Below are 114638 nucleotides of genomic sequence, written 5' to 3'. Positions count from 1 at the left end.
AGCCATGGATCGACGGCGATGTCCTCGCTTCCAGGTCCGGCCTCGACATCGTCGGCGGCATCGCTTCCGGCACGCTGCCGCGAGGTCCGCTCGCGGGGATGCACGACCTCCGGGTGCACAACGTCGAACGCGGTGCGGTGCGCGCCACCGTCGCACCGAGCCAGTGGATGACGAACTTCATCGGCTCGATCCAGGGCGGAGTGCTGCTCTCGATCGCCGAGATCGTCACCGGCCTCGCAGCACAGAGTCTCACCGAAGCGGGCGGGCAGTACCGGATGCTTCAGATCACCCTCGACTACCTGCGTTCTCCCGCGGTGCCCGGACCGGTCGTGCAGGTGCAGTCCGACGTGGTGCGGGCCGGACGGCGTCTCGCTTCACTGGAAACGTTGCTGACCGGGGAGGACGGCACGGTGTATGTGCGGGCGTATGCAAGCGTGCAACTGTTCTCTACGCCCGCCGAGCAGCAGTGACGGCTGCTGCCCCGAGCCGCGGGAACCGTCCGTCGGAGATCGTGGTGTAGGCGTTTCCCATCCGGTTGGTCACGAACGCGAACGACAGTCCGGTCTCGGGATCGGCGAATGCGCCGGAACCCCCGAAACCGTAGTGCCCGATCGACCTGAGCGGCTGCTGACGCACTGCCACCCAGGCGGGGTGGTAGCCGAGTCGCCAGTTGGGACGGAAACCGAGAACGTAGTCGCGACGACGTGTCTGCACCTCGAGCAACTGTTCGACGGTCTCCTCCTTCAGCAGCCGGTGGCCACCGTTACCGGTCCCGGATGCATCGCCGAGTGCACCCCCATTCGCGAGCGCGCCGTACATCCGGGCCAGCGAACGCGCGGTGAATACGCCGTTCCAGCCGGGCATCACGGCGTCGTGAGCCCGGGGACTGCGCATCACCTCGTCGAATCCTTCCGCCATCCCGGCTTCGGCAAGGCCCTTGATGCCGGGCATCCGCGACATCACCGCGCCCGCGGTCGCCCACGGCGCGGGCAGAAAGTTGACCTTGGGAAACACTCGCGCGATGCGGTGCCGCTGCTCGGGCGGCACGCGATACCAGAACTCCGCCGCCCCGAACTCCTCCGCGCCGAGCGGCTCGGCGATCTCCTGCCGGACGAGATCTTGGAACGGCACACCTGAGGCCCGAGCGGCGACCTCCGCGACGAGGTTCCCGTAGGTCACGGCGTGATAGCCCGGTCCTGTCAGCCGACGCGGATCCGGGGGCGATGCCGCGAGTGCCGCGGCGACCTTCTCCGAATCGAGGAGCCCGAAGCGTCCCGGAACGAGCCCGCGGGCTTTGTGGAGGCCCGCACGATGCGACATGAGTTCGCGAACGGTGATGCTTCCTTTCCCTGCCGCGCCGAACTCGGGCCAGTACTGCTCGACCGGTGCGTCGTACGACACCAGGTCACGCTCGGCGAGACGGTGCAACACCGTGCTGGCGACGCCCTTTCCCGTGGAGAACGACAGCACGATCGTGTCGCTCGCCCAGCGACGCTGCTTGTCGGCCCACCCCGCCCAGACATCGAGAACCGGTTCGCCGTGCAGGTACGCGGCAATCGCGCCGCCGCCCTGACCCGGTTTGTCGAACATCCGGAAGAAGAGGTCGGCGACGGGCAGGAATCGCTGGTCGACGACCATCTCCGTGTTCAGCGCCGCCTTCGGCATCGGTTCGTCACCGCTGGCCACCGTGTTCATCTCCCATCCGTAGGTTCCGGACCCGATGGTAGGGATCGGCCGGACGACGTGCGCACGTTCTCCGGCGTTCGACCGCTTACTGCACCCGGACCGTTACGGGTGTAAGGATGGATGCCATGACCACTGCGCACTCGGAGACCCGATCCGGAATCGATCTCGACCACGTCGACGAGGGCACTCGCGCCCAGGACGACCTGTTCGAGCACGTCAACGGCCGTTGGCTCACCGAACACGAGATCCCTGCCGACCGCGCCCTCGACGGCGCCTTCCGCACCCTCGCCGACAAGGCCGAGGTCGATGTGCGAACGATCATCGGGGAGGCAGCCGACTCCGATGCCGCGCCCGGGACGGACGCGCAGAAGATCGGCGACCTGTTCACGAGTTTCATGGACACGAACACGATCGAGGCCGCCGGGCTCGGGCCCATCACCGAGGAACTGTCGTCGGTCGCGGGTGCAGCCGACCGCGCCGCACTCGCAACCGTGCTCGGACGGTTGCAGCGGGTGGGCGTCGGCGGCGCGCTCGGCCACTATGTGGACACCGACTCGAAGAACTCCCAGCGCTACCTCGTGCACGTGGCGCAGGGTGGCATCGGCCTGCCCGACGAGTCCTACTACCGCGAGGACCAGTACGCCGAGATCCGCGACGAGTACGTCGCGCACATCGGCCGGATGTTCGCGCTCGCCGGCCTCGAACACGATCCGCAGCGCGTACTCGCGCTCGAGTCGAAGCTGGCTGCGGGGCACTGGGACGTCGTCAAGCGGCGCGACGCCGACCTGACGTACAACCTCGTCACCCTCGATTCGGTGCTCACCGATCTCCCCGAGTTCGACTGGACCGGCTGGATCACCGCGACAGGCGCCACCGCGGAGCAGTGGGCCGAGATCGTGGTGCGGCAGCCGAGCTTCCTCGAGGTGTTCACACAGGTATGGGCGGGTGAGTCGCTCGACGACTGGAAGGCGTGGGCGTCGTGGCGGATCCTGCGGGCGCGTGCCCCGTATCTGACCGACGCGTTCGTCGACGAGAACTTCGCGTTCTACGGTCGTACGCTCACCGGCGCCGAGGAGATTCGTGAACGGTGGAAGCGCGGCGTGTCGCTCGTGCAGGACCTCCTCGGCGAATCGGTCGGCAAGCTGTACGTCGAACGCCACTTCCCGGCCGAAGCGAAGATCCGGATGCAAGTGCTCGTCGAGAACCTCACCGAGGCGTACCGGCAGAGCATCACCGATCTGGAGTGGATGAGCCCCGACACCCGCCAGGCGGCGCTCCGCAAGCTCGGCAAGTTCACGCCGAAGGTCGGCTACCCCGACAAGTGGCGGGACTACTCGGCCGTCACGATCACTCCGAACGACGTGGTGGGCAACTACCGCAGCGGCTACGCGGCCGAATACGACCGCGAACTCGCCAAGCTCGGCGGCCCGGTCGACAGGGACGAATGGTTCATGACTCCGCAGACGGTCAACGCCTACTACAACCCGGGCATGAACGAGATCGTCTTCCCCGCGGCGATTCTGCAGCCGCCGTTCTTCGATCTGCATGCCGATGATGCCGCGAACTACGGCGGGATCGGCGCGGTCATCGGGCACGAGATCGGTCACGGCTTCGACGACCAGGGCGCGAAGTACGATGGCGACGGCAACCTCGAGAACTGGTGGACCGACTCGGACCGCAGCGAATTCGGCAAGCGCACTGCAGCTCTCATCGCCCAGTACGACGAGTTCGAACCGAAGGCGCTCCCCGGCAAGCGCGTCAACGGCAGTTTCACGATCGGCGAGAACATCGGTGACCTGGGCGGACTGTCGATCGCGTTGAAGGCCTACGAAATCGCTCTCGGCGGCGAGGAGTCCCCGGCCATCGACGGGCTGACCGGACTGCAGCGGGTGTTCTTCGGGTGGGCGCAGGTGTGGCGCACGAAGGTGCGCGACGAGGAGGCGACGCGCCGGCTCGCCGTCGACCCGCACTCACCGCCGGAGTTCCGGTGCAACGGCGTCGTGCGCAACATCGATGCGTTCCACACCGCCTTCGATGTGAAGCCGGGTGACGGGCTCTACCTCGAACCCGAGGAGCGGGTGAAGATCTGGTGACCTCATGAGTCTGGTGACCCCATGGCTCTGGTGACCTCATGACGAAGGGCCACGCGTACCCCCCGACGGGTACGCGTGGCCCTTTCGTCTGCGGCCGAACCGACTACGACAAGTGCGCGCCGGGGACCGGAATGCCGCGGCTCGCGAGCCACGGAGCCGGATCGATCTTGGTGCCGTCGGCGAGGTGAACCTCGTAGTGCAGGTGCGGTCCGGTGGATTGTCCGCGGTTGCCCATCGTGGCGATCTGATCGCCGGCGCTGACCGGCTGGCCCACCGAGACCAGCGACTGATCGATGTGGCCGTAGACGCCGACGGTGCCGTCGTCCTGCTGCACGCGGACCCAGAGCCCGAATCCCGAGGCCGGTCCGGTCTCGATCACATGGCCACTGGTGACAGCGAGGATCGGTGTTCCGATGGGAGCGGCGATGTCGATGCCGTTGTGGTTGGTGCCCCACCGGGCACCGTAACCGGAGGTGAAGACGCCCGCGGCCGGGAACACTGATGCGGGACGACGCGCGGCTTCCTCGCGCGCAGCCTGCTCCGCCGCCTCACGCGCGATGCGATCCAGTTCGGCCTGATGCGCCGCTGCCGCCTCTGCGATGCGCTGCTGTTCGCGTTCGGTGGCCTTGCGCAGTTTCTCCGTGTAGCTCGATGCATCGACTCCCGAGATGGACAGCACCTGCGGAGCCGTGGACAGCGACTCACTGCTTCCCGTCCACGAGAGCCCGGCCTGCGCGCGGGCCGTCCTGTCGGTGGTGTCAGTAGCACCGGCAGCCGTCGTTCCGGCCGCCGTCACGGCCCCGGTAACCAGGACCACCGATATCCACCTCCCCATGCGCACGGCAGCGGGTCGACGTCGGGGTGTCACGGTCGGAGCAAGATTTTCGGCAGTGAAAGACAAAGCAACGTTCCTCTGAGCGGCCTCTCGATAACGAAAGGGTTACGAATCCATCACAGAGTACGTGTTTTGCGTTTATCGGCGGCGTGTCGGTTTGACGCCAGCCAGTCCACTGGTCAAAAAATGTCCGAAATTTCCCCACATGAGTCACACGTACAACATGCACGCTCATTCATGACGTCGAAAATGTGTGCGGCCTCACGAGCCGGGGCCTCATTTTCCGCGGTTCATCACCTTGTCTGCGGCTTCCCAATGAGCGTCGGCGACCCACAATTGCGCGAACGCATCGATCGCCTCGGCGGGCGTCGCGCCGGAGATGACGCGCTTGATCGAACCCGAGGATTCGTTGACGAGTGAGCGTGCGAGCGAGCGCCAGCCCTCGTCGAACGATTCGCGCGGCAGCACCTGATCGACGAGACCGATGCGATGAGCATCCTCGGCCCCGAGGATCGTGCCGGACCCCGCAAGCATGAGCGCCTTGCCCCGGCCCACGAGCGCGGCGAGCCGCTCGGCCCCACCCCACGCCGGCATGATCGCGAGGGAGACCTGGTTGAACCCGATCTTGACGTCCTGGGCAGCGACACGGATGTCGGCCGACACGGCGAACTCCGCGCCGCCTCCGAGCGCATGACCGTTGAGTGCTGCAACTACGGGCCCGGGGAAAGCAGCGATCCGGTCGCAGATCGTCCGCATGCGGCGCGCCATGCCCGCAGCCTCGTCCACCGTCCGCAGCTTGGACAGTTCCTTGAGGTCCCCACCGGAGACGAAAGCGCGATCGCCTGCGCCGGTGATGACCAGCACGCGGGCATCGCCCACCTTGTCGAGCATCTCATCGAGACGATCCATCGTCTCGAGCGAAATCGCATTGCGCGCCTGCGGACGATCGATCGTGAGGACCGCCAATCCGTCGTCCAGTTCGAGCTCGACCATAGGGTAATTCTCCCAGGTGATATTGGAATTCTTTCCTATGGAGAATAACATGCTCACATGCCGGTGAAAGCCGGCAGGAACTCCGCCGACGCCGCGGTGTACCTCGGCGCGGCTCCGTAACCATCAGGAGCGCAACAGATGCGGCAGATACCCCCCGAGCTCGTCGAACGCTACGAAAACGAAGGGTGGTGGACGCACGACACACTCGGCGACCTCCTGGCCCGCGGCCTGAAAGCGGCTCCGGACGCCGAATTCCGAGTCTTCTCCGACGTACGCCCCTGGGAGGGGACGTTCGCCGACGTCGACCTCATGGCACGGCGGCTCGCGTCCGGACTGCACAAGCGCGGCGTGGGCCCCGGCGACACGGTCGCATTCCAGCTTCCCAACTGGATGGAGGCCGCGGCGGTCTTCTGGGCATCGTCGTTCCTCGGCGCAGCGATCGTGCCGATCGTCCACTTCTACGGGCGCAAGGAACTCTCCTACATACTGGGTGAGGCGAAGCCCAAGGCATTCGTGAGCGCGGAACGCTTCGGCAACATGGAGTTCCGACCCGACCTGTGCGCCGACATCCCGATCGTCGGCGTCGTGGGACAGGATTCGTTCGAGGGCCTGCTCGACGACGAGCCGTTCGAGGGCGTGTTGCCCGCCGACACGGCGGGCCCCGCCCTGCTCGCATTCACCTCCGGCACCACGAGCAATCCCAAGGGCGTGATCCACAGCCATCGGAGTATCGGATGCGAAACCCGTCAGCTCTCCGCGCGCTACCCCGCCGACCGGGGCAAGCAACTGACCGCCGCGCCGGTCGGCCACTTCATCGGCATGGTCAATGCCTTCCTCATCCCGGTTCTCGACGGCAGCCCCATCAATCTGCTGGACGTCTGGAACCCCAAGCGGGCGCTCGAACTCATGGAAAGCGACGCGCTCGTGGTGGGCGGCGGTGCCACCTACTTCATGACGAGCCTCGTCGATCATCCCGACTTCTCCCCCGAGCGGCACATCCCGTTCATGAAGTACGCAGGGCTCGGCGGGTCCACGGTTCCGGCCACGGTGACACGCAGGCTCGCCGACTACGGCATCACGGTCTTCCGCGCGTACGGCAGCACCGAACACCCGTCGATCACGAGCTCGTTGTCGACCGATCCCGAGGACAAGCGGCTCTACACCGACGGCAACCCGACACCGGGCGTGGAGATCCGGCTGACCGACGACGGCGAGATCCTCAGCCGCGGACCCGACCTGTGCGCCGGCTACACCGACCCGGCCCTCACTGCGAAGGCGTTCGACGACGAGGGCTGGTACCACACAGGCGATATCGGAGTGCTCGACGACGACGGCTATCTCACCATCACCGACCGCAAGGCGGACTTCATCATCCGCGGCGGCGAGAACATCAGCGCCCTCGAGGTGGAAGAAGTGCTGCTCGCCCTCCCGTCGGTCGCGGAGGTCGCGGTCGTCTCCGCCCCCGACGAGCGCCTCGGTGAGCATGCCGCGGCGGTCCTGAGACTGCATCCGGGGCACACCTTGCCCACCCTCGACGACGTGCGATCGCACTTCGCGCAGGCGGGGGTCGCGAAGCAGAAGTGGCCGGAGGAACTGCACGAGATCGCAGACTTCCCGCGCACCGCAAGCGGCAAGATCCAGAAGTTCTTGGTCCGAAAGGACATTGCGGCGCGCAACGGAAGAGAATAGTATTCTCACAACGAGAGAAGGAGCATTTCTGATGACAGCGAAAGAGTTGCCGTACCAGCTGTTCGACGCGGACAACCACCTGTACGAGACCGAAGAGGCGCTGACCAAGTTCCTCCCGGACAAGTACAAGGGTGCGATCAAGTACGTCCAGGTCGAAGGACGCACCAAGATTGCGATCCGGAATCAGATCAGCGAGTACATCCCCAACCCCACCTTCGAGGTCGTCGCCCGGCCCGGTGCGATGGAGGACTACTTCAAGAACGGGAATCCCGAAGGTAAGAGCAAGCGGGAGATCTTCGGCAAGCCGATGAAGTCGATCCCGGCGTTCCGTGAGCCGGCCGCACGTCTCGAGCTGATGGACGAGCTCCAGATCGAGCGCACCCTGATGTTCCCGACGCTCGCCAGCCTCGTCGAAGAGCGCATGCGCGACGATCCGGATCTGATCCACGCCGTCGTCCACTCGCTCAACCAGTGGCTGTACGAGACCTGGGGATTCAACTACAAGGACCGCATCTACACAGTTCCCGTCATCAGCCTGCCCATCGTCGAGAAGGCGATCGAAGAGCTCGAGTGGTGTGTCGAGCGTGGCGCGAAGGCCATCCTCGTGCGCCCCGCACCGGTGCCCGGATTCAAGGGGCCGCGGTCGTTCGCGCTCCCCGAGTTCGACCCGTTCTGGAAGCGTGTCGTCGAGCTCGACGTCCTGGTCACCCAGCACTCCTCCGACAGCGGCTACGCCCGCTACAACCAGGAGTGGGACGGTACCGGCGCGGAGATGCTCCCGTTCGTGACCAACGCGTTCCGCATGGTCAGCGAGTGGCGCCCCATCCAGGACGCGGTCTGCTCCTGGGTGTGCCACGGTGCGCTCTTCCGCTTCCCCGAACTGCGGATCGCGGTCATCGAGAACGGCGCCTCCTGGCTTCCGCACGTGCTGCAGACCCTCGAAGACACCTTCAAGAAGGCACCCGAGGGCTTCGGCATGCAGGACCCGGTGGCGGCGATCAAGAAGAGCATCCACGTCAGCCCGTTCTGGGAAGAGGACTTCAGCAAGCTCACCGCCCTCATCGGTGCGGAGCGCGTGCTGTTCGGTTCCGACTACCCGCACCCGGAGGGCCTGGCCGAGCCCACCACCTACATCAACCACATCCAGCACCTCCCCCTCGAAGACCAGAAGCTGGTCATGGGTGGCAACCTTGCGAGGCTCCTGAAGGTATGAACTGGCAGACCATCCCCGAGATGGTCCTGAGTTCGGGCGACCGCTTCGGCAGTGCCGAAGCGGTCGTCGACGGGGACCTCCGGATCACCTTCACCGATCTCACCGACCGGATCCGTCGAGCCGCCGGTGCTTTCGCCGACGCCGGCATCCGCAAGGGCGATCGGGTGGCGATCTGGGGTCCCAACTCGGCCGAATGGGCAATTGCCGCATTCGGCCTCCTCACCGCAGGCGGAGTCCTCGTCCCGATCAACACCCGCTATCGGGAGGACGAAGCCGCCGACATCATCCGCCGGAGCGGGGCGAAGGCGGTGCTCGTCCAGAAAGGTTTCCTCGGAAAGGATTTCACGGTCGCCGAGCCCGTACCGGTGTTCGATCTGAAGTCCGACTTCCTCTCCAGCGGAGAACCGTTCGAGGTGAAAGTGCATGGCGACGACATCGCCGACATCATGTACACCTCGGGTACCACCGGTCGCCCCAAGGGCGTCATGATGAACCATCGACAGACCCTGCGGATGTTCTCGGAATGGTGCGATCTCGCCGATCTGCGCCAGGGCGACCGCTACATGATCGTCAATCCGTTCTTCCACATGTTCGGTTACAAGGCCGGTCTGATCGCATCGATGATCCGCGGCGCCACGGTCCTGCCGATTCCTGTCCTCGACGTCGACCGGGTGCTCGAACTCGTCGAACGCGAGAAGGTCACGATGCTGCCGGGCCCCCCGACGCTCTACCAATCGCTGCTGACCACTCCTACCGCGCAAGACATCTCGTCGCTACGCGCCGCCGTCACAGGTTCCGCCGACATTCCGGTCGAGCTCATCCGGAGAATCAGCAAGGAACTACCGTTCGAGACGATCATGACGGGCTACGGCCTGAGCGAAGGCGGGACGGCAACCGCATCGCGTCGCGGCGACACGTTCGAGCAGATCGCCACCACGGTCGGAAAGCCGTGCGACGGCATCGAGATCCGAATCGCCGACGACAGTGAAGTACTCATCCGCGGCTACAACGTCATGCAAGGCTATCTCGACGACCCGGAGGGCACCGCCGAGGCGATCGATACCCACGGCTGGCTGCACACCGGCGACCTCGGCACGCTCGACCCCGAAGGACGGCTCCGCATCGTCGGACGCAAGAAGGACATGTTCATCGTCGGGGGCTTCAACGCCTACCCCGCGGAGATCGAAGGTTTTCTGCTCGAGCATCCCGCCGTCGACCAGATTGCCGTCATCGGCGTCCCCGACGAGCGACTCGGCCAGGTAGGCAAGGCATTCGTCGTCTCGAGCGCTCCGGTGCCTGCTGCCGACCTGATCGCCTGGAGCCGCGAACGCATGGCGGGGTTCAAAGCACCCCGCTTCGTCGAGTACCTCGATGCGCTGCCACTCGGCGCCACCGGAAAAGTCATGAAAGACCAACTGCGGTAGGTCGAATCACCACCGCACCAGAGGAGGAGGCACGATGAGAGACGAAGCTGCAATGCTGGCCTTCGCCTTGAAGTGGAGGCATTGGAACGGCGGACCCGATGAAGACATCTTCGTCGAGTTCGGCATCACCCCACCGGAGTTCTTCCACAGGCTACGCGTGCTCCTGACACGGGACCGGTGGAATCGGCTCGACCCGGAGATCCTCGATCAACTCGTCAAGGTCTGCGACGAGCGCATCGGCGCGATCGACATCCGATCGGTCGCCGACCGCGATCGGACGAAGTTCGTCTCGCCACAGCACCCGCTCAGCAGGCTCTCGGCCTGACACGTTGCTCCGGCACGGTCTTCCCGTGCCGGAGCAACGCCTGGTGTGGGCCAGGCACATCGCCCAGCCTGTACGGCCGTCACTTGCGCATTTTGCTGAAATCCCAGCTCACGATCTTCGTCGGCTCGAGCTTCAACCACGCGTGCCTGCCGTCGTAGGAGAAATCGCGTCCGCCGGCATATTTCCCGGCGAAAAGCCGCTCGGGTTCGGCGAGTTCGTCGATATCGTCGCCTCGCCGCGGCGCTTCACCGACGACCGCCGCGCGCCCGCGTAGCTCCACACCCCGAAGGCTCATGAAGTCGGCACCTCCGTCATCGATGATCACAGCAAGCCGCGCATCGCGATCGATGTCGGTCCAACGTTGACTACGGACAAGTGAGTTGAGCCACAACGCCTTTCCGTCCCAGACGTACCACAGTGCACTCAGGTGGGGTCCACCCGTGCCGACGGTCGCAACCCGGCACACCGGCTGATTCCGCAGGAACTCGTCGCGCTCGTCGTCGGACATCGCGATCGCGGTACCTCGTCGCTGCTCGCCCATATCGGTCTCCAATGCTGTTCGGCCCCTGCGAGAAGATCCCGCGCCTGACCACACCTACAGTTCGCATGGCCAGTTCCTACGACGCTTCTGCCTTGTCGAGGTCGATGTTCTCGACCTCGAACAGATTCTTACGTCCCAGGACGGACGGCAGTGGGAAGTGACATGCCGCGTACTGTCCCGGTCGCACCTCCCGCATTTCCGGTTCTTCCTTCTCGCATCGCTCCTGCGCGTGCGGGCAGCGTGTCCGGAAACGACATCCCGTCGGCGGGGAGAGCGGCGACGGCACATCACCCGCCAGCGCCGGCCCGGCGAAAGCCTTGTCCGGGTCGGTCAACGGGACAGAGTCCAGCAGTGCGCGGGTGTAGGGATGTGCGGGGTCGTCGTAGAGCTCGATGGAGTCGCCGAACTCGCAGACCTTGCCGAGATACATCACCATCACGTTGTCGCTCACAGTGCGGACCACACCGAGATCGTGGGCGATGAACACAACCGTCAGGTCGAACTCCGCCTTGAGTTCTTCGATGAGGTTGAGGATCTGAGCCTGAACCGAGACGTCCAACGCCGAAACCGGTTCGTCGCAGATCAGCAGGCGTGGTCCGAGTGCGAGTGCACGTGCGATCGCGACACGCTGTGCCTGGCCACCGGACAACTGACGGGGAAGGATCTCCGCGAACCGGTCGCCGGGAAGTCCGACCTGCTCGAGCATCGATGCAGACTTCTTCTCGCGCTCCGCGGCATCCGCTCCAGCGACGGTCATGCCCTCGACGACGATGTCCTTGACCGCGCGACGCGGATTGAGCGACGACACCGGGTCCTGGAAGATCATCTGCATGTCGCGGCGCAGCGAGCGCATGTGCTTCTCGCTCACGTTCTCGATCCACTCATCACCGAACCTGATCCGGCCCGCCGTCACGCGATCGAGTCGCAGAACGGCACGACCGGTGGTCGACTTCCCACATCCCGATTCTCCGACGATGCCCAGTGTCTCGCCGGGTAGCAGGTCGAAACTGATCTTCGACACCGCCTGCACCGTGCCGGCCTTCGACGGGTATTCGACGACGAGATCCTGCACCGAAAGCAATGCTTCGTCGCCGCGTAGATGCGCGGTACCACTACCTGCCATCTGATTCACCTCCGGATACAGACCCCACCGGAACCTGGACGGGGTTCACGCACGCGACGTCGTGATCGACGCCGAAGGATTCGAGTTCGATCGGCGCAGAGGAGCATGCGTCCTCCGCGTGCGAACAGCGAGGAGCAAACCTGCAGCCCTCCGGGGGTGACGTCGGGTCGGGAAGCGACCCTTCGATCAAACGCAGAGGTGAATGCCTCTCGTGATCGATCGACGGTGTCGCGCCCAGAAGCGCATGGGTGTAGCGATGCATCGGCGCGTCGAACACTTCGCGCGTGGAGCCGATCTCCGCGAGACGACCCGAGTACATGACGGCCACCCGGTCGGTACGACCGGCGACGACAGCAAGGTCGTGACTGATGAGCATCATCGCCATGTTCCGATCGCGTTGGACGCGGCGGAGCAGATCGAGGATCTGACGCTGCACGGTCACGTCCAAGGCCGTGGTCGGCTCATCCGCGATCAGAAGGTCCGGCTCACACGCCAAGGCGATCGCCAGCATGACGCGCTGGCGCATGCCGCCGGACATCTCGTGTGGATAGTTCCTCAGGCGACGTTCCGGATCGGGCACACCCACTTCGTCCAGAAGCTTCAGTGCGCGATCGTGTGCCTCGGACTTGCTCACACCGAGGTGTCGTCGCATTCCCTCGGTGAGCTGACGCTCCACCCGCACAACAGGGTTGAGGGACCGGCCGGGATCCTGGAAGACCATGGCAATCTGGCTTCCCCAGATCTCCAGCTTCTCCTTCTTGCTCAGGGACAGCAGATCGCGTCCCTGGAAGGTGACCTCACCCGAGCGACCTGATCGCGGCGGCATCAGACCCATGATCGCGCGGGCCATGACCGACTTGCCGGAACCGGACTCGCCGACGATACCCAGCGCCTGTCCGGAGTCCAGGTTCAGCGACACATCGTCCACTGCACGGACGGTGCCTCGCGGCGTGCCGATGTAGGCACGTAGATTTCTCACTTCGAGAAGCGGCTGAGCATTCACGGCGAGCCGGCCCTTTCGGTCGTGTCGGCTAGTTACTGATCCAGAGCTCTTCGGGCAGGGTCGAGCCGAGGCTGAAAAGCTGCACCCCGTGCGTGTCCTCGCTGAACGTCACCGATGGCAACGCTCGCGTGTACCAGAGACCCACCACCGATTCGGCAAGGATCTGCTGCACCTCGTCGTAGGCCGCCTTGCGCTCCTCTTGGGTCGCGCCGAACCGGCCGCGTTCGAGCGCAGCATCGAGTTCCGGATTGTCGACGCCCATGAAGTTTCCGGTGGAGTCCGCTGTGAACGCCATCGACAGTGCGTAATCCGGATCCTGAGTGACCGCGGACGAGATGAGCATGTCGAAATCGCGGGCACCCGCACGCGCAGTCACCGCGGCGAAGTCGGTGACCTCGACGTTCATCTCCACATTCTCGAAGGCGCTGAGCTGCGCCTGGATCGCCTCGGCCAGGACGCGGCTCTCGGTCGTCGGGTACGACAGGAAGGTGAACTTGACCGGCTTGCCCTCTGCTGCGAGTTCGTCGAAGAGGGTCTGTGCCTCTTCGACGTTCGTCTCACCGAGCGGAATATCCGCATAGAACGGCGAGTCCTCGGGGAAGAACGAGGTGGGTACTTCGCCCTCACCGTTGTAGACCACGGTGTTGACGGCCTCGAGATCGACGGCGAGTGATACGGCACGCCGGGCGCGCTCATCGTCGAACGGCGCACGCCGCTGGTTCATGCCGGCGAACTGGCCACCGCCGGTCGACGTCACGACGTACTGGAGCCCCGCGGCGTCGGCCTTGTTGACATTCGTCCAGCTGGTCTCCGCAGTCAGATCGGCACCGCCGGTGGTCATCGTGTTCGACCTCTGGTTGGCATCGGCCACCGTGCGAACTGTCAGGCTGTCGAGGTACGGCTTGGGTGCATCCCAGTACTGCGGATTCTTCTCGAGTTCGACTGCGTCCTGCCTGGCCCAGTTCACCAGGGTGAACGGGCCCGCACCGATCGGATTCCGATCGAACGACTCACGTCCTTGTTCGAGCGCCGCCGGTGATGCAACCCAGTTGAGGGCACCCGCAACGAGAGCCTGACCGAACTGCGGATTCGGCTCGACCATCGTGACGCGCATCGTCAACGGGTCGACCACCTCGGTCGACTCGACTTCGACTGCCTGGCGGATGGTCGTCGAACCCAGTGTGGGGTCCTTGAGGCGATCCCAGTTGTATTTCACTGCCGCAGCGTCGAGCGGGGTGCCGTCGCTGAAGACGAGGTCGGGCTGGAGGGTGAGGGTGAAGGTTTTGCCGCCGTCTTCGGTCGAGAAGTCGGTCGCCATCTTGTATTCGAGCTCGAAAGTGTCGTTGTTCGTGACCATCAGGGTGCCGTACAGAGCGTTGCCCAGAAGCGGCTGATGCGGCCACGTGTTGGAAAGCGCCGCGGGGTCGAGAGACCGCGGTTCACCCATCTGCAGGATACGTGCGGTGCCGCCGGCAACGGGCTCGCCCGCTTCTACTGTGGCTGCGGTTGAATTGTTCTCGGACCCGGAGTCTCCTCCGGAACCGCATGCACCCAGTACCAGTGCTGCGGAGCACGCCGCCGCGAATACGGCCACTATGCGTCTGTGTCGGATCATTCTCGACCTCTCATGCTTTTCATACTTCGGAACTACGACCCGGCGCGCTGAGGTGATCTCAGTCGTGCAGTGTGCGGTCGTACTTGGTGCGGAGGAAATCGCCTACCTGATTGAGGCCGAATACCGTGAAGAAGATGACGAGTGAGGGAACCATCACCAGGTGAGGCGACGTGGACAGCGCGTCCTTGCCGTCGTTGATCATCCCGCCCCAGCTCGGCTGCGGCGGCGGAATGCCGAGGCCGAGGAAGCTGAGCGAACCTTCCGCGACGATCAGCGCCGCCATCACGATGGGCAGGTAGGACGCGAGGGGCGCGATCACGTTCGGCGTGATCTCCTTGAACAGGATGCGGCCGTTACCGGCACCCATATTCTTTGCAGCCCTGACGAATTCACGCGACGACCACGACAGCGTATTCGCGCGCGACAATCTGATGAACGACGGAACGGCCATCAAGCCCAGACCCAACAGCATGGTCGGCACGCTCGGGGTCAGGATGGACGCCAGTGCGAGGAGCAGGATCAGCGGGGGGAACGCGAGCATGGCATCGGTGATCAGGGTGATCACGGAGTCGAGCTTCTTGCCGAAGTAACCGGAGATCAGACCGAAGAAGGATCCGATCACGAATCCGGTCAGGCCTGCGACTGCACCGATGACGAGCGAGACCTGCGCACCGTAGACGATGCGCGACAGCATCGATCGGCCGAGCGTATCGGTTCCCAGGAGCAGGTCGAACGATTCGAACGACGGAGACAGCCGAGGCGATCCGATCGGAATGTCGTAGGGCGCAATGGGAAGCAGGCCCGCGAATATCGCGGCACCGATGATGATCACGAGCCAGACGATCGACAGGTAGACCAGGATCGAACGCTGCTTCTTGACGACCGGGACGTCTGGTAGCGTCGCGGCGGTGCTTCCTGCGGGGATGTCGCCCCCGCGCTTCTCGAGCGCGACCTGCGTCATGCTCCGACCACCTTCCTGACCCGCGGGTCGATGACTTGGTAGCTGAGGTCGACGAGGGTGTTGATACCGACGTACACGACCGCGATGAAGACGACGATGCCCTGCACCATGATGACGTCACGTGATGTGATGGACGAGGCAACCAACTGCCCCAATCCCGGTAGGCCGAAGAGTGTTTCGACGATCACGGTGCCGCCGATCAGGCGTCCGAGGTTGATGCCCGCGACCGTGATGAGCGAGAAGGACGACGGCCGCAGCGCGTGCCGGAGCATCACGTACCAGGAGGGCATCCCCTTGGCTCGCGCCGACGCCACGAAGTCTTCGCGAAGTGTGCCGATGAGGTCGGTACGCAGCAGTCGGTGGAATGCGGCGATCTCGGTGAGCGCGATCGCGATCGCCGGCAGGATCGCGCCGCGCAGGTTGTCGCCGAGACCTTCGCTTATCCGCGACCAGCCCATCACCGGGAAGATCTGCATCTGAATGGCGAGAAAGTAGATCAGCACCGGACCGGCGATGAAGGCCGGCACCGAGAGGAACACAGCGGACAGGGCGTTGATGCCCCGGTCGACCTTGCTTCCCGGACGCGACGCCGAGACGATGCCCATCACGAGGGAGACGGCCAGCGCGATGATCAGGCCCATGGCCGCGAGCTGCAGCGTGACGGGGAGACGCTCGACGATCGCCTCACTCACCGATTGTCCGGTCAGCGGGGAGGTCCCGAGGTCGCCGCGCACTGCATTGCCCAGCCAGTCGAAGTACCGGACCCAGAACGGTTGATCCAGGCCGAGTTCGGAGTTCATCTGCGCGACCGCTTCGGGCGTGGCGTTCTCACCCAGAATCACCTGGGCGACCGATCCCGGCGCGAAACTGAGCAGGGCGACGACCGCAATCGTGACCAGCAGGACAACCAGGATGCTGCGCCCCACCCGTTTGGAAACCGTGGAAATCATCCGAACTCAACTTTCATCGCGATACCGGAATCGTGCCGCCCAGAACAAGAGACGAAGAACTTGTGACCGCTCCCACAGTAGGACGTTCTCACGCTGACGGCAATATCAGTTCGCAGAATTAAGAATCTATTTGTTCAATTTACAGAACAGCAATCTTGCACCCCGGCAACATTTGGCCGATCCGGATACAACGGACATCATGAAAAGGGCCCCGGCGCGACGAAAACCCGCGCCGCAGTTGCGTGTACGCGGGTTCCCGTGCTGATCATCAGCCGGCTGCCGCCTCCAGGATCGTCACGGCCGCAACGGCAGTAGGCCCTCCCACATTGTGTGCCAGCCCGATCCGAGCTCCGTCCACCTGGTTGACAGCGTCGCCACGCAGTTGCTCGAACAGTTCGACGCACTGAGCGACTCCGGTGGCGCCCGGGGGGTGCCCCTTGGTGTTGAGCCCTCCGCTGGGGTTGACGGGTAGCGGTCCTCCGACGTCCGTACCACCGGACTCGATGAGTTTGAACGCCTCGAACTTCTCGGCGAACCCGAGATCCTCGTAGCTGATCAACTCGATACCCGTGAAGTAGTCGTGCACCTCCGCCACGTCGATGTCGGACGGAGTGAGCCCGGCCATCGCAAAGGCCTGCTTCGCCGCGCGCACGGTCGCGGGGAAGGACGTCATGTCGCGCTTATGCTGGTGCATAACGGAATCAAGTCCTACGCCGCTCCCACGTATCCACACCGGACGGTCGGTGAATCTGTCGACCACATCCTCGGCGACCAGAACCAGCGCAGCGGCGCCGTCGCTCTGCGGTGCGCAGTCGTAGACCCCGAAGGGGGTGACGACGGTGTCCGCGGCGAGTACCTCTTCGACGGTGAGCTCGAATCGTCGACAGGCCTTGGGGTTGTTCATCGCATTGTGGTGGTTCTTGACCGCGACCATCGCCATGTGTTCGCGGGTCGCCGGCGATTCGTGCAGGTATCTGCGCACGTGCAGCGCGAATCCCGCCTGCGCGAGCCCGAGCGGGTAATCCCAGGCCATGTCGCGAGACATCGCCTCCCACTCCCACAGCATGCCCTTCGACGCCGTCTCACGGAGCTTGTCGGCCCCCATGACGAGCGCAACGTCGTAGGCACCGGATGCTATGCCGAACATGGCATTTCGTATCGCATCATGTCCGGTTGCGCACGAATTCTCGACGCGGGTGACCGGGATGTCGCGCAGTCCCAGAGTGTCGGCGAGAATCCCCGACGGGAAGCCGTCGGAGGTACCCATCGAGCCGAACCAGGCCGCCTGCAGATCCGAGAGGTCGAGCCCCTTGTCGATGCTCGCGGCGCACTCGGAGAACGCCATCGGCAGCAGGTCTCTGATACCCAACGCGAAATGTTCCGCGAACGGTGTCATGCCCGCGCCGACGATCGCTACGTTCCTCATGCCGCCTCCTCCGTTCCTGCACCGACCGTGCCCGCGATGTCGGGCTCGAATGCATAGCCGTAATCGGGCACACCCGAGCGGACGGCCACTCGTCTGAGCACCAGCCTGCCCCGGTCACCGACGTCGACCGTGCCCGCTTCGACCCCGGTGACCCGCACCAGCGCCCGCACTCCCACATCGTCGAGTTCGACGATCACGAGTGTGTACGGAGTCGTCAGGCCGGGCACCGGTACGTGCACGGTCACCTCGGTGTAGACGACGCCGGTACGCGGAAGTTCGACGAAGATGTAGTCGGTCTTCAGCTTTCCGTCGCGGTCCACCCGGTACCGGGGTGGGAAGTCCAGCTCGTCGCTGTCGGAGAACTTTCCCGCTTCCCACCGGACCTTCGCCTCGAAGGCCCGCTCGTACGCGGCAAGGGAGATCGGGATCTCACCGGTCGCGAGCCGGTCGGATTCGGGCAGGGGTTGCGGGGCTCGCTCCCGGCGAAGGACCGAAGCCGAGCCGTCCGCCACCGTGATCCCCGACAGACTCGCCTGTTCGATCCCTACCAGCGGTCCGGTCGTCGAGGCTTCCGCCATGGCCGCCAACGCGAACAGACTCGAACTCGCGCCGGTGGTGGGAAGTGCGACGGACTCACCGACGGCGAGGGGTGCCGCGTCCTTGTGTCCGACGCCCGCGACGACGACGGGGCTGTCGACCCACGCCGTCGCCAGGGACGCAAGGTAGCCGCGCTTCTTGAGCAGTCGCGGATCGCCGTAATCGTGGACGTCCCCCGAACTGTTCCGGGTACGGACGGGCAGGCTCCGCGATACCCGCGCGGCAGTGCGCACCTGCAATCCACGTTCTGCGGTGAGCGCAGCCGCCGCGCCGGCAGCGTCGATGTCGACCCCGATCACGAGTGTTCGGGGTCTGGCGGAGCCGAGTGCGTCCAGTGTCGCGGGAGCCCCACCCAATCGCTCGATGACCTCGAGCTCGGGATCGAGCCCGAGTCCTGCGAGGAGCACCGCGGCGTTGCTGCTCTCCGTGAGCGGAAGGTCGCGGCTCACGAGTACGACGTACTCGACCGAACCTCCCGATTCGAGTGCGGCGCGACCTGCTTCGACAGCAAGCGTGATCGCGTCCTCGTCGTCTCCCGGAACCCGGGAGTCACGTGTACCCCAGCATGGCAGGTACGTACCGATCGAAGCGATGTATGGCATGGGGCTCTCCCGACGAACTGGACGACTGCCGAACTAGGTGACTGCGCCGGCAGCCTTGAGGGCGATGATCCGATCCCAGTCGAGCCCGAGCTCGAGTAGGACTTCCTCTGTCTGAGCGGCGAATTCGGGTGCCGCTCCCGAAGATGGCGCGGTGACATCGAACTGGACGGGATTACTGACCAATTCGAGCTCACCGGCGTTGATGATGTACTCGTTCGCCCGGACCTGGGGGTCGCTCGCCACCTGCAGAGAGTCCTGCACGGGCGCCCACGGACCGGAGAGGCTTCCGAAGCGCTCGGTCCACTCGGGGAGCGTGCGACTGCGGATCGCCTCACGAAGGAGTTCCACGGCTTCTGCGGTGTGTGCGGCAATCTGCTCCGCACCGATGAATCGGGGATCGTCGATCAGTTCGGGGCGCTCGATGAGCGTGCACACCTCCGCCCAGTACTTCGTCGGTTGCAGCATCACGAACGACAGGAATCGTCCGTCCGCGGTCTCGTACAACCCGGACAGCGGGTTGGTGAGCGCGCCGTGTCCGCCGGGCACAGGAGCCACCATGTGGTCCTGCATGTGCACCGACAACGCGATCCCGTGGCCCATCGCCCACACACCGCTGCCGAGCAACGACACGTCGACGATCGACGGCTCACCGGTGCGTTCACGCTTGAACAGTGCCGCCGAGATGCCGCCCGCAAGGTTGGTGCCGGAGATGGTGTCGCCGAACGCCGGTCCCGGAGGCGTGATCATGCCTTCGGTGCCCGGCGGAGTGAGAGTGGCAGCGATGCCTCCTCGCGCCCAGAAGGCGGTCATGTCGTAGCCGCCCTTGTCGGACTCCTCGCCACGTGGACCGAGCGCACTTCCGCGCGCGTAGATCACCTTCGGGTTCACGGCCCGGATATCGTCGACGTCGATACCGAATTTCGTGCGGGCCTGCGGGAGGAAGCTCGTCAGGAACACATCGCAGTTGCGGGCGAGGTCGTGGAGAAGTTCCCTGCCCTCGGGCGTGCTCATGTCCAGGCCGATGCTGCGCTTTCCGCGATTCGCGTGTTCGACATTGGGATTCGGGTCGCCCTCGACACGCATCGGACCGATCTGACGGAGACCACGCTGCGGATCACCGGTGACGGCGTGCTCGACCTTGATGACGTCGGCGCCCCACTCAGCGAGCACTGCACCCGCAGAGGGAACGAACCCGTACATCGCGACCTCGAGGACGCGGATGCCGTCGAGCGGCCTCACGACTTGACCGCCAGAGCATACGACTTGGTTTCGAGGAACTCCTCCAGACCCTCGTGGCTCATTTCGCGGCCGAGGCCCGACTGCTTGTAACCGCCGAATGGCATATCGGGGCTGAAGTAGTTGCCGCCGTTGATACCGAAGCTGCCGGTGCGGATGCGGCGAGCGATTGCGATTCCGCGATCGTCGTCGGCGGTGAGAATGCCGCCCGACAGACCGTACTTCGAGTCGTTGGCGATCCGGACGGCGTCTTCTTCGTCGTCGAACGGGATCACAGCGAGGACCGGACCGAACGCCTCTTCCTGGGCGATCTCGCTCGACGGATCGACGTTCGCGACCAGGGTGGGCTCGTAGAAGTAGCCGGGGTCGACGGCCTTGCCGCCGGCTGCCAGCGTGGCACCAGCCGCAATCGCGCGCTGCACGAGTCCGTCGACCTTGTCGCGCTGCTTCGCGCTGATGAGCGGTCCCATGTAGATCTTGGGGTTCGTCGGATCGCCGAACGGCACGTTGGCCATCATCGTTGCAATGGCCGCGACGATCTCGTCGTGCTTGTCGCGCGGCACGAGAAGGCGTGAGGTCAGCGCGCAACCCTGGCCGGCGTGCGAGCAGATACTGAAAGCAGCGAACTGGGCGACGGTCGCCAGATCTGCGTCCTCGAGCACGATCAGAGCCGACTTTCCACCCAGCTCGGTGAACACCTTCTTCATCGTCGCTGCAGCCGCAGCCATGATCTGCGCGCCGACCGGTGTGGATCCCGTGAACGTCACTACGTCGACGTCCGGGTGGGTGGTCAGGACCTCGCCGACGGGGATTCCCGACGACGACAGGATGTTCACGACACCCGCGGGGATGTCGGTGTACTTCTGGATGAGCTCGCCTATGGCATTGGTGATGAGCGGTGTATCGGGAGCGCCCTTGAGGACCACGGTGCACCCGGCAGCGAGGGACGGCGCCAGCTTGGCCAGCCCAAGCTGCACCGGGTAGTTGTACGCGGTGATCGCCGAGACGACGCCTGCCGCTTCCTTTCCGACCCAGCGCCGGTGCTTCTGCCCGCGGATCTCGATCTCGGGCTTGTCTTCTTCGAACGAGTACCCGCGCAGGAGATCGGCGTAGTACTTGATGATCCCGATGGGCGCCTCGAGTTGATTGGCATGGGTGGAGATGAAGGTCGCGCCGACCTCCGCGATCAGAATCTCGCGAAGCTCTTCCTTGTGGTCTTGGAACGCCTGATGCAGCTGATCCAGGCACTTGATGCGGAATTCGACGTCGGTCGACCAGGTGGTCGTGTCGAACGCACGTCGTGCGGCGGCAATTGCAGCTTCGGCTTCGTCGACGCCGGCGTCCGGAGCGTGACCGTACAGCTCACCGGTCGCAGGATTGTAGGACGGGAAGGTCTTGTCGAGCGTGACCAACTTGCCGTCGATGAGCAGGGGTTTCGTCACGCCCGTCGATGTAGCGCCGTCGACTACTGCGGTCGACCCGTTGTCCTGCGGTGACATTCCGTCTCCTCACTGGTGGAAATAATATTCTCGCATCTGAGAATCAGAGATCTGCTGGACGCGACTGTACCAAGCGAACCGACTCACGCCTACCCCGTAACGTGATTCACACCACCTGAAAGACCGGGGAGTCGAGAGCTGGACCCGGACAAATCCGGTCTTGCAACCCTCAATCGAACGAGAGTATGGTTCTCGCATCCGGAAGGGAGATTCTTGTGATTGAGACAACAGCACTCAGTCCGTCACTCGGGGTAGAAGTCACCGGCCTCGACAACCTCGACGACGACTCAGTGGTGGCGCAACTGCTCGAAGCGCTCAAGTGGCGAGGGGTGTTGCTCGTCCGCGGCCTCAACCTCGACGACGAGGGCCAGCTGGCCTTCAGCCGTCGCCTCGGGAAGTTGGTGCAGCCGGCGCCGGGGCAGGAAATCTTCACTGTCTCACTCGATCCCGCAAAGACGCCCACGGCCGAATACCTCAAGGGCACCTTCTGCTGGCACATCGACGACACCACCAACGACGTCCCGGCCAAGGCGACCACACTGTCGGCGCGCCACGTCGCGATGGTCGGCGGCGGCACCGAATTCGCCAATACCTATGCCGCGTACGAGAACCTTCCCGAGCATGAGAAGAAGCGCTACGAAGGCCTGCGGGTCATCCACAGCTTCGAAGCCGCGCAGCGCCTGGTGTACCCCGACCCCACCGAAGAGCAGGTTGCAGGGTGGCGCCGGCTTCCCGAGCACGAGTCCTCGCTCGTGTGGGATCGCCGCGACGGCCGCCGATCGCTCGTGATCGGCGCAACGGCCGATCGCATAGTGGGCATGAGCCCCGACGAGAGTCGCGAACTCCTCGACGAACTCCTCACGTGGACCACACAGGAGCGCTTCGTCTACTCGCACGAGTGGTCGGTCGGAGACCTCGTCGTCTGGGACAACACGGGCATGCTGCACCGTGCGCTCCCGTACGACCCGTCGTCGGAGCGCCTCATGCGCCGCACCACGATCGTGGGTGACGAAGCATGGGCGTGAAAACAGCCGTCGTCACCGGCGGAAGCTCAGGTATCGGCAAGGCCATCGCCGAACGTCTTCGTAAGGACGGCCACCAGGTCGCCGTCTTCGATCTGAATCCCTCCGGCGGGGAACTCGAATACAAGGTCGACGTCTCCGATCCGGAGCAGGTCGGGGCGGCCTTCGCGCAGGTCCGCGAAGAGCTCGGACCCGTGACGATCCTCGTCAACGGCGCCGGCCTCGAACTGTACAAACGATTCAAGAACATCGACTACGCCACCTGGCAGAAGGTCGTCGACGTCAACCTCGGCGGCGTGTTCCACTGCGTCCAATCCGCGCTTCCCGACATGATCGACGCCGGCTGGGGCCGCATCGTGAACATCTCCTCGTCGAGCGCGCAGTCGGGCCAGCAGTTCATGTCCGCGTACGTTTCGGCCAAGGCCGCCGTCAACGGGCTCACGAAGTCGCTCGCGCTCGAGTACGGACCGGACGGCATCACCGTCAACGCGGTGCCGCCCGGATTCGTGGACACTCCCATGCTTCGCCGCTCCGAGAGCAAGGGCCTGCTCGGCGGCACCATCGAAGACCACATCCAGCGCACACCGGTCCGTCGTGCCGGCCGCCCCGAAGACATCGCTGCCGCGTGTGCGTTCCTCATCTCGGAAGAAGCCGGCTACATCACCGGACAGATCCTCGGAGTGAACGGTGGCCGAAACACATAGCAGTTCGTAAACCGCAGTACGTGAACCGCAGTACGTGAACACTGCCGGCCCATCATCGGGCCTGTGACAACCACACACTCGATCGAAAGGACGAACAGTGGGACGCGTAGAAGGCAAGGTCGCATTCATCACCGGCGCGGCGAGGGGACAGGGCCGCAGCCACGCTGTCAAGCTCGCATCCGAAGGCGCCGACATCATCGCCGTGGATCGGTGCGAGGACTTCTCGACCATCGGCTACCCGATGGCCAGCCAGGAAGATCTCGACGAGACGGCTCGTCTGGTCGAGAAGGAAGGCCGTCGCATCGTGACGGTCAAGGCCGATGTCCGCGACGCCGCGCAGATGCGCGCAGCGGTCCAGCAGGGCATCGACGAGCTCGGCAAGATCGACATCGTTGTCGCACAGGCCGGTGTGGCCGGCATGAAGGGCGAGCCGCAGCGACAAGCCTGGGCCGATGTGGTCGACACCAACCTTGTCGGCACCATCAACGCCGTGCAGGCCGCACTGCCGCACCTCGGTGAAGGCGCATCGATCATCGCCACCGGCTCGACCGCCGCACTCATGGATGTGTCGAAGGTGGACCAGCCGGGCAAGGACCTCGGCGGCGCCGCGTACGTGTTCTCGAAGCGCGCTCTGTCCCAGTTCATCCACGACCTCGCGACACACCTCGCTCCTGCCGGTGTCCGCGCGAACGTACTGCACCCCACCAACTGCAACACCGACATGCTGCAGAGCGAGCCGATGTACCGGTCGTTCCGTCCGGATCTCGAGCACCCGACCCGCGCGGATGCAGAGCCGGTATTCAGCGTGCAGCAGGCCATGCGGATTCCGTACATCGAACCCGAGGACAGCAGCAACATGGTGCTCTTCCTCGCCTCCGACGAATCCCGCTACGTCACCGGCATGCAGATGCGTGTGGACGGCGGCGGCTACCTCAAGTGGTACGACTACCACATCTGATCAGCGGTCCCGGCCTTCGGGCCGGGGCCTGACTCCCCGAAATGTACAGCCCACCAACAATATCCATTCGAACGGGAGGAACGCGATGAAGGTGCGAGTCGACCCGGACCGCTGCCAGGGACACACGTTGTGCGCCATGGCAGCACCGGATGTCTTCGAACTGAGCGAGATCGACGGCCACGCCACGGCCATCGACACAGAAATCCCCGAAGCCCTCGAGGAGAACGTCCACGAGGCCGTGCGTTCGTGTCCAGAGCAAGCGATCACAATTCTCTGATTCCCGAGAGGACAGTCATGAGTGTCGACCCAGTTGCCGACGCAGCCCGCAAGACTCCCAAATTCGACTTCGACCGGCACGCAGCGGACTACCGGGACCGTTTTCTCGATGTCACCGAGGAAATGCAATCGAAGTGCCCGATGGCGTGGTCCGACACCCACGGCGGCCACTGGGTCGCTGCGGGTAGCAGCCAGGTCTTCGACCTTGCCCGCTCTGCTGACGTATCCACCGACCACGACCTCCACAACAAGCGCAAGGGCTACAAGGGAATCGCGATTCCGTCCATGGAACGCGCGTCCGGTGTCCGCGGTGGCATCCTCGAAATGGACGATCCCGAGCACCACGAGTTCCGGGGTCTGCTCAACCCGTACCTCTCCCCCGCAGCTGTCGAGCGGTGGATTCCCTTCGTCGACGAAGTGGTCCGAGCGACCATCGACGAGAAGATCGAGAGCGGCAAGATCGATTTCGTCGACGAGCTCGCGAACATCGTGCCGGCTGTCCTGACTCTGGCCATGATGGGGATCCCCATCGAAAAATGGGTTATCTACAACGAGCCCGTGCACGCTGCGGTCTACACCCCGCCGGACTCTCCGGACATCCCGCGTATCAACGAGATGCACCGCACCATGGGGCTCGACCTCCTCACGAGCCTGTTCGAGATCCGGGAGAATCCTCGCCCGGGCTTGATCAACGCGATTGCCAACGTCGAGGTCCTCGGCGAGAAGCCCGACGACATGGAGCTGCTGGGCATCCTCAGTCTCCTGATCGGCGGCGGATTCGACACGACGACCGCGCTCACCGCCCATTCACTCGAATGGCTGGGCCTCAACCCCGAGGAGCGGACCCGTCTGAGCGAGGAGCGCGACACGCTCCTCAATCCCGCCACCGAGGAGTTCCTGCGCTACTTCACGCCGGCGCCTGGCGATGGCCGTACCTTCGCCGCCGACTACGAACTCGACGGTACCGAGTTCAAGGAAGGCGACCGGCTGTGGTTGTCGTGGGCCATGGCCAACCGCGACCCCGAGCTGTTCGACGATCCGAACAACATCGATCTCGAGCGACGAGGCAACCGTCACTTCAGCTTCGGGCTCGGAATCCACCGGTGTGTCGGCTCCAACATGGCGCGCATGGTGTTCAAACGGATGGTACTCGCCGTTCTCGATCGCATGCCGGACTACACCGTCGACGTCGAGGGAACAGTGCATTACGACACCATCGGCGTGATCCAGGGCATGCGGCACCTGCCCGCGACGTTCACCCCCGGGCCGCGTCTCGGCGACAATCTCGAAGACACACTGAAGAAGCTCCAGAAGATCTGCGACGAGCAGCGTCTCGCAGATCCGATCACCCGCAAGAAGGATTCGGCGGACCTCGGCAACTGATCCGGCAGCAACTGAGCCGACAGCAACCGATTTCATCCGGGGACGCTGCTGCCTGATACGCAGCGGTGTCCCCGGCACGGACAGTAAGGAATTCGACGCACGTGGCCGAGACAGCGGTGGTCGACCAGACCGGAGACACACCCGTGGCGAAAGCCTCGGGTCGCCCCCTACCCCAACTCACCTCTCAGAACCGCTTCTTCTGGACGGCCGGGGCCGACGGTGTGCTGCGGATTCAGGAATGCGAGTCGTGCTCGGCTCTCATTCATCCGCCACAACCGATCTGCCGGTACTGCCGGGAGCACCGGATGGGTGTCCGCGAGGTATCCGGTTTTGCGACCCTGGCGGGGTTCACGGTCAACCACCGTTTCTCTGTGCCCGGTCTGCCTGCGCAGTATGTCGTTGCGCAGGTTGCGATCGAGGAAGATCCTCGGGTCCGACTGACCACCAACATCGTCGAGTGCGATCCCGAGGAGCTCGAACTCGGAATGCGCATGGAAGTCGTCTTCCAGCAGGACGCGGACGTGTGGCTTCCGCTCTTCCGACCCGCGCAGGAGCAGGGCGAACTCTCTCCCCTGCCGCCCGAAGAGATCGAGCCCGATCAGTTTCGGTTCCATGTGCGCCCCCCGGCCACGCAGGACAAGTACGAGGACAAGGTTGCGCTCACCGGCGTCGGCATGTCCGAAATCGGTCGCCGGCTGATGCGTTCACCCATCGACCTGACCATCGAGGCGTGCGAACGTGCTGTCGCCGATGCAGGTCTGACGATGGATGACATCGACGGCATCGCAAGCTATCCCGGCGGCGGAAACGTCGGGGGGTTCGGTGAGGGCGGCATCACGCAGGTCGAGGCTGCGCTGGGCTTGCGGCCGACGTGGCACAACGGCGGCATCGAGACGTTCGGCCCGGGTGGATCGGTGATCGCCGCGATGATCGCGGTCGCCAGCGGCGCTGCACGGCACGTGCTCTGTTACCGCACCCTGTGGGAAGCCACCTACAGCGAATTGATGAAGCGTGGAGAGATCGCTCCCCCGTCCGGCGGACGCACCCCGAACTGGTTCATGCCGTTCGGTGCCACTTCTGCCGCCCACACCCTCGCGCAGAACGCGCAGCGACATTTTCATCGCTACGGAACCGACCGCGAGACGCTCGGTTGGATCGCTCTCAACCAGCGCGCCAATGCGGCGCTGAACCCGACCGCGATCTACCGCGATCCCATGACGATGGACGACTACATGTCGGCCCGTCCGATCACCACGCCTTTCGGGCTCTACGACTGCGATGTTCCGTGCGACGGTTCGATCGCCGTGATCGTCTCGGCCGTCGATGCAGCGCGCGACCTCCCGAAGCCTCCGGTACTCGTCGAGGCCGTCGGCACACAGATCATGGAACGTATGGACTGGGATCAGAGCACGCTGACCCATGAACCGCATTCGCTCGGGCCGTCGGCGCACATGTGGTCGCGCACCTCGATGAAGCCCGAAGATGTCGATGTGGCCGAACTCTACGACGGCTTCAGCTTCAACTGTCTGTCGTGGCTCGAAGGGCTCGGCTTCTGCGGTATCGGTGAAGCGAAGGATTTCCTCGCCGGCGGCAAGAACATTGCCCGCGACGGGATCCTTCCCCTCAACACACACGGGGGCCAGCTGTCCCACGGCCGCACACACGGCATGGGTCTGATCCACGAGGCCGTGACACAGTTGCGCGGAGAAGCCGGTGCGCGGCAGGTCGCAGGCGCGCGTGTCGCGGTGGCAGCGACCGGCGGGCTCTCCCCGGGCGGCGCGATGCTTCTGCGGATGGACTCATGACGTCCACTTCCCCACAATCCTCAGCGATCGAGGAGGCCGGTGTCGGCGACGCGTGGAGTTCCTCACCCGTCTCCCGCGTCGTCGATATCGAGGGCATCCCGATCTCGGGACTCCTCCTCGAGGCCCCCGACCCGCGCGCAGTGATCGTTGCACTGCACGGAGGTGCTGCATTCTCCGCCTATTGGGACTGCCCGGGGCACCCTGAACTGTCGATGATGCGTGCCGCTGCCTCGCGCGGCTACACGGTGCTCGCTCTCGACCGTCCCGGCTACGGTGCCTCGAGGCCGTTCGCCGAGGAGCTCCGCAATTCCCAGCGTCGGGCCGAGCTCACCTACGCGGCAGTGGACGCTGTTCTCGGCTCGAGCGCATGCAGTACCGGCCTGTTCCTGTGGGGACATTCGGTCGGCAGCGAACTGGCGGTACGGATGGCCACCGACGACCACGGCCACGAGCTGCTCGGTCTCGCGATCTCCGGTACCGGTCGCGAACACCATGCACTCGCGGCGGGAATTCTCGGCACGCGTGAGCGCTACGCTCAGGCGAAAGGTGTGGGCGAACTGATCTGGACTCCCGACGAGGACCTCTATCCGGCCGACATCATGGGTGGCGCGGCAATCGGTTCTCGCACACCGGATTACGAGGCCGATGTCACGGCGATCTGGCCCACGGAGACCTTCCCTCCGCTGGCAGAGCGGGTGCGTGTCCCCGTCCACTACACCGCCGGCGAGTACGAGCGGGTGTGGCGCAGCGATCCGGAGGCACTCGACGATGTCGCCGCGATGTTCACCGCCTCCCCTCGTGTCGTCACGGCCCGGATCGCAGGAGGAGGCCACAACCTCAGCGTCTGCAACGCCGCGCCGGAGTACCACCGGACGGTCATGAACTTCATCGACGACTCCCTCGCTCGGCGAGGCCACCAAGGTAAGGACACATGATGCGCGTCGGATTCATCGGTCTCGGTAGCCAAGGCGGCCCCATGGCGCGCCGCATCGTCGAAGCAGGCTACGACGTGACGCTGTGGGCTCGGCGGAAGGAGTCGTTGGAGCCCTACTCCGACACCGCTGCGAAGTATGCCGATACCCCTGCGACACTCGCGGAGGCCAGCGACCTCGTATGCCTGTGCGTCGTGAGTGACGACGACGTCCGCGCGGTGATCACCGGTGAGAACGGCATCCTCGAAGGAATGCGTGACGGCGGCATCATCGCGATCCACAGCACCGTCCATCCCGACACCTGCAAGGAACTCGCGGAGGTGGCCCGCGCGAAGGGTGTGTCGATCATCGATGCGCCGGTCAGCGGCGGCGGCATGGGCGCGGCCGCGGGAACGTTGCTCGTCATGCTCGGTGGAGACGACAAGAGCGTCGAGGCGGCCCGGCCCGTGTTCGAGACGTACGGAAACCCCGTCGTCCACCTCGGTGAGCTGGGATCGGGTCAGGTCGCGAAGCTGCTCAACAACCTGCTCTTCACCGCCAACCTGGCCACCGCGGCGAGCACGCTGGAGCTCGGCAAGTCGCTCGGCGTCGACCCTGCCAAGCTCGGCGAGGTCGTCTCGCATGGTACGGCGAACAGCTTCGCGCTGGGTCGTGTCGTCTCCGCGGGTGGCCTCGAGCGGATCGCAGGTCATGCCGGTGAGCTTCTGCGCAAGGACGTCACTCTCGTCGCGAGCCTCGCCGAGAGCGCGGGAGCCTCCGCAGGAGTCTCTCTGACCACAGCAGACGCCACACTCGACATGATGGGGTACCAGCGATGAGCCACATCGGATTCATCGGAGCGGGCCGCATGGGCATGCCCATGGTGAAGCGCCTTCTCGGTGCGGGGCACGAAGTTCGGGTACTCGGGCGCTCCGACGAGTCACGCGCCGCAATCGAAAGCACCGGCGCGCACGCTGTCTCCGATGTCTCCGAGGTGGGTATCGACGTCGATCTCGTGACGGTATGCGTCTTCACCGACGCGCAGGTCCGCGAGGTCTGCCTCGATCACGGGCTCCTGCAGGCGATGCCGCGGGGGTCGTCCCTCGTGATCCACACGACCATCAGCCCGAAGACGATCGACGATCTCGTCGCGGTGGCCGAACCGCTGGGGATCGCGGTTGTCGATGCGGCGGTGAGCGGCGGTCCGCACGACATCGCGGCAGGCAACCTGACGCTCTTCGTCGGTGGTCCCGAATCCGACGTCGCCGCCGTCGTTCCCGTGCTGAATGCCTACGGCGACCCTGTACTGCACGTCGGACCGAGCGGCAACGGACTGCGCGTCAAGCTCGTGAACAACGCACTGTTCGCTGCCCAGATCGGGCTGCTGGCCGAGGCAGAGGCGCTCGGGCAGCAACTCGGTGTCGCGCCGGATGCCCTGTTTTCCGCTCTCCCCCACGGGAGTGGGTCGTGCAAGGTGATGGGAAATGTCGCGATGCGTGGCTCCGTCGAGGCGTTCCGCAGCTCGGTCGGTGAGTTCATCTCGAAGGATGTCTCGGTGGTGCGCAACACGGTTGCAGAACTCGGCGCCGATCTCGGTGTCCTGGACACCGCGATCAGCGCACGAACCTGACCGATACGTTTCAGATGACCCGGGTTTCGTGACCGGTCCAGTATTCGTCGCGCACTCGGCGCTTGTACAGCTTTCCGTTGGGGTCGCGTGGGAGTTCGTCGACGAAGTCGATGCTGCGGGGGCACTTGTAGGACGCGAGTTCGGCGCGGCAGAAGGAGATGAGTTCGGCTGCCAGGTGCGCGCCCGCCGCCGACGGGTCCAGTAGCTGGATCACGGCCTTGACGGATTCGCCCATCTCGTCGTCGGGCACTCCGATCACCGCGGCGTCCGCTACGGCGGGATGTGTGACGAGCAGGTTCTCGGTCTCCTGCGGGTAGATGTTCACACCGCCCGAAATGATCATGAATGCGACCCGGTCGGTGAGGTAGAGATATCCGTCCTCGTCGCGGTATCCCATGTCGCCGAGGGTTCGCCACCCCTTGTCGTTGGTGACGGACGCCGTCTTCTCCGGATCGTTGTGGTACTCGAACGGGCGGCCTCCGGCGAAGTAGATCGACCCGATCTCACCGTCGGGAAGCTCTTCGCCGTCCTCGCCGACGATGTGACATTCCTGCATGGGCCGCCCGACGGATCCTGGATGCTCCAGCCACTCCGCGGCGGTGATCACCGAGGTCCCGACATCTTCTGTTCCCGAATAGTATTCGTCGATGATCGGCCCCCACCATTCGAGCATCTGCCGTTTCACCGGTATCGGGCACGGCGCCGAGGCGTGGACGACCGAGCGGAGGCTCGAGATGTCGTACCGGGAGCGCTCGGACTCGGGAAGTTTGAGCATGCGGACGAACATCGTCGGAACGAATTGGGCGTGGGTGACCCGATGTGTCTCGATGAGCTCGAGACACCGCTGAGGATCGAAGCTCTCCATCACCACGACGGTGCCGCCGAGCCGGTGCCACGACATCGAGAAAACCAGCGGCGACGCGTGATACAGCGGTGCCGGTGACAGATAGACCACGTCCGATTGTGGACCGCCCATGACCAGCCCCTTGGCGATCTGCACGGGAGGCGACGACGGGTCGCCGAACGCGGTTCGGGGCAGCGGCTTACGCACACCCTTCGGGAATCCGGTGGTGCCGCCCGAGTAGAGCATCTCGCGTCCCTCGGATTCGTCGATCGGCTCGACGGTCTCGTCGGCGAGCACTTCGTCGTAGCGTTCGAAGCCCGGCATGTCCCCGGAGACGCACACCCGAACAGAGATCTCGGTGAGGTCGAGTTGTTCGACGGTGTCGCGCACCGTGTCGCTGGTGATCAGGGCGGTGGCGCCGCAGTCGTCGAGTACGTGCTGTACCTCGCCGGTCTTGAAATGCCGGTTGATCGCGGTGTAGTACAGGCCGGACCGTTGAGCGGCCCAGCAGATTTCGAGGAAGGGGCGGTTGTTCTCCATGAGGATCGCAATATGGTCTCCGGGCTCGAGCCCGCGGGCTCGGAGTGCACGGGCGAACCGCACCGACCGTTCCTCGAGTTGCGCGTAGGTCACCGTCTCGCCGTTCGCGCCCATCACGATCGCAGGCGCATCCGGACGCTCGAGGGCATGCACGGTCGGAGTCAGTCGAATATCGGTCTCCGTCACAGGTTCTCGCTCTCACAGTGGCAGTTCGACGGTATCGGTCAGGTCGGATACCCTCAACTGTAGAACGTCATTCCGCATTTCAGAAGCACAATTCTCGTAGGGGCAGCTGTGGAAGGTTTGAAGGACAAGGTCATCCTGGTCGCCGGAGCTGCGACAGGTCTGGGAGCCGATTCTGCCGCGCGTCTGGCCCGTGAGGGAGCGAAGGTCGTCGTCGGCGACATCGATCTGCAGGGCGCCGGGCACACCGCGGAGACGATCACCGAGAACGGCGGCACCGCGATTGCCGTCCACGTCGACATCTCCGACGACGCATCCGTACAGGCTCTCGTCGCGGCGACCATCGACGCATACGGCGGACTCGATGCCGTACATATCAATGCGGGCGATATGGGATCGGTCAGCAAGGACAGCGACGTCGTCGACATCGACCTCGATGTCTGGGATCGCACCGTGGCGGTGAACCTGCGCGGCCACATGCTGGTCACCCGACACACCGTTCCGAAACTGCTCGAGCGTGGCGGTGGAGCGGTCGTCTACACGTCGTCGATCGCGTCGTTCACGGGAGAGGCAGCCCGCCCCGCCTATTCCGCCACCAAGGCCGGCATCAACGCCCTCGCCCGACACGTGGCGTCACGGTGGGGCAAAGAAGGTATCCGTGCCAACGCGATCACGCCCGGTCTGATCGTGACACCCGAGATCCGCGACGGTGCGCCCGCCGAGATCCTCGAGCGGGGAATGGCGCGTAACCGGACCACGCGCCACGGCGAACCGCGCGACGTGTCGAGCATGGTGGCATACCTGATGTCGGACGAAGGATCGTGGATCACCGGTCAGGTGGTCAACGTGGACGGCGGAACCGTTCTGCGCTGACCTACCGATGAGAAAAGCCTCGCTCCCTGAGGAGCGAGGCTTTGTTTCTCAGTGATCGGCCGGATCTCCCAGCGACACGTGGTGGAGTTCCTCCAGGTACCGCACCACATCCGTCTGGTCTGCGGCCGGATCGAGTTCGTCGACCGCCGCGTTCCACAACCGTCCCACTGCCTCCCCGAGGAGCGGTGAGATCTCCTGATCGTGCGCCAGGTCGAGTGCGATTCCGATGTCCTTGCGCATCAGGCGCGCAGCGAACCCGGAGTCGAACGACCTCGACAACACGAACTTCTCGAACTTCGTCTCGGTCGCCTGATTACGTCCGCTGCTCGCGTTGAGCACGCCGAGCAACGTGGCAGGATCGATCCCGAACTTGCGGCCGACGAGAAGCGCTTCCGCCGCGATGAGCACGTTGTTCGCGGCCATCAGATTGTTGAGGGCCTTCGCCGCGTGACCGGATCCGACCGGACCGACGTGGATGACGTCGCTGCCCGTCGCATTCAGCAGAGGAACCACCGAATCGACCGCGGCCGCTTCTCCGCCGACCATCACGGCAAGCGCGGCCTGCCGGGCACGCGCGACACCTCCACTGACCGGAGCGTCGACGACCGCGATGCCCTTCTCTGCCGCCGCTGCGGCGAGTGCCTGTGTGCGCGTGGGGATACTCGATCCCATGTCGATGATCGTGCTACCGGGCCGAAGGTGCTTCAGCAGGCCGTCGTCCGAGAGGACGACGCTGTCGACGATGTCGCTCGTCGGGAGCACCAGGACCACGACGTCGCAGTCCGCGAAGTCGGCCGGACCCGTTGCGCCCCGGATACCGGTGTGGCCGGCGAGGAACCGTTCCTGGGACGCCGGATCGGCGTCGAACACCACCGTGGACTGACCGCTGGCCACGAAATTCTGGGCAATGGGCCGTCCCATCGCACCGAGTCCGATGTGGCCGACGGTCTTGCCGGGCAACGGCACGATCTTGATCGTTGCGGTTTCCGGGCCGGCGGTCATGCGTTGTCCCCCGCGGTGAGCGGGCCGAGTTCGGTCACGAGCACTTCCTGAACCACCCGCATCGCCGAAATACCTGCGGGGCAACCCACATAGGCGGTCGCGTGGACGACCGTCTCGGTGATCTCCTTGCGGGTGAGACCGTTGCCGAGCCCCGCGCGAATGTGCGTCGCCAGTTCCTGGTGCTGCCCCAGCGCGATGAGAATGCTGATCGTCGCGAGCGAGCGGTCGCGGCGTTCGAGCCCGTCGCGCGTCCACACACCGCCCCAGACGAATTCGCTGACATACTCCTGCAGCGACTCTCCGTCCGATCCTGCGTTGCGTTCGAGGGCGGCATCGACGTACGCATCGCCGAGCACGTCCCTGCGGACCGCGAGTCCGGCGTCGAAGAGGGCGCGGTGCGCGTCGTCGACGGACACTCCGCTCACCCCTGCTTTCTGAGTCGTCACTGAGTCCTGGGTCATGAAACGTTCCTTCCGAGAATGAGTGTCAGCACCCGCGTGCGTTGGTCAGAGCTTGACGGTGACGCATTTGACCTGTCCGTAGTGGTGCAGCGCTTCGACGCCCTTCTCGCGTCCGTAGCCACTGTTCTTCCATCCACCGAACGGGGTCTGAACCGATGCCGTCGACCACGTGTTGACGAAAACCTGGCCGGTGCGCAAACGGTCGCTGACAGCGAGCGCCCGGGACACATCCCTGGTCCACACACCGGCGATCAAACCGTACTCCGAGTCGTCGGCGATCGTGACAGCGTCGTCGTCAGTGTCGAACGGGATCACCACGACGATCGGACCGAAGATCTCTTCGCGCGCAATGCGCATCGAGTTGTCCACCCCGGTGTACACGGTGGGGTCGATGTAGAAGCCGCCGGTCTCCTCCGCCAACGCCGAGACAGTGCCGCCGATCTCGGCACGAGCACCCTCCGATTCGGCAACCTTGAAGTATTCCTGGACGCGCCCGAACTGTTCGCGAGTGATGATCGGACCCATGTCGCGTCCCACCCGGATCGCAGCGACAGCGTCGACCAATCTGCGTACGACCTCGTCGTGGACCTCGCGTTGCACCAGCAGACGGGTACCCGCGGAACATACCTGCCCCGCGTTGCCGGTGAATGCCGCCAGTGCCCCGGCGACGGCGGTATCGAGAGCGGCGTCGGCGAAGATGATGTTCGCCGACTTTCCGCCGAGTTCGAGGGTCACCGGAATGATCCGTTCTGCCGCAATACCCGCGACAGCACGGCCCGTCGGCACCGAGCCCGTGAACGCGACCTTCGCGACCGCCGGGTGCTGTGCGAGCGCAGCACCCGCTTCGCGTCCGTTTCCGAGCACGATGTTGACCACGCCGTCGGGAATCCCGACCTCCGTGGCGAGTTGCGCGAGCCGCACACTGGTCGCCGAGGTGTTCTCGGACGGTTTCAGTACCACCGTGTTACCTGCGGCGAGCGCGGGCGCACAGGCCCGCGACGCCTGATTGAGCGGCACATTCCACGGCGTGATGACGCCGATGACACCGTACGGCTCGCGCTTGGTGAACACATGCTCGTCGGGTGCCACGTCGAGGGTCTCCCCGACGGGCATCCCGACGAGTCCACCGTAGAACTCGAAATACACGGCGGAGTTCTCGATTTCACCCGCCGCGACGGCGAGTGGCTTACCCGTCTCACTCACCTCGAGCTCGGCCAATTCGGACTTGTTCGCACGAATTGCCCGGCCGAGGTCGGTGATCAGGCGCCCACGTGCCAGGGCCGGGATCTTCAACCACTCCGATGTCGCCCTCGACGCAGCGGCGACCGCGGTGTCGATGTCGTCGCTGTCGCCGTCCGCGATCTGTCGCACGGTGCGACCGGTCGCGGGATCGGTCACCGGGAGGTAGCCACCGCCGTGGGGCGCTGCGGCAGCTCCGTCGATCCAGTGTTCGAGGGTCTCCATCGTGTTTGCCTTCCTCAGTCGCGAGCTACCGACGGGCTCGGGCCCGAAGAGCATCCGGTGTGAACATCGCCCGGCGCTCGTGCAGGAATTCGTGCGGATAGCCGAGGCGGATCTTCGATGCCTCATCGAGTCGCGCCAGGTGCGAGTCGTCGAGTTCTACGTCCAGTGCCGCCAGATTGTCGTTGATCTGGTCGACAGTGCGTGCACCGATCGACAGCATAAGCCCTTGCGTGCGTACCCATGCGAGCGCGACCCGCGCGGGTGAGACACCGAGCTCGCCGGCAACCTCACGCGTGGTGGTCAGGACCCGCTGCACGGGGACGGGGAGCTTCGCGAAGTCTTCGTCGGACATGGTGCGGGCCAGGGTGCCGCGCCCGAGCGGACTCCATGCGGAGACCTCGATACCCAGCGCTCGTGCCATCGGCAAGAGGTCGCGTTCTGCAGTGCGTGCGGTGAGCGCATATTCCACCTGCATCGTGCAGAACGAGTTCCATCCGCGCAGTTCGGCGATGGCGACGGACTGCGATACAACCCAGGCCGGGGTGTTCGACACCCCGATCGCGAGCACCTTGCCCGACCGCACCAGGTCGTCGAGAGCGCGCAGGGTCTCGTCCACCGGTGTGCACTGATCCCACGCATGGACCCACAGCAGATCGATGTAGTCGGTGTCGAGCCTGCGAAGGCTCGTCTCGACGCTGCGGCGCAGGCTCTTCCGGTGGTTTCCGCCCGTGTTGGGATCGGCGGGGTCGGTGGGGAAGGAATACTTGGTGCTCACGACGACCGAGTCGCGCTCCGGTGCCACGAGTCGCCCGAGGATTTCCTCGCTCGAACCGTTCGTGTAGTTGTTCGCGGTGTCGAGGTAGTTGCCGCCGGCTTCCCGGTACGTCTCGTAGATCTTCCGGCTGGTCGATTCGTCGGTGCCGAAACCCCATTCGGTGCCGAAGGTCATCGTGCCGAGGCACAGGTCGCTGACCCGGATACCGGAGCGGCCGAGCACCCGCATCGGAATTGCATTTTCAGGCATCGTCGTCCACCACCCAGTTCACCATGCGGTGCAGCGGGTACATGCCGTCGTGCGGGCCGCCCATGCTGCCGCGAAGTGCACCACCGAGCTTGACGAGCCGCTGCACACCCGCGGTCGCGAGGTGATCGCGGATCTCGGCCTTGCGGTGCGCCGGGTAGACGCCGACCGTCTGTGTGGCCACCGTCGCGTAGGACGCAGCGTCACGCAGTTGCGCGATCGGAATGACGTTCACGGTCTTGAAGTTGGGGTGGAAGTCGACCATCTCCGGCGAGCGGACGACGAGTCCGGAGCCGTCGAACTTGCCCCATACCCGGTAGTCCGGCTCCAGGTAGCGCATTCCTTCGACCGCTTCGCGGATTTCGGAGTCGGGCTTCGGGCCTAGTGCAGACGCGAAATCACGGTCCACACCGAGGCGCTCGTGCAGCAGCGCGCAGAAGCGGTCGACCTGTTCGACGTCGCCCTCGACGCAGATGTGACGCGCTGCGAGGCACGCATCCTGGTTGAAGATCGTGACGTCCGCAGCCGCGAGCTCGGCGACCTCCCGCAGCGTCTCTTCCGATTCGAACGCCTCGCGACCGACGATCGCCATCGAGACCTTCGGGTCGAACGAGATCAGACCGAAGCCCGGCCCCGCGTACTTCGCCGCGTTCTCGATCGCGGCACCGCCGCCCCACGCCACGAGTTTGTCGAAGTACTGCGAGCGGTAGAGCACGCCTTCGACCGACTCGTCACCGCCGCGCCAGTAGACAGCAGAGATCGACTTCAGAACGGGGTGATCGGGTGCGATATCGGCCATCGTCCGGAGCACGGCAACGGTGGTGAACGGGTCTGCCGACGGCATCTTGAACACGTTGACGGCCTTGAGAAGAGCCGCGTCGGCGATCGATGTCATGGCCGCGCTCGGTGAGTTCCCGGCAAGCATGTGGACGAGTCGCGGCGGGAATGCACGGATTTTGCTGACGCTGCCGTTGGGGTCGGTGTTCTCGACCCATCCGTCGAGGACGTCGATGCTTCCGAAGGTGCGCTCGAGCCGGTATTCGAGGGCCTTCTTCGTCAGGAACTGGCCCGGTCGCCGGAAGGTGTTCTCGATGATCCGCCGGGGCAGTGCGCTGACCTGCAGCGTCATCTCCAGCGATTCCTGAAGATAGGGGTTCTTCTCCAGGGAGAGTTGCCCGGCGGTCTCCACGAGGAAGTCGATGATCTCCGAGACGGGCACATCGAAGGCCGGCCCGGGCTCCGTGCGCGGAACGAACAACTCGTTGTATTCGATCTTGGGAGTCACGAACGGGACTCCGAAGTCGCGGGAGAGGTACTCGTTGTCCTCGCCCCAGACCAGCTTTCCGCGCACGAAATGCGGTACCTGGATCTTGGTGCGTGCGGGTGAAGGTGCAGTTGCGGTCATGGTGCTCTACTCCCCTACGATTCCGCGGACATAGGCGTCCATGGTTCCGGCACAGGTGATCTTGTCGTCGTCTCCGAGGTCGGAGTAGCGCACGATGTTCGGCAGGACGGTCTCGCCGTCGCGCCCGCACGGGCAGCGGCCCTGATCGACCGTGATCTTGTCGCCCGAGATGGTGCCGCCCCAGCGGCCGTCGACGGTGGTGTCGACGAATGCGGCTCGGCCTTCGACCAGGTCGCCTGATGCCTCGGCGAGCGCGTCGCCGTCCTTGTTCAGAACGAGAAGGACGATTTCCTCCGGCACGTGGTAGCGACCCTCTTCCGGGCACTTGAACATCCGGTTGTTGAGTTCCTGCATGGAGTAGTAGTGCAGGAAGCGCTCCGGAACGATGTTGAGCATCCGGTAGATCTGTTCCTGGTAGTCGTCGGGCAGGTTGGTGCCCTTCAATCCGCCACCGCTGGTGAGTCCGTTGGCACCGGTGATGTCGCCGTCCTTGACACCCCGCTCGCGGAGGATCTCGACGAGGCGGTACAGCTGCGGGAATTGGGAGGTGAACAGGATGTTCTCGTCGCGGCGGGCGAGGATCTCATCGGCGTAATGGTTCAGTCGCCGATCCTGGAGCGCAGCTCGGTCTGCGGCCTCCGCTTCGAAGGACGCGATGTCGTCGGGGGCGGCAGTGCCATCGGCCATCGCTCGCCGCATCGCCGACAGCTTCGTCATGTAGCGATGGAAGCCCTCCGCCGGAGGCGCGTCGAACAGCGGGAGCGCATCGGGGCGGGAGAACGAATCGATCATCAGATCGCGAACTGCGTTGTGCTGGGTCTGACCGGTGTCGGGCCCGACCGGGATGACGTGCCATGTGCCTTCGGGCGCTATCCCCAGTGATGTGAAGCAGTCGAGCAGATTCTGTTGGTTGACCTCGAGGTCGCGCACAGACTTGTTGAGGAACGAGCCCTTTCCACTGGTTCCGCTCGAGCTGGACACCATGTGGCCGGCCTTTTCCAGCGCGGCGATCCAGCCGTCCACATCCGTCACACCGGAGACGTCGACGTCGTCGAGCCGACGGGTGGACAGAGAACCGAGCCAGCGGTTCATCTGTTGCCACTTCCCCTTGGCGATAAGTGTTTCCGGGTAGCTCTTGTAGGTGGTGTGAGGGAAGAGCAGGGGAACGATGTCTTCTCGCGAGGTAATTTCGGTGATGCCTTGATCGTCCGCACGCTGCGTCAGAACGGGGACCTGCGCCCGCCGTTCCTGGAAGTACGCATTCAACGTCCCGATGACGTCCTTCTGCATCGTCACTTCTGTCACTGTGCCCTCCGGCCGTTGAGTTTCGGGGAATCCGAGATAACTAGACTTGTGGGTATAGTTATCGATTACGGATAACCATACTCAGGAGGAAAGATTTGTGTCCAGAGGCAATTTTGTTTGGCACACTCCTCACTTATGACACCGGTGAACGATTTGCCGCAGGCCGCGAGCACCGGTCGGCGCCGAGGGGGCCGACCGACCAAGGAGGAAGCCGGCAAACTCGATGCAGCCGTTCGTGAATCCGCACTCCGACTGTTCCTCGAAAATGGCTACGAGGGCACGACGATGAATGCCATCGCAGCGGCAGCGGGAACGACGAAACCGTCGCTGTACGCACGCTTTCCCACCAAGGAGGACGTCTTCCGGTCGGTGCTCGGGTGGGCGATGTCGCGGACCGACTGGCCATGGCCCGAGCCCGAGCTCCCGGATTTCGGCGATCTGGAGAAGGCGCTGACCGCGATCGCCGGCACCGCGGTCCGCCGCGCCCTCGACCCGTCGATGATCAAACTCCAGCAGGTCTCGGTCGCCTACGCCTCCCGCTACCCCGATATCGCCCGCAAGGCACTCGGTTCCGGATATTGGCCGCGTACGAAGCAGGTCGCCGAACTCCTTCGTCGGCACGCCGCCACCGGTGCCATCGTGGCCGACGACCCCGATACCCTCGCCGAACTGTTTCTCGGCATGGCGGCAGGCGCGCCGGCGCGCCTCGCATCGTTCGGGATCATCCGCGGCAATGTCGACGAGCACATCCGTGCCGCAGTCGACCTGTTTCTGCGCAGTCTGCGACCGTAGAGCGCCCTACAACAACGCCGCGATCGGGCCTCAGCGGCCCGTGCGAGGTCCACCAACGGGATGGACGTGCCGGTTCCACCGTGATGCACCCCCACGCCCATGGGGTCGGTCACGACGCGGACTTCTCGCGTTGCGAGTTGATCGCCGCCATGACGCCGCCGTCTACGAGGATGTCGATGCCGTTGACGAAGCTCGCACCGTCGGACAGCAGGAACGCCACGACCTTCGCGAGCTCGTCGGCCTGCCCGAGTCGCCCGAGCGGTGTCGCGCGCTGCATGTCGGCGATACGCGGATTGCTCGCCGCCTCCTGCCGGCCCTGCGGCGTATCGATCAGCCCCGGCGACACGGAGTTCGCACGCGCTCCCGCGGCACCGAGCCGGATGGCTTCTGTACGCGCGAATCGCTGCACGCCGTGTTTCGCCCACGAGTATGCGATACCCGGTTGCTCGATCGATTCCCCCACGATCTCGCGGAGCTTGTCGAGGAAATGCTCATCGAGCGGATCGTCCAGGACCGCACCCAGTTCCGGGCTCGGATCCATCTGCCCGATCAGCGGCGCCATGGAGGCGAAATAGACCATCGCCGTACCGGCGGTCGCAAGCGGACGAAGCGCATGCGCGAGCAGTGCGGTACCGACCAGGTCTACCGACACGATCCTGCGCCAGTCGGCCATGGTCGGAGAGATTCCGGCAGCGTGAGCGACGGAACGCAGCGTCCCGAGTTCGGCCGCGCGGTCCGCGAGCCGGCCGAGCGCTTCTGCGTCACCGACATCGGCGACGAACGACTCGACCACGGTCCGGTCCGACGACAACTGCGCCGCGGCCTCTTTCGCGGAGGTGTCATCGATGTCGACGAGCAGCAGCGTGTCGACGGTGCCTACCATCTGCTCCGCGCACGACAATCCCATCCCGCGACCTCCACCGGTCACGATTCCGACGTTTCCCATTCTCTCCTTCTCGACTCGGTGCGGTGCTTCTACTGCGGTGCTGCCCAGCACTGCGACATGCCCGGTTCCGCCACACGGGTGACGAACTCGAGAAGCAGCCCGGACGGGCTGCGCATGAAGGCGAAGAAGAGACTGCCGTCGGGTGCCAGGCGGGTTGCTTCGGTGCTGTAACCCTGGCCGGCGAACTCGTCGCGATCCGCGTCGACGTCGTCGGACCAGTAGCCGAGATGGTGAATTCCGGGGACCGCCTCCCACAGCGGCAGCGGTGCGCTCCGGACGAGTTCGATTCGCGGCTCGGTGATCGAGAACGCACACAACAGGTCGACCACCTGCTCGCCCGTCGGGAGCGTCACTGCTACCTCACCGCCGACCTCCGGCCCCCACTCGTACCCGAAGAGCTGCGAGAACTCGGACTTCGTCGTGGTCAGATCGTCTGTTACCACGCCCAGATGGAAAAGGTCTTCGGCTTTCAACTCGGTGCCTTTCGTAGCGGACTGTTCCAAACTGCCTTCAGTCGTGTAAGAATAGCATTCTGGAAAGATGGTATCGATATTCTTTGGATCAGAGAGGAGCCAGGCAATGGCGTGGGACTTCGAAACCGACCCCGAATACCAGGAAAAACTGGACTGGGCCGACGCGTTCGTGCGCGACGAGGTCGAGCCCCTGGACCTGGTGTGGGAGCACCAGCAGTTCGTACCCCTGGACGGACTTCGGCGCAAGGCCATCGATCCGCTCAAGCAGCGGGTTCGTGAACAGGGCCTGTGGGCCACACACCTCGGGCCGGAACTCGGCGGCCAGGGCTACGGACAGCTCAAACTCGCACTGCTCAACGAGATCCTCGGTCGCTCGTCGTGGGCACCGATCGTCTTCGGGTGCCAGGCGCCCGACACCGGCAACGCCGAGATCATCGCGCACTACGGCACTCCCGAGCAGAAGAAGAAGTACCTGCAGCCACTGCTCGACGGCGAACTGTTCTCGACGTACTCGATGACCGAACCTCAAGGCGGCGCCGACGTCGCGCAGTTCCGCACCCAAGCGGTCAAGGACGGCGACGACTGGGTCATCAACGGCTGGAAGTACTTCTCCTCCAACGCCAAGACGGCCTCGTTCCTGATCGTGATGGCCGTGACCGACACCGAGGTGGCGGTACACAAGGGCATGTCGATGTTCCTCGTGCCTGCCGACACCCCGGGCATCAACATCGTGCGCAACGTCGGTCTGTACGGCGAGCCGATGAACGGCGGAAGCCACGCGCTCATCCACTACGAGAACGTACGGGTCCCCGCCGAAGCTCTCCTCGGCGGCGAAGGGCAGGCGTTCGCTGTCGCCCAGACCCGGCTCGGCGGCGGCCGCATCCACCACGCGATGCGCACGATCGGCCTGGCACAGAAGGCACTCGACATGATGTGCGAGCGTGCACTGAGCCGCGAGACCGCCGGTAGCCGCCTCGCCGACAAGCAGACTGTCCAGGGCTACATCGCCGACTCCTACGCGCAGCTGACGCAGTTCCGCCTGTTCGTGCTGCACACCGCGTGGAAGATCGACAAGTACAACGACTACAAGAAGCTCCGCAAGGACATCGCGACGGCCAAGATCGTGATGCCCACCGTCCTCCACGACATCGCCTGGCGTGCGATGCAGGTGCACGGAGCGCTCGGTGTCACCAACGAGATGCCGTTCTTCAAGATGATCCACGGCGCGGCCGTGATGGGCCTGGCCGACGGTCCGACCGAGGTTCACAAGACGACTGTCGCCAAGCAGGTCCTGCGTGACTACAGCGCCACCGACGATCTGTGGCCCTCGGAGTGGCTCCCGCGCAAGCAGGATGAAGCCCGTGCAAAGTACGCCGAATACCTCGAACTGGAAGTGGGGAACCTGTGATCGACACGAAACGACTCGCCGAGTGGATGGACGAGCGCGGACTGCCCGGTAAGGGAGCTCCGCTCGAAGCCACCTACCTCTCCGGCGGCACGCAGAACGAGATCTACAAGCTGGTCCGCGACGACTTCACGAGCGTCATCCGGATTCCTCCGAAAGCCGCGCCCGCCGACCGCGACAACGGAATCATGCGCGAGTGGAGGATCATCGAGGGCCTCGACGGTACCGACGTGCCCCACACCGCCGCGATCGCCGCGTGCGAGGACACCTCGGTGCTCGGTCGCGCGTTCTACCTCATGGGATTCGTCGACGGCTGGTCTCCCATGGATCATCGCGACGGCTGGCCCGCTCCGTTCGACAACGATCCCGAAGCACGTGCCGGTCTCGCCTACCAGCTCGCGGAGGGCATCGGCCTGCTGTCGAAGGTCGATTGGAAGGCCCAGGGCCTCGAGGGTCTCGGACGGCCGGAAGGTTTCCATGATCGCCAGGTCGACCGCTGGACCCGATTCTTCGAACGGATCAAGGCCCGCGAGATCGAGGGCATGGACATCGCCACCAAGTGGCTGCAGAATCACCGTCCGCTCGACTACATCCCGGGTCTGATGCACGGCGACTACCAGTTCGCCAACGTGATGTACCAGAACGGCGCGCCCGCGAAACTCGCAGCGCTCGTCGACTGGGAGATGGGCACCGTCGGCGATCCGAAGCTCGACCTCGGCTGGATGCTCATGAACTGGCCCGAGGACATGGACGCTCCAGGGGAAAGCGCGGTCAGCTACGTCGACCTGAGCGGCATGCCGAACCGGTCGCAGATGCTCGCCCACTACTCGGAGGTCTCCGGTCGTCAGGTCGACGACATCGACTACTACCTCGTCCTCGCGAAGTGGAAGCTCGCCATCGTCCTCGAGCAGGGCTTCCAGCGCGCCGGCGACGACGTGAAGTTGCAGTCGTACGGTCCGGTCATCACCAACCTCATGAAGTCGGCCGCCGACCTCGCCGAATCGACGGACTACAAGGGATGAGCGAACCGGTGGAAGGACTCGTACAAGAACAACACGGTGCGGTTCTCCTGCTTCGGCTGAACCGCCCCGAGGCACGCAATGCACTGACCGGCGCCGTGATCAACGGGATCGGCGCAGCCGTCGAGAACGCGGAGGCAGATCCCCAGATCCGGGCGATCGTGCTCATCGGTACCGGCGACCGCGCCTTCTGCTCGGGCATGGATCTACGAGCGTTCTCGAGCGGCGAGAAGATCGGGCTGGACTCCGGACCCGGCGCCGCATACGCGCGGCTGGCCAAGGGCGAGACCGACATTCCTGTGATCGGCGCCGCCAACGGCACCGCGATCGGCGGCGGGCTCGAACTGCTTCTCGGGTCCGACATCATCGTTGCCTCCTCGGCCGCGAAGTTCGGTCTTCCCGAGGTGAAGCGGGGCTTGTTCCCCGCAGGAGGTGGAACAAATCTCGGGACGCGGATCCCGCGTGCCGCCGCCATGGAGCTGACGCTGACCGGTGACCTGATCACTGCGCAGCGCGGATACGAACTCGGCCTGATCAACCAGGTCGTCGAGCCGGAAGACGTGCAGACGGCCGCGCTGGCATTCGCCGAGCGCATCGCGGCAAACGCCCCGCTGGGCCTCTCCGCGGTCAAGGAACTCGTGCGTCTCGCGCAGGTGGATCCCACGCGCGCGGGCGAGCGACTCGGACACTGGCAGAGCCTCGTCTTCTCCAGCGACGACGCCAAGGAAGGCGCGGCCGCGTTCGTCGAGAAGCGCGCACCGGTCTGGCACGGACGGTAACGGGCATGCGCGCAGCGGTTTGTTCCGAGTACGGGGAACCCGAGGTCGTCCGGATCGACGAACGCCCCTCCCCCACTCTCGAACCGGGTCAGGTGCGAGTGCGGGTCGGTGCTGCCGCGGTCAATTTTCCTGATGTTCTGGTCGTCGCCGACAAGTACCAGGTCAGCGTGCCGACGCCGTTCGTACCCGGTAGTGAATTCGCCGGGATCGTGGAGGAGGTCGCCGGCGATGTCGGCGGCCTCGCCGTCGGCGATCGGGTGAGCGGCACCGGGATCGTCGGCGCGTTCGCTGAGGAGGTCGCGGCAAAGGCCGCGTCGCTGAAGCGGATACCCGACGGCGTCGACCATCGCACCGCTGCCGCATTCGGTGTGGCGCACCGCACCGCGTATCACACGCTCCGGTCGGTAGCTCGGCTCCAGCCGGGTGAAACCCTCGTCGTGCTCGGCGCAGGCGGCGGTGTCGGGCTCGCCGCGGTCCAGCTCGGGGCGGTTCTCGGCGCAACGGTCGTCGCGGTGGCCTCCTCGTCCGACAAGCTCGAGGTCGCGGCGTCGTACGGTGCGAAGCATCTCGTCGACCACCGGTCGGGTGATCTACGTGCGCTCCTGAAGGATGCTGTTCCCGAGGGCGCCGACGTCGTGGTCGATCCCGTCGGCGGCGACCTGTCGGAACCTGCGTTGAGGTCGCTGCGCCGCGGCGGGCGCTTCATCACCGTCGGCTACGCATCCGGAAGCATCCCTCGAATACCACTCAACCTCGTTCTGGTGAAAGGTATTCGCATTCAGGGGTTCCAGTTCCAGGATCTCGACCCGGACGAGTACCGGCGAGGCGAGGACGAACTGGTCGAGCTCCTCGTCTCGGGCCGCGCCGTGCCACACATCGGTGCGGTGTATTCGCTGGAGGGCGTCGTCGATGCCCTGCGTCTGGTCGGTGACGGGCGGGCGATCGGCAAGGTCGTCATCGAACTTCAGCAGACCTGACCGACCGAACACGACGTCCCGGCGCTCATCCGAGAGCCGGGACGTTGGTCATTTCTGGGCTGCCGAACTGTTATGTCTTTGCACTGCTGCGCCTTTGCACTGCTGTGTCTTTGCGCTGTTGTGCCTTGTGCGATCCGGTCGACATCAGACCGACGTGAGGTGACCCGACTGCGGTGCAGTGAATCCGGAGGTCCGGAAGGATTCGGTGGGAGCGATCACGGGCGCGGGAACCGCTGCCGCGACGAGCGCGTGCCGCTTGAATACCTGCGCCGCCCGGCTCATACAGTATTCCGACGACGAGAACCTGGCAGCGAGGTCTGCCGGGATCCCATCACCCCACATGCTGAATTTCGTGGTGCCTTGCTCGAGAAGCCTGTTCAACCCGGCTCGGATGCGTTCGTCGGAGGAGTAGAGCTCGGCCGATGCCACCAATGCCTCGGGAATGAGACCGTTTTCGGTCGACAAGGCCGAGTCCAGATCGACGACTCGAGCTCCGAGGATCTCGAGGGGACGGATATCCTGATGCTCTCGCGTCAGGACAGTGACTTCCCATCCTGCGAGGACCTGGTCGTAGAGCCACCCACCGACGTGGCGCACAGTATCGACCACACGCGGAGCGACGATGACGACGCGGTGCCTCAAATTGTGCTGATGGGCATGAGCTGTTGCTCGAGCGACTGTGTGAAGTCCTCGAAGATCTCGGCTAACGGGAGCGAACGATCGAGCAGCCATGAGGTTTCCATTCCGTTGAGGAAAGCGACGATTTCCACCGCTTTGACGGCTGGGTTCACATCCATTCGATACCGACCGACATGTTGACCACGTCGGATTCCCGCCTCGATTGTGTCGACGGCGGCCCGGTGTCGAGCGAGTAGGCGATCGTGCAGTGGAGCATCCGGCTCCAGGTTCTCGATCAGGAGTACAGCAAACATCCCGACCAGGTCAGGGGACTTCTCGAAACGCAAGTAGAGGCCCCTGATCTGCTCGATCGGATCTCCCGAGCGATCAGCACGTGCATCATCGTCTGCATCCCGTGCGTCGAGCACGGCATGCAGCAATTGGTCTTTGGACTGGAAGTGATGCAGCAGGCCCGCGGGAGTGATACCCGCGGCCCGTGCGATCTGAGCGAGGCTTGTGCTGCGCCACCCGTTCCTCGCCAACAACCGCTGAGCTGCGCTGAGAATCAGTTCTCTGCGGTCCTCACCCTTGGCGAGAAGCGTGTCGTACGCCCTTTGCACGCTGCCCCTCTCCCTCACGTCCCCAACCTACTGAACACACATTAGGTCGGTTCTTCACTTGTGACAAGGGTCTCAGCCGGAGAATTTCCAGCGCTGAATCACACTAGGCGTGAACCTACGTATCGAGTAGTTCGACGACTGTGGCGTTCGCGGTCCCGCCGCCTTCACACATGGTCTGGAGCCCAAACCGAATTCCGTTGTCGCGCATGTGATGAATCATGCGGGTCATCAGAACGGCACCCGAGCCACCGAGCGGATGCCCGAGCGCGATCGCCCCTCCGAGAGGGTTGACCAGCTCCGGATCGGCGCCCGTCTCGGCGAGCCACGCCAGCGGAACCGACGCGAATGCTTCGTTGACCTCGAAGACTCCGACTTCCTTCAGGCCGATTCCCGCCTTCCCGAGAACCTTCTCGGTGGCCGGGATCGGGCCGGTGAGCATGAGCACCGGATCAGCACCCGCCACCGCACCCGCCCGGTAGCGGACGAGCGGGGTCAGGCCCAGCTCACGCGCCTTCTCGCGGGTGGTCACCAACAGCGCGGCCGCGCTGTCGGAAATCTGCGACGAGTTTCCGGCGTGGATCACGCCGTCGTCGGCGAACGCGGGCTTCAGGCCGGCGAGCTTCTCGACCGTGGTGCCGCGGCGGATTCCTTCGTCGGCACCGACCGTGCCCTCGTCGGTGATCACCGGAACGATCTGCGTCTCGAATGCCCCACGATCCTGCGCCGCGGCGGCCCGCTCGTGCGAGGTCGTCGAGTATTCGTCGAGTCGAGTGCGCGAGAATCCCCATTTCTGGGCGATCTTCTCGGCGGAGATTCCCTGGTTGAACGGGAACCCGTCGTAGCGGGCGAGCGCTCGGGGGCCGTACGGCTGACCGGACGCACGCGCCGAGCCGAGCGGCACCCGACTCATGACCTCGACACCACCGGCGACGACGACGTCCTGCTGTCCCGACATCACCGCCTGAGCAGCGAAATCGATCGCCTGCTGACTCGACCCACACGCCCGATTGATCGTGGTCCCCGGGATGGATTCCGGCCATCCGGCGGCGAGCACCGAGTACCGGCCGATATTGCTCGACTGGTCGCCCACCTGCGACACACAACCCCAGATGACGTCGTCGACGATCTCGGGATCGAGGCCTGTTCGTTCGACCAGCGCCTCGAGCACGAGCGCTGACAGATCTGCCGGGTGCACCCCGGCCAGCCCACCGTTGCGCTTGCCTACCGGGGTCCGGACGGCTGCAGCGATGACCACTTCACGCATTCGAATTCTCCTGGGTCCTTGTGTATTCGACGTTCGTCCCCCGCGTGACGGTCATCCCCCGTCCATCGATGATCACTGCACCGGTCCGATCGCGCCCTGCGCACGCAGGCGATCGATCTCGTCGGGGCGGAGACCGAAGTCCGCGAGGATGGTGTCCGTATGCTCGCCCAAGCCGGGTACCGGCGCCATCGGCGGCTCGTAGCCTTCGATCACCGGGGGCGGCAGAAGCGATTCGACGGGCCCGTTCGGGCTCGCAACCGTCCGCCAGCGATTGCGGGCGGCGAGTTGTGGGTGATCGATGACGTCGCGCGGCGTGTTGTAGCGGGAATTACCGATACCCGCCTCGTCGGCGATCTTCTGTACGTGGTCGAGCGGGTGCTGCGCGCACCACGCGGCAATGGCCTCGTCGAGCTCGGCGCGGTGCTCGCACCGCGCCGCGTTGGTCGAGAACCGCTCGTCGTCGGCGAGGTCGTGGCGCCCGATGATCTCGCGTGCCAGACGCTGCCATTCGCGGTCGTTGGTGGTGCCGAGCACGACGATCTGATCGTCGGCGGTGCGATACGAGCCGTACGGCGCCACCGCAGGCGAACTCATGCCGAGCGGTTGCTGCTCGACACCCGAATAGCGGGTGTACGTCAGGGGATAGCCCATGATGTCTGCCATCGTGTCGAACAGACTCACCGACACCTTCGACAGTCCACCGCCGCGGCCCCGATTGCGTTCCCGTCCGCACAGCAACGCGAGGATCGACAACGCCGAATACAGTCCGGTACTGATGTCCGCAACCGGCGGGCCGGGCTTCGCGGGCTGTCCGGGGAAGCCGGTGACGGAGCAGGCCCCCGACTCGGCCTGGATGAGCAGGTCGTAGGCGCGTTTGTGCGACAGCGGACCGTCGGGACCGTATCCGTCGATCTCGACCGCGATCAGGTCCGGATAGCGTTCGGCCAGATCCGCTGGGGACAGCCCCAGCCGCGCAGTGGCGCCGGGTGCGAGATTCGATACGAGGGCGTCGGCCCGCGCAAGCAAGGTGTGGAGGGCTTCGAGTCCGCCCTCGGTCTTCAGGTCGAGGGCGATCGATTCCTTGCCGCGGTTGGCCCAGACGAAGTGCGCGGCCATTCCATTGACGACGTCGTCGTAGTCGCGGGCGAAATCGCCGCCCTTCGGGTTCTCGACTTTGATCACACGCGCACCGAAATCGGCGAGGACTCGGGTGCACATCGGCGCGGAGACCGCTTGTTCGAGGGTCACCACGGTGATCCCTGCGAGCGGGGCATCCATCAGTAGCTCCTCGGCAGCCCGAGCGTGTGGGAGGCCAGGTAGTTCAGAATCATCTCCTGGCTGACCGGGGCGATACGCATCACGCGCGCCTCACGGAAGTACCGCGATACGTTGTATTCCTCCGAGTAGCCCATTCCGCCGTGGGTCTGCAGTGCGCGATCGGCCGCGGCGAAACCTGCTTCGGCACAGAGATATTTGGCGGTGTTCGCTTCACGACCACACGGCTTGCCGTTGTCGTAGAGCCAGGTTGCCTTGCGCAGGACGAGTTCCGCCGCATCGAGATGCGCAAGTGCATCTGCGAGTGGGAACTGAATGCCCTGGTTCATGCCGATGGGACGGTCGAACACAACTCGTTCCTTGCCGTATTTCACGGCCTTGTCCAGCGCGACACGGCCGATGCCGAGAGCTTCGGACGCGATCAACATGCGCTCGGGGTTGAGACCGTCGAGCAGCAGCTTGAATCCCTGACCTTCTTCACCGATGCGGTCTTCGACGGGGATCCGGAGGTTGTCGATGAACAGCTCGTTGGAGGTGACCGCGTTGCGTCCCATTTTCCGGATCGGACGAATATCGATCTTGCTGCGGTCGAGATCGGTGAGGAACAGCGTCATGCCGTCGGTCTTCTTCTCGACCTCGTCGTATCGCTGCGTGCGGGTCAGGAGGAGGATCTTCTCCGATTCGACGGCCTTGGAGATCCACACCTTCCGTCCGTTGACGACATAGCTGTCGCCCTCGCGTTTCGCGAACGTGGTGATCCGAGATGTGTCGAGGCCTGCGCCCGGTTCGGTCACACCGAAGCACACGTGCAGATCGCCGTTGACGATGCGGGGCAGCGTGCGCGCCTTCATTTCGTCCGAGCCGTGCTTGACGACGGGCTGCATACCGAAGATGTTGAGGTGGATCGCGCTCGCGGCATTCATTGCGCCGCCGGAGCGAGCGATCTCTTCGAGGAGGATCGTCGCTTCCGTGATGCCGAGACCGTGGCCGCCGTACTCCTCGGGCATCGTGATGCCCATCCAGCCGCCATCGGCGAGCACCTTGTAGAACTCCGTCGGGAACTCGTGAGCGAGATCCTTCTCCATCCAGTACTGGTCGTCGAAGTTCTTCATCAGCTCGGCAACGGATTTCCGGATCAGTTCCTGATCCTCGCTCAGAGCGAAGCTCATTCCACCCATAATCGACACCTCTTGCCGTCGTAGCGGGGCCGCGAACTGCACAACTGCGGCAGCACGTCCGGCCTATCTTCAGTTCGGAATCGAGCGAATCAATCGGACGCGGGCAATGCCTTGGCGGCCTTGATGGTCATCGGGGCGCCGCCGTACGACAGTTCGCCGGTGCCGGGTGACGTGCACAGCACCTCGATCGACCCGTCGGCGTCGACGTAGCGCTTACCCAGAAGGGTGACCACATCGCCCGCGGGCTTGGACTCGGGCTTGCCGGGAGGCGCCGCGATCATCGGGCTTCCACCGCAGGCGATCTCCTGTGCACCATCCGCGGGTGCACGCACGACCACCACCCGAGTGGTGCAGACGGTGCTGGCAAGTTGCCCACCAGGGCGCAGGGTTGCAGTCACGGGAAACCTCTCTTTCGGCAGACGGTCTGCGCGCGTCGGGTCACCCGACGACCACACAGTGCTCTCTCCAATAGGAAACTATCTTCTCGCATGCGGAGAATCAATATGCTCATCACAGACGAGCACCTGATCCGCAGACTGCCGGCTCATTCGGTCCCGCACGCGACGCAGCACGCGAAGCAAGCCGAAACATGTCTGCCACCAGGAAGTTCAGCCGTCACACCACCGTTTGTTGACTATCCGGCGGAGTCATGAGAATCTAGCATCCGTAAACGAGAATGCGATTCTCAAGGAGAGGAGTTCGGCATGCCCCTGGTGCCCCCACTGCCCGCAGACCAATGGGACGAGCGCGTCGACTCCGCATTGAAGGGGCTGATGCCCCGGCACATGCGGAATCCGGAGCAGGCCGGCACTGCAATGTCGACGCTCGTCCGTCATCCGGATCTGACCAAGGCGTTCCTCGGGTTCAGCGTTCACCTGCTGTTCCGGTCGACGCTGCCCGCGCGGTTGCGTGAGCTGACAATCCTGCGCGTAGCGGAGTTGCACGACTGCGACTACGAGCGCAGCCACCACATCCAGATGGCCGAGGACGAGGCCGGGCTTTCCCGCCCGGAGATCGAAGCCGCACTTGCCGGCACCGCAGTGGACGAGTTCGAGAACCGACTCCTCGCAGCGGTCGCCGAACTCGTCGAGAACTCGGCACTGTCCGAGCAGACCTGGAACACGCTCGGGGAACAACTCAGCGAACAGCAGCGGATGGACTTCATCTTCACCGTAGGCGGTTACGGCCTGTTGGCCATGGCCTACAACACATTCGGCATCGAGTTCGAAAGCGAAAGGTAGAGCCTTGCCACACTTCACCAAACCGGCCGCAGGAAGCTGGACCGAGAACTACCCAGAACTCGGCACCGCCCCGGTCGACTACACCGACTCCATCGACCCCGCCTTCTTCGAAGCCGAACGCGAAGCAATCTTCAAGCGCACCTGGCTCTACGTCGGCCGCGTCGAACAACTCCCCCGCGTCGGCGCCTACTTCACCAAAGAACTCCCCTCCGCCGGACCCGGCACCTCCCTGGTCATCGTCAAAGGCAACGACAGCAAGATCCGCGCCTTCCACAACGTCTGCCGCCACCGCGGCAACAAACTCGTCTGGAACGACTTCCCCGGCGAGGAAACCGCGGGCAGCTGCAAGCAATTCACCTGCAAATACCACGCCTGGCGCTACAGCCTCGAAGGCGAACTCACCTTCGTCCAGCAAGAAGGCGAATTCTTCGACCTCGACAAGGGCGACTACGGCCTCAAGGACGTACGCTGCGAAACGTGGGAAGGGTTCATCTACATCAACCTCGACCCCGACGCCATCCCCCTCGTCGACTACCTCGGCACCTTCGCCAAGGGCCTCGAAGGCTACCCCTTCGGTGAAATGACCGAGGTCTACAGCTACCGCGCCGAAATCGGCGCCAACTGGAAGCTGTTCATCGACGCCTTCGCCGAGTTCTACCACGCACCGATCCTGCACATGAAGCAGGCCGTCAAGGACGAAGCAGACAAACTCGCCGGCTACGGCTACGAAGCCCTGCACTACGACCTGCAGCCCCCGCACTCGATGATCTCCTCCTGGGGCGGCATGGCACCGCCCAAGGACCTCAACATGGTCAAGCCCATCGAACGCGTCCTGCGCTCCGGACTGTTCGGCCCCTGGGACCAGCCCGACATCGACGGCCTCGCCGACGACCAACTGCCCACCGCACTGAACCCCACCGGCTTCCACAGCTGGGGCCAGGACTCCTTCGAGTTCTTCCCCAACATGACCCTGCTCGTCTGGAAGCCGGGCTGGTACCTGACCTACACCTACTGGCCCACCGCCGTCGACAAGCACATCTTCGAGGCCAGCCTCTACTTCGTGCCCCCGAAGAACGCCCGCGAGCGCCTCGCACAGGAACTCGCCGCAGTGACCTTCAAGGAATACGCCCTCCAGGACGCCAACACCCTCGAAGCCACCCAAACGATGATCGGCACCCGCACGGTGACCGAATTCCCCCTCTGCGACCAGGAGCTTCTCCTGCGTCACCTCCACAAGACCGTCGGAGACTACGTCAAGGAGTACCGCGATGCCTCTGCCAACTGAATTCGCCGACCTCGAGCCCTACATCGACTGGGACCTGGCCACCGAACCCGAACGCTACGCCAAGCGACTCGCCTCGACGATGCCGGAAATGCAGGAGTTCTACAACGCCGCATTCCCCCGCCTCGACGACGCCATCGCCTTCTGCGACAAGTTCGACCTCGACGACCTGCCCGACGATGCACGCACCGTCATGCACCTGATGCAGTCACTGGTCATGGTCTCCTTCCCCATCGAGGTCTGGAAGCAACCCCGCGTCCCCGACAGCGGCGCCGCCTGGGCCGAAATCACCAAAGAACCGGTGATCTGAGACAGCCACCCCAGCGAGAGCAGGACCTGCGAGATTGCAGTTGCACCCGCACAAATCGTGTCCGCGTCCGAGCGACAGTCGTCGTTCGGGCGCGGACACGTCTGCATTTCCAGGACCTACACTTGTGATCCAAGCCACAGCGTTGCCGCAACCGAGAGTGACATCACCAAGATCAACTACACCGAGGACCCGTTTTTGCTGTGCAGCGTCACAAGTCCGATATGTACGAAACATCCCTAGGTGAGACATACCGGGGAGCGTGATTTGATGTGCGACGAGACTCGGCGTCGCCGCGGCACTGCCCGCGGCTCGGGGCCGCCCTCGGCCACAGCCCGCAGCTTGTTTCTCGAGAGGAAATGATGACCGACATCGAGACGAAGAACTTTTTCACCGACCCTGAGTTCGTCGGCGACCCCAACCCGTACTACGACGGAATGCGCGCAAGTTGCCCCGTCAAGCGCGAGCCGCACCACAACGTCATGATGGTGACCGGATACGAAGAAGCAATCCAGGTCCTCAGCGATGAGAAGTCCTACTCCTCATGCATCTCGGTTACCGGCCCCTTCTCGGGCTTCCCGCTCCCGGCCGAGAGCGACGACATCTCCGATCTCATCGAGGAGCACCGCCCCTCGCTGCCGATGAACGATCAGCTTCCCACGATGGATCCGCCCCAGCACGCGGACCATCGCGGCCTGCTGATGCGCCTGATCACCCCCAAACGCCTCAAGGAGAACGAGGAGTTCATCCACCGCCTGGCCGACAAGCTCCTCGACAACGTCCTGGCCAAGGGTGAGGGCGACTACATCAGCGAATTCGCAGGCCCCTTCGCGATGCTCGTCATCGCCGACCTTCTCGGCGTCCCGGAAAGCGACCATGCAGAGTTCATCGCGGGCCTGAACCTGGCGACGGAAGGCGGCTTCACCCTCGGCAGCACCGAGGGAGAGTCGCTGAAGTTGAACCCGCTCGAGTTCCTCTACAAGAAGTTCGGCGAGTACATCGAGGATCGGCGCGCGAACCCCACCGACGACGTCCTGACCGGGCTCGCGACCGCGACGTTCCCCGACGGCACGCTTCCCCCGGTCGACGATGTCCTCCGTATCGCGGCGAACGTCTTCTCCGCCGGCCAGGAAACCACGGTGCGGCTGCTGAGCTCCGGTCTCCGGATCATCGCCGAGAACCCCGAGATCCAGCAGGCTCTCCGCGACGACCCGGAGAAGATTCCCAACTTCATCGAAGAGGCGCTGCGGATGGAGAGCCCGATCAAGGGCGACTTCCGACTCTCCAAGATTCCGACCGAAGTCGGCGGTGTCGAAGTTCCGGCCGGCACCATCCTGATGCTCCTGAACGGCGCCGCAAACCGCGACTCGCGGCAGTTCGCCGACCCGGCAGAGTTCGATCTCGATCGCCGTAACGCGCGTACCCACATCGCATTCGGGCGCGGTGTCCACGCATGCCCCGGCGCACCCCTCGCCCGTACCGAGGGCCGCGTGGGTATCCAGCGTCTCCTGGAGCGAACCATCGACATCAAGCTTTCCGAGGAGGTTCACGGGCCCGAGGGCGATCGGAAGTTCAACTACCTGCCCACCTTCATCCTTCGTGGTCTGCTGAACCTCAATCTGGAGTACACCCTCGCAGAGGGTGACAGCAAGTGAAGGTTCACGTCGACGACGATGCGTGCCGTGGCCACGGCTTCTGCCTCGCGATCTGTCCGGAGGTCTTCGATCTGAGCGACGGCGGCTACGCCGTGACGCTCGTGTCCGAAGTTCCGGCCGAGCACGAGGACAATGTTCGCGAAGCCGTCGCGAGCTGCCCCGAGCGCGCAATCTCGATCTCGTAGCCCGACTCCACACCGAACACCGCGCCCGCCCTCATGGTTCCGACCGTGGGGGCGGGCGTCTGTCATAGTGTGCGGCAACCACCTTCATCCCCACACCGAGGAGCGCAGATGCCCAAGGGATACGTCATCCTGACCGAAGCCATCCGGGACCACGACGGCATGGCCGCCTACAGCAAGCTCTCGGGCCCGTCGATCGCACAGGCGGGCGCAAAGGTCCTTGCCGTCGCCGAACCCCAGGTTCTCGAGGGTGACTGGCACGGCCACCGGACTGTCGTTCTGGAATTCGAGTCGGTCGAGGCGGCACAGACCTGGTACGAATCCGAGGACTATCAGAAGGCGCTGCCGCTGCGTCAGGCCGCTGCCGAGTGCACTGCCGTGATCGTGGAGGGCTTCGAGCGGCCGGCGCCTGTCCGGTAGATGCCACACCCGTCGGGCAGCTTCACGGCGTCGACCTGGGACTTCGGTCCGGGTCGGCGCCTTTTTCATGTCTCGGCCAACTCGACAATTGACGCCGGTCCGGTTCTATGGAAACCTAAGTTTCATCAGTGAGAGCGTCATTCTCACTAGAGAGAGTGCTCTCGGACGAAAGGTAGAGCCTTGCCACACTTCACCAAACCGGCCGCAGGAAGCTGGACCGAGAACTACCCAGAACTCGGCACCGCCCCGGTCGACTACACCGACTCCATCGACCCCGCCTTCTTCGAAGCCGAACGCGAAGCAATCTTCAAGCGCACCTGGCTCTACGTCGGCCGCGTCGAACAACTCCCCCGCGTCGGCGCCTACTTCACCAAAGAACTCCCCTCCGCCGGACCCGGCACCTCCCTGGTCATCGTCAAAGGCAACGACAGCAAGATCCGCGCCTTCCACAACGTCTGCCGCCACCGCGGCAACAAACTCGTCTGGAACGACTTCCCCGGCGAGGAAACCGCGGGCAGCTGCAAGCAATTCACCTGCAAATACCACGCCTGGCGCTACAGCCTCGAAGGCGAACTCACCTTCGTCCAGCAAGAAGGCGAATTCTTCGACCTCGACAAGGGCGACTACGGCCTCAAGGACGTACGCTGCGAAACGTGGGAAGGGTTCATCTACATCAACCTCGACCCCGACGCCATCCCCCTCGTCGACTACCTCGGCACCTTCGCCAAGGGCCTCGAAGGCTACCCCTTCGGTGAAATGACCGAGGTCTACAGCTACCGCGCCGAAATCGGCGCCAACTGGAAGCTGTTCATCGACGCCTTCGCCGAGTTCTACCACGCACCGATCCTGCACATGAAGCAGGCCGTCAAGGACGAAGCAGACAAACTCGCCGGCTACGGCTACGAAGCCCTGCACCACGACCTGCAGCCCCCGCACTCGATGATCTCCTCCTGGGGCGGCATGGCACCGCCCAAGGACCTCAACATGGTCAAGCCCATCGAACGCGTCCTGCGCTCCGGACTGTTCGGCCCCTGGGACCAGCCCGACATCGACGGCCTCGCCGACGACCAACTGCCCACCGCACTGAACCCCACCGGCTTCCACAGCTGGGGCCAGGACTCCTTCGAGTTCTTCCCCAACATGACCCTGCTCGTCTGGAAGCCGGGCTGGTACCTGACCTACACCTACTGGCCCACCGCCGTCGACAAGCACATCTTCGAGGCCAGCCTCTACTTCGTGCCCCCGAAGAACGCCCGCGAGCGCCTCGCACAGGAACTCGCCGCAGTGACCTTCAAGGAATACGCCCTCCAGGACGCCAACACCCTCGAAGCCACCCAAACGATGATCGGCACCCGCACGGTGACCGAATTCCCCCTCTGCGACCAGGAGCTTCTCCTGCGTCACCTCCACAAGACCGTCGGAGACTACGTCAAGGAGTACCGCGATGCCTCTGCCAACTGAATTCGCCGACCTCGAGCCCTACATCGACTGGGACCTGGCCACCGAACCCGAACGCTACGCCAAGCGACTCGCCTCGACGATGCCGGAAATGCAGGAGTTCTACAACGCCGCATTCCCCCGCCTCGACGACGCCATCGCCTTCTGCGACAAGTTCGACCTCGACGACCTGCCCGACGATGCACGCACCGTCATGCACCTGATGCAGTCACTGGTCATGGTCTCCTTCCCCATCGAGGTCTGGAAGCAACCCCGCGTCCCCGACAGCGGCGCCGCCTGGGCCGAAATCACCAAAGAACCGGTGGTGTAACCGCATGCTGACGCTCAAGGCAGCCGGGCTCCTCGAGGTCGAGACCGGCGAGATCATCCGACCGGGAATCATCCACATCGACGGCGACCGGATTGCGGGTGTCGGCGGCGAACCACGCGGCGAGGTCATCGATCTCGGTGGACAGATTCTCATGCCGGGTCTGATGGACATGGAGGTCAACCTGCTCATGGGTGGGCGCGGCGAGAAGCCCGTCTACTCCACGGTGCAGGACGATCCTCCGCTGCGCATGCTGCGTGCGGTGGGCAATTCCCGCCGCACGCTGCGTGCCGGCTTCACGACCGTCCGAAATCTGGGACTGTTCGTGAAGACCGGCGGTTATCTCCTCGACGTCGCCCTCGGTAAGGCGATCGACGCCGGATGGGTGGACGGACCGCGCATCGTTCCCGCCGGTCACGCGATCACCCCGACCGGTGGCCACTTGGATCCGACGATGTTCGCGGCCTTCGCACCCGGCGTCCTCGATCTGACCATCGAAGAAGGCATCGCCAACGGTGTCGACGAGGTTCGCAAGGCCGTCCGATACCAGATCAAGCACGGCGCCCAGCTCATCAAGGTGTGTGTCTCCGGCGGCGTGATGTCGATGACCGGATCCGCAGGTGCCCAGCATTATTCCGACGAAGAACTGCGCGCGATCGTCGACGAGGCACACCGGCGCGGCTTGAAGGTCGCGTCCCACACCCACGGCGCCGAGGCGGTACGCCACGCGGTTGCAGCGGGTATCGACTGCATCGAACACGGCTTCCTCATCGACGACGACGCGATCGATCAGATGGTGGCGAACGGCACGTGGCTGGTTCCCACCACACGCCTGGCCGACGCGATGGACACCTCCCACGCCCCGCCCGAACTCCAGGCGAAGGCTGCCGAGATGTTCCCGAAGGCACGCACTTCCGTGCTCGCGGCGTACAAGGCCGGCGTCAAGATCGCGGTCGGCACCGACGCTCCGGCGATTCCGCACGGCAAGAACGCCGACGAGATCGTCGCGCTCGTCGACAGGGGACTTCCTCCGCTGGCGGTCATCCAGGCCGCGACGATCAACGCGGCCGAACTGATCGGCGTCGACGACCGCGGTCGCCTCGTCGAGGGTCTGCTCGCCGACATCATCGCAGTTCCCGGAGATCCCACCGAAGACATCACCGTCACGCAGGATGTGCGGTTCGTGATGAAAGGCGGAAAGGTCTATGTCAACAAGTGACCTCGTCGAGCTCAACCAGCTCCTCGCACGCTACGCCGTGAACATGACCAAAGGTCAGGTCGACGGAGTCGTCGACGTGTTCACACCCGACGGCACCTACAGCGCGTTCGGCAATACGTTCACGCTCGACCAGTTCCCGCAACTGGTCGCCGCGGCCCCGCAGGGCCTGTTCCTCGTAGGTACTGCGCTGATCGAACTCGACGGCGACACCGCGACAGGTACGCAGCCGCTGTGCTTCGTCGAGCACTCGGCCCACGACATGCGCATCGGGTATTACAACGACACCTACCTCCGGACCGAGGCCGGGTGGCGCCTGAAGACCCGCAAGATGACGTTCATCCGTCGTAGCGGTGTGCACGATTCGGGAATTCCGCACGCATTCGAGGCACCGACGGCATGAACATCACCGGGGCGAGCGAAGCGACGGGGAGTGTCCAGGCGAGCGAAGCGACGGGGAGTGTCACCGGGGCGAGCGAAGCGACGGGGAGTGTCGAGAAGTTCAGGGCAGCAGTTCGCGCCTGGCTCGACGAGAACGATCTCGCCCCCGGACCCGACCTGACGTTCGACGAACACGTCGAGCAGCTGGGTCGGGTCCGGCGCGCTCTCTACGATGCCGGCTGGATGCGCTACGGATGGCCGGTCGAGGTCGGAGGTCTCGGCGGGCCTGCGATGCTGCGGGCGGTACTCGGTGAGGAGGTCGCGACACGCGACCTCGCCGAACCGGGTATCTACTCGATGATCGAGGTACTCGCGCCCACCATGATCAAGTACGCGAGGCCGGAACTGGCGGCCGAGATGGTGCCACGTCTGCTCGACGGCAGCGAGCAGTGGTGCCAGGGGTTCTCCGAGCCCGGCTCGGGCAGCGACCTGGCATCGCTGTCGACCCGCGCCGAGCAACGCGGCGACACGTGGGTGATCAACGGACAGAAGGTATGGACCTCGCTGGCGCAGTTCGCAACCCGATGTGTACTCCTCACCCGCACGGGCCCCGGACACGACGGCATCACCGCATTCTTCCTCGACATGGACACCCCGGGCATCACGGTCCGTCCACTGACGACGATGCACGACCGCGACGAGTTCTGCGAGGTCTACTTCGACGATGTCGTGGTTCCTGCCGATCGGATGCTGGGAAAACCCGGCGACGGCTGGAAGCTCGCGATGGATCTGCTGCCCCACGAGCGTTCGTCGTGCTTCTGGCACCGGATCGCCTACCTGTTCACACGTCTCGATCAGGTTGCTGCCGTGTCGGATCCTGCCGACGATCGGGAACTCGGCGACGCGTACCTCGCGTTGCACACGGTGCGGTGCCGCTCGTACAGCACGCAGAACCGTCTCCAGGCCGGTCTGCCACTGGGCCCGGAAACGTCGGTCGACAAGATACTGTTGGCCACCGCGGAACAGCAATTGTTCGATACTGCACGGGATCTGATCCCCGGCAGGATCGAACTGTTCGACACCGAACTGCGGACCGAGTTCCTGTATTCGCGGGCAGCGTCGATCTACGGCGGTACCGCGGAGATTCAGCGCAACATCGTCGCCCGCCGTCTACTGCAACTGGGGAAAGAGCAATGACCACGAACGACACTGCACCGGCGGTGGATTCAGAACTGGCGCTGCTCGAGGACGCTCTACGGAAGACGATGGAGTCCGCCACGGGCATCGCACTCGACTCGGCGCTCGTCGAACTCGGCTGGCACGACATGCTCAGCGAGATGCCCGATGTGGCGATTCCCCTGGTGTTCCGGCTGCTGGGTGAGACCGGGGCGCACGCACCCGTGATCAACGACGTGATCCTGGCGGAGGCCGGAGCCAACCCCGGTGGCGCGGTTCCGCTCCCGTACGCGGGCGGTTCGTGGCTCGTGTGGCACCGCACCCAGCGGACCGCCGAGGTGCTCGGCGGGGACCGTATCGTCGAGGCGCTCGACAAGGAACTCACCGTCGAGGTGGTCGGTTCCGGGAATCGGGTGCCGGTCGCTGCGGGTCGTCGCGCGCTCGGGTGGTGGCTGGTGGGCACGAGCCGCACCATGCTGGATCTCGCCCGGACCCACGCGCTCAGCCGCACCCAGTTCGGCAAGCCCATCTCCGGATTCCAGGCGGTACGCCACAAGCTCGCCGAGACCTTCGTGGCGATCGAAGGTGCCGAAGCGGCACTCCTCGTGGCGAATGACGATTTCAGTTCACTGCTGGCCAAGGCTGCTGCGGGCAAGGCCGCTGTGACGGCTGCGCGACACTGCCAGCAGGTACTCGGCGGTATCGGCTTCACCGACGAACACGACCTGCATCGTCACATCCGCCGCGGACTGTTCCTCGACGGATTGCTGGGCAGTTCCAAGGAATTGACACGGGAGGCAGGGGCTGCCATCCGCGCGTCGGGATCTGCGCCGCGTATCGCCAACCTGTAGAGAATCACCTGAACGAGTAGAGGCCACCGTCGATGACGGTGGCCTCTACTCGTTTGTCCCGAGCTCTACGAGGACGCTGCCGACTGCGTGGCGGCACCGTTCTTGGACGGATCGGGATGGTTCGAGAACCAGAGGTTCTCCTCCACGGCCTTCCGGCTCTTCCATCCGTCGGCGGTGCGTACGACCTCGTGGTGGTAGTTGCCACCGCAGTACGTCAGGCCGTCGACGCCCGGCAGCTGCATGGGGTTGTAGAACATCGCCGAGACATTCGTCGTGTCGTCATCGACGAACGTGATCTCGATGTTGGTGACGAAGTGCTGGGTCATGGGGCACTGGTCGAGCCCGCGACTCAGCATCGCGATCACCTGGTCGCGCGTACCTGCCGGGTAACCGACCGAGGTGTAGTCGAGATGGGCGTCCTCGGTGAAGACGGTCGCCAGCTGTACCCAGTTCTTCGTGTCGACCGAGGTCGCGTACTTGTACAGCAGGTCGGCGATGTCGAGCCGGTCCTGGAGCTTCTGCAATGTCATTCCGGTCCTCATTCCTAGATGTCGGATCTGTCGCATTTTCTCACCTTGCCCGGATGTGGCCTCGCCCGCCCGGGCTGACGCCGATCATCACTCTCTCATGTCGCAATCATATTCTTCAGAGAGAGAATGACCTTTCCAAATCCCAGATTCTGCGCGACAATCGACGTATGACGCCATTGGATTCGCTTCACGACCTCACCGGCAGGACCGCCATCATCACGGGTGGCTCGCGAGGAATCGGACGGACCATTGCCCAGATACTCGCCGAAGCCGGCGCCGACGTCGTCATCGCTTCCCGCAAAATCGATGCCTGCGAACTGGCCGCGAAGGAGATCGAAGCATCGACCGGGCGGCGTGCGCTCGCCGTCGCATGCCACGTCGGCCAGTGGGACGACTGCGACGCGCTGGTCGACCGCACCCTCGAGCACTTCGGTCGCATCGACATTCTCGTCAACAATGCCGGAATGTCGCCGCTGTACGAGAATCTCGAGTCGATCACCGAGGACCTGTACGACAAGACGTTCAGCGTCAACCTCAAGGGACCGTTCCGTCTGGCCGTCCGCGCGGGTGCACACATGGCTGCCCACGACGGCGGATCGATCATCAACGTCGGTACGGCAGGCTCGTTGACCGCGAGTGTGCGGGAACTCCCGTACGCGTGCGCCAAAGCCGGCCTCAATGCTTTCACCGTGGGACTCGCGGACGCCTACGCACCGAAGGTCCGCGTCAACGCCATCCTGCCAGGCCCGTTCCGAACCGATCTGTCGAAAGCATGGGCACCCGAAGAGGGCGAGAAAGCTGCGTTCGTGCCGCTCGAGCGCATGGGCCGCCCCGAAGAGGTCGCTCCGCTCGCCCTGCACCTCGCGAGCGATGCCTCGAGCTTCACAACCGGAGCGATCATCCGCGTCGACGGCGGAGTCACGAAAAAGGTCTGACCAGAAGTCAATTCACAAGCACTTCGAGAAAGGATCCCATGCCGGATCCAGCACAACTTGCAGACAAGGTGGCCATCGTCACCGGAGCGGGTGGCGGAATCGGCCGCACCTACTCACGCGGCCTCGCCGAGGCGGGCGCCGCAGTGGTGGTGGCCGACATCGATCTCGACTCCGCAAGCAGGACCACAGACGAGTTGAAGGCCGACGGGTACCGTGCCCTCGCCGTCCGCGTCGATGTGCGGGACGCGAAGAGTACGTCGGAGATGGCCGCGGCAGCCGCCGCTGAGTTCGGCTCCGTGGACATCCTCGTCAACAACGCGGGTCTGATGGCGGAGGTCGTCGGCAAGGGCGGTCTCACGTCGATGCCCCTGGACCTGTGGAACAACACGCTCGCGGTCAACCTCACAGGTCCGCTCCTGTGTACCCGCGCGGTCGTTCCGTACATGAAGGAACGCGGATACGGGAAGATCGTGAACCAGTCGTCGAGTGGTGCATTCATGGCTGCACAGGCATACGGAATCACGAAACTCGGTCTGGTGAGTATGACGGTGTCCCTCTCGCGGGAGCTGGCACCGTTCGGCATCCGCGTCAATGCCATCGCGCCGGGGATGGTGAACACCGAGGCCGGCGGCGTCGCCTCTCCCCCCGAACTGAAGGAGATGGTGAAGCACTCGATCCCCTTCCCCTTCGGTGAACCCGAGGAGCTGATTCCCGGTCTGCTGTACCTGGTTTCATCCGGCAGCGATTGGGTGACCGGCCACACCTTGAACATCGACGGCGGCTGGGTCGTCCGAGTCTGAGTTCATGCTTTCCCCGGAAACGACGAAGGAGCACGATGAAGCACTACCTGATGGTCGAAGCACATCCGACCCATCCCGATCGGGTCGACGAGTTCAACGCGTGGTACGAAACCACACACATCCGTGAGGTTGTCGCGCTCGACGGCTTCCTCAAGGCCACACGCTTGGCGCCCGCAGACGAAGCCGGCGGTTCGTTCATCACGCTCTACGAGATCGAGGGCGATCCCAAGAAAGCACTGCACAACGTGCACGCGGCCGCCGCGGCCAAACAGTTCGAGATGTCGGATTCCCTGAGCTACGGTCCAGTTCCGAGGATGCGCATCATGCAGGTGTACTCGGAGTACGTCAAATCCTGACCTCGGAACCGAACGGGCGCCTCCACGATCAGTGGAGGCGCCCGAATTCGTATGTATTACTTGATGTTCTGCTTCATCTCGTCGAGTTTCATGAGTACCGGCCATCCGCCGACGCTCAGTGCATTGCCGTGGCCGGTCTGGTGCACGTCGAACACCGACTGGATGGCCGCGTAGAAGCCCTGGACGTCGAGGGTCTGATTGACCGCACGCTTGGCCTGCCGCAGACCGAACGGCGGCATCTTCGCGATCTGCTCGGCGAGTGCACGTGCCTCGGTGTCGAGCTGGTCGCGCGGCACCACCTTGTTGACCATGCCGGTCTTCTCGGCCTCCTCGGCCGTGACCGGCCGACCGGTGAACAGGATCTCCTTGGCCTTCCTCGGTCCGAGTTCCCAAGTGTGGCCGTGGTATTCGACGCCACCGATACCCATCATGACCACCGGGTCGGAGAACTTGGCATCCTCGGACGCGATGATCAGGTCGCAGGGCCAGCACAGCAGCAGGCCGCCGGCGATGCAGCGCCCCTGCACCGCGGCAATCGACGGCTTGGGGATGTTGCGCCAGCGCATCGAGTACTCGAGGTAGCGGCGCGACTCGGTGGTGTAGATCATGTCGAGGGTGATCTTGTCGGGCACCGGGCCCCCGCCACCGGTCATGTCATGCCCCGCGGAGAAGTGCTTGCCTTCCGCGCGCAACACGATGACCGACACATCCGGGTCGTCGCCCGCGCGGACCCACGCCGCGTCGAGTTCGTCGAGCAGAGCCGCGTTCTGAGCGTTCGCGGCATCCGGACGATTCAACGTGATCGTTGCGATCCGGTCTGCTACCTCGTAGAGAATGTACAAGTTGCTCTCCTCAGCCGCGTGGTAGCCCGAGCACTCGCTGGGCGACGATGTTCCTTTGGATTTCCGATGTACCGCCCGCGATGGTGCCGGCAAAACTGCGGGCATAGCGTTCGAACCAGCTCGCTGCGAAGTTGTCGAGGTTCCACGGCGTGTACGCCGAGGTCGATGCAGGGTGCACGAGCCCTTCCGGACCCTCGGCATCGAGTGCGTGCTCGACGGAGCGTTGAATCGCTTCGGACCCGAGCAGCTTCAGGACCGACAGAGAAGCCACGTCCTGCTCACCGCGCGACTCGCGCGCGAGCGCCGCGGACCCGAGCAGGCGCAGCGCCTGCAGGTCCATCACCAGCGTTGCGTATCGATCGCGGTCGATGACCGTGTGCGGCTCGAAATCTGCGACGAGATCTTCCAATCGATCCGCGAAGCTGAGCCACAGGAGGGTGCGCTCGTGCCCGAGCGAGCCGTTGGCGACGGTCCAACCCTGGTTGAGCTCGCCGATGAGGTTTTCCGCCGGCACTCGGACGTCCTCGAAGAACACTTCGTTGAAGTCGCGATCGTCCCTGTCGGCGATGGACGCGAACGGGCGACGGACCACACCCGGTGTGTCGGTGGGGATCAGCAGCACGCTGATGCCCTTGTGCTTGGGTGCATCCGGATCGGTACGAACGAAGGTGAGGAGCACATCGGCGTGGTGGGCACCCGATGTCCATACCTTCTGGCCGTTGACGACGAAATGGTCGCCGTCCAGAACGGCCCGCGTGCGGAGGCCCGCGAGGTCGGAACCCGCGCCGGGCTCGCTCATCCCCAATGCAGCGGTGATCTCGGCGCGAAGGATCCGCGCCGCCCACTGTTGCTTCTGCTCCTCCGTACCGAACGAGAGGATGGAGGCGGCGATGATGCCGAGGCCCTGAGGATTGAAGCTGTGGTAGATCCGGCGCTTCGACAGTTCTTCGAGGTGGACGGCCTGCTGGATCAACGTGGCGTTGCGTCCGCCGAATTCGGGCGGGTTCCCCGGCAGCAACCAGCCGTTGTCGAACTGGACTCGCTGCCACCGGCGTGCCCAGTCGGGCATGTCGGCGCTCGAGGTGGACCGCTCGGTGGCGTCGGCCTCGTCGGGAAGGTTCGCCTCGAGGAAGGCCACGAATTCGGCGCGAAACGCCTCGACGTCGTCGTCATACGAGAGTTGCACGGTACTCCTCGGTGATCAGTGCCCGATGCTCGGCAGCGCCACCGAGCAGATGCTCGCAGGCACGGGCACGTTTGAGCGCGAACTGCAGATCGTTCTCCCAGGTGAAACCCATGGCACCGAACAGTTGCAGGCCGTTACGGAACACGAGCGATTGGCATTCACCGGCGGCTGCCTTGGCCATCGATGCGGCGAGATTCCTGCGCGGATCGTCTTCTGCGATGGTGAGCGCGGCGAAGTACGCGAGCGCACGGGCACGTTCGATCGCGATGTGCATGTCGGTGGCCCTGTGCTGGACGGCCTGGAACGACCCGATCGCGACGCCGAACTGCTGCCGGTTCTTCACGTGATCGAGGGCGAGATCGAGAACCCGTTGGCACGCACCGACGGTCGTGAGTGCGAGGCCGGTGAGCGCCATGTGACGCGCCCGGGCCGGATCGACGTCGGAGCGCGGGTCGCCCTCGACCCGAACCTGATCGAACCGCACTTCCGCAATGTGCAGCGCGGGATCGAACACCGGGCTGCGGGTCGCGGTGACCTTGTCTGCGGTGACGACGAAGACGCCGGCCTCGGTGACCACGGCCAGCAGATCGGCACGATCCCCGTCGAGGACCTGTGCGGCAGTGCCGTGGAGTACCCAGCCGTCGGCGTCGCGGTGCGCGCGGACGCCGCTGTACACCGCAGCGCCTGCCTGGTCGGGCTCGGCCACACCGGGTGCGAGGGGCGCGAACTGCGACATCGTCGCGAGGTAGGGCGTGGGATCGGTGGCCCGCCCCAGCTCTTCCAGGACGATCCCGAGTTCGACAGCAGCTTCGGGGTCTGTGAGTTCGGTCCAGCCGAGTCCCACGAAGACTTTCCACAGCGGTCCTGGGTCTGCGCCGTTGTCGACGATATTGCGGATCAGCGTGGACGGACATTCCTTCGCCGTGACATCACGGACGGTGTCCTGCCACAGTCGCTGATCGGAGTCGAACTCGAAAAGCATTCCGACATACCTCTCTGACAGAGCTGCGGTGCACAGCCATACGAGAATATCATTCTCGATAGAAGAAAGTAATGGTCTCATTCTCCGCATCTGACTCTTAGGTAACCTTGCAGGAACAAGCAGGTTCTCCGGTACAGTGCTCACATGTTTGCCTCACGCAACAATGGGCAGTGCTCGCGGTGACCGGCCCGAGCGAAGAACCCGCATGGAAGCAGCGCGCAGTCGAGCGGTCGATCCGGACCGCAAAACTGCGGGCCGAGCAGCGTGTGCAGCGCTTCCTTGACGCCGCCCAGGCCATCATCACCGAGAAGGGCAGTACCGACTTCACGGTGCAGGAGGTCGTCGATCGCTCGAAGCAATCCCTGCGAAGCTTCTACCTTCAGTTCGACGGCAAGCACGAGCTGCTGCTCGCACTGTTCGAGGATGCACTCGGCCGTTCCGCCGACCAGATCCGCGCCGCCGCGGCCGGTAAGGACAACCCGATGGATCAGCTCCACATCGCCGTCGAACTCCTGTTCGAATCATCACGTCCCGATCCCGTTGCACAACGCCCTCTGTTCACCGACTTCGCACCTCAACTGCTGCTCACCCACCCCGCCGAGGTCAAAGTGGCACACTCCTCGATGTTGTCGCTGTTCACCGAACTCATGGAGAAGGTCGCCGCGTCGGGTCAGTTGCGCAGCGATTTCAACGCGCGACGCGCTGCCGCGATGACGATGCAGACCGTGATGTTCATCGCGCAATCCAGCGGCGATGCCGACTCCACTGCGCGCCCGATCACGGCCGACGAGGTATGGACATTCTGCTCGCACGGATTCGCCAGCAAGTAAAGAGAATACTGTTCTCATTTGAGAGCGGGTCATTTACACTCGGTCTGTGACCGAGCTTTGGAATGATCTCCTGACGTGTCTCGACCTCACTCCGGCCGCCGATTCGGCCCCTGACCCCGCTGACGCCACTGCCGGCGTCACCGTGTTCGAAGGCGCAAACCAGCGCCTCGAGTACCACCGACTCTTCGGTGGCCAACTCCTCGGGCAGTTCGTCCGCGCAGCTCAGCTGACATGCCCGGAGAAGGCCATCAAGTCGCTGCACACGGTGTTCGCCCGGGAAGGCCGCGCCGACGAGCCGGTCCGATACGAGGTGACCCGCCAGCACGAAGGCCGGTCGTTCGGCACCCTCACCATCGTCGCTCGCCAGACCAAGGGTGTACTGGCCACCGCATCGGTCTCCATGCACGCGCCGGAGAACGGTCCCGAACGGCAATCGTTCCCGCCCGTGCCCTCACTGCTGCCGGAGGAGAGCCGGGTCGACTTCTCCCTCATCCCGTGGGAAACACGCGCCTCCTCCGATCTCAACGAACTCGGAACGGCCACACCCGAATTCGATATGTGGATGCGCACACCGACCGTGGATGAAGCGCTGGCACCCGCACTCACCTCGTATGCGACCGACCTCCACCTCATCGGCACGGCGCTACTCGCAGTCGACGGCTACTGCCAGACCGGGAACGGCACGGCCTTCACCTCGGCGGTGACCTCCCACAATCTCTGGTTCCACCGGCCGTTCCGCATCGACGACTGGCTTCTGGTGCGCCATCGGAGTCCCCTCATCGCGAACGGTCGTTGCTTCGGCCGCGGCGACATCTTCACCGAGCAGGGCGAGCTCGTCGCATCCTTCGCCCAGGAGGCACTCCTCCGACTTCCCGCCGAGGTGGTCTGACGTGTCCCAGAAAACACTACGTGTCGTCCAGTGGACCACCGGCAATATCGGCACCCGGGCACTCCGCGCCGTGATCGACCATCCGAACCTCACACTGGCCGGTCTGTATGTCCACAGCGGCGCCAAGGAAGGGCTCGACGCCGGCGAACTGTGCGACCGAGGCACGGTCGGAGTGAAGGCAACGCGCAGCATCGACGAGATCATCGACCTGGGAGCGGATTGCGTGCTCTACATGCCGCTGCAGTTCGATCTCGACGAGGTCTGCCGGATCCTCTCCTCGGGCACGAACATCGTCACCACCCGAGGCGAATTCCACCATCCGCCGAGCATGCCCGCCGAGATCCGCGACGCCGTCGAGGCCGCATGCGCCGCGGGCGGCACATCCATCCACAGCACCGGAAGCAGTCCCGGGTTCATCACCGAAGCGGTGCCCCTGGTTCTGAGCTCCATCCAACGCACGCTCGACCATCTCGCCATCGACGAGTACGCCGATCTGTCACAGCGGAACTCACCAGGGATCCTGTTCGAGGTGATGGGATTCGGTCAGCCTCCGGCCGACTTCGCGGAAGCACGTCTCGACCACGTGAAAGCCAACTTCGGTCCGTCGCTCCAGGTGCTCGCCGACGCACTCGGCCTGCCCTTCGACTCCGTCGAGGCACGTGGTGAGTTGGCTGTGGCCCGGGCCGACGTCACGATCGCGGCGGGCGAGATTCCCGCCGGAACGGTAGCGGCGCAGCGCATCACCATCTCCGGTATGCGCGACGGCCGCGAACTGATGCGCTTCCGGCCGACGTGGTACTGCACCACCGATCTCGACTTCACCGGCAGCGACGCCGAATGGGATCTGCACGCGACCGGCTGGCACATCTCCATCGACGGGGACGCCCCCCTCGACATCGAGATGCGCTTCCCGGTCCCGCTCGAGCGGATGAGCGAGACGGCCCCGAACTACACGGCGAACCGCGCGGTCAATGCCGTGCACGCGGTGCATGCTGCAACACCCGGAATCCGCACCAGCCTCGATCTTCCTCTGATCGTGCCGGTCCTGAACTGACCTCCGACCGCCGCCTGCCGCCCGGATCTACTGACCGAGCAGGCCGGCGGCGGCGGTATACGGGTCGCTGCGCCCGTCCGCGACGGCAGCGGCGAGTGCGTCGAGGTCCGGGTGAGTGCGCAACCGCGTCGTAGCGAGCGACAGAATCTGGGCACGGGCCCGAGCAGCACGGCGTTCCGGAGCGTCGGCACGCTGATGCGCCTCGATGGCGTCGATCAGCTTGTCCACACCGTCGCCCGTCGACGCGATCAGCTTGAGGATCGTCATGCCGGTTTCGACACGCAGGTCGCGCACCGTCGCATCGGCGCCGTCCCGATCGGCCTTGTTGACGACGAGGATGTCGGCTACCTCGAGCAACCCGGCTTTCGCGGCCTGAACAGCATCTCCCGCACCGGGGTTGAGGATGACAACGGTCGGGTCGGCGACCGCGGCGATCTCGACCTCGGACTGCCCGACCCCGACGGTCTCGAGCAGGATCACGTCGTAGGCCAGAGCGCCGAGCAACTTGATCGCCGCCGGTACCGCCGCAGCCAGACCACCGAGGTGACCGCGTGACGCCACCGACCGGATCAGCACCTCCGGATCAGTGACGTGCGCGGCCATCCGGATGCGGTCGCCGAGTAGGGCTCCTCCGCTGTACGGCGAGGAGGGGTCGACGGCGAGCACCGCGACACGAAGGCCGCGCGCGCGGTAGCCGCCGGTGAGCACGCCGACCGTCGTCGACTTTCCGGCGCCCGGCGGCCCGGTGATGCCCACGACCCGGACCGGTGCCGTGCCGACGGCGCCCGGAGGTGCCCCATCGATCAGTTCGAGAACCTCGTCGCGGCGGTCGCCTTCGACCAGGGTCAGCAAGCGGCCCGTCGCGCGTGGTGAGCCGCGACGAGCCGCTTCGACGAGTTCGGCGATGTTCACGTCGCGTCCGGAGTCGACGACACATTCACCAGAGCCGGTATCACGGTGCCGGTACCTCGATCACCACTGCCGAGCCGATTCCTCCGCCCGCACACATCGAGGCAACACCGACTCCGCCGCCGCGGCGACGCAGTTCGTGGACGAGGGTGGTGAGCATGCGCGCACCGGTCGCGGCGACGGGGTGCCCGAGCGAGCAGCCACTGCCGTAGATGTTCACGCGATCCGCGTCGAGTTCGAGCATCTTGATCACTGCAACACACTGCGCTGCAAAAGCCTCGTTGATCTCGAAGAGGTCGACGTCGGCGATCGACATCCCGGCGCGCGCCAGCGCCTTGGGGATTGCGTCCACGGGCGAGAGACCGGTGAAGGCGGGATCGATACCGGTGGAAGCCCACGACTTGACGGTGGCCAGCGCGGGCAGACCGAGGTCGCTGCTCGCGATGGTCAGGGCCGCCGCGGCGTCGTTGCCACCGCTGGCGTTGCCCGCGGTGATGCTGAAGCCTTCGATCTCCGGGTGGAGAACCTTCAGCGACGCAAGCTTTTCCATGCTGGTGTCGCGACGCGGGTGCTCGTCGACCGAGAACAGGCCGTGCGGGGTCTCGATCGGGACGATCTCGTCGACGAACTTGCCCTCGTCGATGGCCTTGATCGCGACCTGGTGGGAGCGCAGGGCCCACGCGTCCATCTCTTCGCGCGACACACCGGCCTTCACCGCGGCATTCCAGCCGACGGTGATGGACATGTCCTTGTTGGGCGCGTCCTCGCGGTTGGGGTGGGTCGGCGACAGCCACGGCTCCCAGTTCTCACCGTTGCGCATGAGCGACTGCGGCGAGGTGGACGCCGAGTTGACGCCACCGGCGATGACGAGCCGGTCCATGCCTGCCATGATGCTCGCCGACGCGTTCTGCACCGCGGCCAGACTCGCGGCGCAATGCCGGTTGACTGCCATTCCCGGCACACTGGTCAATCCGGCGGTGATCGCTGCGTGACGGGCGATCACGCCACCGCCGTACAGGCCCTCGCCGAGGATGACGTCGTCGATGTCGGCCGCGTCGTGCCCCTTCGCCGCCGCGGCGACGATGTGGTTGGCGAGATCGAAGGCGTTGGTGTCGCGGAGCGTTCCCTTACGGACCGTGCCGATGGGGGTTCGCAGAGCGGAAACGATGACGGCTTCAGGCATTTTGGTTCTCCAGTTCGGCGAGCAGGGTACGGCGTAGTAGCTTTCCGGTTTCGGTCTTCGGGAGTTCGTGTCGGAAGACGATGGTGTCGGGGGTCTTCGACGAGCGCAACCGGTCCTTGACCCACTGTCGCACCTCGTCCGGGTCGGCGTCGCCGACGAGAACGGCGACGATGCGCTGTCCCCATTCGGGGTCGGACACACCGATGACGGCGGCCTCGCCGATGGCGGGATGGGCCAGCAGAACGTCCTCGATCTCTGCGGGCGCGATGTTCTCGCCACCTCTGATGATCGTGTCGTCGGAGCGGCCCTCGACGTACACGTAGCCGTCGGCGTCGAGATGCCCGAGGTCGCGGGTGGAGAACCAGCCGTCGGCATCGAGCACGCTGCGTCCGCCGTATTCGCCGGAGATCTGCTCGCCGCGCACGAAGATCAGCCCGGTGTCGCCGGTCGCGACCGGTTCGTCGCTCTCGGTCCGGATCTCGAACTCGATGCCCGGCAGGGGCCGGCCGACCGAGCCGAGCCGGTCGCGTACGGCCGGGTCGTCGGAGGCGATCGCCTCGCGGTGGTCGTCGGGTCCGAGGACTGCGACCGAGGACGCCGTTTCGGTGAGCCCGTACGCGTTGACGAATCCGGTGTCGGGGAAGGCGCGCAGCGCGTGCTCGAGCACGGGCCGCGGAGTGCGGGAACCTCCGTAGGCGAGGGTCGCGAGCGTCGGAACATTCGCTTCTTCCTCGCCCAGGTGGGCGACGATCCGGGCGAGCATCGTCGGCACGAGCATCGCGTGGACGACCTTCTCGCGACGCACGGTCTCGAGCCAGGTGACCGGTTCGAATGTCGACAGGTACACGATCCTGCGGCCGCTGTAGAGGTTGGAGATCAGGTTCGTCAGGCCCGCGATGTGATACGGCGGCACCGACACCAGCGAGGCGTCGGTGTCCTCGGCGGACGCGAACTCCATCGTGTTGAGCACGTATGCGATCACATGCCGGTGCCGCAGCACGGCGGGCTTGGGATCGGACGTCGTGCCGCTGGTGTAGATGATCGCGGCGATAGCGTCGCCGTCCCATTGGGGCTCGAGTTCGGCGGGCTCGCCGTCGTCCGGCGCATCGGTGATCAGCGCATCGAGATCGTCCTGACGCAGGATCGTCGCATCCGGATGGCGCTCGATCAGCGCGGACAACTGCTGCTCGCCGAGACGGTAGTTGAGGGGGACGAAGGGCACACCCGCGAGTGCCGCACCGAACAGTGCCACCGGGTAGGCGAGATGATTCGTTCCCAGGTAGAGCACCGCGGAGCTGTCGCGTACCCGCGCGGCGAGGCGACGGGCGTGCGTGTCGAGATCCGCAGCAGTCAAGGAGCGATCGCCAACGGTCGCAACTGCGCGTTCGCCGTTGTTTGCCACCATTTCTAGAATCATGCTTAGGTTCATGAGAACATTATTCTCGCAGCACGAGAGCATTAGTTGCAAGAAGGGAAATCAGAATGCAGATCGCAGGTATCTCGGCCATCGTCGTCGGAGGCACCGGAGGCCTCGGGCAGGCCACCGTTCGCCGCCTCCATGAGGGCGGAGCCAAGGTCGTCGTCGCAGACGTCAACGACGAGGCAGGCAAGGCCCTCGAAGACGAGCTGGGCGTGCGCTACGTCAACACCGACGCGGGCAGCGAGGAGTCGGTCCTGGCGGCCATCGCCGAAGCCGAGTCGCTCGGACCGCTGCGGGTGTCGGTGGACTGCCACGGCGGCCCCGCAGGTGGCGGACGGCTCGTCGGCAAGGACGGCAGCCCGATGTCGCTCGACGGCTTCACCAAGACCATCCAGTCGTACCTGACCTCGTCGTTCAACGTCCTGCGTCTTGCCGCGGCAGCCATCGCCAAGCAGGACCCGTTCGACGACGAAGGCTCGCGCGGCGTCATCGTGCAGACCGCGTCGATCGCAGGCTACGAAGGTCAGATCGGGCAGCTCCCCTACGCGGCGGCCAAAGGCGGCATCCTCGGTATGACGCTCGTCGCCGCGCGCGATCTGTCGCCGTTGGGAATCCGCGTCAACACCATCGCCCCCGGCACCATCCTCACCCCCGCGTACGGTAAGGCCGGCGACCAGCTCGAGGCGTACTGGGGCCCGCAGGTGCCGCACCCCAAGCGCATGGGCCGCCCGGTGGAGTACGCGACGCTGGTTGCGTCGATCGTCGAGAACGACTACCTCAACGGCGAGACCATCCGTCTCGACGGCGCGCTGAGGTTTCCGCCGAAGTGACCTCCCTCGACGGAAAGGTCGCGTTCGTCGCGGGCGCCAGTCGCGGGATCGGGGCAGCGATCGCCGTCGCCCTCGCAGATGCGGGAGCAACGGTGGCCGTTGCCGCCCGGACGCAAGAGGAAGGCAAGATCCCGGGCACCATCGGCGCGGTCGCCGAGCGGATCAACTCCGCCGGTGGCAGGGCGATCCCGGTCCAGTGCAATGTCGCGGACGAGGCCTCCGTCGACGCGGCCGTCGCCACGACGGTCGGCGAATTCGGTGGCCTGGACATCCTCGTCGCCAACGCGGGTGTCCTGTGGATGGGTCCGATCGAGTCGACGCCGCTCAAACGGTGGCAACTCTGTCTCGACGTGAATCTGACCGGCGTGTTCAACGTGACCAAGGCTGCCATCCCGCACCTCCGTGCGCGGGGCGGCGGGTCGATGATCGCGGTGACCACGACCGGCGTCACGATGATCGATCGTGGATCGAACGCCTACTGGGTGTCGAAGGCCGGCGTCGAGCGCCTCTACACGGGTCTCGCGTCCGACCTGAAAGCCGACAACATCGCGGTGAACTGCTTGTCGCCGTCACGTGTCGTGCTCACCGAAGGGTGGCTTGCCGGCGGTGGCGGGCAGAAGATTCCACCCGAGGCGATCGAGCCGCCGGAAACAATGGGTGCCGCAGCCGTTCTACTCGGACAGCAGAACGCTTCCGGTATCACGGGCACCATCCAGCGCTCGGAAACGCTGATACCGCAGCAGTAGTTCGTCGAGTGAGGGCCGGTCGTCCGCGGGATGACCGGCCCTCACTCGACACCGGTCAGTCCCCGAAACGCGCCACCAGACGTCCGGTGACCTCGTTGTTGCGCAGGCGGTCCAACCCCGCGCCTATCTCGTCGAAGCCGATCTCGGTGTATTCGGGCTCGATCTCGCGGGCGAGCAGAAGCGCGAAGACCTCTTCGATGTCCTGCACCGTTCCGCCCAGGGAGCCCACGAGAGTCCGTCCGAGCATCGTGGGCGTGTTCACGGTGAATGTCGGCTTCCCCAAGCCGACCTGAACAACCTTGCCGCCGCGCTTGATCGCCTCGAGCGCCTTGTTCGTGGTGTCGAAGCCCGCGTAATCGACGACGAGATCGAATCCCTTGCCCGCCCATTCGGACGCGTCGCGCACGAGGTCCACAACACCGGCCGCACGGGCCAGGTCCCACACGGATTCCTTCGTTTCGGCGACATGCACCTCGGCTCCCGTCAGCACTGCTGCGCGCGTGCCGAATTGGCCCAGGCCGCCGTATCCGATGACGCCGACCTTCATCCCCGCTGCTGCTCCGCCCTCTTTGATGATCGCGTGGTACGACGTCATACCGGCGTCGGTCGCCAGCGCCGCCAATGCGAGATCGAGCCCCTCGGGCACGCGTGCGAGATCGCGGGCGTCGGCGAGGAACTTGTCGGCGAATCCACCTGGGGTGAACATTCCGGCCGGTGGCCGGGCACCGGATGTGCAGACTCCGACGACATCGCCGAGGTTCCACCCTTCGACGCCTGCGCCGAGTGCGCTGATGACTCCGGCGTTCTCGTGCCCCTGGGTCATCGGGAGGAACGGCATGCTCGCCTCACCGACCTCCATGTACATGACGTCGCTGTGACACAGTCCGGCGGCTTTGACATCGATGACGACCTCTCCGGGTCCCGGTACCGGTTCCGGCACCTCGTTCAGTGAGATCGGCTTCCCGGTTCCTTCGAACTGCCATGCCTTCAAGTTGCTCCCCTTCGTCATGGACCGGACGGTCGCCGGTCCTGGAATCGAACGTCGACACCGCGCAAGGAACCTTGCGGAATCACCCGCTCGAGATTATGGTTCTCCACATTCGGAAGGACATTCTTAGAATGCAGACTACGCGACCGGGACGGCACGGTCACGATTCCATCGGAGTCGTTCAGGGAATACGACAACTCCCGGCGACCTTCACTCCTGGCCCGCGTATCGGCGCCGGACTCGACGAGACCCTGGCCGCCCTTCAGCTCATGATCGACGAACAAGAACTCGCCGCTCCGATAGCGGTTCGACAGTGAGGAATTCGATGAACATCGACGACATGGTGATGGTCAGCATCGACGACCACGTGGTGGAACCCCGCGACATCTTCGAAAAGCACTTCCCGAAGAGCCTCATGGACCACGCCCCGACACTGACCACCCACCCCCGCAACCCCGACGTCGAAGCATGGCTGTTCCAAGGCTCCGTCGTCGGCAGCTCCGGGCTCAACGCCGTCGTCTCCTGGCCCAAGAAGGAATGGGGCATGGACCCCACCGGCTACGCCGAAATGCGACCCGGCGTCTACGACATGGACCAACGCGTCCGCGACATGGACGCCAACGGCACCCTCGCCGCCACCCTGTTCGCCACCTTCCCCGGCTTCGCAGGCACCCACCTCGCCACCCTGCCCGACAAGAAGCTCTCACTCGCAGCGTTGAAAGCGTTCAACGACTGGGTCGTCGGCGAAGTCCCCGACACCCACCCCGGACGCTTCATCCCCCTGGGCATCATCCCCTTCTACGACGTCGACGAATCCGTCGAGGAGATCCACCGGCTCGCCGCGATGGGCTGTCGCTCCATCTCCATCCCCGAAACCCCGTACGGCGTCGGAGACGGCTACCCCGACTTCAAATCCGGCTACTGGGACCCGATCTTCAAGGCCTGCGTCGACCACAACATCGTGCTCAGCTTGCACATCGGCGGCGGCATGAGCCTGGTCAAGCGACCCGAAGGTTTCGACCTCGACGACATGATGGTCCTCACCCCGCTGATCTCGACGATCGCCGCCACCGACGTGATGCTCAGCGGCGCGTTCCAGAAGTTCCCGGATCTCAAGGTCGCCATGAGCGAAGGGGGCGTCGGCTGGGTCGCGCCGTGGCTCGACCGCCTCGAACGCCACATCGTCAACCAATCGTGGACCGGTGCGAGCTTCCTGCCGAAGGGCATGACACCGACCGACGTCTGGAAGAAGAACTTCCTCGCCTGCTACATCACCGAACCGAGCGGCCTGAACAACCGCGAGCGCCTCGGCATCGACACCATCGCCTGGGAATGCGACTACCCGCATTCGGATTCCACCTGGCCGCGGTCGCCGGAGGTGCTGATGGAGGAACTCGTCGCGTCCGGGCTCACCGACGCGGAGATCGACAAGGTCACCTTCGAGAACGCCGCGCGGTTCTTCGGCTGGGATCCGTTCGAGCACACTCCGCGTGAGCAGGCCACCGTCGGCGCCCTGCGTGCCCGGGCGAAGGACGTGGACATCAGCGAAACCTCCAAGGAGGAATACCGCCGGCGTTACGAACTCGCGAACTCGTAACCGACTCGACGGTGCTTCCGGACCTCGGTGGGTCCGGAAGCACCGTCGTCGATTGGTCGAACCGTCGTCTTACACCACGTTGTCCACAGCGACACACTGTTTCTCGAAGAACTCCCGCGCGACACCACTACGGGCGGCGACTGAATCGAATCCGTGGAAAGCCCCCGCTACCGCATGGAATTCGCAGGGAACACCGGCTTCGGCGAGACGGTCCGCATACTCGCGATCTTCGAGCGCGAACAGATCGTTGGATCCGACACCGATCCATGCCGGCGGAAGCCCTGCCAGATCGGTACGCCGTCCCGGCGCGGCAGTCGACGGATCAGCCTCCCCGAGAAAGCTCGACCATCCGAAGCGGTTGCAGTCCTTGTCCCACATGCGCATGTGGTCCGGTCCGGAATCGGTGCGGTCGTCGAGCATCGGATACACGAGAAGCTGAAGCACCGGCGGTACGAGGTCGCTGTCGCGGATGGCGAACGCCAGCGCAGCGGCGAGACCACCACCCGCGCTGGCACCACCGATCACGACCTTCGTCGGATCCACTTCCGGCCGATGCACAAGCCATCGGTACGCCTGGAAGCAGTCGTCCAGCGGGATCGGATACGGGTGCTCCGGCGCCAGCCGGTAGTCGACCGACGCGACGACAGCACCGAGCCGATCGGCGAAACGCTGACACAGGTCGTCGTCCTGGGCGGCCCGACCGAACACATAGCCGCCGCCGTGAATCCACAGGAGTGCCGGGCGCGGCTCGCCGCCCATCGGTGTACGCGGACGGAAATACCGCACCGCCACACCGGGTTCCAGGACGTGGACGTCAGGGTCGTTTCCCTTGATCGCTTTCGTGAGCCTACGCATCACCGCGAGTGTTCGCGGCGTCACCGCGCGTCGCGGCGCCAACAGCGCCGCGACACGCAGATCCGGATGAAAGTACGACAGCGACCTCACACGGCCCAACACGGTTCCGTCAGCTCTTGGCTGCGGTGAGACGCGCGATGTTCGCCCGGAAGTCATCACTCTGGAACGTCATCTCCTCGGCGCTCATCGCAAAATCGAGAGCGGCGAGAACCGCGCGCTCGAGGTGGATGTTGAGCAGACGCTTCGTCGCCTCGATCGCCTTCTGCGGCTGATCCAGAATGGTCTTGGCGAATGCCAGCGCCTCGGTCATCGGGTCGGCAACAACCTGGTTGGCCATGCCGAGTTCGACTGCCCGCTGGGCGGAGATCCGCTTACCCGTGAACGCGAACTCCTTGGCCTGCAACAGACTGATCTGCAACGGCCAGGTGAGCGGACCACCGTCGGCCGCAACCAGACCGACCTGCACGTGCGGGTCGGCGAGGTACGTCTTCTCACCCATGAAGACCTGGTCGCTGAGCGCAACCAGGCTACAGCCGAGCCCCACCGCAGGTCCGTTCACGGCCGCGATCACCGGAATTCGGCACCGGGCCATCCCGAGCACGATTTCCCGTCCGTCGTGGATCGTCTTGGCGCGCAGGTCTGCATCCTGCGCCAGCTCGGCGAGATACGCGAAATCGCCACCTGCCGAGAATGCTCGGCCTGCACCGGTGATCACCGCGACGCGCGCTTCACGGTCGCCGCTGAGCCGCGGCCACAGCCGTGCAAGTCCCTCGTGCAGAGGATCGTTGACAGCATTGAGATCGTCGGGCCGGTTGAGTGTGATGATCCGGAGGGGACCGTCGGCCTGGACGTCGATTTCGTCGGGCATGTCGTACATGTCAGACCCCCAATCCGAGGATTCGTGAAGCGATGATGTTCTTCTGGATCTGCGAGGTACCGCCCATCACCGACTGCGCGCGGCTGTACATGTACGAGCCGAGCAGTTCGGTGTCGCGGGTACCCGCGACAGCCAGTGCGGCATGCCCCACCGACTGATCCACCCAGGTCATGAGTAACTTGTCGAGGGAGCCTTCGGATCCGTGGTTCACGCCGTCGAGCTGTTCCGACAGCCTGCGGCGCACGTGCAGGCGCAGCATCTCCGACTGCACTGCCGCCCACGCGAGATCTTCCGGGGGACGCCCTTCGGTGCGGGCCGCGAGCTGGCGGACGAGTTTGCCGTAACGCGCCGCGAATCCGAGCGTGGACGGTTCCCGTTCGTGCCCGACCACCGTCATCGCGATGCGCCAGCCGTCGCCGGGGTTGCCGACCATCTGATCAGCAGACACCCGGGCGCCGTCGAACAGAACCTGGCCGAATTCCTTCGTGACACCGCTGATCATCTTCAGTGGCCGCTGCTCGATCCCCGGCTGCTTCATCGGGACGATGAAAGCAGAGATGCCGCGGTGCCGCGGTGCATCCGGGTCTGTGCGCGCGAGCAGCAGGCACCAATCGGCGACGTCGGAGTAGCTCGTCCACACCTTGTGACCGTGGATGACGTATTCGTCGCCGTCGCGGGTCGCGGTGGTGGTGAGCGATGCGAGGTCGGAGCCGGCATCGGGCTCGCTGAATCCCTGGCACCACCGCTGCGTGCCGTTGATCATTCCGGGCAGGAAGCGCTGCTGCAGTTCTTTGCTGCCGTGGTGTCCGAGGCCCACCACGAGATAGCCGAGGCTGGGCCGAGGCGGAGCACCGGCGATCGCGAGTTCCTCGTCGAGGATCACGTCGAAGACGGGTGGGAGTTCCTGGCCGCCGTATTCCTTGGGCCAGGACAATCCGAAGAATCCCGCTCCGTACAGAGCCTGATGCCATTCGCCCTGTTTGGCCCAGTACTCGTCGCCCGATGTGGGGAACTTGCCTGCTATCTCTGCGAGCCAGGTGCGCAGCCGCGTGCGGAACGCGGCTTCTTCCGGCGAGTCACGAAAGTCCAAGGTCGATCTCCTCCAGGCTCACGGGGAACAGTTCGGTGGACGTCAGCGCCCGCCGCAGATATACGTGTTCGATACATTCCCAGGTGTTTCCGATACCGCCGTGCACCTGGATGGCGGTCTCGCACACCGTGCGTGCGGCACGGGCGCAATAGATCTTCGCGATCTTTGCGGCGCGAACTGCTTCGGCCGGTGTCAGTTCGTCGACGGCCCACGCCGCGTGACGCAGCACGCTGATGGAGCCTTCGATGAGCGCCTCGCTCTCGGCGAGCAGGTGCGCGACAGCCTGATACGAGCCGATCGTGTTGCCGTACTGCTCGCGCAGCTTGGCATAGTCGACGGCCGCCGCCTGGGCGCCGCGCGAGGTTCCCACGAGGTCGGCGCACGTGGCGACGAGCGCCAACGCGTATCCGCGCTCGACCTGCTCGGCCGACAGTTCGCCGATCTGCTCGTACGGTTCCACCAGCGTGGCGAACGCGCGGGTCAGGTCTGCGCCCTCTGCCGGTCCTCCGATGTCTGCCGCAAGAATGCTGTTGTCGCGCACCACGAGTGCGCGAGTGAGGCCCGTCGCGTCGAACGCATCATCGCCGACGCCGATAGCCCAGGTCTGCTGATCGTCTGCGAGATGTCGTCGCAGGTCATCGGCCAGGACCGGTCCGAGGAACGGGACATCTACGAGTCCTCGGCCGAATTCTTCTGCCACGATGGCCACCTCGACGGCGGAGGCGCCGTCGGAGCGCAGTTCGCGCCAGCCGGCCGCGGCGACCGTCTTCTCCAGCCGCGCGACACGTGTCGCGTCGTCGAGGTCCTGAACCGAGCCCGGCCCCAGATCGTCGGCGAGTTTTGCGGCTGCGTCGCGCAATTGCTGCTGTTCATTGGTCAGACGTACGTCCATGGCGCTCCTCGAGTATTCGGCGCAACACCTTGCCGGAGGGCAGGCGCGGGATTTCGGGCACGAAGACCACTCGGCTCGGTCGTTTGTACGAGGCGAGGGTACTTCCGACAAGGTCGATGATCTCGTCGGCTGTGATCGGTGCGGTGGTCGTGACTGCAGCGACGACGGCTTCACCGGTGGAGGGGTCGTCGACGCCGAACACCGCGCAGTCGGCGATGTCGGGATGTGAGAACAGGACGGTTTCGATCTCGGCGGGCGCCACCTGGAAGCCCTTGACCTTGATCATGTCCTTGGATCTGTCGGTGATGCGCACCCAGCCGTCGGTGTCGACGCTGCCGACGTCGCCGGTGCGGTACCAGCCGTCGTCGAATGCGTCGGCGGTCGTGGTGCTGGGTAGGTAGCCGGCCATCATCGACGCGGAGCGCACCTGGAGCTCGCCTGTGTTGCCCGGGGCGAGTGCGTCGCCCGTGCCGCACGGGGCGAGCACCGCGCCGGTGTCGAGCGACACGACGCGCATCTCGACGCCGGGCACGGCGCGTCCCACGCTGTCGAGGCGCGCGCCGTCGATCGGGCTGCAGGCGATCACGGGGACTTCACTCGCGCCGTACGCGGGCACCCAGGGGACCCCGGTACGGCGGGTGACGGTCTCGGCGACGCTCGGCGTGACGGGCGTGGCACCCCACATGATGTAGCGCAGCGACGACAGGTCGAAGGATTCGAGATCCGGGTGCGACGCGATGGCAAGGGCGATCGGCGCGACCGCCATCTCGACGGTGATGCGGTCGCTCTCGATGTGGCTCAGCATCGCGTCGAGGTCGAAGCGCCGGTGCAGCCGCATCCAGGCACCGACGTCGAGCACGGTCGCGATGTTGAGCAGGCCGAGGATGTGCGACGGGGGCGTGACTATCTGGATGCGGTCGGCGGCGGTGAGTTTCAGGGCGTCGCGCCAGTGTTCGATCGCGGCGGCGAACGATGCGTGGGTGTGGCGGACCGCTTTCGGGAGGCCGGTGGTGCCGGAACTGAAGACCAGCACGGCGTCGGCGTCGGGACCGGCCGGTGTGGGCGGCCGGAAGCCCTCCTCTATCGGATCATCGAGACAGAGGGTGGGCATCAGTGCGGTCAGTACCGAATTGTCGCCGACGGCATGGGCCACCTCACCGACCTCGAGCGCGTGCGCGACCTCGGTGCGCTTCCACGCCGGACTGATCAGCACGACGACTGCGCCGGCCTGCCAGATGGCCAGCACTGCGATGACGAACTCGGGCCGGTTCGACGACATGAGCGCCACTCGATCACCGGGTACGACGCCGCGCCGCTCGAGCGACGCCGCCATACCGGCAGCCAACGCGTCGAGTCGCGCACGGCTGTATTCCTGCTGGTCGAAGGCCAGCACGGTGCGGTCGGCCATGTCCCCGTTCCTTACGATCCCGTCTCATCCTGCGAATATCTCGGTCGGGAGCTTTCGCTCTCACTGGAGAGAATAGTACTCTCCTAGTAGCAGAATATCGATACCAGGAGGAGACGGTCCATGGCGAGACCACCTTTGTTCCAGCGCGCGACCGTTACCCGGATCGTGAAGGAGACCGACGACGCCCGTACCTACGTGCTCGCGCCCGTAGACGGGCCGTTCACCTACCAGGCAGGCCAGTTCTGCACCTTCAAGGTCAACGTGGACGGCACCGACCTCTACCGGTCGTACTCGATGTCGAGTGCCCCCGAGACCGACACCGAGATGATGACCACCGTCAAGCGGGTCCCCGGAGGCAAGGTCTCCAACTGGCTGCACGACAACGTGGCCGAGGGCGATCAGGTGGAGATCACTCGTCCGGCAGGCACCTTCCTGCTCCGCGAAGGCGAAGGCCCCCTCATCGGCTTCGCAGGCGGCAGCGGCATCACCCCGCTCCTGTCGATCGCGAAGAGCACGCTCGCCACCACCGATCGCCACGTTCGCCTCCTGATCGCCGACCGCGACCGCAACTCGGCGATCTTCGACGCTCTGACCGACGAACTCGTCGAGAAGTACGCCGGACGTCTCACCGTCGTCCGCCACTTCGACGACGACTCGGGCCTGCTCACCCCCGCGGGTGCGCTGGAATTCGTCGGCGGCAGCACCGCATCCGACGCATACCTGTGCGGACCCGAGGCCTTCATGGACATGATCGAGTCTGCACTCACCGGACCCGGCAAGGTGTACAGCGAACGCTTCGGCGCCGCCGCAGAGCCAGTGAAGGCTGCCGACGCCGCAGAGGAAGCCGGGGCTGCCGGGGCCGGGGCATCGACTCCGGCCGCCCCCATCGAGGGCACCGTGTCGATCCGCCTGGGAGGCCAGCGCGTGTCGGTTCCGCTGAACCCCGGAGAAACGCTCCTCGAAAGCGCACGCCGCGCGGGCCTGGCACCCCCGTTCTCATGCGAGGCAGGCAACTGCGCGACGTGCATCGCGAAGATCACCGACGGCAGCGCCACCATGCGCGTCAACGATGCGCTCAGCGACGACGAGATCGCCGACGGCTACACCCTCACGTGCCAGGCCGTACCGGACTGCTCCATCAAGGTGCGGTACGAGTAGGACCGTGTAGTAGATCGATGGCCTCCAACGGGTTCCGTTGGAGGCCATCGATGTGCTGCTTTGTTGCGACCGACGACTCCGGTCATCCGACGGGGAGTGTGCCGTGCTCCCCCAACCGCGGCGGCGCACCGTATTCGGGCTCGTAACCATCGATTCGGATGGGGCTGCCGACGAGGCGGAAGTCACCGGCCTCCACCACCATGCCCGGCGTGGCCTCGAGCGCGTCCGGCAGCGACCGGACCGCGGCGGCGGGCACACCCAAGGGACGCAACCGGGATTCCCACCCAGCGGCAGTGTCGCCGGCGAGTACTTCGGTGACCACGGCAAGTACCTCGTCCCGATTCGCCGCACGCTCGGCCATCGTCGCGAAGCCCTCGACGCCGGCTTCGGCAGCGAAAGTGCGCCAGAACCCGTCGTGTGTGATGAACAGTGCCAACGTGCCGTCGGACGTCGGGAACAGCTGCGCCGGAACGTAGTACGAGTGCGCCCCGCTCGGCATGCGACGCGGCGCGGTACCTTCGTTGAGAAATGCGGAGGCGCGGTAGTTGAGCTGCGAGAGCATGACGTCGCGCAGCGACACCTCCACCTGACCGCCGCGACCCGACACGATCTGAGCCAGCAGACCGAGCGCGGCCGTCAGACCGGTCGAGTTGTCGGCCGCCGAGTACCCGGGCAGCGTCGGTGGGCCTGCGGGATCGCCGGTGAGATCGGCAACGCCCGTCACCGCCTGGATGACGTAGTCGAATGCGGGATCGTCACCCTCTGCGAGGCCGTACCCGGTGAGCGCGACACAGACGATCTTGTCGTTGAACCGGCGCAGTGCGTCGTAGGTCAGCCCGTACTTTCGGATCGCCGACGGCTTGAGATTGACCAGCAGAGCATGTGATTCGGCGGCGAGCTCACCGAGCCTGAGCCGGCCCTCCTCAGTAGTCAGATCGAGGCAGATACTCCGCTTACCCCGGTTGAGGCTCGCGAAGTACGCGTCGCTGACCTGCCGCGACAGATCGCCCGTCGGTGGTTCGATCTTCGTGACCTCGGCCCCGAGATCAGCGAGCATCATCGTCGCGTACGGTCCGGCGAGGATGTGGCCGACCTCGAGGATCCGAATACCCGCGAGTGGACCGGCGTTCGCACCCGCGGGCGGGTCCGTTGTCACACCCGCGTGCGGGTCCACCTTCACCGAAGTTCCTTCGCGAGCTCGGCGACGACCTCACGGGTGCGGTACTTCGACGCGACCAGTTCGTCGCGGTTGTTGCCGATGGGCAGCAGGCGCATCGACAGATCGGTCACGCCGGCATCGCGGTAGCGGCGGAACCCGGCGAGGATCGCCTTCTCGTCGCCGACGATGGCCATCTGGCCGATGTCCTTCGCCTCACCCTGCTCGAGCAGCCGCTGGTAGTTCGGCGAGATCTCGGCCTCGGCGAGGATCCGATTGGCTCGCTCACGCGCCGTGTCCTCTTCACCCGGCGCGCACAGGCACACCGGGACGCCCGCAACGATCCGAGGATCGGGACGTCCGGCTTCTGCGGCAGCCTTGGTGATGCGCGGAACAATGTGCTCGCCGATCGCACGTTCGTCGGCCATCCACAGGATGGTTCCGTCGGCGCGTTCACCGGCGATCTTCAGCATGACGGGCCCCAGCGCGGCAACCAAGAGGGGCATCGGTGCCACAGGTCCGATATCGAGGGGGTTGTGCACGGTGAACGTGTCGTTCTCGACGTCGATCGAACCGGGCAGATCCTTGATGGCGCCGAGCACGTCGATGTAGTCCCGAGTGAACTTGGCGGGCTTCTCGTAGGGCAGGCCGAGCATGTCCTGCACGATCCAATGGTGGGACGGGCCGACACCGAGCGCGAGTCGTCCGTTCAGCGCAGCGTGGGTGGACAGCGCCTGGCGCACCAGGTGCACCGGGTGCTGTGCCTGGAGAGGCACCACGGCAGTACCGATCTCGATTCGGCTCGTCCTCGTGCTCATGAGGGCGATGGCCGTCAATGCGTCGAAGTCGGTGGGGATCTGCGGAACCCACACGGTGTCGAATCCGGCGGCCTCCGCCCATTCGACATCTTTCAACATCCGGTCGACCTTGCGGCTGGTGTCCCCCTGCTCGGGTCCGACCATCACTCCGATCCGCACGATACCTCCAAGTTTCCGACGAAGTTCTGTCCTCTGCGCGGCCCGGTGTCGCGCTCGATGACCGGGCTCGGGAACGGCCTACGCGCGGTCCGCGTTCTCGGTCAGTTTGCGTACCCCGGCGACCAGAACGTCGAGTGGTGTGCTGGTCGGGAACACCGCCGCGGCCCCGGCCTCGAGAAGCTTGGGGACGTCGGACGCGGGAATGGTGCCGCCGACGACCACGTCGATATCGCCGGCATCCGCTGCACGCAAGGCCTCGACGACCTTCGTCGTCAGCGCGACGTGCGCGCCCGACAGAATGCTCAGACCCACGACCTCGACATCTTCCTGAAGGGCGATGGACACGATGTCCTCGACCTTCTGGCGGATTCCGGTGTAGATCACTTCGAAGCCTGCGTCGCGCAGTGCACGCGCGACGATCTTGGCGCCGCGATCGTGTCCGTCGAGGCCGGGCTTGGCGACGAGAATGCGGGCGGCCATCAGAACACCACCGGCTGCTGGAATTCGCCCCACACGGACTTCAGTGCGGACACCATTTCGCCGACGGTGCAGTAGGCGTTGGCGCAGTCGATCAGGGAGTGCATCAGATTGTCGGTTCCTTCCGCTGCGCGGGACAGGGCTGCGAGGGTGCTGCGCACGGCCTCGGGGTCACGTTCTGCCTTCACCTTCGCGAGACGCTTCAGCTGCATCTCGCGGCCTTCGGCATCGAGTTCGTAGGTGGATATCTCCGGGGCCGGTTCGTCGGAGACGAACTTGTTGACGCCGACGACGGGTCGTTCTCCGGCCTCGATCTCCTTGTGGATCTTGTACGCCTCGTCGGCGATGAGACCCTGGAGGTACCCGTCCTCGATGGCACGGACCATACCGCCGTGCTGTTCGAGGTCTGTCATGATCTCGACGATGCGCTCTTCGGTGCGGTCGGTGAGCGCTTCGACGAAGTAGGACCCGCCGAGAGGATCGGCCACTCGGGTCACGCCGGTCTCGTAGGCCAGAATCTGCTGTGTGCGTAGCGCGAGCGTCGCGGATTCCTCACTCGGCAGCGCGAACGGCTCGTCCCACGCCGCGGTGAACATCGACTGGACGCCACCGAGCACCGAAGCCATGGACTCGTAGGCCACGCGCACGAGGTTGTTCTGAGCCTGCGGCGCATAGAGCGAGGCACCGCCGGCGACACAGCCGAACCGGAACATCGAGGCCTTGTCGGTGGTCGCGCCGTAACGCTCGCGGACGAGCGTTGCCCAACGCCGCCGTCCGGCACGGTATTTGGCGATCTCTTCGAAGAAGTCGCCATGGGTGTAGAAGAAGAACGAGATCTGCGGCGCGAACTGGTCGATGGTCATGCGGCCGCGTTCGACCACGGTGTCGCAATAGGTGACGCCGTCTGCGAGAGTGAACGCCATCTCCTGAACCGCGTTGGCTCCGGCATCGCGGAAATGCGCGCCGGCCACCGAGATCGCGTTGAACCGCGGGACTTCGGCGGCACAGAACTCGATCGTGTCGGCGATCAGTCGCAGGGATGGCTCGGGCGGCCAGATCCACGTACCGCGGGACGCGTATTCCTTCAGAATGTCGTTCTGGATGGTGCCGGTGAGCTTCTCGCGCGGCACACCCTTGCGTTCGGCGGCGGCCACGTAGAAGGCCAGCAGGATCGCGGCGGTGCCGTTGATCGTGAAACTCGTGCTGATCTTGTCCAGGGGAATGCTGTCGAAGAGAATCTCGGCGTCGGCGAGGGTGTCGACGGCGACACCGACGCGACCGACCTCTTCGGTGACCTCGGGGTCATCGGAGTCGTAGCCGCACTGAGTGGGCAGATCCAACGCAACCGAAAGCCCGGTGCCACCCTGGTCGAGCAGGTAACGGTAACGGCGGTTGGATTCTTCGGCGGTGCCGAAGCCCGAATACTGACGGAATGTCCACAGTCGGCCCCGGTAGCCGGAGGCGAAGTTTCCACGAGTGAAGGGGAACTTGCCCGGCAGGGGCAGTTCACGCTCTTGATCCCCCGACCCGTAAACCGGATCGAGCGGGATCCCGGACGAGGTTTCCACGATATCGCTCACGCCGGATACCTTACTTGCAGAAAATGAGAATGCCAATATCATCGGTGAGAACGAACAAGCCCCACGAATCCGATCAGGGAGAACGATGACGAGCCAGCATGCACTTCGCGACCGCACGATGGTTGTGTCCGGCGCCAGCCGCGGCATCGGACTTGCGATCGCCGTCGCTGCCGCCACACAGGGCGCGAACGTGGTGCTCCTGGCCAAGACCGCCGAACCCCACCCGAAGCTGCAGGGTACCGTCCACACAGCCGTCGCCGACATCGAAGCAGCAGGCGGCAAGGCCGTTGCCATCGTCGGCGACGTGCGTAAAGAAGAAGACGTGCAGCGCCTCGTCGACACCGCCGTCGAGCGATTCGGTGGCATCGACATGTGCGTCAACAATGCGAGCGCGATCGGAACCGAACCGACCGAGAAGTTGTCGGCGAAGAAGTACGACCTCATGCAGGAGATCAACTGCCGCGGCACCTTCCTCCTCACGAAGGCAGCACTGCCGCATCTCCGCAAGTCCGAGAACGGGCACATCCTCACGATCGCCCCGCCGATCAACATGAACCCGTACTGGCTGGGCGCGCATCCCGCATACACCCTGTCCAAGTACGGAATGTCCCTGTTGACACTGGGTTTCGCCGCCGAGTACGCCGAGGCCGGAATCGCTGCGAACTGCCTCTGGCCGGAGACGTACATCGCCACCTCCGCGGTCGCGAACATGCAGGACGGCGATCACCTGCTGTCGTCGTCGCGCAGCCCCGAGATCATGGCCGACGCCGCAGTCGAGATCCTGTCGAGCCCGGCAGAAACCACCAGCGGCAAGTGCTTCATCGACGCCGATGTACTCACTGCAGCGGGCGTCACTGATCTGTCGCGCTACGGCGGCGGCGACAACCCGCAGTGGGATCTGTTCCTCGACAAGGACTGACCAGCAGACTCATCCAGAACGGCACCGAGTGAACCTCACTCGGTGCCGTTGCATTTCGGGAACTACCGGACCATTCGCCGTCTGCGCGCGGCCGTCCGTTCCTCTTCGGTCATGCCGCCCCAGACCCCGTATCGTTCACCGGATTCCAGCGCATAGCGCAAACACTGCATGCGCACCGGGCACGACTCGCAGATCTGCTTCGCGGCCGCGATCCGCTCTTCCCGCGGCTCGCCACGCTCGTTGTCGGGGTGGAAGAAGAGTGCACCGTCCACGTCGCGGCACGCCGCGTCCATCTGCCAGTCCCACGACTCCGCCACCGGGATCGGAAGTTTGAGGAGTTTCAGAGCGGGCACGGGGTCACTCTCCCTTCGACATCTCGCGGTAGCTTCGGATGAGGGCGTCGGTGGAGGCATCACCTGTCGTCGGATCACCGTCACCGAACAGCGCCGGCTGCAGTTGTGTTGCCTGCATCTTGCCCAGCTCCACGCCCCACTGGTCGAACGAATCGATCCCCCACACCACGCCCTGGACGAACACCTGATGCTCGTACAGCGCGATCAACTGCCCGAGGGTCGACGGTGTCAACTTCGACGCAAGGATGGTCGTCGACGGCTGATTCCCGGGCATCACCTTGTGTGCCACCAACTCTTCGGGCGTGCCGTCGGCCCGTACCTGGTCTGCGGTGCGTCCGAACGCCATCACCTTCGACTGCGCGAAACAGTTCGCCATGAGCACGTCGTGCATGCTTCCGGTTCCGTCTGCGGTCGGCAGATCTTCCGTCGACGCGGCGAATCCGATGAAATCCGCAGGCACCAGGTGCGTTCCCTGGTGCAGTAGTTGATAGAAGGCGTGTTGCCCGTTCGTACCCGGTTCACCCCAGAAGATCTCACCGGTCGCACAACCCACAGGAGTGCCGTCGGAGCGCACCGACTTGCCGTTCGACTCCATGGTCAGTTGCTGCAGGTAGGCCGGGAAACGCACGAGGTCATTGGAATAGGGCAACACAGCACGTGATTGCGCGCCGAGGAAACTCGTGTACCACACGCCGAGAAGACCCAGCAGGATCGGAGTGTTCTCCTCGAGAGGTGCGGTGCGGAAGTGGGTGTCGATGCGGTGGAAACCGTCGAGCAATTCACCGAATTGCTCTCGGCCGATCGCGCACATCACCGACAGCCCGATGGCCGACCCGAGCGAATACCGGCCACCGACCCAGTCCCAGAAGCCGAACATGTTGACCGGATCGATGCCGAACTCGGCGACCCGTTGCGCATGCGTGGACACCGCGACGAAATGCGCCGGCACTGCACCTTCCCCGAGTTTCGCAACCAGCCAGCGCCTTGCCGCGGTCGCGTTGGTCAGCGTCTCCACCGTCGAGAACGTCTTCGACGCCACGATGAACAACGTCGTCGCCGGATCAAGGCCATCGAGCGCCGTCGTGAGATCGGCCGGGTCGACGTTCGACACGAACCGCACCCGCGGGCCGTCGTGGTAGTGCCGCAGTGCGCGCGTCACCATCACAGGGCCCAGATCCGACCCTCCGATCCCGATGTTGACCACCATCGCGATCTTCTCGCCGGTCGCTCCGCGCCACCGCCCGTCGCGGACACGATCGGTGAAGTCGCCCATCACCCCGAGCACCTCGTGCACGTCGGCGACCGCGTCCTGTCCGTCGACCGTCAACTGCGCGGTCGGCGGCAGCCGCAGCGCAGTGTGCAGCACTGCCCGGTCCTCGGTGACGTTGATGTGTTCTCCGGCGAACATCCGGTCGCGTGCGGCCTCCACGCCGGTCGCGCGCGCAAGGTCGAGCAGCAGTTCCTCGGTGCGGGTGGTGATCCGGTGTTTGCTGTAGTCGACCATCAGGTCCGCAGCGGCGACGGTCATCGCCTCCACCCGCCCCGGATCGGCGGCGAACAATTCACGCAGGTGCACCGACCCGACGTCGTCGCGATGGGCCTCGAGGGCCCGCCACTGTGGAAGGGTTGTCACATTCTGTGCAACCGAAGTCATCTCGCTCCTCCGTCCGATCAGGCCAGAGCGCGCAGACGAGGAGCCAGATCCCGCTCGAACAACTCCAGAAAGCGCCGCTGATCATGACCCGGCGCATGGAACACCAGATGATTCAACCCCGCATCCACGTACGCCTTCACCTGCTCCACCGCCACATCAGGATCCGACGCCACAATCCACCGTTTCGCCACCTGCTCGATCGGCAACGCATCCGCCGCCGCCTCCATCTCGATCGGATCCTCGATGGAATGCTTCTGCTCCGGCGACAACGACAACGGCGCCCAGAACCGAGTGTTCTCCAACGCCAGATCAGGATCCGTATCGTACGAAATCTTGATCTCGATCATCTTGTCCACCGACGCGACATCACGCTCCGCCTTCGCCGCGCCCTCCGCCACCGCAGGCAACAGCTTGTCGGTGTACAACTCCATGCCCTTACCCGAAGTACAGATGAACCCATCCCCCGCGCGGCCCGCATACCGCGCCACCACCGGGCCACCCGCCGCGATGTAGACCGGAATACCGCCCTCGGGCACGTCGTAGATCGACGCCCCCACCGTCTTGTAGAACTCACCGTCGAAATCGACACGATCACCGGTCCACAATTCCCGCATCAACCGCACCGACTCCCGAAGACGCGCGAACCGCTCCTTGAACTCCGGCCACGCGTCGCTGTACCCGGTCGCGATCTCGTTGAGCGCCTCACCGGTCCCCACCCCCAGGAACACCCGCCCCGGATACAGGCACCCCATCGTCGCGAACGCCTGCGCGATCACCGCCGGGTTGTACCGGAACGTCGGCGTGAGCACCGAGGTCCCCAACTGCAACCGCTCGGTACGTTCCCCGACCGCGGTCATCCACGCCAACGAGAATGGGGCATGACCCCCGTTGTGCCGCCACGGCTGGAAGTGATCCGACACCGTCGCCGAATCCATCCCGTGCGCCTCGGCGAGCACCCCCAACTCCACGAGTTCCCGCGGGCCGAACTGCTCCGCCGACGCCTTGTATCCCAACTTGAGCATTGCGTGTGACCTCCGAAAGACAACGTCGTATCCGGTCGTCCGAGGTCACTGCGGCAACCTCGGCGGTTCCAGTGTGCTTGGTAAATTTCACGTTCTCGGCAAAACTTCACGATCTTCGAAACTTGACGGCTCTCAAATAGACCTGCGCGAGAACGCGCACGTTCTGCTCGAAATCATGCACACTTTCGTGCATCAGTGTCAATATCTATGCGCATTCTGCGTGTCGGTGCGCTATGGTCGTCACCGATCGAGCAGTGACTCGGTCTCGACCATCCCACACCGATGTACCGATCCGAGGAGCATTCGTGTCCGCGAGCGCACGGCGACGTGACATCTTCACTCGAGTACTCGCCGACGGATACGTCGACGCGAAGACATTGTCGGCGGCACTCGGCGTCGATTCCTCCACCATCCGGCGCGACCTCGACGCGCTGGCACGCGACGGCAAGGTCGAACGCACCCACGGCGGCGCGAAAGCGATAGACGGTGCATCCTTCGAAGTCCCGTACGTGCTCAAACAGGACGTGCGCCGCGCCGAGAAATCGGCGATCGCGTCGGTCGCGGCCGCACTCGTGTCCGACGGCGACAGCGTCGTTCTCGACAGCGGGTCCACCACCTACGAGATCGCGGTCGCGCTGCGCGAGAGGTCGTCGCTGACCGTGCTCACGAACGATCTCCGCATCGCAAAGTTCGTCGCGTCGTTTCCCGATGTCCGGTTGCTGGTGTCCGGTGGCGAGCTGCTCGGATCCGTCTACACACTCATCGGCGACCATGCCGTCCGGTTCATGTCGCACTATTCGGCGGACTGGGCGTTCCTGGGTGCGGACGCGATCGAGCCCGCCGCCGGAATCACCAACAACAACACCCTCGAAGTTCCCATCAAACGGGCCTTGATCTCCGCTGCCGCACACACAGTGGTGGTTGCCGACCACGCCAAGTTCGGTCGACGCGCCCTCGCGAAGGTGGCAGCACTCGACGAGGTGGACACCATCGTCACCGACTCCGGGCTCGATGACGACCAACATGCTCTCTACGGAGACAAACTGGCGCTCGCCGCGGTTCCCACTCCGTCATGATCCGATGCGAAGTCCGGTCTCTGCCGAAAAGAAGAAGACTTCACCGGGTTTCGGAACCAGGTGGATCTCTTCACCCTCCGCAACGGGAGTGCGTCGATCCCAACGGACGACGACTTTCCCGATCTCGTCGGTCGGACCCGTAGATACCGCGTGGACGAACGACTCGGCGCCGAGCTCTTCGACGAGGACGACCCGCACGGTCCATGACCCTTTGCGCCAGGCACCGACCGACGTCCATGACTCAGGCCGGACTCCCAACACCACGCGACCCGAGTCGAGCGACCGGGGCGTCGGAACCTGCAGCTCACCGAGCTTCGCTGATCCGTCCAGCACGGGAACCTCGACGAGGTTCATTCCCGGCGACCCGACGAACCCCGCCACGAAAGTGTTGACGGGATCATCGTAGAGCGTGCGCGGCGTCGCGACCTGCTGCAGGCGTCCGCCGTCGAGCACCGCGACCCGATCGCCCATCGTCATCGCCTCGACCTGGTCGTGGGTGACATACACCGTGGTCGTTTCCAACCTGCGCTGCAGTTCGGCGATCTGGGCGCGAGTGCTCACCCGCAGTTTCGCGTCGAGGTTCGACAACGGTTCGTCCATGCAGAACACCGCCGGATGTCGAACAATGGCTCGGCCCATGGCTACTCGCTGACGCTGGCCGCCCGAGAGCTTGCCCGGTCTGCGGTCGAGCAGCGCGTCGAGTTCGAGCATCTTGGCGGCCTCGAGCACACGCTTCGTGCGTTCCGGCTTCTTCACCCCGGCGTTCTGCAACGCGAACGCCATGTTCTCGGCCACCGTCATGTTCGGGTACAGCGCGTAGTTCTGGAACACCATCGCGACATCCCGCGCCTTGGGCGGTAACCCCGTCACGTCGCACCCACCGATCTCGACGCGGCCGGAGTCGATCGCCTCAAGACCGGCGAGCATACGCAGGCTCGTCGACTTCCCGCATCCGGACGGACCCACCAGCACCAGGAATTCGCCGTCCGCGATCTCGAGGTCGAGCGAATCGACCGACGGGCGGTCCGAACCGGGATAGCGGTGCGTGACGTTCCGAAAACTGATCTGGGCCACTGGGTCCTACCTCTGTCTGTGAATGTGCGCTTACAGGTTCGGAGCGATCTGGCGATCGATGATCTGCTGAAGCTGGTCCTGAACCTCCGCGAATGTTGCAGCGACATCGGCGTTCTGGAGGGCGATCTTCTCGAGTCCGGTGCCGATGACCTGGTCTGCGCCGGGAACGAACACCCGGGCGTAGTCCTGCGAACGAGTGACCGCGAGCTGGTCGACAGCGGTGCGCGCATTGGGGTTCTCGTCGAGATACTTCTTCATCTCGGCGTTCTCGACCGCGGATTTACGGACCGGCATGTATCCGGTGGTCTGCGAGAAGTATGCCGTGTTGTCGCCGTTGGTGACGAAGTCGACGAACTTCAACGCGTTGGCCTTGCGCTCGTCGGAGATACCGGACGGGATCGCCAGGCCCGCACCACCGGTCGGGCATCCGGGCCCCTCGGGTGCGGGTAGAAAAGCAGTGCCGAAGTCGAAGGCGGCGTTGCTGGTGATGCCCGACAGGTCGCCGGTGGACGCAATCGTGGACGCGAGGAGACCGGCCGAGAAGTCGTTGGCGATGTCGTTCGAGACGGACGCGTACTTCTTGGTGTGGATCATGTCCTTCAGGAAGGTGCCGGCCTCGATCGTCTTCGAATCCGTGAACAACAGGTCCCAACCGTCGGAGTAGGCGCCGCCGAAAGTCCAGATCGGGCCCTCGAACGTCCAGCCGAGGTAGTCCGCAGCATTGCCCCACCCGTGCGCCCACTTGCCGCCGCCGACGACCTCCTGGATGCGCGGTCCCCACTCGTCGAACTCCGCCCACGACTCGGGGCCGCGGTCGGGCAACCCGGCCTGGGCCCACACGTCCTTGTTGTAGTAGAACAGCGGCGTCGAACGAGCGTAGGGAATAGCGAAATGATTTCCCTCATAAAGGTAATCGGCGAGGAGAGCGTCTACATAGTCGTCGGTGTCGACGCCGACAGTCGAAAACAGATCGTCGAGCGGTGCGATGGCGCCGGTGATGGCGTAGTTGAACCACCACACGTCGGACAGGACGACGACGTCCGGCAGGTCGCCACCGGACAGTGCCGCGTTGAACTTCTGCGACACCTCCTCGTAGTTCTTGCCCCCGTCGACCAAGTTGACCGTCAGGTCGGGATTCTGCGCGTGGAAGCGACCGATCAGTTCCTTCTCGACCTCCATGGATTTTCCGGGGTGGTTGGACCAGAAGTTGATGGTGGTCGCGTCACCGGACGCCGCCGCACCCGATGTGCCGGAGGAACTTCCCGAACCGCCCCCGGTACCCGCGCACGCGGCCAGCGCTGCACTCGTCGCGACAAGGCCGGTCAGGCCAAGGAAACCGCGCCTGTTCACATTCCTGATGTCGATACCCATTACTTCGCTCCCTGAGTGTTCAGCCCTTGACCGCACCGGAGGTGAGGCCCTTGATCATGTGTCGTTGCAGGAGAAGGAAAACCACAAGGATCGGCAGCATCGCGAGCAACGTGCCCGCCATGACCGGACCCCAGTTGGTGACGCCGTCGTTGTTCTGAAGCAGCGTCAGTCCGATGGGCAGCGGCGCAACGGACGCGTCGTCTGCCATGAGGAACGGCCAGAGATACTCGTTCCACTCGTTGACCACGGTGATGATCGCGAACGCCACCATCGTCGGACCCGACACCGGGAGCACGACCCGCCACAGCAACCGGAACGGGCCTGCGCCGTCCATCCGTGCGGCCTCGATGATCTCGGCCGGGATCGACAGGAAATGATTGCGCATGAGGAAGGTACCGAATGCGACACCCGCAAGAGGAACGATGATCCCTTGGAATGTGTTGCGCCACCCCCATTCCGCGACCAGCGCGTAGTTGGAGATGACGGTGATCTGGTTGGGCACCATGAGAGCAGCGATGATCCCGAGGAACACGAAGTTCTTACCTGGGAAACGCAGGAACACCAACCCGTACGCGCTGAGGACCCCGAGGACGAACTTCACGCTCGCAAGGATCGACGTGATGATCACCGAGTTACGGAAGAACGCCGCGAAGTCGACGGATCGGACGGCCTCGGAGTAGTTCTGGGGATGGAATGCGGCCGGCCACCAGGTCACCGGAATCGTGTAGATGTCCGGGCGATCCTTGAAGGAGGTCACCACGATCCAGTACAGGGGCAGCGCCACGACGATCAGGACACACAGCATGGCCGCGTAGCCGAGCATCTTCACCGGACGATCGCGTCGCGCGTAGGTGCGTGCCGGCAACGTTTCGAGTTCGGCGTGGACGACGGGGCGGTCGGCGAGCGCGGTCACTTCTGGTCTCCTCGGTCCATGATGCGCACCTGATAGACGGTCACCACGAGCAGCACCAGGAACATGATGGTGGCGACGGTCGCCCCGTAGCCCGCGCGGAAGTTGCGGAAGGATTCGTCGTAGATCTGGTACACCATCGTGGTGGTGCCGGTGCCGAGCGGGCCGCCGCGGGTCATCACGTTGATGATGTCGAACACCTGGAACGAATTGAGCAGCACAGTGATCGACAGGAAGTAGGTGGTGGGACGCAGCTGCGGGAGGATGACCTTGCGGAAGGTGGCCCAACCCGACGCCCCGTCGATCGCCGCAGCCTCGCTCAGTTCGGGACGCAGGCCTTGCAGCGCGGCGAGATAGATCACGAAGGTGTAGCCGAGGTTCTTCCACAGATAAGTGAGTGTCACCATCACCAACGCCCAGGTCGGGTCCTGGTAGAAATTGGGCGATTCGATCCCGACCCGGGCCAGAACATCCTGGACGAGACCGAAATTCGGGTCGAAGACGAACTGGAAGGCAACTCCGATAGCGGCGCCGGAGATGACGAACGGCGCGAACAGTGCGGAGCGGACGAGGTTGCGCCCGAGAAGTTTCCGGTCGAGGAGCAGGGCGAGACCGAGGCCGATCACCATCGAGCCGATGACGGCAGCCGCGGTGAAGACGATCGTGTTTCCCACGATCTGCCAGGTGTCGGACCTACCGAACCATTCTCGGTAGTTGTCGAAGCCGATGAACCTCGAGGCAGGACTGGCGATGTTCCATTCGAAGAACGAGAGCCTGATGTTGTCCACCAGGGGGCGATAGGTGAACAGGATCAACAGTGCAAGGTTGGGTCCGACGAGCACTGCGAACAGCGCGTAGTCGGTCCACGGACGGCCGCGTAGACCGCGGGTCGTCTGCGGCAGGGTTCGTTCCGGACTCGGTGGCACCGGGGAAGTCTGGACGCCACCGGCGAACAGACGGTTACGGCAAGAAGACGCCCCCTACCCTTCCGAGCGAATGTATCGTTCGTCTCCGTAGATCGATCGGACGATACATTCGCTCAACTGAGGTAGGGGGCGGAAGCGCAGCGCTCGCTAGAGGTTCCAGTCTCCGAGGCCGTCCCAGCCGTTGAGGACACCGCCCGCAGTGTTCTGCACGATCACCGGGTCGCCCTTACGGGCGTTGTCGTAGAACCACTGGCCGTCGGCGGTGCTCACATTGAGGCAGCCGTGGCTTGTGTTCGTGTTTCCCTGCGCCCATTCGGACCACGGGGCGGCATGGATGAAGATGCCGCTGTTGGACATCCGCGTGGCGTACTCGACGTAGGTGCGGTAGCCCTCGGGGTCGTCGACGGGCACGCCGTACGTGGACGAATCCATGTACATCTCGCGGAACTTGTCACCGACGATGTAGGTGCCGTTCGGGGTTTCGTAGCCGGGCTTGCCGAACGAGGTCGGCATGGTCCGGACCACCTCACCGTTACGGGTGACGGTGATCGTCTTGGTGGTGTCGTCGGCCACGGTCACGAGCGCGTCGCCGATCGTGAACGACGAGTGCGAGCCGCCTGCCCGGACGTCGACGGTGGTGTGTGCGGGCCAGAACTCGTACGGCTTCCACCGCACCTGCTGATCCGACGCCCAGTAGAAGTGGCCACCGACCGCCGGCGTCGAGGTGATCTTGATTGCGCGTTCGGCGGCAGCCCGGTCGCCGACCGGTTCGTTGAACCGGATGATGACGGGCTGCGCGACACCGACCGTTTCACCGGAGGACGGGTTCACAGACGGGTCCGAGAACGGCGCCGCCTGCTGCGGGGTCGGGAGTTGCGGTGCGCCCGGGACCGCCGGTGCGAGACCCTCGATCAGGTCTTCGACGCTCGGCGCCTCCGGTCCACCCGGCCACAGCGGCGCGGCAGCCACGGGGCCCGCCATCGCAAGTGCGACTGCGCCGGCACCCGTGAGGGCGGCGACGAAGCGGCCGACCCGGCGCGCGACACGGTGACGACTCTTGGGCATGGACTGCTTCACAGACATCGATAAATTACCCATCATTCGACGGTGCGCCGCGTTTTCCATCCCCGACCGCGGCACTGGCGTACCTCGTCATTACACACACCGACCCGACATCGAGCAATTCGGGAGCTGAGCGAATGTATCGTTCGATCTATTGAAGGAGACGAACGATACATTCGCTCAGCGTGGGTAGAGCCAGTGCGCGATCAGGCCTCGGGCCGTGATGCCGCAAGCAATTCCTCGACCGAGACGAACTTCAGGCGCGACCTGCCGGCCGCCTTGCCGCGGGCGCGTTCCTGCTTGTCGATGGCCTGCCAACCCTTGTAGTCGACGTATTCGGGGCGGCGTTCGGCGACCAGTGCGTCGAGCTTCTCCCGATCCGCGACAGGTTCGGCGAGTCGACCGGCGATGAAGTCGTCGACGAGTTGCGCGACGGTCTCCGCCGAGCACTGTTTGTTGGTGCCGATCACACCGCTCGGACCGCGCTTGATCCATCCCGCGGTGTAGACACCGGGGACGGGGTTGCCGGTGTCGAGATCCACGACCTTTCCCGCCTCGTTCGGGATGACGCCCCGCTTCTCGTCGAACGGAAGGCCGTCGACGGGGGTGCCGCGGTATCCGATCGAGCGGAGCACGAGGCCGGTGGTGAGTGTCTCGGTCTCGCCGGTGGGCCGGGCTTCCAGCCTGCCGTCGGCTTCGACGAGTTCGTTGCGTTCGATGGTGATCGACTCGGCTCTGCCCTCGCCCGCGATCTCGACCGGCGATGCGAGGTACCGCAGCACGATGCGCTTGTTGCCGGGGTTCGGGGCAGCCTGTGCGTACCCCTCGACCTGACGCATCTTGAGGGCGATCCGCGGTTCGACGTCGGGGTCGTCGAGGAGTGCCTGGCTGGCCGCGTCGAGTTCGATCTCGGCCGGATCGACGATGACATCGATACCGTCGAGCTGCCCGAGGGCGAGCAATTCGGGATTGGTGTACGCGGCCTGTGCCGGACCACGACGACCGACGACGACCACCTCGCGGATGTTCGAGTTCCGCAGTGCTTCGACTGCGTGCTCGGCCATGTCGGTGCGGGCGAGATCGTCCGGGTTCATCACCAGGGCGCGTGCGACGTCGAGTGCGACGTTGCCGTTGCCGATGATCACGGCGCGCTCCCCGGACAGGTCGAACTGCCGGTCGGCGTAGTCGGGATGGCCGTTGTACCAGGCGACGAATTCTGTGGCGGCGTGGGAACCCGCGAGGTCCTCGCCGGGCACGCCGAGGTGACGGTCGCTCGATGCGCCGACCGCATAGATCACGGCGTGGTGGTGTGCGAGGAGTTCGTCGTGGGTGATGTGCGTACCGACCTCGACGTTGAACCAGCACTGGGTGTTCTTGTGACCGATGGCGCTGCGGAAGACGTCGCCGACACCCTTGGTGGTCTGGTGATCCGGCGCGACACCGGCCCGCACCAGCCCGTAGGGGGTAGGTAGACGATCGAACATGTCGACCCGGATGCTCGAGTGCGAGACGAGTTCCTGCGCCGCGTAGCACGCGGCCGGACCGGATCCGACGATCGCGACACGCAGCGTTCCGAGATCAGCGGGGATCTTCTTGCGGCTGCGCAGCTCGGGCCAGTCGGGGCCGATCGGGTACCGCTCGTAGTACGCGGCGTTGATCTCGAGGTACGGCTCCTGCTCGGGAGTGATCTCGTTGTCGGCGAAGATTGCGTCGACCGGGCATTCGTCGACACACGCCCCGCAGTCGATGCAGGTCTCCGGGTCGATGTAGAGCATCTCCGTCGTTGCGAACGGCGCCTCGTCCGGTGTCGGGTGTATGCAGTTGACCGGGCAGACTTCGACGCACGAGACGTCGTTGCAACATGCCTGGGTGATCACATAAGCCACTTCGCTACCTGCCTGAGAGTGCCGGTGGGGTCGTCGAAACCCCAGACTATAACACGTTACAGATTTGGTCGAGAATCACATTGCCCAAATCGTACCAGGCCGTTACCGGTAACGAGAATGCGCTATTCGGACAATTCGTCGCCGGACTCGATGCGGAATCCGATCTTGAGGGTAACTTGCGTGTGCGCGACGGCCCCGTCATCGATGTGGCCTCGCGTGTTGACCACTTCGAACCATTCCAGGTGACGCGTCGTCTCCCCTGCCCGCGCGACAGCCTTGGCAATCGCGTCGTCCACTCCGACGGTCGACGACCCCACGACCTCGATCACTCGGTACACATGACTCATGACGGCGCTCCTCATACGTCTCGGCACAGGCATGGAATGCCCTGCCCCGGATAATGCCCTGCCCCGGATAATGCCCTGCCCCGGATACTGCCCGCCTCGCCTCCTCTTCGTACCGGAACGGGAATCTCCGCAGTCCCGAAGCCGGCAACCCCAAGACCGGGGAACTCACGTCCTCCTGGCCAGGTCTCGTGCCTGCGCTCCGAGTCGGGCCAGGCGGAGATCTCCGAGCGGGATCGCGCCGGCACCGAGCCGGTTGGTGGTGAACGCGAGCGACAGACCCGAGTCGAGGTCGGCGAACGCTCCCGAGCCACCCACTCCGTAATGCCCGAGCGCGCCTCGTGGGCGCTCGGTGCTCGCGAATATCGGCTGGTGATATCCGAGTCGCCACGCCATCGGGACACCGAGGACGTAGTCGTTGCTGCGACGGCGCACCTTGTTCATCTCTGCAATCGTCTCCGGCTTCAGGAAACGCCGACCGTCGAGCGAACCGCCGGCCGCGATCGCCCCGTACATCCGCGCGAGCGAACGCGCTGTGAACACCCCGTTCCAGCCGGGCATGACCGCATCGTGCACCGCGGGATCACGGACGAGTTCGTCGAAACCCTCGGGCATTCCCGCCTCTGCGAGGCCCCGGGTCGGTCCGATCCGCGACAGCACCGATGCGCCCAGAGCCCAGTTCATCCGAATCGGATTGATCCGGGGAAACAGCGGTGCGATGCGGTGTCGTTCGCCGACGGGAACCCGGTACCAGAAGTCGGCGATGCCCAGCGGCTCGGCGATCTCCTGTTCGACCACGTCGACGAAAGGCTTCCCTGTGACCCGCGCGGCGATCTCCGCGACCAGCCAGCCGTACGTCACCGCGTGGTAACCCGACCCGCGGCGACGACGCTCATCGGGGCGGGCCGCAGCAAGTGCGGCAACCGTCCGGTCGTAGTCGAGGATTCCGTGGGTGCCGGGAACGAGACCGCGCACCCGGTGCAGCCCGGCACTGTGGGTCATCACCTCGGCAACGGTGATGGAGCTTTTGCCGCCCGCCGCGAACTCCGGCCAGTACTGCGCGACGGGAGCGAAGTAGTCGATCAGGCCGCGCTCGGCGAGCCTGTGCACGACGGTCGAGGCGACACCCTTTCCCGTCGAGAAACTCAGTGACATCGTGTCGCGGGCCCAGCGCCGGTTGCGACCGGCCCAACCCGCCCAGATGTCGAGAACCTTCTCCCCGTGCAGATACGCAGTGAGCGCCCCGCCTCCGTGCTGTGGCTCCTTGTAGAGGGCGAAGAATCGGTCGGCGAGTGGCAGGAACCGAGAGTCGACGTGCATCGCGGTCGGTGGCAGGGCCTGGACATCCCGCTCGCATGAATCCTGGCCCGGGTCTATCGTCCGTATGCTCATCGGCGCCTCCACTCGGATGTTTCCGACACGGTACGGGGTCGACGTGCGTCCGGGAAGGGCCTTACATACAGATTGTCGGCACCCCGGTGGCCACCGGCCACACGGCTGGCCGAGATCCGTCGGACTACGGCATCGTCGTGTACCTGAAGGATCCGTACACGACGCAGCCCTGGCCGGTCGTGACGTTCGCCGCCAGTGCCGTCTCGCCTTCGCACAGGACCGGATCGGTGGCGTCGCCGATGAAGGCCTGCGAGCCGGGGCCCGTCGCGACGAACGCGACGCCCGGCTGATCGAGCACACCGAGCGCGAGCGATCCGGCGCCCACGCCGATGGCGGCAAGCAGTCCCCCCGCACTTTCGGCAGCTCCGACACCACCGTCGAGACCGGCTGCACCGACTCGGGAGTCACCGCGTGAATCGGCGAATCCCACCCCGCCGCTCCCGTAACTCCATGCGCCTCCGGGACCCTCGGTGGTCGCGCCGCATGCTTCGGACCCGAGAATCTCGACGGATTCCGCCGGCGCGCCGGGAGGCGCCGAACACGTCAACGAATGCGCCGGCGCCGCGGTCAGCAGCGCTCCGCCGAGTGCTGCAGCCATCAACGCACCGACTGCCGACACCCGACCTGACATTTTCACCCAGGTCACCACTGCGGCCCTCCAACGCTGACGACGATCCATCTCGTGAGAGAGTCTAAAGAAGTTCGACGCGACGCGCTGTTCCGTGCGATAACGACCGGGTCTCGGTCAGGTCTTGTTTCCGCTGGTCCCACCACTGTTCAGATCCCGGTCACGACTCGGTTGCACACGCTTCGGTTCGCCGGGCATCTTCGGGTGGTTCGGTGGATACGGCAGATCACCGAGCCCCGAGGCCTCGTCGCGTGCGGCCATCTCCAGCAGAACATCGAGCGACTGCGCGGCATCGTCGAGCCCGGACATCGGATCGGGTCGCCGGGCCAGCAGCTCCGGCACCGTCGCGATCGTGAAATCGTCCGGCTCGGCGTCGGCGAGTTCGCCCCATGTCAGCGGCGTCGACACCGTCGCGATCGGAGTGCGCCGCACCGAATACGCCGATGCGATGGTTTTGTCGCGTGCGTTCTGGTTGAAATCGAGGAAGATTCGTTCGCCGCGCTCTTCTTTCCACCACGCGGTCGTCGCCCGGTCACCGCTGCGTCGCTCCACCTCCCGCATCAGTGCGATACCGGCACGACGCACCCCGACGAAGTCCCATTCCGGCACGATCCGGAGATAGATGTGGATACCGCGACCACCCGACGTCTTCGGGAAACCCGTCAAACCCAATTCGTCGAGCAACGGACGGACCACCTCGAGCGCGACCGCGCGTACGTCACCGAAATCCGTCCCCGGCTGCGGGTCGAGATCGATCCGGAGTTCATCCGGTCTGTCCGTGTCGCCGCAGCGCACTGCCCACGGGTGGAACGTCACGCACCCCAGATTCGCTGCCCACACCACATCCGCCGCCGACCGCACGCGCAGCGCATCGGCCGTGCGGCCGGACGGGAAGGTGATCTCACACGTCGATACGTGGTCGGGACGTTTCGCAGGCGCGCGCTTCTGATAGATCTCCTCCCCCTCGATGCCGTCGGGGAAACGCTGGAGGTGACTGGGCCGGTCTCGGAGCGCATCGAGCAGTGGCGCACCCGACGACGTCGTGAGCGTCCGGTAGTATTCGACGAGGTGACGTTTGGTGCCACCCTCCGTCCCGAGCCTGGGGAAGTAGATCTTGTCGGGGTTCGACATCCGCACGGGCACACCGTCGACGTCGAGTTCTTCTGCGGGTGATCGTTTCGCTGTCGCCACCGTCAGTTCTCCGTCCGGTCGAGTACATCGGCGAGGTCGTAGCGCACCGGCACCTCGAGTTGGTCGTAGGTACAGCTCAGTGGGTCGCGGTCGGGTCGCCAGCGGAGGAACCTGGCTGCGTGGCGGAACCTCATCGCCGTCTCGGGTGTTCCCTCCATCTGGTCGTACGCGACTTCGAGTACCCGCTCCGGACGCAGCGGGACCCAGCTTCGGTCTGCCGCCGAACGCCACCTCGTCTGTTCTCCATCGGCGACCACGTCGTCGCCCACGCGCAACGGTTGCAGTTCGGCGAGCAACTCTTGGCGTCTGACCGTGGTGAATGCGGATGCGCCGCCGACCATCGCGAGTTCGTCGCCGTGGTACATCCCCAGCAACAGTGAGCCGACCCCGTCGATGCTCTTGTGTTTGCGGTAGCCGATGAGCACGCAGTCGGCGGTCCGGGCATGTTTGAGCTTGATCATGTCGCGCTTGTCCGGGCGGTATATCCCGTCGAGCCGTTTCGCGACCACACCGTCGAGGCCTGCGCCCTCGAACTCCTCGAACCACCGCATGGCGGTCGCTGCATCGGTGGTCGCAGCGGTCACATGGCAACTCGGGCCGCCACCGACGGCCCGCTGTAGTCGCGCGCGACGCTCGGCGAACGGCTCCTCCATGAGGTTGTCCTCGCCGAGCGCCAGCACATCGAATCCGATGAACTGTGAAGGAGTTTCTTCCGCGAGCATCGCGACACGACTCGCCGCCGGATGGATCCGCTCCGACAGCGCCTGCCAGTCGAGCCGGGTACGTCCGCCACGTTCACGCGGTACGACGATCTCGCCGTCCACCGCACAGCGCTCCGGAAGTTCGACCCGCACCCGGTCGACGAGTTCCGGGAAATACCGGGCGAGGTCCTTGCCGCCACGCGACGCGAACACGACCTCGTCTCCGTCACGAAACACTATGGCGCGGAAGCCGTCCCACTTCGGCTCGTACGACCACTGCGCCGCACCGGATTCCGGTTGCTCCGGCACTGTCGATGCGACCTTCGCGAGCATGGGCGCTATCGGTGGAACGACAGGCAGATCCATGACCCTCATCGTTGCATCCGAATTCCCTGCGCGCGCCCGTTGCGACCGATCGTCCTCACCGTTCTCCCTTTTCAAAGGAGACGAGAACGCAGGTGATGCCGGTCATATCGAAGGCATTACACGAGGTAGAACCCCCTGATCGGCAACCTTGACGCGAACAGGATCCTGTCGTTCCGTACTCTCAGCAGCCATGATCACCTTTCGCCGTGCGGCCGGCATTGTTGTCGCAGCCGTTGCCGCAGTGTCGTTGATCGCCGGGTGTTCCAGCGACGTCGAATTCCGGGCCGTGCCCGAGGCCGGCTCCTCGGCGACCTCGACAACGGAATCGTCGACGACGTCGCCCAGCACGTCGCGCACCACCACCTCGGCACCGTCGACGACCTCCGGCAGCCCGTCGGCGTCCGATCTCGACCTGGAGGTCGACGTCGAGGTCGGCGACTGCGTCCTGCTCGGCGGCACGGTCGACGACGCGACGATCGAGGAAGCGACCTGTGGCAGCTTCGACTCCAACTACCTGGTCGTCGACGTCGTGACGGGCAGCTCGGAGTGCATCTCCGACCAGCAGTACTTCGAGTCCATCCGCGGCAACGAACTCGGTGCGTTGTGCCTCGACATCGACTGGCAGGTCGACGACTGCATGGATCTCGGTGGCGAGGACCCGAAGCGGATCGACTGCTCGGACACTGCCATCGAAGGCGAGATGGTCACGGAAATCCTCGAGGGCACCACCGACGTCAACGAATGCTCGATCTCCGACAGCGGGTTCGTCTACGAGGAGCGCGAGATGGTCGTGTGCGCCGACTCGTTCTGACGCTTCCGGACAGTCTCGACCCGGCCGCGGCGGGATGTGTCGGTGCCGGCAGACACAATGCCGAATGAACCGCCGACCACGCCCACCGAACGGATAGGGGACTGCGCATGACGCCTTGGCCCGACCGACCCCTCTGCGCGTTCGATCTCGAAACGACCGATCGCGACCCGAGGGCTGCCCGCATCGTCAGCGCGTGTGTCGCGACGTTCGACGGCGAGCGCATCGACTCGCGCACGTGGCTGCTCGACCCCGGTATCCCCATTCCGGCCGAGACCACCGCCATCCACGGCATCACCGACGAGCAGGCCCGGGCCGACGGCATGAACTATCACGCCGGATACCTCGAGATTCGGCAGGCGCTGCTCGACGCGTGGGCACGCGGGCACATCGTCGTCGCGTTCAACGCGAGTTATGACCTGACGGTGATGGACGCCGAAGGGAAGCGGCTCGGATTTCCTCCGCTCGAGTTCGGGTTGGTCGCCGATCCGTATGTCATCGATCGCGAGATGGATCGCACGCGGCCGGGTAAGCGCACCCTCGGCGCGGTGTGCGAGGCGTACGGCGTGATCCTGGCGTGCGCGCACGAAGCCGAGTCGGATGCGCTCGCCGCGGGCAATCTGGTCCGTGCGCTCGTCGTCCGCTTCCCGCAGCTCGCCGAGCTCGACATCATGGCCGATCAGGCCGCGTGGCATGCCGAGCGGCAACGGAACTTCGCCGAGTATCTCGAGGGCCTCGGTCGCGACACCACCGACGTCGACGGCAGTTGGCCGCTGCGCGGCGCGGGCGGCGTCGACGTTCTCGAACGCCCGGCGAGTACCGTCGCCGAGCCGTGGACAGCACGGCTCCGGCGGCGGTTTCGCGAATTCTTGCAGCGCTTTCGTCGGTAGCGGACCGGCTAGATTCCGCGCCCGGGATTGAGGATCGAGGTCGGATCGAATGCGGCCTTCACCTTGCTCATCAATTCGCGTTCCACCGAACCCACCATCTCCTCGAGGTAGGGCTCCTTGAGGACGCCGATGCCGTGTTCGCCGCTGATCGATCCGCCCAGTGCCAGGCATTCCGCCACCATGTCGTCGAACGCCTGCCGGGCCCGTGTCGTCTGGTCGACATCGGCGGCGTCGAACACGATGGTGGGGTGCAGATTGCCGTCGGCGGCGTGACCGAACGTGCCGATGACAAGGCGGTGCGTCGCAGCGATTCGTTCGATCGCCGACAACATCTCGGGCAGTCGCGGAATGGGGACTGCCAGGTCGTCGAGCAAGGTACTGCCCTGCCGTTCGAGTGCGGTCAGCGCGACCCGGCGGGCCTGCATGAATTCTTCGCCTTCGCTCGGGTCGTCGGTGTCGTATACCTCGGTTGCCCCGGTCTCGGTGCACGCGTCGGCGCATGCCTGGGCGGCGGCAGCGGCGTCGCTGCCGTCACATTGGACGAGCAGCAGAGCCCCGGCAGATTCGTCGAGGCCCATGTGGGTCATCGCGTTGACCGCGGCGATGGTGGTGCGATCCATCAATTCGACCAGGCACGGTTCGGCGCGGTCGCGGATCGCGAGCACTGCCTCGATGGCCTGCCCCGTCGACGGGAACGCCGCGACAACCGTCGACGCGGCCGTCGGCGCCGCCCTCAGCCGCATGGTCGCCTCGACGATGACCGCGAGAGTCCCCTCCGACCCGACGAGCAGCTGAGTCAGGTTCAGGCCGGCCACGTTCTTCCTGGTCACCGCTCCGGTGTGGATGATGCGTCCGTCGGCGAGCACTGCTTTGATCCGGGCGACGTGATCGGCGGTGACACCGTACTTTGCGCAGCAGGTTCCACCGGCGTTGGTGGCGAGGTTGCCGCCGATGGTCGAGATGGCACGGCTTCCGGGATCGGGTACGTACCAGAGTCCCTGCGCGGCGACCGCGGTCGCCAGGTCTGCGTTGATCACACCGGGTTGCACCGTCGCGGTCCGCGCTGCGACATCGATGTGGAGGATCGAGTTCAGTTTCTCGACGCTGAGCACGATGCATCCGTCGAGCGCATTCGCCGCTCCTGCCAGGCCGGTTCCCGCGCCACGGGTCACCACCGGAACACCGTGTCGGTGGGCCCACCGCAGGGTGGAAACCACGTCGTCGGTGTCGCGGGCCCGCACGAGGGCGAGCGGCATGCCCGCTTCGGTCAGGAGCGACTGGTCGCGTCGATACGCCGTCATCCGATCCGGGTCGGTGACGAGCGCGTCACCAAGGGTGGCACTCAGATCTTCGATGCTCGCAGAATCAACCATCGACAAATTGTCAGACAAGTACACTAGACAGTCAAGAGCGCACCGGGTGTTCACGTGGAAGAATCGCGCACCGATTCGACAGCGGAGGGAGGAACCGGAAATGACGGGACGGATCAAAGCCCTGTCGATCGTCGACGCCCTGACCGAGGAGCTGCGAAGACGTCTGTTCTCCGGTGAACTCGCGCAGGATGATGCACTGACCGAGGCCGAGGTCGCCCGCGCCTACGAGGTGGCGCGACCGACAGCGAAGGCCGCCATCGAGAAACTCGTCGGCGAAGGCCTACTTCAGCGCAGCGCCCACAAGACCGCGCGCGTACCGAACCTCGGGCCCGACGACGTCCGCGACATCTACCGCACCCGCGCACATCTCGAATCCATCGCCTTGCGACACCTCGCACGAAATGCACACCTTCCCGATCCTGCCGTCGCCGCCAACGGAGAGATCTCCGCGATGACGGACAGCACGCCACTGTCGATCGTCGAACCCGACATGCGCTTCCACACCGCTCTGGTCGACGCGATGGGCAGCCCCCGGACGAGTCGCATGTTCGGTTCCCTCGTCTCCGAGGTGCGGCTGTGCATGGTGCAGGTGCAGGGCCAGCACCTTCTGACCACGCAGAGCATCGCCGCCGAACACCAGCAGATCCTCGATGCGGTCGCCGCTGGAGACGGCGACGGCGCTGTCACGATCCTCTCGAAACACCTCGGACGCGCTCGCGAACGCCTCGTCGCGGCGCTCGGTGGCACTCCCGGCGCGGAGGCCGAACTTCCCGAGCCGGCCTGACGGATCGACTCAGGGCAACACACCCTGCCGACGCGCCTCCACCACCGCTTCATGGCGACTGTGCACCTCGAGTTTCGCCAGGATGTTACGCACGTAGCTCTTGACGGTTTCGAGGCTGAGAGCGAGACGTTCGGCTATCTCGGCGTTGCGGCAGCCCAAGGCCACATATCCGAGCACCTCCTGTTCGCGCGGAGTCAGGTGCGCTGTCGGCACCCGCGACCCGGAGCTCCCGAGCGCCCGCAGTTTGTCCTCGATCGCCTTCAACCGAGATTCCAGGTCCGGGTCGTCTGCTCCGGTCGCGAGCTCACGTAACTCCAGGTAGCTTTCGGTGATCGTGTCGGACACCGTCAGCGGGAGCCGCTCACCGTTTCCCATCGGGCTCCACGCTCCGACGTTGTCGAGCAGCGTCACCCGGCGATCCACCTCGTCGCGGATCTCGATCTCCCGCGCCAGTGCTCGCGCGGACTGCACGAGTTGTTCGGTGACGGTGTCGCCGATGGGCAGCGGCGTTCGGAGGCCCCCGTACATCGCCGCGCGGGTCCGCCCCCGCACGACGACGGGGACCGCCAGCAGCGACTCGATCCCCTCGCCGCCGACGGGCCTGTCGTAGTCGTGGGTGATGTGTCGCGACGCGAAGTAGTCGGCGACCGAACGGGGGCGCTGCTCGGCGATCGCCCTTCCGCCGAGCCCACGTTCGGAACTGATCACGAGATTACGGAGAAAGCGGCCACGGGTTCCGACGTAACCGGACAACACAAGGTCGGCGCCGTGGACGGTGCCCCCGAAAAGGATGGGCAGACCGGTCGACAGCTTCAAGGAACGCAACTCGGCGCGCAGGGTGTCGACGTCGCTCGGCCGGAGCAGGTCGGCACGGTTCGTAGTACTCACTTGTCGGCCCTCTCACTCCCAACACCCTCTTCCTAGGGTAGCGACGCCGATTCCGTGATTCGTAACCTCCACTGGATCCGGTGTTGCGACGATCACACGTGACGCCGCCTGTTCTGTTGTCCCGATGTCCCCGGAGGTTTCCGTGTCCACCGCACTCGACCACTCTGCCGCGACCGCCAACCACAGCCAGCTGAGCCCGCTGCGCTTCCTCGAGCGCTCGGCGTCGGTGTTCCCCGACCGCACGGCGATCATCTACGGCGACCGCCGGTACACGTATGCCGAGTTCGCCGAGGAGACCCAACGGCTCGCCCGCGTACTGAAGAGCCGGATCAACCCCGGCGACCGGGTGGCCTACCTGACGCCGAACGTGCCCGAGACGCTCATCGCGCACTTCGCGGTGCCGCTTGCCGGCGGTGTACTCATCGCGTTGAACTCCCGGCTCGCCGGTCCGGAGCTCGACTACATTCTCGGTCATGCGGAGGCTTCGCTGCTCTTCGTCGATTCCGAGTTCGTCGGCTCGCTCACCGACATCGATGTCCCGACACTCACCGATATCGTCGAGATCCCCGATTCGACGGTGCCGACGCCCGAGGTCCCCGCCGGTGTGGTCACCGCGCGCTACGACGAGTTCCTCGCACTTGCCGATTCGCTCGACGACAGCCCGCTGCCGTGGAGCGTCGACGACGAACTCGGCGTCATCACGCTCAACTACACCTCGGGCACCACCGGCAAGCCGAAGGGCGTGATGTATTCGCATCGCGGTGCCTACCTCAACTCGCTCGGCGAAACCTTCCACAACGGGTTCACCGGGCAGAGCAAGTATCTGTGGACCCTGCCGATGTTCCACTGCAACGGCTGGTGCACGCCGTGGGCGGTCACCGCGGCGGCCGGTACGCACATCTGCCTGCGCGCGGTGCGGGCCGATGCCATCTGGGATGCCATCGACAACCTGGGCGTGACCAACCTGTGCGGCGCGCCCGCGGTGTGCTCGACCATCGCGAACGCCGAGCAGGCGCGTCCGCTCGACCGGTCCCTGCACATCACCACGGCCGGTGCGCCGCCGTCGCCGACGGTGATCGCGCAGCTCGAGCAGCTGGGGATCACGGTCGTGCACGTGTACGGCCTGACCGAGGTATACGGGCCCTACACGATCTGCGAGTACCAGGAGTCGTGGGACGACAAGTCCGGTGACGAGCGCGCGGCACTGCTGTCGCGTCAGGGCGTCGGCATGTTGCAGGCCGAAACGGCGCGGGTGGTCGACGACACCATGAACGATGTGCCCGCCGACGGCGCGACGATGGGTGAGATCGTCCTGCGCGGCAACAACGTCATGCTCGGCTACTACAAGGACCCCGACGCCACCGCGGAGGCCTTCGCAGGCGGCTGGTTCCACACAGGCGACCTCGGAGTCATGCATCCGGATGGATACATCCAGCTCAAGGACCGCGCCAAGGACATCATCATTTCCGGCGGCGAGAACATCTCGACGGTCGAGGTGGAGCAGGCGATCATGGCGCACGCCGCAGTGATCGACGTCGCGGTGGTCGGTGTTCCCGACGAGAAGTGGGGTGAGCGGCCGAAGGCGTTCGTCATTCTGAAGGACGGGCAGACTGCGACTGCCGACGACATCATCGCCCACACCCGCAGCCTGCTGGCGGGCTACAAGGTGCCCCGCGACATCGTTTTCCCGCTCGAACTGCCCCGTACGTCGACCGGAAAGATCCTCAAATTCGAACTCCGCGCTTCGGAAACCACCCGGTCCTGACGTAACTCCCACGGCCACGTTGGATACTCGATAGTTATGTCGCCCGGAACAGCCCCCGCCCGTCGTTCCGAATCAACGGGACCGGACCCCGCACAGTTCCGGGTGCACGTCGTCTCACAGGCCATCAGGCTGTTCTCACAGAACGGCTACGAGTCGACGACCGTCGAGCAGATCGCGGCGGCCGCAGGCGTCTCTCGTCGCACGTTCTTCCGACAGTTCCGCTCCAAGGAAGACGTGATCTTCGCCGATCACGAGTCGCTGCTCGAGCAGGTGTCGGAATACTTGTCGCGTGATTTCGACGATCCGTGGGCTGCTTCCTGCGACGCGGCGCAACTCGTCTTCGGTTACTTCCGCGACCGGCGGGACCTGTCGGTGTGGCGGTACCGGGTCGTGCAGCGGGTGCCGGCGCTGCGCGATCGGGAACTCGTGATGACCTACCGCTACGAGCGGTTGTTCACGGATTTTCTGCGCCAGGCGGTGCCGGGTGAGAAGCCCATCCGGATCGTGAGCTTCGCGGCTGCGGTGACCTCGGCCCACAACTTCCTGTTGCGGGCGATGATCCGCGGTGACGACACCGCGACCGCGGAGGTCCTCGACCGGGAGTTGTACGAGATCAGACGCACGTTCGGGGTGGTTCCAGGCGCCGGCCCGACCTCACCTCCTGAGGCACCGCGTGCCGTGACGGTGGTGTCCTATCCAGCGGGAATGCCCCCCGACGAGGTCGCCGAGGAAGTGCGGCGCGCCCTCGGCGGCTAAGTCCCGTACGGCACTGAATCAACCCCCAACCGTTGACCTGGCACTCAGTGCCGTGGTTAGAATTGGGCGATTCCGCGACGTTGCGCTCTCCTCCCTGGATAGGGTGGGCGCAGATCCACCACTTGGTATGGCACCGCGTGCCGATTGGAGTTCGACCTCATGGCCCTCAACGCCGATTTCGATCTGTTCAAACTCAGCGAAGAGCACGACGCCCTCCGCGAGGCGATCCGTGCACTCTCCGAGAAGGAGATCGCGCCCTACGCGAAGGACGTCGACGAGAACGCCCGCTTCCCACAGGAGGCCCTCGACGCGCTCAACAAATCCGGCTTCAACGCCATCCACGTCCCCGAGCAGTTCGACGGCCAGGGTGCCGACTCCATCGCCGCGTGCATCGTGATCGAGGAAGTCGCCCGCGTGTGTGGCTCCTCGTCGCTGATCCCGGCCGTCAACAAGCTCGGCACCATGGGCCTGATCCTGCGCGGCTCCGACGAGCTCAAGACCAAGGTCCTGCCCGATCTCGTCAACGGCGCGATGGCGTCGTACGCACTCTCCGAACGTGAGGCCGGCTCCGACGCCGCATCGATGCGGACCCGCGCGAAGGCAGACGGTGACGACTGGATCCTCAACGGCTCCAAGTGCTGGATCACCAACGGCGGCAAGTCCACCTGGTACACAGTCATGGCCGTGACCGACCCCGACAAGGGCGCCAACGGCATCTCGTCGTTCATGGTCCACAAGGACGACGAAGGCTTCGTCGTCGGACCGAAGGAGAAGAAGCTCGGCATCAAGGGCTCCCCCACCGCCGAACTGTACTTCGAGAACTGCCGTATCCCCGGCGACCGCATCGTCGGCGAGCCGGGCACCGGATTCAAGACGGCTCTCGCGACCCTCGACCACACCCGCCCCACCATCGGCGCGCAGGCCGTCGGCCTTGCCCAGGGTGCGCTCGATGCCGCGCTCGCGTACGTCAAGGATCGCAAGCAGTTCGGCCGCCCGATCTCCGACAACCAGGGCGTGCAGTTCATGCTCGCCGACATGGCCATGAAGGTCGAGGCCGCCCGCCTGATGGTCTACACCTCGGCAGCCCGCGCCGAGCGCGGCGAAGGCAACCTCGGCTTCATCTCCGCCGCCGCCAAGTGCTTCGCATCCGATGTCGCCATGGAGGTCACCACCGACGCCGTGCAGCTGTTCGGCGGCGCCGGCTACACCACGGACTTCCCGGTCGAGCGCATGATGCGCGACGCCAAGATCACGCAGATCTACGAGGGCACCAACCAGATCCAGCGCGTCGTCATGTCGCGCGCTCTGCTTCGCTGACGCAGGTCGGTTAGGTTTGGACCAGCTCGAACATCACACTGATCAGGAGTCTTCGTAGTGGCTGTGGAAAAAGTAGGCGTCATCGGCGGCGGCACCATGGGTGCCGGTATCGCAGAGGTGTGCGCGAAAGCCGGTAGCGACGTGCTCGTCAAGGAGACGACCGAGGAGTTCGCCGAAGCCGCGCGCGAACGTCTCTCCAAGTCGATCGGACGCGGCGTCAAGTCCGGCAAGATCACCCAGGAGGACGCCGACGCGATCCTCGCCCGCATCAAGGTCACGCTCGATATGAGCGAGTTCGCCGACCGCGACCTCGTCATCGAGGCAGCACCCGAGATCGAGTCGCTGAAGGCCGAGATCTTCGCCGAGCTCGACAAGGTCGTCAAGCCCGAGGGCATCCTCGCGACCAACACGTCGTCGATCCCCGTCATCAAGATGGCACAGGCGACGCAGCGTCCCGGCAAGGTCGTCGGCGTGCACTTCTTCAACCCGGTGCCGGTGATGCCTCTCGTCGAGGTCATCTCGGCACTGACCACCGACGAGACGTCGGCCGACACGGTGTTCGACTACGCCAAGAACACTCTCGGCAAGACGGCGGTTCGCGCGGGCGACCGCGCTGGCTTCATCGTCAACGCGCTGCTCATCCCGTACCTGTGCGACGCGGTACGGATGCTCGAATCAGGTTATGCAACAAAGGAAGACATCGACGCCGCAATGAAGGGTGGCTGTGGTTACCCGATGGGACCGCTGACGCTGCTCGACACCGTCGGCCTCGACATCGCGCTCAACGCCGCACAGTCGCTGTACGACGAGTTCGCTCAGCCGAACTATGCGCCGCCGGCGCTACTGCGTCGAATGGTCGAAGCGGGCCGTTTGGGCCGCAAGACCGGTGAGGGCTTCTACAGCTACAAGTAGTCAGCTACAAGTAGTCCCCAGCAATATCTGTCGAGTCCTGTCGGTCCACTCCGGACCGGCAGGACTCGCATTTGTTCCACTCCTTCATATCTCACGATCGATCCCACCTGCACGGACATATACAACCCGAACGAAAAGTTGCACCTGTCCGAAGCTGTTGCGGCAATCCACGACCTGGACCTGAAAGCCCCTCCACCCGCTCTGCTATCCCGGGGCTTTCACGGAAATAACGAGCCGACCGAGTGTTGAAAGCAAAGAATGGTGCCCTGAACTGCGAAGATATGGCTTGTCTAAGGTCATGTC

General features: G+C 64.9%; 113 protein-coding genes and 1 pseudogene (1 of these 114 running past the window's edge). 53 read left to right on the top strand and 61 right to left on the bottom strand.

Features of this window, described 5'->3' with window-relative positions:
- Positions 1-470, top strand: the 3' portion of a protein-coding gene (locus tag ACFWCF_RS15440) for a PaaI family thioesterase (protein WP_378488427.1). 469 nt of this gene lie to the left of the window's left edge; the window shows 470 of its 939 coding nt (coding positions 470-939); its start codon lies off the left edge, out of view; the stop codon is at positions 468-470.
- Here ACFWCF_RS15440 and ACFWCF_RS15435 read toward each other — a convergent pair.
- Positions 448-1695 carry a serine hydrolase domain-containing protein gene (locus ACFWCF_RS15435; RefSeq protein ID WP_378562820.1) on the bottom strand — a complete coding sequence of 416 codons (1248 nt, stop codon included), beginning with the start codon at positions 1693-1695 and terminating at the stop codon, positions 448-450. The two genes, ACFWCF_RS15440 and ACFWCF_RS15435, sit on opposite strands and share 23 nt — an antisense overlap.
- 116 nt (positions 1696-1811) lie before the next feature.
- Between ACFWCF_RS15435 and ACFWCF_RS15430 the strand changes: the two genes are divergently transcribed.
- Positions 1812-3779 carry a M13 family metallopeptidase gene (locus ACFWCF_RS15430; protein WP_378562817.1) on the top strand — a complete coding sequence of 656 codons (1968 nt, stop codon included), beginning with the start codon at positions 1812-1814 and terminating at the stop codon, positions 3777-3779.
- Between the two features lie 103 nt (positions 3780-3882).
- Here ACFWCF_RS15430 and ACFWCF_RS15425 read toward each other — a convergent pair whose 3' ends face one another.
- Positions 3883-4614, bottom strand: coding sequence for a M23 family metallopeptidase (locus ACFWCF_RS15425; protein WP_378563078.1), 732 nt, complete (start codon positions 4612-4614; stop codon positions 3883-3885).
- Between the two features lie 276 nt (positions 4615-4890).
- Positions 4891-5607, bottom strand: coding sequence for an enoyl-CoA hydratase/isomerase family protein (locus ACFWCF_RS15420; RefSeq protein WP_378562814.1), 717 nt, complete (start codon positions 5605-5607; stop codon positions 4891-4893).
- A 138-nt stretch (positions 5608-5745) separates the two neighbouring features.
- On the opposite strand from ACFWCF_RS15420, the gene ACFWCF_RS15415 reads away from it, so the two are divergent.
- From ACFWCF_RS15415 to ACFWCF_RS15400, 4 genes are read left to right on the top strand one after another with little or no spacing between them, the layout of a single operon-like run.
- A complete protein-coding gene (locus ACFWCF_RS15415) occupies positions 5746-7296 on the top strand; it encodes an AMP-binding protein (RefSeq protein ID WP_378562811.1) in 1551 nt (516 codons plus the stop codon).
- Positions 7297-7327: 31 nt separating this feature from the next.
- Positions 7328-8509: an amidohydrolase family protein gene (locus ACFWCF_RS15410; protein WP_378562809.1), complete on the top strand. Its 1182-nt coding sequence runs from the start codon at positions 7328-7330 to the stop codon at positions 8507-8509.
- Positions 8506-9933 carry a FadD3 family acyl-CoA ligase gene (locus ACFWCF_RS15405; RefSeq protein ID WP_378562806.1) on the top strand — a complete coding sequence of 476 codons (1428 nt, stop codon included), beginning with the start codon at positions 8506-8508 and terminating at the stop codon, positions 9931-9933. The genes ACFWCF_RS15410 and ACFWCF_RS15405 overlap by 4 nt, the downstream gene beginning before the upstream one ends.
- 34 nt (positions 9934-9967) lie before the next feature.
- On the top strand, positions 9968-10258 hold the full coding sequence (locus ACFWCF_RS15400) for a DUF3263 domain-containing protein (protein ID WP_378488434.1): 291 nt from the start codon (positions 9968-9970) through the stop codon (positions 10256-10258).
- A gap of 79 nt (positions 10259-10337) precedes the next feature.
- On the opposite strand, the gene ACFWCF_RS15395 is transcribed toward ACFWCF_RS15400, so the two are convergent.
- The 10 genes from ACFWCF_RS15395 to ACFWCF_RS15350 form a co-directional block, all read right to left on the bottom strand.
- On the bottom strand, positions 10338-10799 hold the full coding sequence (locus ACFWCF_RS15395) for a pyridoxamine 5'-phosphate oxidase family protein (protein WP_378562803.1): 462 nt from the start codon (positions 10797-10799) through the stop codon (positions 10338-10340).
- 76 nt (positions 10800-10875) lie between these two features.
- Positions 10876-11922, bottom strand: coding sequence for an ABC transporter ATP-binding protein (locus tag ACFWCF_RS15390; protein WP_378488436.1), 1047 nt, complete (start codon positions 11920-11922; stop codon positions 10876-10878).
- A complete protein-coding gene (locus ACFWCF_RS15385) occupies positions 11912-12901 on the bottom strand; it encodes an ABC transporter ATP-binding protein (RefSeq protein ID WP_378562800.1) in 990 nt (329 codons plus the stop codon). Before ACFWCF_RS15385 ends, ACFWCF_RS15390 begins: the two co-directional genes overlap by 11 nt.
- Positions 12902-12953: 52 nt before the next feature.
- Entirely contained in the window at positions 12954-14540 is a 1587-nt protein-coding gene (locus tag ACFWCF_RS15380; protein ID WP_378562798.1) for an ABC transporter substrate-binding protein, read from the bottom strand.
- A 58-nt stretch (positions 14541-14598) separates the two neighbouring features.
- Positions 14599-15501, bottom strand: coding sequence for an ABC transporter permease (locus tag ACFWCF_RS15375; RefSeq protein WP_378562796.1), 903 nt, complete (start codon positions 15499-15501; stop codon positions 14599-14601).
- The gene (locus ACFWCF_RS15370; protein ID WP_378488440.1) at positions 15498-16451 is read right to left on the bottom strand and encodes an ABC transporter permease; all 954 of its coding nucleotides are present in this window, start codon (positions 16449-16451) and stop codon (positions 15498-15500) included. Before ACFWCF_RS15370 ends, ACFWCF_RS15375 begins: the two co-directional genes overlap by 4 nt.
- A 268-nt stretch (positions 16452-16719) precedes the next feature.
- Positions 16720-17877, bottom strand: a complete 1158-nt coding sequence (locus ACFWCF_RS15365) for a beta-ketoacyl synthase N-terminal-like domain-containing protein (RefSeq protein ID WP_378562794.1) — start codon at positions 17875-17877, stop codon at positions 16720-16722.
- Positions 17874-19076 (bottom strand): OB-fold domain-containing protein, encoded by a 1203-nt coding sequence (locus ACFWCF_RS15360; RefSeq protein ID WP_378562792.1) that lies wholly within the window; start codon positions 19074-19076, stop codon positions 17874-17876. The genes ACFWCF_RS15365 and ACFWCF_RS15360 overlap by 4 nt, the downstream gene beginning before the upstream one ends.
- 33 nt (positions 19077-19109) lie before the next feature.
- A complete protein-coding gene (locus ACFWCF_RS15355) occupies positions 19110-20315 on the bottom strand; it encodes a CaiB/BaiF CoA transferase family protein (protein WP_378562789.1) in 1206 nt (401 codons plus the stop codon).
- Positions 20312-21811: an aldehyde dehydrogenase family protein gene (locus tag ACFWCF_RS15350; RefSeq protein ID WP_378562787.1), complete on the bottom strand. Its 1500-nt coding sequence runs from the start codon at positions 21809-21811 to the stop codon at positions 20312-20314. The genes ACFWCF_RS15355 and ACFWCF_RS15350 overlap by 4 nt, the downstream gene beginning before the upstream one ends.
- Positions 21812-22026: 215 nt before the next feature.
- Here ACFWCF_RS15350 and ACFWCF_RS15345 point away from each other — a divergent pair, with 215 nt between their 5' ends.
- The 9 genes from ACFWCF_RS15345 to ACFWCF_RS15305 all read left to right on the top strand — a co-directional run bounded on the left by ACFWCF_RS15345 (position 22027) and on the right by ACFWCF_RS15305 (position 30500).
- Positions 22027-22836 (top strand): TauD/TfdA dioxygenase family protein, encoded by an 810-nt coding sequence (locus ACFWCF_RS15345; RefSeq protein WP_378562785.1) that lies wholly within the window; start codon positions 22027-22029, stop codon positions 22834-22836.
- Positions 22833-23537: an SDR family NAD(P)-dependent oxidoreductase gene (locus tag ACFWCF_RS15340; protein ID WP_378488673.1), complete on the top strand. Its 705-nt coding sequence runs from the start codon at positions 22833-22835 to the stop codon at positions 23535-23537. The genes ACFWCF_RS15345 and ACFWCF_RS15340 overlap by 4 nt, the downstream gene beginning before the upstream one ends.
- Before the next feature lie 97 nt (positions 23538-23634).
- Complete coding sequence (locus ACFWCF_RS15335; protein ID WP_378488446.1) at positions 23635-24495, top strand: mycofactocin-coupled SDR family oxidoreductase; 861 nt, start codon at positions 23635-23637, stop codon at positions 24493-24495.
- Positions 24496-24580: 85 nt separating this feature from the next.
- On the top strand, positions 24581-24772 hold the full coding sequence (locus ACFWCF_RS15330) for a ferredoxin (RefSeq protein WP_378488447.1): 192 nt from the start codon (positions 24581-24583) through the stop codon (positions 24770-24772).
- A 17-nt stretch (positions 24773-24789) separates the two neighbouring features.
- Complete coding sequence (locus ACFWCF_RS15325) at positions 24790-26154, top strand: cytochrome P450 (RefSeq protein WP_378488448.1); 1365 nt, start codon at positions 24790-24792, stop codon at positions 26152-26154.
- A 143-nt stretch (positions 26155-26297) separates the two neighbouring features.
- Entirely contained in the window at positions 26298-27959 is a 1662-nt protein-coding gene (locus tag ACFWCF_RS15320) for an OB-fold domain-containing protein (protein ID WP_378563074.1), read from the top strand.
- Positions 27956-28894 (top strand): alpha/beta hydrolase, encoded by a 939-nt coding sequence (locus ACFWCF_RS15315; protein ID WP_378562782.1) that lies wholly within the window; start codon positions 27956-27958, stop codon positions 28892-28894. Before ACFWCF_RS15320 ends, ACFWCF_RS15315 begins: the two co-directional genes overlap by 4 nt.
- Positions 28894-29709, top strand: coding sequence for an NAD(P)-dependent oxidoreductase (locus tag ACFWCF_RS15310; RefSeq protein ID WP_378488675.1), 816 nt, complete (start codon positions 28894-28896; stop codon positions 29707-29709). The genes ACFWCF_RS15315 and ACFWCF_RS15310 overlap by 1 nt, the downstream gene beginning before the upstream one ends.
- On the top strand, positions 29706-30500 hold the full coding sequence (locus ACFWCF_RS15305) for an NAD(P)-dependent oxidoreductase (RefSeq protein ID WP_378562779.1): 795 nt from the start codon (positions 29706-29708) through the stop codon (positions 30498-30500). The genes ACFWCF_RS15310 and ACFWCF_RS15305 overlap by 4 nt, the downstream gene beginning before the upstream one ends.
- Positions 30501-30510: 10 nt before the next feature.
- On the opposite strand, the gene ACFWCF_RS15300 is transcribed toward ACFWCF_RS15305, so the two are convergent.
- Positions 30511-32070 carry an acyl-CoA synthetase gene (locus tag ACFWCF_RS15300; protein WP_378562777.1) on the bottom strand — a complete coding sequence of 520 codons (1560 nt, stop codon included), beginning with the start codon at positions 32068-32070 and terminating at the stop codon, positions 30511-30513.
- Positions 32071-32178: 108 nt separating this feature from the next.
- Here ACFWCF_RS15300 and ACFWCF_RS15295 point away from each other — a divergent pair, with 108 nt between their 5' ends.
- Positions 32179-32940 (top strand): SDR family NAD(P)-dependent oxidoreductase, encoded by a 762-nt coding sequence (locus tag ACFWCF_RS15295; protein WP_378488452.1) that lies wholly within the window; start codon positions 32179-32181, stop codon positions 32938-32940.
- Positions 32941-32988: 48 nt separating this feature from the next.
- Here the strand turns inward: ACFWCF_RS15295 and ACFWCF_RS15290 are convergent, their stop codons facing one another.
- The 6 genes from ACFWCF_RS15290 to ACFWCF_RS15265 are packed head-to-tail and all read right to left on the bottom strand — an operon-like array spanning position 32989 to position 39583.
- Complete coding sequence (locus ACFWCF_RS15290; RefSeq protein ID WP_378488453.1) at positions 32989-33942, bottom strand: NAD(P)-dependent oxidoreductase; 954 nt, start codon at positions 33940-33942, stop codon at positions 32989-32991.
- On the bottom strand, positions 33939-34403 hold the full coding sequence (locus ACFWCF_RS15285) for a carboxymuconolactone decarboxylase family protein (protein ID WP_378562773.1): 465 nt from the start codon (positions 34401-34403) through the stop codon (positions 33939-33941). Before ACFWCF_RS15285 ends, ACFWCF_RS15290 begins: the two co-directional genes overlap by 4 nt.
- Positions 34404-34448: 45 nt before the next feature.
- Complete coding sequence (locus ACFWCF_RS15280) at positions 34449-35867, bottom strand: aldehyde dehydrogenase family protein (RefSeq protein ID WP_378562770.1); 1419 nt, start codon at positions 35865-35867, stop codon at positions 34449-34451.
- A 25-nt stretch (positions 35868-35892) separates the two neighbouring features.
- Positions 35893-36891 carry an aldo/keto reductase gene (locus ACFWCF_RS15275; RefSeq protein WP_378562767.1) on the bottom strand — a complete coding sequence of 333 codons (999 nt, stop codon included), beginning with the start codon at positions 36889-36891 and terminating at the stop codon, positions 35893-35895.
- Entirely contained in the window at positions 36884-38293 is a 1410-nt protein-coding gene (locus ACFWCF_RS15270; protein WP_378562764.1) for an acyl-CoA reductase, read from the bottom strand. The genes ACFWCF_RS15275 and ACFWCF_RS15270 overlap by 8 nt, the downstream gene beginning before the upstream one ends.
- 6 nt (positions 38294-38299) lie before the next feature.
- Positions 38300-39583 carry a hypothetical protein gene (locus ACFWCF_RS15265; RefSeq protein ID WP_378563071.1) on the bottom strand — a complete coding sequence of 428 codons (1284 nt, stop codon included), beginning with the start codon at positions 39581-39583 and terminating at the stop codon, positions 38300-38302.
- Between the two features lie 150 nt (positions 39584-39733).
- On the opposite strand from ACFWCF_RS15265, the gene ACFWCF_RS15260 reads away from it, so the two are divergent.
- Positions 39734-40390: a TetR/AcrR family transcriptional regulator gene (locus ACFWCF_RS15260; RefSeq protein WP_378562761.1), complete on the top strand. Its 657-nt coding sequence runs from the start codon at positions 39734-39736 to the stop codon at positions 40388-40390.
- Positions 40391-40499: 109 nt separating this feature from the next.
- Here ACFWCF_RS15260 and ACFWCF_RS15255 read toward each other — a convergent pair whose 3' ends face one another.
- Both ACFWCF_RS15255 and ACFWCF_RS15250 read right to left on the bottom strand, forming a co-directional pair.
- The gene (locus ACFWCF_RS15255) at positions 40500-41336 is read right to left on the bottom strand and encodes an SDR family oxidoreductase (RefSeq protein WP_378562758.1); all 837 of its coding nucleotides are present in this window, start codon (positions 41334-41336) and stop codon (positions 40500-40502) included.
- Positions 41337-41365: 29 nt separating this feature from the next.
- Positions 41366-41779, bottom strand: coding sequence for a VOC family protein (locus tag ACFWCF_RS15250; protein ID WP_378562750.1), 414 nt, complete (start codon positions 41777-41779; stop codon positions 41366-41368).
- A 136-nt stretch (positions 41780-41915) separates the two neighbouring features.
- Here ACFWCF_RS15250 and ACFWCF_RS15245 point away from each other — a divergent pair, with 136 nt between their 5' ends.
- From ACFWCF_RS15245 to ACFWCF_RS15230, 4 genes are read left to right on the top strand one after another with little or no spacing between them, the layout of a single operon-like run.
- Entirely contained in the window at positions 41916-43217 is a 1302-nt protein-coding gene (locus ACFWCF_RS15245) for an acyl-CoA dehydrogenase family protein (protein WP_378488461.1), read from the top strand.
- Positions 43218-43243: 26 nt separating this feature from the next.
- Positions 43244-44236, top strand: a complete 993-nt coding sequence (locus ACFWCF_RS15240; RefSeq protein WP_378563068.1) for a phosphotransferase family protein — start codon at positions 43244-43246, stop codon at positions 44234-44236.
- Entirely contained in the window at positions 44233-45012 is a 780-nt protein-coding gene (locus ACFWCF_RS15235) for an enoyl-CoA hydratase-related protein (protein WP_378562747.1), read from the top strand. Before ACFWCF_RS15240 ends, ACFWCF_RS15235 begins: the two co-directional genes overlap by 4 nt.
- Before the next feature lie 5 nt (positions 45013-45017).
- A complete protein-coding gene (locus ACFWCF_RS15230; RefSeq protein ID WP_378562744.1) occupies positions 45018-45989 on the top strand; it encodes an NADPH:quinone oxidoreductase family protein in 972 nt (323 codons plus the stop codon).
- A 144-nt stretch (positions 45990-46133) separates the two neighbouring features.
- Here ACFWCF_RS15230 and ACFWCF_RS15225 read toward each other — a convergent pair whose 3' ends face one another.
- The 6 genes from ACFWCF_RS15225 to ACFWCF_RS15200 all read right to left on the bottom strand — a co-directional run bounded on the left by ACFWCF_RS15225 (position 46134) and on the right by ACFWCF_RS15200 (position 51342).
- A complete protein-coding gene (locus tag ACFWCF_RS15225) occupies positions 46134-46598 on the bottom strand; it encodes a hypothetical protein (RefSeq protein WP_378562741.1) in 465 nt (154 codons plus the stop codon).
- A gap of 29 nt (positions 46599-46627) precedes the next feature.
- A complete protein-coding gene (locus tag ACFWCF_RS15220; protein WP_378488465.1) occupies positions 46628-47227 on the bottom strand; it encodes a TetR/AcrR family transcriptional regulator in 600 nt (199 codons plus the stop codon).
- A 115-nt stretch (positions 47228-47342) separates the two neighbouring features.
- Positions 47343-48491, bottom strand: coding sequence for a thiolase family protein (locus ACFWCF_RS15215; protein WP_378562738.1), 1149 nt, complete (start codon positions 48489-48491; stop codon positions 47343-47345).
- Positions 48492-48563: 72 nt separating this feature from the next.
- On the bottom strand, positions 48564-49769 hold the full coding sequence (locus tag ACFWCF_RS15210; protein ID WP_378562735.1) for a CaiB/BaiF CoA transferase family protein: 1206 nt from the start codon (positions 49767-49769) through the stop codon (positions 48564-48566).
- Positions 49769-50935, bottom strand: a complete 1167-nt coding sequence (locus ACFWCF_RS15205) for an acyl-CoA dehydrogenase family protein (protein ID WP_378488678.1) — start codon at positions 50933-50935, stop codon at positions 49769-49771. Before ACFWCF_RS15205 ends, ACFWCF_RS15210 begins: the two co-directional genes overlap by 1 nt.
- A gap of 98 nt (positions 50936-51033) precedes the next feature.
- The gene (locus tag ACFWCF_RS15200; RefSeq protein WP_378562732.1) at positions 51034-51342 is read right to left on the bottom strand and encodes a hypothetical protein; all 309 of its coding nucleotides are present in this window, start codon (positions 51340-51342) and stop codon (positions 51034-51036) included.
- Positions 51343-51648: 306 nt separating this feature from the next.
- Between ACFWCF_RS15200 and ACFWCF_RS15195 the strand changes: the two genes are divergently transcribed.
- The 12 genes from ACFWCF_RS15195 (at position 51649) to ACFWCF_RS15140 (ending at position 61420) form a co-directional block, all read left to right on the top strand.
- On the top strand, positions 51649-52185 hold the full coding sequence (locus ACFWCF_RS15195) for a carboxymuconolactone decarboxylase family protein (RefSeq protein WP_378562729.1): 537 nt from the start codon (positions 51649-51651) through the stop codon (positions 52183-52185).
- Positions 52186-52189: 4 nt separating this feature from the next.
- On the top strand, positions 52190-53470 hold the full coding sequence (locus ACFWCF_RS15190; protein WP_378562726.1) for an aromatic ring-hydroxylating dioxygenase subunit alpha: 1281 nt from the start codon (positions 52190-52192) through the stop codon (positions 53468-53470).
- Entirely contained in the window at positions 53454-53777 is a 324-nt protein-coding gene (locus ACFWCF_RS15185; RefSeq protein ID WP_378562724.1) for a hypothetical protein, read from the top strand. Before ACFWCF_RS15190 ends, ACFWCF_RS15185 begins: the two co-directional genes overlap by 17 nt.
- A gap of 356 nt (positions 53778-54133) precedes the next feature.
- Positions 54134-55429: a cytochrome P450 gene (locus ACFWCF_RS15180; RefSeq protein WP_378562721.1), complete on the top strand. Its 1296-nt coding sequence runs from the start codon at positions 54134-54136 to the stop codon at positions 55427-55429.
- Positions 55426-55614, top strand: a complete 189-nt coding sequence (locus ACFWCF_RS15175) for a ferredoxin (protein WP_378562718.1) — start codon at positions 55426-55428, stop codon at positions 55612-55614. Before ACFWCF_RS15180 ends, ACFWCF_RS15175 begins: the two co-directional genes overlap by 4 nt.
- A gap of 108 nt (positions 55615-55722) precedes the next feature.
- Positions 55723-56031, top strand: coding sequence for a DUF1330 domain-containing protein (locus tag ACFWCF_RS15170; RefSeq protein WP_378562716.1), 309 nt, complete (start codon positions 55723-55725; stop codon positions 56029-56031).
- A gap of 180 nt (positions 56032-56211) precedes the next feature.
- The gene (locus tag ACFWCF_RS15165; RefSeq protein WP_378562713.1) at positions 56212-57492 is read left to right on the top strand and encodes an aromatic ring-hydroxylating dioxygenase subunit alpha; all 1281 of its coding nucleotides are present in this window, start codon (positions 56212-56214) and stop codon (positions 57490-57492) included.
- A complete protein-coding gene (locus ACFWCF_RS15160; protein WP_378562710.1) occupies positions 57476-57799 on the top strand; it encodes a hypothetical protein in 324 nt (107 codons plus the stop codon). Before ACFWCF_RS15165 ends, ACFWCF_RS15160 begins: the two co-directional genes overlap by 17 nt.
- 4 nt (positions 57800-57803) lie before the next feature.
- A complete protein-coding gene (locus tag ACFWCF_RS15155; protein ID WP_378562707.1) occupies positions 57804-59015 on the top strand; it encodes an amidohydrolase family protein in 1212 nt (403 codons plus the stop codon).
- Positions 59002-59415, top strand: a complete 414-nt coding sequence (locus tag ACFWCF_RS15150; protein WP_378562704.1) for a nuclear transport factor 2 family protein — start codon at positions 59002-59004, stop codon at positions 59413-59415. Before ACFWCF_RS15155 ends, ACFWCF_RS15150 begins: the two co-directional genes overlap by 14 nt.
- A complete protein-coding gene (locus ACFWCF_RS15145) occupies positions 59412-60590 on the top strand; it encodes an acyl-CoA dehydrogenase family protein (RefSeq protein ID WP_378562701.1) in 1179 nt (392 codons plus the stop codon). The genes ACFWCF_RS15150 and ACFWCF_RS15145 overlap by 4 nt, the downstream gene beginning before the upstream one ends.
- Entirely contained in the window at positions 60587-61420 is an 834-nt protein-coding gene (locus ACFWCF_RS15140; protein WP_378562698.1) for an acyl-CoA dehydrogenase family protein, read from the top strand. The genes ACFWCF_RS15145 and ACFWCF_RS15140 overlap by 4 nt, the downstream gene beginning before the upstream one ends.
- A 65-nt stretch (positions 61421-61485) precedes the next feature.
- On the opposite strand, the gene ACFWCF_RS15135 is transcribed toward ACFWCF_RS15140, so the two are convergent.
- Positions 61486-61950 (bottom strand): nuclear transport factor 2 family protein, encoded by a 465-nt coding sequence (locus ACFWCF_RS15135; protein ID WP_378488477.1) that lies wholly within the window; start codon positions 61948-61950, stop codon positions 61486-61488.
- 167 nt (positions 61951-62117) lie between these two features.
- Here ACFWCF_RS15135 and ACFWCF_RS15130 point away from each other — a divergent pair, with 167 nt between their 5' ends.
- From ACFWCF_RS15130 to ACFWCF_RS15120, 3 genes are read left to right on the top strand one after another with little or no spacing between them, the layout of a single operon-like run.
- Entirely contained in the window at positions 62118-62885 is a 768-nt protein-coding gene (locus tag ACFWCF_RS15130; RefSeq protein WP_378562695.1) for an SDR family NAD(P)-dependent oxidoreductase, read from the top strand.
- Positions 62886-62923: 38 nt separating this feature from the next.
- Entirely contained in the window at positions 62924-63685 is a 762-nt protein-coding gene (locus ACFWCF_RS15125) for an SDR family oxidoreductase (protein WP_378562693.1), read from the top strand.
- 35 nt (positions 63686-63720) lie between these two features.
- On the top strand, positions 63721-64041 hold the full coding sequence (locus ACFWCF_RS15120; RefSeq protein WP_378562690.1) for a hypothetical protein: 321 nt from the start codon (positions 63721-63723) through the stop codon (positions 64039-64041).
- A gap of 56 nt (positions 64042-64097) precedes the next feature.
- Here ACFWCF_RS15120 and ACFWCF_RS15115 read toward each other — a convergent pair whose 3' ends face one another.
- Genes ACFWCF_RS15115 through ACFWCF_RS15105 form a run of 3 tightly spaced genes read right to left on the bottom strand, consistent with a single transcriptional unit; the run spans position 64098 to position 67051 of the window.
- Positions 64098-64883, bottom strand: coding sequence for an enoyl-CoA hydratase (locus tag ACFWCF_RS15115; protein WP_378562688.1), 786 nt, complete (start codon positions 64881-64883; stop codon positions 64098-64100).
- A gap of 10 nt (positions 64884-64893) precedes the next feature.
- Positions 64894-66069, bottom strand: a complete 1176-nt coding sequence (locus ACFWCF_RS15110) for an acyl-CoA dehydrogenase family protein (protein ID WP_378488482.1) — start codon at positions 66067-66069, stop codon at positions 64894-64896.
- Complete coding sequence (locus ACFWCF_RS15105; RefSeq protein WP_378562685.1) at positions 66053-67051, bottom strand: acyl-CoA dehydrogenase family protein; 999 nt, start codon at positions 67049-67051, stop codon at positions 66053-66055. Before ACFWCF_RS15105 ends, ACFWCF_RS15110 begins: the two co-directional genes overlap by 17 nt.
- A gap of 179 nt (positions 67052-67230) precedes the next feature.
- Between ACFWCF_RS15105 and ACFWCF_RS15100 the strand changes: the two genes are divergently transcribed.
- Genes ACFWCF_RS15100 through ACFWCF_RS15090 form a run of 3 tightly spaced genes read left to right on the top strand, consistent with a single transcriptional unit; the run spans position 67231 to position 69824 of the window.
- Entirely contained in the window at positions 67231-67881 is a 651-nt protein-coding gene (locus tag ACFWCF_RS15100) for a TetR/AcrR family transcriptional regulator (RefSeq protein WP_378562683.1), read from the top strand.
- 46 nt (positions 67882-67927) lie between these two features.
- The gene (locus ACFWCF_RS15095) at positions 67928-68770 is read left to right on the top strand and encodes an acyl-CoA thioesterase (protein WP_378488485.1); all 843 of its coding nucleotides are present in this window, start codon (positions 67928-67930) and stop codon (positions 68768-68770) included.
- A gap of 1 nt (position 68771) precedes the next feature.
- The gene (locus tag ACFWCF_RS15090) at positions 68772-69824 is read left to right on the top strand and encodes a dihydrodipicolinate reductase (protein ID WP_378488486.1); all 1053 of its coding nucleotides are present in this window, start codon (positions 68772-68774) and stop codon (positions 69822-69824) included.
- A gap of 27 nt (positions 69825-69851) precedes the next feature.
- On the opposite strand, the gene meaB is transcribed toward ACFWCF_RS15090, so the two are convergent.
- Genes meaB through ACFWCF_RS15075 form a run of 3 tightly spaced genes read right to left on the bottom strand, consistent with a single transcriptional unit; the run spans position 69852 to position 73345 of the window.
- Complete coding sequence (meaB, locus tag ACFWCF_RS15085) at positions 69852-70736, bottom strand: methylmalonyl Co-A mutase-associated GTPase MeaB (protein WP_378562681.1); 885 nt, start codon at positions 70734-70736, stop codon at positions 69852-69854.
- A 40-nt stretch (positions 70737-70776) separates the two neighbouring features.
- Entirely contained in the window at positions 70777-71916 is a 1140-nt protein-coding gene (locus ACFWCF_RS15080) for a thiolase family protein (protein ID WP_378488488.1), read from the bottom strand.
- Positions 71909-73345: a class I adenylate-forming enzyme family protein gene (locus tag ACFWCF_RS15075; protein ID WP_378562678.1), complete on the bottom strand. Its 1437-nt coding sequence runs from the start codon at positions 73343-73345 to the stop codon at positions 71909-71911. Before ACFWCF_RS15075 ends, ACFWCF_RS15080 begins: the two co-directional genes overlap by 8 nt.
- 53 nt (positions 73346-73398) lie before the next feature.
- On the opposite strand from ACFWCF_RS15075, the gene ACFWCF_RS15070 reads away from it, so the two are divergent.
- Positions 73399-74166, top strand: a complete 768-nt coding sequence (locus ACFWCF_RS15070; RefSeq protein ID WP_378488490.1) for an SDR family oxidoreductase — start codon at positions 73399-73401, stop codon at positions 74164-74166.
- A complete protein-coding gene (locus ACFWCF_RS15065; protein ID WP_378562676.1) occupies positions 74163-74912 on the top strand; it encodes an SDR family NAD(P)-dependent oxidoreductase in 750 nt (249 codons plus the stop codon). The genes ACFWCF_RS15070 and ACFWCF_RS15065 overlap by 4 nt, the downstream gene beginning before the upstream one ends.
- A gap of 55 nt (positions 74913-74967) precedes the next feature.
- Here ACFWCF_RS15065 and ACFWCF_RS15060 read toward each other — a convergent pair whose 3' ends face one another.
- Positions 74968-75921, bottom strand: a complete 954-nt coding sequence (locus tag ACFWCF_RS15060; RefSeq protein WP_378562673.1) for an alcohol dehydrogenase catalytic domain-containing protein — start codon at positions 75919-75921, stop codon at positions 74968-74970.
- A 140-nt stretch (positions 75922-76061) separates the two neighbouring features.
- On the opposite strand from ACFWCF_RS15060, the pseudogene ACFWCF_RS15055 reads away from it, so the two are divergent.
- Both ACFWCF_RS15055 and ACFWCF_RS15050 read left to right on the top strand, forming a co-directional pair.
- A pseudogene (locus ACFWCF_RS15055) lies at positions 76062-76217 on the top strand (cytochrome P450); the annotation flags it as partial.
- An 8-nt stretch (positions 76218-76225) separates the two neighbouring features.
- Positions 76226-77497 (top strand): amidohydrolase family protein, encoded by a 1272-nt coding sequence (locus ACFWCF_RS15050; RefSeq protein ID WP_378562671.1) that lies wholly within the window; start codon positions 76226-76228, stop codon positions 77495-77497.
- Positions 77498-77566: 69 nt separating this feature from the next.
- Here ACFWCF_RS15050 and ACFWCF_RS15045 read toward each other — a convergent pair whose 3' ends face one another.
- From ACFWCF_RS15045 to ACFWCF_RS15025, 5 genes are read right to left on the bottom strand one after another with little or no spacing between them, the layout of a single operon-like run.
- The gene (locus ACFWCF_RS15045) at positions 77567-78442 is read right to left on the bottom strand and encodes an alpha/beta hydrolase (protein ID WP_378488494.1); all 876 of its coding nucleotides are present in this window, start codon (positions 78440-78442) and stop codon (positions 77567-77569) included.
- 19 nt (positions 78443-78461) lie between these two features.
- Positions 78462-79229: an enoyl-CoA hydratase/isomerase family protein gene (locus ACFWCF_RS15040; RefSeq protein ID WP_378488495.1), complete on the bottom strand. Its 768-nt coding sequence runs from the start codon at positions 79227-79229 to the stop codon at positions 78462-78464.
- A gap of 1 nt (position 79230) precedes the next feature.
- Positions 79231-80319, bottom strand: coding sequence for an acyl-CoA dehydrogenase family protein (locus tag ACFWCF_RS15035; RefSeq protein WP_378488496.1), 1089 nt, complete (start codon positions 80317-80319; stop codon positions 79231-79233).
- Positions 80306-81211, bottom strand: a complete 906-nt coding sequence (locus tag ACFWCF_RS15030) for an acyl-CoA dehydrogenase family protein (protein ID WP_378562668.1) — start codon at positions 81209-81211, stop codon at positions 80306-80308. Before ACFWCF_RS15030 ends, ACFWCF_RS15035 begins: the two co-directional genes overlap by 14 nt.
- Positions 81189-82619, bottom strand: coding sequence for a class I adenylate-forming enzyme family protein (locus tag ACFWCF_RS15025; protein WP_378562665.1), 1431 nt, complete (start codon positions 82617-82619; stop codon positions 81189-81191). Before ACFWCF_RS15025 ends, ACFWCF_RS15030 begins: the two co-directional genes overlap by 23 nt.
- A gap of 120 nt (positions 82620-82739) precedes the next feature.
- Between ACFWCF_RS15025 and ACFWCF_RS15020 the strand changes: the two genes are divergently transcribed.
- Positions 82740-83777 carry a 2Fe-2S iron-sulfur cluster-binding protein gene (locus tag ACFWCF_RS15020; protein WP_378488499.1) on the top strand — a complete coding sequence of 346 codons (1038 nt, stop codon included), beginning with the start codon at positions 82740-82742 and terminating at the stop codon, positions 83775-83777.
- 82 nt (positions 83778-83859) lie between these two features.
- Here the strand turns inward: ACFWCF_RS15020 and ACFWCF_RS15015 are convergent, their stop codons facing one another.
- From ACFWCF_RS15015 to ACFWCF_RS15000, 4 genes are all read right to left on the bottom strand, one after another.
- Positions 83860-84957, bottom strand: a complete 1098-nt coding sequence (locus tag ACFWCF_RS15015) for a CaiB/BaiF CoA transferase family protein (protein ID WP_378562662.1) — start codon at positions 84955-84957, stop codon at positions 83860-83862.
- Entirely contained in the window at positions 84954-85910 is a 957-nt protein-coding gene (locus ACFWCF_RS15010) for an LLM class F420-dependent oxidoreductase (protein WP_378562659.1), read from the bottom strand. The genes ACFWCF_RS15015 and ACFWCF_RS15010 overlap by 4 nt, the downstream gene beginning before the upstream one ends.
- Positions 85911-85988: 78 nt before the next feature.
- Positions 85989-86390 (bottom strand): cobalamin B12-binding domain-containing protein, encoded by a 402-nt coding sequence (locus tag ACFWCF_RS15005; protein ID WP_378488502.1) that lies wholly within the window; start codon positions 86388-86390, stop codon positions 85989-85991.
- A complete protein-coding gene (locus ACFWCF_RS15000; protein WP_378488503.1) occupies positions 86390-87967 on the bottom strand; it encodes a methylmalonyl-CoA mutase family protein in 1578 nt (525 codons plus the stop codon). Before ACFWCF_RS15000 ends, ACFWCF_RS15005 begins: the two co-directional genes overlap by 1 nt.
- An 85-nt stretch (positions 87968-88052) precedes the next feature.
- Between ACFWCF_RS15000 and ACFWCF_RS14995 the strand changes: the two genes are divergently transcribed.
- Positions 88053-88886 carry an SDR family oxidoreductase gene (locus ACFWCF_RS14995; protein WP_378562656.1) on the top strand — a complete coding sequence of 278 codons (834 nt, stop codon included), beginning with the start codon at positions 88053-88055 and terminating at the stop codon, positions 88884-88886.
- 62 nt (positions 88887-88948) lie between these two features.
- Here ACFWCF_RS14995 and ACFWCF_RS14990 read toward each other — a convergent pair whose 3' ends face one another.
- Genes ACFWCF_RS14990 through fgd form a run of 3 tightly spaced genes read right to left on the bottom strand, consistent with a single transcriptional unit; the run spans position 88949 to position 91915 of the window.
- Positions 88949-89239, bottom strand: a complete 291-nt coding sequence (locus ACFWCF_RS14990) for a WhiB family transcriptional regulator (RefSeq protein WP_378488505.1) — start codon at positions 89237-89239, stop codon at positions 88949-88951.
- 4 nt (positions 89240-89243) lie between these two features.
- Positions 89244-90893, bottom strand: coding sequence for a glucose-6-phosphate isomerase (gene pgi / locus ACFWCF_RS14985; RefSeq protein WP_378562653.1), 1650 nt, complete (start codon positions 90891-90893; stop codon positions 89244-89246).
- 17 nt (positions 90894-90910) lie between these two features.
- On the bottom strand, positions 90911-91915 hold the full coding sequence (gene fgd / locus ACFWCF_RS14980; protein WP_378488507.1) for a glucose-6-phosphate dehydrogenase (coenzyme-F420): 1005 nt from the start codon (positions 91913-91915) through the stop codon (positions 90911-90913).
- Positions 91916-92220: 305 nt separating this feature from the next.
- Between fgd and ACFWCF_RS14975 the strand changes: the two genes are divergently transcribed.
- A complete protein-coding gene (locus ACFWCF_RS14975; RefSeq protein ID WP_378562650.1) occupies positions 92221-92991 on the top strand; it encodes a DeoR/GlpR family DNA-binding transcription regulator in 771 nt (256 codons plus the stop codon).
- Here ACFWCF_RS14975 and ACFWCF_RS14970 read toward each other — a convergent pair.
- From ACFWCF_RS14970 to ACFWCF_RS14920, 11 genes are all read right to left on the bottom strand, one after another.
- Entirely contained in the window at positions 92986-94065 is a 1080-nt protein-coding gene (locus tag ACFWCF_RS14970) for an ABC transporter ATP-binding protein (RefSeq protein ID WP_378562647.1), read from the bottom strand. The genes ACFWCF_RS14975 and ACFWCF_RS14970 overlap by 6 nt on opposite strands.
- A 30-nt stretch (positions 94066-94095) precedes the next feature.
- Complete coding sequence (locus tag ACFWCF_RS14965) at positions 94096-95424, bottom strand: ABC transporter substrate-binding protein (protein WP_378563065.1); 1329 nt, start codon at positions 95422-95424, stop codon at positions 94096-94098.
- Positions 95425-95455: 31 nt separating this feature from the next.
- On the bottom strand, positions 95456-96349 hold the full coding sequence (locus tag ACFWCF_RS14960) for a carbohydrate ABC transporter permease (protein ID WP_378562644.1): 894 nt from the start codon (positions 96347-96349) through the stop codon (positions 95456-95458).
- On the bottom strand, positions 96346-97272 hold the full coding sequence (locus tag ACFWCF_RS14955) for a carbohydrate ABC transporter permease (RefSeq protein WP_378562641.1): 927 nt from the start codon (positions 97270-97272) through the stop codon (positions 96346-96348). The genes ACFWCF_RS14960 and ACFWCF_RS14955 overlap by 4 nt, the downstream gene beginning before the upstream one ends.
- 147 nt (positions 97273-97419) lie before the next feature.
- On the bottom strand, positions 97420-98337 hold the full coding sequence (locus tag ACFWCF_RS14950; protein WP_378562638.1) for an Ig-like domain-containing protein: 918 nt from the start codon (positions 98335-98337) through the stop codon (positions 97420-97422).
- Positions 98338-98540: 203 nt separating this feature from the next.
- A complete protein-coding gene (locus ACFWCF_RS14945) occupies positions 98541-100220 on the bottom strand; it encodes an FAD-dependent oxidoreductase (RefSeq protein ID WP_378562635.1) in 1680 nt (559 codons plus the stop codon).
- A gap of 122 nt (positions 100221-100342) precedes the next feature.
- Positions 100343-100567, bottom strand: coding sequence for a dodecin (locus ACFWCF_RS14940; protein ID WP_054712891.1), 225 nt, complete (start codon positions 100565-100567; stop codon positions 100343-100345).
- 165 nt (positions 100568-100732) lie between these two features.
- A complete protein-coding gene (locus ACFWCF_RS14935; protein WP_378563062.1) occupies positions 100733-101884 on the bottom strand; it encodes a serine hydrolase domain-containing protein in 1152 nt (383 codons plus the stop codon).
- 196 nt (positions 101885-102080) lie between these two features.
- Positions 102081-102587, bottom strand: a complete 507-nt coding sequence (locus ACFWCF_RS14930; protein WP_378563059.1) for a DUF6764 family protein — start codon at positions 102585-102587, stop codon at positions 102081-102083.
- Positions 102588-102701: 114 nt separating this feature from the next.
- Positions 102702-103715, bottom strand: a complete 1014-nt coding sequence (locus ACFWCF_RS14925) for a DNA polymerase domain-containing protein (protein WP_378563056.1) — start codon at positions 103713-103715, stop codon at positions 102702-102704.
- Between the two features lie 62 nt (positions 103716-103777).
- Positions 103778-104842, bottom strand: coding sequence for an ATP-dependent DNA ligase (locus ACFWCF_RS14920; RefSeq protein ID WP_378562632.1), 1065 nt, complete (start codon positions 104840-104842; stop codon positions 103778-103780).
- A 190-nt stretch (positions 104843-105032) separates the two neighbouring features.
- Here ACFWCF_RS14920 and ACFWCF_RS14915 point away from each other — a divergent pair, with 190 nt between their 5' ends.
- Together ACFWCF_RS14915 and ACFWCF_RS14910 are read left to right on the top strand one after the other, a co-directional pair.
- On the top strand, positions 105033-105653 hold the full coding sequence (locus tag ACFWCF_RS14915) for a hypothetical protein (RefSeq protein WP_378562629.1): 621 nt from the start codon (positions 105033-105035) through the stop codon (positions 105651-105653).
- Between the two features lie 107 nt (positions 105654-105760).
- The gene (locus tag ACFWCF_RS14910; protein ID WP_378562626.1) at positions 105761-106540 is read left to right on the top strand and encodes a 3'-5' exonuclease; all 780 of its coding nucleotides are present in this window, start codon (positions 105761-105763) and stop codon (positions 106538-106540) included.
- An 8-nt stretch (positions 106541-106548) separates the two neighbouring features.
- Here ACFWCF_RS14910 and ACFWCF_RS14905 read toward each other — a convergent pair whose 3' ends face one another.
- On the bottom strand, positions 106549-107913 hold the full coding sequence (locus ACFWCF_RS14905) for an FAD-binding oxidoreductase (protein WP_378562623.1): 1365 nt from the start codon (positions 107911-107913) through the stop codon (positions 106549-106551).
- 100 nt (positions 107914-108013) lie between these two features.
- Between ACFWCF_RS14905 and ACFWCF_RS14900 the strand changes: the two genes are divergently transcribed.
- Positions 108014-108697 (top strand): GntR family transcriptional regulator, encoded by a 684-nt coding sequence (locus ACFWCF_RS14900; protein ID WP_378488519.1) that lies wholly within the window; start codon positions 108014-108016, stop codon positions 108695-108697.
- Positions 108698-108706: 9 nt separating this feature from the next.
- Here the strand turns inward: ACFWCF_RS14900 and ACFWCF_RS14895 are convergent, their stop codons facing one another.
- Positions 108707-109585: a LuxR C-terminal-related transcriptional regulator gene (locus tag ACFWCF_RS14895; protein ID WP_378562619.1), complete on the bottom strand. Its 879-nt coding sequence runs from the start codon at positions 109583-109585 to the stop codon at positions 108707-108709.
- A gap of 124 nt (positions 109586-109709) precedes the next feature.
- On the opposite strand from ACFWCF_RS14895, the gene ACFWCF_RS14890 reads away from it, so the two are divergent.
- From ACFWCF_RS14890 to ACFWCF_RS14875, 4 genes are all read left to right on the top strand, one after another.
- On the top strand, positions 109710-111350 hold the full coding sequence (locus ACFWCF_RS14890; RefSeq protein ID WP_378562616.1) for an acyl--CoA ligase family protein: 1641 nt from the start codon (positions 109710-109712) through the stop codon (positions 111348-111350).
- Between the two features lie 36 nt (positions 111351-111386).
- Positions 111387-112106, top strand: coding sequence for a TetR family transcriptional regulator (locus tag ACFWCF_RS14885; RefSeq protein ID WP_054805532.1), 720 nt, complete (start codon positions 111387-111389; stop codon positions 112104-112106).
- Between the two features lie 159 nt (positions 112107-112265).
- A complete protein-coding gene (locus ACFWCF_RS14880) occupies positions 112266-113423 on the top strand; it encodes an acyl-CoA dehydrogenase family protein (RefSeq protein WP_054805533.1) in 1158 nt (385 codons plus the stop codon).
- A gap of 63 nt (positions 113424-113486) precedes the next feature.
- Positions 113487-114335, top strand: coding sequence for a 3-hydroxybutyryl-CoA dehydrogenase (locus tag ACFWCF_RS14875; protein ID WP_378563053.1), 849 nt, complete (start codon positions 113487-113489; stop codon positions 114333-114335).
- Positions 114336-114638 lie beyond the last annotated feature (303 nt).

The organism is Rhodococcus sp. NPDC060090 (genome assembly GCF_042729855.1).
In the GTDB taxonomy this organism is placed as follows: Bacteria; Actinomycetota; Actinomycetes; order Mycobacteriales; family Mycobacteriaceae; genus Rhodococcus.
Note: the sequence above shows the minus strand (reverse complement) of the source record. Positions and strands in the feature narration are given on the sequence as shown.

Coding starts and splice junctions, on each gene's coding strand:
- ACFWCF_RS15140 (WP_378562698.1), top strand. CDS start 60,587: ATGACCACGAACGACACTGCACCGGCGGTGGATTCAGAACTGGCGCTG.
- ACFWCF_RS15420 (WP_378562814.1), bottom strand. CDS start 5,607: ATGGTCGAGCTCGAACTGGACGACGGATTGGCGGTCCTCACGATCGAT.
- ACFWCF_RS15155 (WP_378562707.1), top strand. CDS start 57,804: ATGCTGACGCTCAAGGCAGCCGGGCTCCTCGAGGTCGAGACCGGCGAG.
- ACFWCF_RS15120 (WP_378562690.1), top strand. CDS start 63,721: ATGAAGCACTACCTGATGGTCGAAGCACATCCGACCCATCCCGATCGG.
- ACFWCF_RS15330 (WP_378488447.1), top strand. CDS start 24,581: ATGAAGGTGCGAGTCGACCCGGACCGCTGCCAGGGACACACGTTGTGC.
- ACFWCF_RS15215 (WP_378562738.1), bottom strand. CDS start 48,491: ATGCGTGAAGTGGTCATCGCTGCAGCCGTCCGGACCCCGGTAGGCAAG.
- ACFWCF_RS14920 (WP_378562632.1), bottom strand. CDS start 104,842: ATGGATCTGCCTGTCGTTCCACCGATAGCGCCCATGCTCGCGAAGGTC.
- ACFWCF_RS15375 (WP_378562796.1), bottom strand. CDS start 15,501: ATGACGCAGGTCGCGCTCGAGAAGCGCGGGGGCGACATCCCCGCAGGA.
- ACFWCF_RS15180 (WP_378562721.1), top strand. CDS start 54,134: ATGATGACCGACATCGAGACGAAGAACTTTTTCACCGACCCTGAGTTC.
- ACFWCF_RS15125 (WP_378562693.1), top strand. CDS start 62,924: ATGCCGGATCCAGCACAACTTGCAGACAAGGTGGCCATCGTCACCGGA.
- ACFWCF_RS15370 (WP_378488440.1), bottom strand. CDS start 16,451: ATGATTTCCACGGTTTCCAAACGGGTGGGGCGCAGCATCCTGGTTGTC.
- ACFWCF_RS15080 (WP_378488488.1), bottom strand. CDS start 71,916: ATGCCTGAAGCCGTCATCGTTTCCGCTCTGCGAACCCCCATCGGCACG.
- ACFWCF_RS15050 (WP_378562671.1), top strand. CDS start 76,226: ATGAACATCGACGACATGGTGATGGTCAGCATCGACGACCACGTGGTG.
- ACFWCF_RS14905 (WP_378562623.1), bottom strand. CDS start 107,913: ATGGTTGATTCTGCGAGCATCGAAGATCTGAGTGCCACCCTTGGTGAC.
- ACFWCF_RS15430 (WP_378562817.1), top strand. CDS start 1,812: ATGACCACTGCGCACTCGGAGACCCGATCCGGAATCGATCTCGACCAC.
- ACFWCF_RS15170 (WP_378562716.1), top strand. CDS start 55,723: ATGCCCAAGGGATACGTCATCCTGACCGAAGCCATCCGGGACCACGAC.
- ACFWCF_RS14900 (WP_378488519.1), top strand. CDS start 108,014: ATGACGGGACGGATCAAAGCCCTGTCGATCGTCGACGCCCTGACCGAG.
- ACFWCF_RS15285 (WP_378562773.1), bottom strand. CDS start 34,403: ATGACCCAGGACTCAGTGACGACTCAGAAAGCAGGGGTGAGCGGAGTG.
- ACFWCF_RS15395 (WP_378562803.1), bottom strand. CDS start 10,799: ATGGGCGAGCAGCGACGAGGTACCGCGATCGCGATGTCCGACGACGAG.
- ACFWCF_RS14925 (WP_378563056.1), bottom strand. CDS start 103,715: ATGTCGAACCCCGACAAGATCTACTTCCCCAGGCTCGGGACGGAGGGT.
- fgd (WP_378488507.1), bottom strand. CDS start 91,915: ATGCTCAAGTTGGGATACAAGGCGTCGGCGGAGCAGTTCGGCCCGCGG.
- ACFWCF_RS15030 (WP_378562668.1), bottom strand. CDS start 81,211: ATGGACGTACGTCTGACCAATGAACAGCAGCAATTGCGCGACGCAGCC.
- ACFWCF_RS15230 (WP_378562744.1), top strand. CDS start 45,018: ATGCGCGCAGCGGTTTGTTCCGAGTACGGGGAACCCGAGGTCGTCCGG.
- ACFWCF_RS15305 (WP_378562779.1), top strand. CDS start 29,706: ATGAGCCACATCGGATTCATCGGAGCGGGCCGCATGGGCATGCCCATG.
- ACFWCF_RS15105 (WP_378562685.1), bottom strand. CDS start 67,051: ATGCTTTTCGAGTTCGACTCCGATCAGCGACTGTGGCAGGACACCGTC.
- ACFWCF_RS15310 (WP_378488675.1), top strand. CDS start 28,894: ATGCGCGTCGGATTCATCGGTCTCGGTAGCCAAGGCGGCCCCATGGCG.
- ACFWCF_RS14910 (WP_378562626.1), top strand. CDS start 105,761: ATGACGCCTTGGCCCGACCGACCCCTCTGCGCGTTCGATCTCGAAACG.
- ACFWCF_RS15135 (WP_378488477.1), bottom strand. CDS start 61,950: ATGACATTGCAGAAGCTCCAGGACCGGCTCGACATCGCCGACCTGCTG.
- ACFWCF_RS14880 (WP_054805533.1), top strand. CDS start 112,266: ATGGCCCTCAACGCCGATTTCGATCTGTTCAAACTCAGCGAAGAGCAC.
- ACFWCF_RS15425 (WP_378563078.1), bottom strand. CDS start 4,614: ATGGGGAGGTGGATATCGGTGGTCCTGGTTACCGGGGCCGTGACGGCG.
- ACFWCF_RS15160 (WP_378562710.1), top strand. CDS start 57,476: ATGCCTCTGCCAACTGAATTCGCCGACCTCGAGCCCTACATCGACTGG.
- ACFWCF_RS15405 (WP_378562806.1), top strand. CDS start 8,506: ATGAACTGGCAGACCATCCCCGAGATGGTCCTGAGTTCGGGCGACCGC.
- ACFWCF_RS15360 (WP_378562792.1), bottom strand. CDS start 19,076: ATGCCATACATCGCTTCGATCGGTACGTACCTGCCATGCTGGGGTACA.
- ACFWCF_RS14995 (WP_378562656.1), top strand. CDS start 88,053: ATGACGAGCCAGCATGCACTTCGCGACCGCACGATGGTTGTGTCCGGC.
- ACFWCF_RS15325 (WP_378488448.1), top strand. CDS start 24,790: ATGAGTGTCGACCCAGTTGCCGACGCAGCCCGCAAGACTCCCAAATTC.
- ACFWCF_RS15255 (WP_378562758.1), bottom strand. CDS start 41,336: ATGGGAAACGTCGGAATCGTGACCGGTGGAGGTCGCGGGATGGGATTG.
- ACFWCF_RS14950 (WP_378562638.1), bottom strand. CDS start 98,337: ATGCCCAAGAGTCGTCACCGTGTCGCGCGCCGGGTCGGCCGCTTCGTC.
- ACFWCF_RS15020 (WP_378488499.1), top strand. CDS start 82,740: ATGGCGAGACCACCTTTGTTCCAGCGCGCGACCGTTACCCGGATCGTG.
- ACFWCF_RS15130 (WP_378562695.1), top strand. CDS start 62,118: ATGACGCCATTGGATTCGCTTCACGACCTCACCGGCAGGACCGCCATC.
- ACFWCF_RS15435 (WP_378562820.1), bottom strand. CDS start 1,695: ATGAACACGGTGGCCAGCGGTGACGAACCGATGCCGAAGGCGGCGCTG.
- ACFWCF_RS15040 (WP_378488495.1), bottom strand. CDS start 79,229: ATGTACGACATGCCCGACGAAATCGACGTCCAGGCCGACGGTCCCCTC.
- ACFWCF_RS15150 (WP_378562704.1), top strand. CDS start 59,002: ATGTCAACAAGTGACCTCGTCGAGCTCAACCAGCTCCTCGCACGCTAC.
- ACFWCF_RS14935 (WP_378563062.1), bottom strand. CDS start 101,884: ATGCACGTCGACTCTCGGTTCCTGCCACTCGCCGACCGATTCTTCGCC.
- ACFWCF_RS15390 (WP_378488436.1), bottom strand. CDS start 11,922: ATGGCAGGTAGTGGTACCGCGCATCTACGCGGCGACGAAGCATTGCTT.
- ACFWCF_RS15260 (WP_378562761.1), top strand. CDS start 39,734: ATGACACCGGTGAACGATTTGCCGCAGGCCGCGAGCACCGGTCGGCGC.
- ACFWCF_RS14915 (WP_378562629.1), top strand. CDS start 105,033: ATGATCACCTTTCGCCGTGCGGCCGGCATTGTTGTCGCAGCCGTTGCC.
- ACFWCF_RS15070 (WP_378488490.1), top strand. CDS start 73,399: ATGCAGATCGCAGGTATCTCGGCCATCGTCGTCGGAGGCACCGGAGGC.
- ACFWCF_RS15075 (WP_378562678.1), bottom strand. CDS start 73,345: ATGAACCTAAGCATGATTCTAGAAATGGTGGCAAACAACGGCGAACGC.
- ACFWCF_RS14940 (WP_054712891.1), bottom strand. CDS start 100,567: ATGAGTCATGTGTACCGAGTGATCGAGGTCGTGGGGTCGTCGACCGTC.
- ACFWCF_RS15195 (WP_378562729.1), top strand. CDS start 51,649: ATGCCCCTGGTGCCCCCACTGCCCGCAGACCAATGGGACGAGCGCGTC.
- ACFWCF_RS15350 (WP_378562787.1), bottom strand. CDS start 21,811: ATGTCACCGCAGGACAACGGGTCGACCGCAGTAGTCGACGGCGCTACA.
- ACFWCF_RS15205 (WP_378488678.1), bottom strand. CDS start 50,935: ATGAGCTTCGCTCTGAGCGAGGATCAGGAACTGATCCGGAAATCCGTT.
- ACFWCF_RS15290 (WP_378488453.1), bottom strand. CDS start 33,942: ATGACCGCCGGCCCGGAAACCGCAACGATCAAGATCGTGCCGTTGCCC.
- ACFWCF_RS15415 (WP_378562811.1), top strand. CDS start 5,746: ATGCGGCAGATACCCCCCGAGCTCGTCGAACGCTACGAAAACGAAGGG.
- ACFWCF_RS15270 (WP_378562764.1), bottom strand. CDS start 38,293: ATGACCGCAACTGCACCTTCACCCGCACGCACCAAGATCCAGGTACCG.
- ACFWCF_RS15025 (WP_378562665.1), bottom strand. CDS start 82,619: ATGGCCGACCGCACCGTGCTGGCCTTCGACCAGCAGGAATACAGCCGT.
- ACFWCF_RS15145 (WP_378562701.1), top strand. CDS start 59,412: ATGAACATCACCGGGGCGAGCGAAGCGACGGGGAGTGTCCAGGCGAGC.
- ACFWCF_RS15240 (WP_378563068.1), top strand. CDS start 43,244: ATGGACGAGCGCGGACTGCCCGGTAAGGGAGCTCCGCTCGAAGCCACC.
- ACFWCF_RS14885 (WP_054805532.1), top strand. CDS start 111,387: ATGTCGCCCGGAACAGCCCCCGCCCGTCGTTCCGAATCAACGGGACCG.
- ACFWCF_RS14930 (WP_378563059.1), bottom strand. CDS start 102,587: ATGTCAGGTCGGGTGTCGGCAGTCGGTGCGTTGATGGCTGCAGCACTC.
- ACFWCF_RS15410 (WP_378562809.1), top strand. CDS start 7,328: ATGACAGCGAAAGAGTTGCCGTACCAGCTGTTCGACGCGGACAACCAC.
- ACFWCF_RS15315 (WP_378562782.1), top strand. CDS start 27,956: ATGACGTCCACTTCCCCACAATCCTCAGCGATCGAGGAGGCCGGTGTC.
- pgi (WP_378562653.1), bottom strand. CDS start 90,893: ATGACTTCGGTTGCACAGAATGTGACAACCCTTCCACAGTGGCGGGCC.
- ACFWCF_RS15210 (WP_378562735.1), bottom strand. CDS start 49,769: ATGGATGCCCCGCTCGCAGGGATCACCGTGGTGACCCTCGAACAAGCG.
- ACFWCF_RS15365 (WP_378562794.1), bottom strand. CDS start 17,877: ATGAGGAACGTAGCGATCGTCGGCGCGGGCATGACACCGTTCGCGGAA.
- ACFWCF_RS15280 (WP_378562770.1), bottom strand. CDS start 35,867: ATGGAGACCCTCGAACACTGGATCGACGGAGCTGCCGCAGCGCCCCAC.
- ACFWCF_RS15245 (WP_378488461.1), top strand. CDS start 41,916: ATGGCGTGGGACTTCGAAACCGACCCCGAATACCAGGAAAAACTGGAC.
- ACFWCF_RS15235 (WP_378562747.1), top strand. CDS start 44,233: ATGAGCGAACCGGTGGAAGGACTCGTACAAGAACAACACGGTGCGGTT.
- ACFWCF_RS14890 (WP_378562616.1), top strand. CDS start 109,710: ATGTCCCCGGAGGTTTCCGTGTCCACCGCACTCGACCACTCTGCCGCG.
- ACFWCF_RS15380 (WP_378562798.1), bottom strand. CDS start 14,540: ATGATCCGACACAGACGCATAGTGGCCGTATTCGCGGCGGCGTGCTCC.
- ACFWCF_RS15400 (WP_378488434.1), top strand. CDS start 9,968: ATGAGAGACGAAGCTGCAATGCTGGCCTTCGCCTTGAAGTGGAGGCAT.
- ACFWCF_RS15005 (WP_378488502.1), bottom strand. CDS start 86,390: ATGGCCGCCCGCATTCTCGTCGCCAAGCCCGGCCTCGACGGACACGAT.
- ACFWCF_RS15275 (WP_378562767.1), bottom strand. CDS start 36,891: ATGCCTGAAAATGCAATTCCGATGCGGGTGCTCGGCCGCTCCGGTATC.
- ACFWCF_RS15060 (WP_378562673.1), bottom strand. CDS start 75,921: ATGACGAAGGGGAGCAACTTGAAGGCATGGCAGTTCGAAGGAACCGGG.
- ACFWCF_RS15185 (WP_378562724.1), top strand. CDS start 53,454: ATGCCTCTGCCAACTGAATTCGCCGACCTCGAGCCCTACATCGACTGG.
- ACFWCF_RS15265 (WP_378563071.1), bottom strand. CDS start 39,583: ATGCAGAAGGACGTCATCGGGACGTTGAATGCGTACTTCCAGGAACGG.